89 protein-coding genes, 1 pseudogene and 1 riboswitch (1 of these 91 running past the window's edge) are annotated in these 98,780 nt (G+C 60.4%); of the genes and pseudogenes, 32 read left to right on the top strand and 58 right to left on the bottom strand.

Annotation, left to right across the window (positions count from 1 at the left end; all coding sequences use genetic code 11):
• The 12 genes from FP026_RS05265 to FP026_RS05320 form a co-directional block, all read right to left on the bottom strand.
• On the bottom strand, window positions 1-775 hold the 5' portion of the coding sequence (locus FP026_RS05265) for an amidase (RefSeq protein ID WP_149633560.1). The gene continues 611 nt to the left of window position 1, outside the view; the window shows 775 of its 1,386 coding nt (coding positions 1-775); its start codon is at window positions 773-775; its stop codon lies off the left edge, out of view.
• Window positions 772-2,001, bottom strand: coding sequence for an ABC transporter substrate-binding protein (locus tag FP026_RS05270; RefSeq protein WP_149633561.1), 1,230 nt, complete (start codon window positions 1,999-2,001; stop codon window positions 772-774). The genes FP026_RS05265 and FP026_RS05270 overlap by 4 nt, the downstream gene beginning before the upstream one ends.
• A 16-nt stretch (window positions 2,002-2,017) precedes the next feature.
• Window positions 2,018-3,070, bottom strand: a complete 1,053-nt coding sequence (locus FP026_RS05275) for a CobW family GTP-binding protein (protein WP_149633562.1) — start codon at window positions 3,068-3,070, stop codon at window positions 2,018-2,020.
• Complete coding sequence (locus tag FP026_RS05280; protein WP_149633563.1) at window positions 3,060-3,392, bottom strand: hypothetical protein; 333 nt, start codon at window positions 3,390-3,392, stop codon at window positions 3,060-3,062. The genes FP026_RS05275 and FP026_RS05280 overlap by 11 nt, the downstream gene beginning before the upstream one ends.
• Before the next feature lie 45 nt (window positions 3,393-3,437).
• Window positions 3,438-4,319: a polysaccharide deacetylase family protein gene (locus tag FP026_RS05285; protein WP_149633564.1), complete on the bottom strand. Its 882-nt coding sequence runs from the start codon at window positions 4,317-4,319 to the stop codon at window positions 3,438-3,440.
• A gap of 33 nt (window positions 4,320-4,352) precedes the next feature.
• Entirely contained in the window at window positions 4,353-5,456 is a 1,104-nt protein-coding gene (locus FP026_RS05290) for an ABC transporter ATP-binding protein (RefSeq protein ID WP_149633565.1), read from the bottom strand.
• A 78-nt stretch (window positions 5,457-5,534) separates the two neighbouring features.
• Window positions 5,535-6,767: an ABC transporter substrate-binding protein gene (locus FP026_RS05295; RefSeq protein WP_149633566.1), complete on the bottom strand. Its 1,233-nt coding sequence runs from the start codon at window positions 6,765-6,767 to the stop codon at window positions 5,535-5,537.
• A 98-nt stretch (window positions 6,768-6,865) separates the two neighbouring features.
• Entirely contained in the window at window positions 6,866-7,633 is a 768-nt protein-coding gene (locus FP026_RS05300; RefSeq protein WP_149633567.1) for an SDR family NAD(P)-dependent oxidoreductase, read from the bottom strand.
• Window positions 7,634-7,646: 13 nt separating this feature from the next.
• A complete protein-coding gene (locus FP026_RS05305) occupies window positions 7,647-8,387 on the bottom strand; it encodes an SDR family NAD(P)-dependent oxidoreductase (RefSeq protein WP_149633678.1) in 741 nt (246 codons plus the stop codon).
• Entirely contained in the window at window positions 8,387-9,232 is an 846-nt protein-coding gene (locus FP026_RS05310) for an ABC transporter permease (protein ID WP_149633568.1), read from the bottom strand. Before FP026_RS05310 ends, FP026_RS05305 begins: the two co-directional genes overlap by 1 nt.
• A gap of 2 nt (window positions 9,233-9,234) precedes the next feature.
• Window positions 9,235-10,134, bottom strand: a complete 900-nt coding sequence (locus FP026_RS05315) for an ABC transporter permease (RefSeq protein ID WP_149633569.1) — start codon at window positions 10,132-10,134, stop codon at window positions 9,235-9,237.
• 66 nt (window positions 10,135-10,200) lie between these two features.
• A complete protein-coding gene (locus tag FP026_RS05320; protein ID WP_149633570.1) occupies window positions 10,201-11,274 on the bottom strand; it encodes an ABC transporter ATP-binding protein in 1,074 nt (357 codons plus the stop codon).
• Window positions 11,275-11,825: 551 nt separating this feature from the next.
• Between FP026_RS05320 and FP026_RS05325 the strand changes: the two genes are divergently transcribed.
• Window positions 11,826-12,836, top strand: a complete 1,011-nt coding sequence (locus tag FP026_RS05325) for a GntR family transcriptional regulator (RefSeq protein WP_149633571.1) — start codon at window positions 11,826-11,828, stop codon at window positions 12,834-12,836.
• Window positions 12,837-12,911: 75 nt separating this feature from the next.
• On the opposite strand, the gene FP026_RS05330 is transcribed toward FP026_RS05325, so the two are convergent.
• The 5 genes from FP026_RS05330 to FP026_RS05350 are packed head-to-tail and all read right to left on the bottom strand — an operon-like array spanning window position 12,912 to window position 17,165.
• Entirely contained in the window at window positions 12,912-13,883 is a 972-nt protein-coding gene (locus FP026_RS05330; RefSeq protein ID WP_149633572.1) for a biotin-dependent carboxyltransferase family protein, read from the bottom strand.
• The gene (locus FP026_RS05335) at window positions 13,873-14,748 is read right to left on the bottom strand and encodes a 5-oxoprolinase subunit B family protein (protein WP_149633573.1); all 876 of its coding nucleotides are present in this window, start codon (window positions 14,746-14,748) and stop codon (window positions 13,873-13,875) included. The genes FP026_RS05330 and FP026_RS05335 overlap by 11 nt, the downstream gene beginning before the upstream one ends.
• Entirely contained in the window at window positions 14,748-16,133 is a 1,386-nt protein-coding gene (locus tag FP026_RS05340) for an acetyl-CoA carboxylase biotin carboxylase subunit (RefSeq protein WP_149633574.1), read from the bottom strand. Before FP026_RS05340 ends, FP026_RS05335 begins: the two co-directional genes overlap by 1 nt.
• Entirely contained in the window at window positions 16,130-16,372 is a 243-nt protein-coding gene (locus FP026_RS05345) for an acetyl-CoA carboxylase (protein ID WP_149633575.1), read from the bottom strand. The genes FP026_RS05340 and FP026_RS05345 overlap by 4 nt, the downstream gene beginning before the upstream one ends.
• Entirely contained in the window at window positions 16,359-17,165 is an 807-nt protein-coding gene (locus FP026_RS05350; RefSeq protein WP_149633576.1) for a 5-oxoprolinase subunit PxpA, read from the bottom strand. Before FP026_RS05350 ends, FP026_RS05345 begins: the two co-directional genes overlap by 14 nt.
• Before the next feature lie 258 nt (window positions 17,166-17,423).
• Here FP026_RS05350 and FP026_RS05355 point away from each other — a divergent pair, with 258 nt between their 5' ends.
• Window positions 17,424-18,332 (top strand): LysR family transcriptional regulator, encoded by a 909-nt coding sequence (locus tag FP026_RS05355; protein WP_149633577.1) that lies wholly within the window; start codon window positions 17,424-17,426, stop codon window positions 18,330-18,332.
• A 91-nt stretch (window positions 18,333-18,423) separates the two neighbouring features.
• Here FP026_RS05355 and FP026_RS05360 read toward each other — a convergent pair whose 3' ends face one another.
• The 10 genes from FP026_RS05360 to FP026_RS05405 all read right to left on the bottom strand — a co-directional run bounded on the left by FP026_RS05360 (window position 18,424) and on the right by FP026_RS05405 (window position 31,647).
• Window positions 18,424-20,157, bottom strand: a complete 1,734-nt coding sequence (locus FP026_RS05360) for a pilus assembly protein TadG-related protein (protein ID WP_149633578.1) — start codon at window positions 20,155-20,157, stop codon at window positions 18,424-18,426.
• Window positions 20,157-20,579, bottom strand: coding sequence for a TadE/TadG family type IV pilus assembly protein (locus tag FP026_RS05365; protein WP_149633579.1), 423 nt, complete (start codon window positions 20,577-20,579; stop codon window positions 20,157-20,159). The genes FP026_RS05360 and FP026_RS05365 overlap by 1 nt, the downstream gene beginning before the upstream one ends.
• A 303-nt stretch (window positions 20,580-20,882) precedes the next feature.
• Entirely contained in the window at window positions 20,883-21,092 is a 210-nt protein-coding gene (locus tag FP026_RS05370) for a hypothetical protein (RefSeq protein ID WP_112344522.1), read from the bottom strand.
• A gap of 73 nt (window positions 21,093-21,165) precedes the next feature.
• Complete coding sequence (locus tag FP026_RS05375; RefSeq protein ID WP_149633580.1) at window positions 21,166-21,966, bottom strand: ABC transporter permease; 801 nt, start codon at window positions 21,964-21,966, stop codon at window positions 21,166-21,168.
• On the bottom strand, window positions 21,963-22,817 hold the full coding sequence (locus FP026_RS05380; protein ID WP_149633581.1) for an ABC transporter permease: 855 nt from the start codon (window positions 22,815-22,817) through the stop codon (window positions 21,963-21,965). Before FP026_RS05380 ends, FP026_RS05375 begins: the two co-directional genes overlap by 4 nt.
• A 92-nt stretch (window positions 22,818-22,909) precedes the next feature.
• Window positions 22,910-24,082 carry an ABC transporter substrate-binding protein gene (locus FP026_RS05385; RefSeq protein ID WP_149633582.1) on the bottom strand — a complete coding sequence of 391 codons (1,173 nt, stop codon included), beginning with the start codon at window positions 24,080-24,082 and terminating at the stop codon, window positions 22,910-22,912.
• 48 nt (window positions 24,083-24,130) lie between these two features.
• On the bottom strand, window positions 24,131-25,228 hold the full coding sequence (locus FP026_RS05390) for an ABC transporter ATP-binding protein (protein ID WP_149633583.1): 1,098 nt from the start codon (window positions 25,226-25,228) through the stop codon (window positions 24,131-24,133).
• Between the two features lies 1 nt (window position 25,229).
• The gene (locus FP026_RS05395) at window positions 25,230-27,293 is read right to left on the bottom strand and encodes a hydantoinase/oxoprolinase family protein (protein WP_149633584.1); all 2,064 of its coding nucleotides are present in this window, start codon (window positions 27,291-27,293) and stop codon (window positions 25,230-25,232) included.
• Window positions 27,290-28,981: a hydantoinase B/oxoprolinase family protein gene (locus tag FP026_RS05400; RefSeq protein WP_149633585.1), complete on the bottom strand. Its 1,692-nt coding sequence runs from the start codon at window positions 28,979-28,981 to the stop codon at window positions 27,290-27,292. The genes FP026_RS05395 and FP026_RS05400 overlap by 4 nt, the downstream gene beginning before the upstream one ends.
• Window positions 28,982-29,079: 98 nt before the next feature.
• On the bottom strand, window positions 29,080-31,647 hold the full coding sequence (locus FP026_RS05405) for a LuxR C-terminal-related transcriptional regulator (protein WP_246665245.1): 2,568 nt from the start codon (window positions 31,645-31,647) through the stop codon (window positions 29,080-29,082).
• A 478-nt stretch (window positions 31,648-32,125) separates the two neighbouring features.
• Between FP026_RS05405 and FP026_RS05410 the strand changes: the two genes are divergently transcribed.
• Complete coding sequence (locus tag FP026_RS05410; RefSeq protein ID WP_149633679.1) at window positions 32,126-33,412, top strand: DUF882 domain-containing protein; 1,287 nt, start codon at window positions 32,126-32,128, stop codon at window positions 33,410-33,412.
• A gap of 30 nt (window positions 33,413-33,442) precedes the next feature.
• Here FP026_RS05410 and FP026_RS05415 read toward each other — a convergent pair whose 3' ends face one another.
• Window positions 33,443-34,078 carry a TetR/AcrR family transcriptional regulator gene (locus FP026_RS05415; protein ID WP_188112502.1) on the bottom strand — a complete coding sequence of 212 codons (636 nt, stop codon included), beginning with the start codon at window positions 34,076-34,078 and terminating at the stop codon, window positions 33,443-33,445.
• A 195-nt stretch (window positions 34,079-34,273) separates the two neighbouring features.
• On the opposite strand from FP026_RS05415, the gene FP026_RS05420 reads away from it, so the two are divergent.
• The 4 genes from FP026_RS05420 to FP026_RS05435 are packed head-to-tail and all read left to right on the top strand — an operon-like array spanning window position 34,274 to window position 39,329.
• The gene (locus tag FP026_RS05420; RefSeq protein WP_149633588.1) at window positions 34,274-35,284 is read left to right on the top strand and encodes an efflux RND transporter periplasmic adaptor subunit; all 1,011 of its coding nucleotides are present in this window, start codon (window positions 34,274-34,276) and stop codon (window positions 35,282-35,284) included.
• Window positions 35,285-35,296: 12 nt separating this feature from the next.
• Window positions 35,297-37,057: an ATP-binding cassette domain-containing protein gene (locus tag FP026_RS05425; RefSeq protein WP_149633589.1), complete on the top strand. Its 1,761-nt coding sequence runs from the start codon at window positions 35,297-35,299 to the stop codon at window positions 37,055-37,057.
• On the top strand, window positions 37,054-38,205 hold the full coding sequence (locus FP026_RS05430; RefSeq protein WP_149633590.1) for an ABC transporter permease: 1,152 nt from the start codon (window positions 37,054-37,056) through the stop codon (window positions 38,203-38,205). Before FP026_RS05425 ends, FP026_RS05430 begins: the two co-directional genes overlap by 4 nt.
• 2 nt (window positions 38,206-38,207) lie before the next feature.
• Entirely contained in the window at window positions 38,208-39,329 is a 1,122-nt protein-coding gene (locus FP026_RS05435; protein ID WP_149633591.1) for an ABC transporter permease, read from the top strand.
• 94 nt (window positions 39,330-39,423) lie between these two features.
• Here the strand turns inward: FP026_RS05435 and FP026_RS05440 are convergent, their stop codons facing one another.
• The 11 genes from FP026_RS05440 to FP026_RS05490 all read right to left on the bottom strand — a co-directional run bounded on the left by FP026_RS05440 (window position 39,424) and on the right by FP026_RS05490 (window position 52,977).
• Window positions 39,424-40,518 (bottom strand): LLM class flavin-dependent oxidoreductase, encoded by a 1,095-nt coding sequence (locus FP026_RS05440; RefSeq protein ID WP_149633592.1) that lies wholly within the window; start codon window positions 40,516-40,518, stop codon window positions 39,424-39,426.
• A gap of 214 nt (window positions 40,519-40,732) precedes the next feature.
• Window positions 40,733-41,497, bottom strand: a complete 765-nt coding sequence (locus FP026_RS05445) for an ABC transporter ATP-binding protein (RefSeq protein WP_149633593.1) — start codon at window positions 41,495-41,497, stop codon at window positions 40,733-40,735.
• Window positions 41,494-42,531, bottom strand: coding sequence for a FecCD family ABC transporter permease (locus FP026_RS05450; protein ID WP_149633594.1), 1,038 nt, complete (start codon window positions 42,529-42,531; stop codon window positions 41,494-41,496). Before FP026_RS05450 ends, FP026_RS05445 begins: the two co-directional genes overlap by 4 nt.
• Window positions 42,532-42,533: 2 nt before the next feature.
• A complete protein-coding gene (locus tag FP026_RS05455) occupies window positions 42,534-43,550 on the bottom strand; it encodes an ABC transporter substrate-binding protein (RefSeq protein ID WP_149633595.1) in 1,017 nt (338 codons plus the stop codon).
• Window positions 43,551-43,714: 164 nt separating this feature from the next.
• Window positions 43,715-43,970, bottom strand: a riboswitch (cobalamin riboswitch).
• 81 nt (window positions 43,971-44,051) lie between these two features.
• Window positions 44,052-45,146, bottom strand: coding sequence for a GGDEF domain-containing protein (locus FP026_RS05460; protein WP_149633596.1), 1,095 nt, complete (start codon window positions 45,144-45,146; stop codon window positions 44,052-44,054).
• A gap of 527 nt (window positions 45,147-45,673) precedes the next feature.
• Window positions 45,674-46,930 carry a patatin-like phospholipase family protein gene (locus tag FP026_RS05465; RefSeq protein ID WP_149633597.1) on the bottom strand — a complete coding sequence of 419 codons (1,257 nt, stop codon included), beginning with the start codon at window positions 46,928-46,930 and terminating at the stop codon, window positions 45,674-45,676.
• A 17-nt stretch (window positions 46,931-46,947) separates the two neighbouring features.
• The gene (locus tag FP026_RS05470) at window positions 46,948-48,630 is read right to left on the bottom strand and encodes a phospholipase D-like domain-containing protein (protein WP_149633598.1); all 1,683 of its coding nucleotides are present in this window, start codon (window positions 48,628-48,630) and stop codon (window positions 46,948-46,950) included.
• Between the two features lie 84 nt (window positions 48,631-48,714).
• The gene (locus FP026_RS05475; protein WP_149633599.1) at window positions 48,715-49,305 is read right to left on the bottom strand and encodes a SixA phosphatase family protein; all 591 of its coding nucleotides are present in this window, start codon (window positions 49,303-49,305) and stop codon (window positions 48,715-48,717) included.
• A complete protein-coding gene (locus FP026_RS05480) occupies window positions 49,302-50,747 on the bottom strand; it encodes a hypothetical protein (protein WP_149633600.1) in 1,446 nt (481 codons plus the stop codon). Before FP026_RS05480 ends, FP026_RS05475 begins: the two co-directional genes overlap by 4 nt.
• Window positions 50,734-51,750 carry a nucleoid-associated protein gene (locus tag FP026_RS05485; RefSeq protein ID WP_188112503.1) on the bottom strand — a complete coding sequence of 339 codons (1,017 nt, stop codon included), beginning with the start codon at window positions 51,748-51,750 and terminating at the stop codon, window positions 50,734-50,736. The genes FP026_RS05480 and FP026_RS05485 overlap by 14 nt, the downstream gene beginning before the upstream one ends.
• 219 nt (window positions 51,751-51,969) lie before the next feature.
• Window positions 51,970-52,977: a LacI family DNA-binding transcriptional regulator gene (locus tag FP026_RS05490; RefSeq protein WP_149633602.1), complete on the bottom strand. Its 1,008-nt coding sequence runs from the start codon at window positions 52,975-52,977 to the stop codon at window positions 51,970-51,972.
• 203 nt (window positions 52,978-53,180) lie between these two features.
• Here FP026_RS05490 and FP026_RS05495 point away from each other — a divergent pair, with 203 nt between their 5' ends.
• The 6 genes from FP026_RS05495 to FP026_RS05520 all read left to right on the top strand — a co-directional run bounded on the left by FP026_RS05495 (window position 53,181) and on the right by FP026_RS05520 (window position 59,561).
• Window positions 53,181-54,500, top strand: coding sequence for an alpha-L-fucosidase (locus FP026_RS05495; RefSeq protein WP_149633603.1), 1,320 nt, complete (start codon window positions 53,181-53,183; stop codon window positions 54,498-54,500).
• Between the two features lie 28 nt (window positions 54,501-54,528).
• Window positions 54,529-55,314: a DUF4037 domain-containing protein gene (locus FP026_RS05500; RefSeq protein WP_149633604.1), complete on the top strand. Its 786-nt coding sequence runs from the start codon at window positions 54,529-54,531 to the stop codon at window positions 55,312-55,314.
• Between the two features lie 87 nt (window positions 55,315-55,401).
• Window positions 55,402-56,616, top strand: a complete 1,215-nt coding sequence (locus FP026_RS05505; RefSeq protein ID WP_149633605.1) for an ABC transporter substrate-binding protein — start codon at window positions 55,402-55,404, stop codon at window positions 56,614-56,616.
• Between the two features lie 97 nt (window positions 56,617-56,713).
• Window positions 56,714-57,619: a carbohydrate ABC transporter permease gene (locus FP026_RS05510; protein WP_432444095.1), complete on the top strand. Its 906-nt coding sequence runs from the start codon at window positions 56,714-56,716 to the stop codon at window positions 57,617-57,619.
• Window positions 57,609-58,463 (top strand): carbohydrate ABC transporter permease, encoded by an 855-nt coding sequence (locus FP026_RS05515; protein WP_149633606.1) that lies wholly within the window; start codon window positions 57,609-57,611, stop codon window positions 58,461-58,463. The genes FP026_RS05510 and FP026_RS05515 overlap by 11 nt, the downstream gene beginning before the upstream one ends.
• 30 nt (window positions 58,464-58,493) lie before the next feature.
• Window positions 58,494-59,561: an ABC transporter ATP-binding protein gene (locus tag FP026_RS05520; protein ID WP_149633607.1), complete on the top strand. Its 1,068-nt coding sequence runs from the start codon at window positions 58,494-58,496 to the stop codon at window positions 59,559-59,561.
• Window positions 59,562-59,634: 73 nt separating this feature from the next.
• Here the strand turns inward: FP026_RS05520 and FP026_RS05525 are convergent, their stop codons facing one another.
• Complete coding sequence (locus FP026_RS05525) at window positions 59,635-60,738, bottom strand: LLM class flavin-dependent oxidoreductase (protein ID WP_246665247.1); 1,104 nt, start codon at window positions 60,736-60,738, stop codon at window positions 59,635-59,637.
• Between the two features lie 126 nt (window positions 60,739-60,864).
• Here FP026_RS05525 and FP026_RS05530 point away from each other — a divergent pair, with 126 nt between their 5' ends.
• On the top strand, window positions 60,865-61,422 hold the full coding sequence (locus FP026_RS05530; protein ID WP_149633609.1) for a winged helix DNA-binding protein: 558 nt from the start codon (window positions 60,865-60,867) through the stop codon (window positions 61,420-61,422).
• Between the two features lie 72 nt (window positions 61,423-61,494).
• On the opposite strand, the gene FP026_RS05535 is transcribed toward FP026_RS05530, so the two are convergent.
• The 8 genes from FP026_RS05535 to hppD form a co-directional block, all read right to left on the bottom strand.
• Window positions 61,495-62,775, bottom strand: a complete 1,281-nt coding sequence (locus FP026_RS05535) for an ABC transporter permease (protein ID WP_149633610.1) — start codon at window positions 62,773-62,775, stop codon at window positions 61,495-61,497.
• Window positions 62,772-63,458: an ABC transporter ATP-binding protein gene (locus tag FP026_RS05540; protein ID WP_149633611.1), complete on the bottom strand. Its 687-nt coding sequence runs from the start codon at window positions 63,456-63,458 to the stop codon at window positions 62,772-62,774. Before FP026_RS05540 ends, FP026_RS05535 begins: the two co-directional genes overlap by 4 nt.
• Window positions 63,459-63,463: 5 nt before the next feature.
• Entirely contained in the window at window positions 63,464-63,928 is a 465-nt protein-coding gene (locus FP026_RS05545; protein ID WP_149633612.1) for a hypothetical protein, read from the bottom strand.
• Between the two features lie 74 nt (window positions 63,929-64,002).
• Window positions 64,003-65,757, bottom strand: coding sequence for an alkaline phosphatase (locus FP026_RS05550; RefSeq protein ID WP_149633613.1), 1,755 nt, complete (start codon window positions 65,755-65,757; stop codon window positions 64,003-64,005).
• 201 nt (window positions 65,758-65,958) lie between these two features.
• Window positions 65,959-66,591: a maleylacetoacetate isomerase gene (gene maiA, locus FP026_RS05555; protein ID WP_149633614.1), complete on the bottom strand. Its 633-nt coding sequence runs from the start codon at window positions 66,589-66,591 to the stop codon at window positions 65,959-65,961.
• Window positions 66,591-67,613: a fumarylacetoacetate hydrolase family protein gene (locus FP026_RS05560; protein ID WP_149633615.1), complete on the bottom strand. Its 1,023-nt coding sequence runs from the start codon at window positions 67,611-67,613 to the stop codon at window positions 66,591-66,593. The genes maiA and FP026_RS05560 overlap by 1 nt, the downstream gene beginning before the upstream one ends.
• 36 nt (window positions 67,614-67,649) lie before the next feature.
• The gene (gene hmgA, locus FP026_RS05565) at window positions 67,650-69,011 is read right to left on the bottom strand and encodes a homogentisate 1,2-dioxygenase (protein ID WP_149633616.1); all 1,362 of its coding nucleotides are present in this window, start codon (window positions 69,009-69,011) and stop codon (window positions 67,650-67,652) included.
• A gap of 61 nt (window positions 69,012-69,072) precedes the next feature.
• On the bottom strand, window positions 69,073-70,182 hold the full coding sequence (gene hppD / locus FP026_RS05570; protein ID WP_149633617.1) for a 4-hydroxyphenylpyruvate dioxygenase: 1,110 nt from the start codon (window positions 70,180-70,182) through the stop codon (window positions 69,073-69,075).
• Between the two features lie 129 nt (window positions 70,183-70,311).
• Between hppD and FP026_RS05575 the strand changes: the two genes are divergently transcribed.
• From FP026_RS05575 to FP026_RS05590, 4 genes are all read left to right on the top strand, one after another.
• Window positions 70,312-70,812 (top strand): Lrp/AsnC family transcriptional regulator, encoded by a 501-nt coding sequence (locus tag FP026_RS05575; RefSeq protein WP_149633618.1) that lies wholly within the window; start codon window positions 70,312-70,314, stop codon window positions 70,810-70,812.
• Between the two features lie 188 nt (window positions 70,813-71,000).
• Window positions 71,001-71,717, top strand: a complete 717-nt coding sequence (locus tag FP026_RS05580) for a methyltransferase domain-containing protein (RefSeq protein WP_149633619.1) — start codon at window positions 71,001-71,003, stop codon at window positions 71,715-71,717.
• Between the two features lie 239 nt (window positions 71,718-71,956).
• Window positions 71,957-72,673, top strand: a complete 717-nt coding sequence (locus tag FP026_RS05585; protein WP_149633620.1) for a hypothetical protein — start codon at window positions 71,957-71,959, stop codon at window positions 72,671-72,673.
• A gap of 155 nt (window positions 72,674-72,828) precedes the next feature.
• Window positions 72,829-74,157 carry a flagellar hook protein FlgE gene (locus FP026_RS05590; RefSeq protein WP_149633621.1) on the top strand — a complete coding sequence of 443 codons (1,329 nt, stop codon included), beginning with the start codon at window positions 72,829-72,831 and terminating at the stop codon, window positions 74,155-74,157.
• 270 nt (window positions 74,158-74,427) lie between these two features.
• Here the strand turns inward: FP026_RS05590 and FP026_RS05595 are convergent, their stop codons facing one another.
• Complete coding sequence (locus FP026_RS05595) at window positions 74,428-75,003, bottom strand: hypothetical protein (RefSeq protein WP_149633622.1); 576 nt, start codon at window positions 75,001-75,003, stop codon at window positions 74,428-74,430.
• Window positions 75,004-75,134: 131 nt separating this feature from the next.
• Entirely contained in the window at window positions 75,135-76,031 is an 897-nt protein-coding gene (locus tag FP026_RS05600) for a GGDEF domain-containing protein (RefSeq protein ID WP_149633623.1), read from the bottom strand.
• 280 nt (window positions 76,032-76,311) lie between these two features.
• On the opposite strand from FP026_RS05600, the gene FP026_RS05605 reads away from it, so the two are divergent.
• Entirely contained in the window at window positions 76,312-78,165 is a 1,854-nt protein-coding gene (locus tag FP026_RS05605) for an ABC transporter ATP-binding protein (RefSeq protein WP_149633624.1), read from the top strand.
• Window positions 78,166-78,353: 188 nt separating this feature from the next.
• Here FP026_RS05605 and FP026_RS05610 read toward each other — a convergent pair whose 3' ends face one another.
• The 3 genes from FP026_RS05610 to FP026_RS05620 all read right to left on the bottom strand — a co-directional run bounded on the left by FP026_RS05610 (window position 78,354) and on the right by FP026_RS05620 (window position 81,979).
• A complete protein-coding gene (locus FP026_RS05610; RefSeq protein WP_149633625.1) occupies window positions 78,354-79,481 on the bottom strand; it encodes an NAD(P)/FAD-dependent oxidoreductase in 1,128 nt (375 codons plus the stop codon).
• Window positions 79,482-79,550: 69 nt separating this feature from the next.
• Entirely contained in the window at window positions 79,551-81,083 is a 1,533-nt protein-coding gene (locus tag FP026_RS30730) for an amino acid ABC transporter permease/ATP-binding protein (RefSeq protein WP_149633626.1), read from the bottom strand.
• Between the two features lie 68 nt (window positions 81,084-81,151).
• Entirely contained in the window at window positions 81,152-81,979 is an 828-nt protein-coding gene (locus FP026_RS05620; protein WP_149633627.1) for an ABC transporter substrate-binding protein, read from the bottom strand.
• 186 nt (window positions 81,980-82,165) lie between these two features.
• Here FP026_RS05620 and FP026_RS05625 point away from each other — a divergent pair, with 186 nt between their 5' ends.
• The 3 genes from FP026_RS05625 to FP026_RS05635 all read left to right on the top strand — a co-directional run bounded on the left by FP026_RS05625 (window position 82,166) and on the right by FP026_RS05635 (window position 86,339).
• Window positions 82,166-83,245 carry a LacI family DNA-binding transcriptional regulator gene (locus tag FP026_RS05625; protein ID WP_149633628.1) on the top strand — a complete coding sequence of 360 codons (1,080 nt, stop codon included), beginning with the start codon at window positions 82,166-82,168 and terminating at the stop codon, window positions 83,243-83,245.
• A gap of 215 nt (window positions 83,246-83,460) precedes the next feature.
• Window positions 83,461-83,958 (top strand): BON domain-containing protein, encoded by a 498-nt coding sequence (locus FP026_RS05630; protein WP_149633629.1) that lies wholly within the window; start codon window positions 83,461-83,463, stop codon window positions 83,956-83,958.
• 209 nt (window positions 83,959-84,167) lie between these two features.
• Window positions 84,168-86,339: a CHASE2 domain-containing protein gene (locus tag FP026_RS05635; RefSeq protein ID WP_281408576.1), complete on the top strand. Its 2,172-nt coding sequence runs from the start codon at window positions 84,168-84,170 to the stop codon at window positions 86,337-86,339.
• 34 nt (window positions 86,340-86,373) lie between these two features.
• Here the strand turns inward: FP026_RS05635 and FP026_RS05640 are convergent, their stop codons facing one another.
• Window positions 86,374-87,414: a FecR family protein gene (locus FP026_RS05640; RefSeq protein ID WP_149633630.1), complete on the bottom strand. Its 1,041-nt coding sequence runs from the start codon at window positions 87,412-87,414 to the stop codon at window positions 86,374-86,376.
• 203 nt (window positions 87,415-87,617) lie between these two features.
• Here FP026_RS05640 and FP026_RS05645 point away from each other — a divergent pair, with 203 nt between their 5' ends.
• On the top strand, window positions 87,618-88,634 hold the full coding sequence (locus tag FP026_RS05645; protein ID WP_432444090.1) for an alpha/beta fold hydrolase: 1,017 nt from the start codon (window positions 87,618-87,620) through the stop codon (window positions 88,632-88,634).
• A gap of 135 nt (window positions 88,635-88,769) precedes the next feature.
• Entirely contained in the window at window positions 88,770-88,973 is a 204-nt protein-coding gene (locus FP026_RS05650) for a cold-shock protein (protein WP_149633631.1), read from the top strand.
• A gap of 394 nt (window positions 88,974-89,367) precedes the next feature.
• Here FP026_RS05650 and FP026_RS05660 read toward each other — a convergent pair whose 3' ends face one another.
• From FP026_RS05660 to madL, 3 genes are all read right to left on the bottom strand, one after another.
• Complete coding sequence (locus FP026_RS05660; RefSeq protein ID WP_149633633.1) at window positions 89,368-90,036, bottom strand: GntR family transcriptional regulator; 669 nt, start codon at window positions 90,034-90,036, stop codon at window positions 89,368-89,370.
• Window positions 90,037-90,150: 114 nt separating this feature from the next.
• Complete coding sequence (madM, locus tag FP026_RS05665) at window positions 90,151-90,915, bottom strand: malonate transporter subunit MadM (protein WP_149633634.1); 765 nt, start codon at window positions 90,913-90,915, stop codon at window positions 90,151-90,153.
• An 11-nt stretch (window positions 90,916-90,926) separates the two neighbouring features.
• The gene (gene madL, locus FP026_RS05670) at window positions 90,927-91,349 is read right to left on the bottom strand and encodes a malonate transporter subunit MadL (protein WP_149633635.1); all 423 of its coding nucleotides are present in this window, start codon (window positions 91,347-91,349) and stop codon (window positions 90,927-90,929) included.
• A 175-nt stretch (window positions 91,350-91,524) separates the two neighbouring features.
• Here madL and mdcA point away from each other — a divergent pair, with 175 nt between their 5' ends.
• Genes mdcA through FP026_RS05705 form a run of 7 tightly spaced genes read left to right on the top strand, consistent with a single transcriptional unit; the run spans window position 91,525 to window position 97,515 of the window.
• Window positions 91,525-93,174: a malonate decarboxylase subunit alpha gene (gene mdcA / locus FP026_RS05675; RefSeq protein WP_149633636.1), complete on the top strand. Its 1,650-nt coding sequence runs from the start codon at window positions 91,525-91,527 to the stop codon at window positions 93,172-93,174.
• Between the two features lie 10 nt (window positions 93,175-93,184).
• Complete coding sequence (gene mdcC, locus FP026_RS05680) at window positions 93,185-93,496, top strand: malonate decarboxylase acyl carrier protein (protein ID WP_149633637.1); 312 nt, start codon at window positions 93,185-93,187, stop codon at window positions 93,494-93,496.
• Window positions 93,493-94,404, top strand: coding sequence for a biotin-independent malonate decarboxylase subunit beta (locus FP026_RS05685; RefSeq protein ID WP_149633638.1), 912 nt, complete (start codon window positions 93,493-93,495; stop codon window positions 94,402-94,404). Before mdcC ends, FP026_RS05685 begins: the two co-directional genes overlap by 4 nt.
• Window positions 94,391-95,113, top strand: coding sequence for a biotin-independent malonate decarboxylase subunit gamma (locus FP026_RS05690; protein WP_149633639.1), 723 nt, complete (start codon window positions 94,391-94,393; stop codon window positions 95,111-95,113). The genes FP026_RS05685 and FP026_RS05690 overlap by 14 nt, the downstream gene beginning before the upstream one ends.
• Window positions 95,106-95,747, top strand: a complete 642-nt coding sequence (gene mdcG / locus FP026_RS05695) for a malonate decarboxylase holo-[acyl-carrier-protein] synthase (RefSeq protein ID WP_149633640.1) — start codon at window positions 95,106-95,108, stop codon at window positions 95,745-95,747. Before FP026_RS05690 ends, mdcG begins: the two co-directional genes overlap by 8 nt.
• The gene (gene mdcB / locus FP026_RS05700; protein WP_149633641.1) at window positions 95,744-96,598 is read left to right on the top strand and encodes a triphosphoribosyl-dephospho-CoA synthase MdcB; all 855 of its coding nucleotides are present in this window, start codon (window positions 95,744-95,746) and stop codon (window positions 96,596-96,598) included. Before mdcG ends, mdcB begins: the two co-directional genes overlap by 4 nt.
• Window positions 96,595-97,515, top strand: coding sequence for an ACP S-malonyltransferase (locus tag FP026_RS05705; protein WP_149633642.1), 921 nt, complete (start codon window positions 96,595-96,597; stop codon window positions 97,513-97,515). The genes mdcB and FP026_RS05705 overlap by 4 nt, the downstream gene beginning before the upstream one ends.
• 105 nt (window positions 97,516-97,620) lie before the next feature.
• On the opposite strand, the gene FP026_RS05710 is transcribed toward FP026_RS05705, so the two are convergent.
• Window positions 97,621-98,508 carry a LysR substrate-binding domain-containing protein gene (locus FP026_RS05710; RefSeq protein WP_149633643.1) on the bottom strand — a complete coding sequence of 296 codons (888 nt, stop codon included), beginning with the start codon at window positions 98,506-98,508 and terminating at the stop codon, window positions 97,621-97,623.
• A gap of 109 nt (window positions 98,509-98,617) precedes the next feature.
• Here FP026_RS05710 and FP026_RS05715 point away from each other — a divergent pair.
• Window positions 98,618-98,780 (top strand): annotated as a pseudogene (locus FP026_RS05715) (aromatic ring-hydroxylating dioxygenase subunit alpha); the annotation flags it as partial.

A 98,780-nucleotide genomic window follows, 5' to 3' on the forward strand; every position in this document is an offset into this window, starting at 1 on the left:
CCATGACGATATTTGTCGGCACCACGATGGAAAGCCCGGCGGCTTCGGCGCGCTCTACCTCGGGGACAAAGCGCCCACGCATTGCGGCATCGACCCAAATGGCATCCTGGACGCTGCGGCACAGCGGACCGAGCGAGTCGAGGCTGGCCGACAGCGGAAAGACACCGCCCATGCTGTAGCGGCCATGGCTTGCCTTATAGCCGACAAGGCCATTGAAAGCAGACGGTATGCGGACAGAGCCGCCCGTATCCGTGCCGATCGATACCGGCACGAGACCGGCGGCGACCGCGACGGCAGACCCCGAGGACGAACCGCCCGGAATGCGCGCGACATCCGTTGCCAGCGGGTTTAGCGGCGTGCCGTAATGCGGATTGAGGCCGAGGCCAGAAAAAGCGAATTCGCTCATATTGACGCGGCCGACGGCAATCATGCCCGCCACCTTCAGCGCCTTGACGACATCGGCATCATCCTGCGCGGGCGCGGCATCCGCAAGCACGATCGAGCCGGCCGTGGTCGGCAGGCCGCTGATGGCGAAGAGATCCTTCCATGCGACGGGAATGCCATCCAGCAGCCCGCGCGAACGCCCTTCGCGCAGCCGCCTCGACGAAGCAGCCGCCTCTTCCATCGCGCGCGTTTCCAGCAGCCGCGTGAAGATCGCCTGATCCTTATAGGTCCGGATCGCATCAAGGCTCTCCTCGACCAGCGCGACCGGGTCGAGAGTGCCGGACTGGATCAGCACCGACAATTGCGCGATCGATTTGCCGAGATGTGTCATTGACTCTGCTCTCCTCTGCCGCCGACAAGCTGCATCCAGCGACGAACCAGATAATTGTGCTCATCCATTGTCGTATTCCAGACGGCAATGCAATTGGCGCGCTGCCAATAGGAGCCGCCGCTGCGCGCCGAGCCCTTTGTGATCCGCGTCTGACCATCCGGGCCAGGCAGGTCCTCGGTCGCGGAAACGCCCTCGTACCAATAATCCCATTCCGCCTGCGTCATGAACTCACGGGAACGCTGCGGCGTCGAAATATAATAGCCTTGGCGCGCGACGACGGCGCCCGGCCATCCCGAGATCCACCAGTTGAGATAGTCGTAGGCGACATCGAGCAGACGGCCGCTCAAGTATTTCGAAAGGCACAGGCCGCCATGCCAGGCGCGATATCCTTCCGCTGGCACCGCCTGCTCGACCGGCACCCCCTTGGAATTCAGGATGCCGATGCCGGGCGACCACATGCTCTGGACGCTGGTCTCGCCGGCGATCATCAGCCGTGCCGCATCCTCGGCGGTTTTCCAGAAATCCCGGAAGAAGCCGGCCTTCTTGCGTTCCTCCAGGAGATCGATCAGCTGATCGATCTCCTGAATGGACATATTGCCGATATTGTCGAACGACATAAGGCCGGCCGCCTGTGCCGCCAGCGCCGCATCGAAGATGCCGATGGCAGGCTCATCCACCAGCGCCACCCTGCCCGCCCAGCGCTCGTCGAAAAGCGCGCCCCAGGAATGCATGCCGACGCCATTTGGCGTCAGATCGGTCCGATAGGCGAAACTGTCGAAGTTATGCGTGGTTGGCAGCATGGAGATGAAACGCGACGGCGTATCGCCCAAGGCGAGATTGGGCTGGACGAACAGCTTCTTCGCCGGGACGTCGCCAAGTCCCATTCGGGGATTGGGGCCAATATGGCCAGTCTTGGTGAGATCGTTCACTTCATCCCAGAGGACAATGCGTTGCGTGTCTACGGGCTGGATCGCGCGCCAGTGCCAGACGATGTCGAGATTGTGGAAGCACTGATCGTAGATGTCGTAGGTTTCCGGCTCGCGCGCCGCCTTGTACTGTGTCGTCAGGAAGTCGTTGTTGTCGAACGCCACATCGATGCCCAAATCCTCCTGCGCGCGCAGGCGCAGTTCCTCCAGCAGCGAGATCGCGGTGCCGAGAACGCGCAGGCGCGGCCGGCCCTTCAGACGCAAGGCGGGAGCAGAAAGGCTTTTTTCATGCTTGTTCATAGAGATACCGGTTGTCTCATCGCGCCGCGGCGATCGGGTAAGACGCTGCGGGCATGCGCGCCAGTGTGAAGGCTTCGAACGAGCGTTTCAATAGCGCGCCATCGAGCCCGTCCAGAATGAAGACCAGTCGCGAAGTGCGGTCCTTCGAAGGCCAACCATCCATGTGCACCGGTGTATGAACCAGATGCTGGACGCCATGGACGGCTACGGGGCGCTCCTCGCCGCTGAGATTGAGGATACCCTTCACCCGCAATACCCGCTCCCCATGCCGATTGAGCAGCATGGTCAGCCAGAGCCCGAAAGCGGTCCAATCGACAGGCCTGTCGATGCTGAGCGAAATCGAGGAAATAGTGGCCTGATGCGGCGCGCCGTCCGAGGAAACGAGCTGCACCGGCTCCTCGCAGTAAAAGCCGCTTGGCGACAGGCTACCGCTTGGCGAGACATCGCTTTGAACGGCGACCAGCGAGGAGAGATCAAGATCCGGATCGGCCGCGATCAGGATCGGGGCATCGGGATTGAGCACGCGAAGGCGAGCTTCAAGGTCGTCTCCACCACGGTCCGCCTGAAGATCGGTCTTGGTGATGATCAACCGGTCCGCGACCGCTGCCTGCCTATTGGATTCGATATAGGTGTCGAGCTGGTGCAACCCATTCACAGCATCGACGGTCGTAATCACGTTACCGGCACAGAAGTGATGCCGGAGCACCGGATCGGCCTTGATGGTCGAAAGCACAGGGAATGGATCGGCGAGACCGGTGCTTTCGATGATGACGCGCCGGAATGGCGGCAACAACCCGCGCTCGCGGCGGGAGTAAAGTTCCTTGAGTGCCGTGGCAAGCTCACCCCGTACGGTACAGCAAACGCATCCCGAACGCAGCAGCACCATCTCGCCGTCGACGCTTTCGACGAGATCGTGGTCCAGCCCGATCTCGCCGAATTCGTTGATGAGCACCGCCGTATCGGCAAAGGCCGGATCCGCCAGGATGCGCTTGAGCAGCGTTGTCTTGCCGGAGCCGAGAAAGCCCGTCAGTAGATTGATCGGCAGAAACCCGCTTGTTTCAATCGACATGCCTTGCCTCCATCCAGGCGACGAAGGCATCGTCGAGCGGATCGCAGGGCCGGCCGATGAGCCTTTCGGCCGCCGGCCAGAGATGACCGAGATCTTCGATGATCTCGCTCCTGCCCGTTCGCGTCGACAGCACGAAGGATGCGCCCTGCCAATCGGACAGGACAAGGCCGAAGCCCGAGAGCATCGCGTTGGCGGCACGCACGCGCTCGGCACGCTCACGCCTCCGGTCGGGGCTGGCGTGATTGCGCGTGAATACGCCCGGCCGAGCCGCAGCGTCGGTCCAGTGCTCATTGCCGCCGAGCACGCCGCACAGTGAACACATAACAATCGCCTCCGACCTAATGCCTCGATCCTTCAGCCTAGCCGGCTATTTCTTGCGCGGAAAGCGGGCCGCGAAATCGTCGGCGATCTCGTTCATCGTGACGAACTTCACGCCGGGATGCTTGATCATATGCGCATAGAGCCGCTCAAGCATCATCAGCACCTGCGGCCGGCCGGCGACGTCGGGATGGATGGTGATCGGGAAGACGGCATAATCCATCTCGCGATAGACCCAATCGAACTGATCGCGCCACATCTGCTCAATGTCGTGGGGATTAACGAAGCCGTGGCTGTTCGGGGATTTCTTGATGAACATCATCGGAGGGAGGTCGTCGAGATACCAGGATGCCGGGATTTCGATCAGGTCGGTCTCTTGGCCGCGCTTCAGCGGTACCATCCAATCCGACGGTTTGCGCGAATAGTCGATCTTCGTCCAGCTGTCGCCGACACGCACATAATAGGGCGTGAAGTCCTTGTGCATCAACGAGTGGTCGTATTTGATGCCGCGCTCCAAAAGCAGCTCGTTGGTCACATTGGAGAACTCCCACCACGGCGCGACATAGCCGGTCGGGCGCTTGCCGGAAAGCCTGGTCACCAGCTCGATGCACTTGTCGAGAATCTCGGTCTCCTGCTCGCGCGTCATGGCGATCGGATTTTCGTGGCTGTAGCCGTGAATGCCGATTTCATGGCCGGCATCGGCCACAGCCTGCATCTGCTCCGGGAAGGTCTCGATCGAGTGGCCGGGAATGAACCACGTCGTCTTGATGCCAAAACGCTCGAAAAGCTTCACCAGCCGCGGGCTGCCGACTTCGCCGGCAAAGAGCCCTCTCGAAATGTCATCGGGCGAATCCTCGCCGCCGTAAGAGCCGAGCCAGCCGGCCACGGCATCGACGTCGACGCCAAAACTGCACAAGATTTCCTTTGCCATGGGATGACCTCCTTCAATTTAAGTTTTCTGTAATCAGTGAGCCGGGATGACGGTCGCGTCGGCCGGATCCCAGGTAAGCATGACCTCGGCGCCTATGGGAAAGGCGTCGGGCCGGTATTTGTCGACATGCGCTTCCAGGGCGAGGCCTCGGCCGTCGGGCAGGCTGATGCCGATCTGCGAGATGTGGCCGACGACGTCGAAACGCTCGACGCGCGCGCCGACAACATTGCCGCCAAAGGTCCCGACCAGATTGTCGCGCGCCGAGCCGTCTGCCGCATGAACCTCGATCGCCTCCGATGGAATGACGATGTTGACCTTGCTGGAAAGGCCGCCATTGGCACAGCCCGATAAGGTGCCGAACGAGGTCGAGACGAGTGTGCTGTCGGCTTTGGTGCCGGCAACCTCTCCCTCGAAGATGGTGTTGCGGCCGATGAACTGCGCAACGAACGGCGTGTTCGGGCGCGTATAAAGCTGATGCGGCGGGCTGATCTGCTCCACCCTGCCCTGGTTCATCACGACGATGCGGTCGGACAATGCCAGCGCTTCCGACTGGGCATGCGTGACGAAGACGAAGGTCACGCCGAGTTTCTTCTGCAGCAGCTTCAGCTCGTTCTGGATTGCCTTGCGCAGATTGGCATCGAGGGCTCCCAGCGGCTCGTCGAGAAGCAGCACATCCGGTTCGACCACCAGGCCGCGCGCAAGCGCGATGCGCTGGCGCTGGCCGCCGGAAAGCTTGTCGGGCTTTCGCTCGGCAATATCCTCCAGCCCAAGGGTCGCGAGAATGCGGTCGACCCGCGCATCCCGCTCGACCTTCGCCATGCCCTTGACTTCGAGACCATATCCAACGTTCCGCCGCACGGTCATATGCGGAAAAAGCGCATAGTTCTGGAAGATCATCGATGTCGGCCGGTTCTGCGGCCTGACATCGTTCATGCGCTCGCCCTTGATCATCATGTCGCCGGAAGAAATGCTTTCAAAGCCGGCAATCATGCGAAGCGTCGTCGTCTTGCCGCAGCCCGACGGGCCAAGGAAGGCGATAAATTCACCCTTCTTGATCGAAAGATTGAAGTCGATGACGGCGGGCGTGCCATTGTCATAGACCTTGCCGACATCGATGAGTTCCAAATCATATATCATGAGAGATCTCCGGGCGTGGAGGAGGAGGCGGATATCGCCTCCCCGCGCGGCATAGGATGGCCGGCCGCAGCCATCGGATCAGGCATTGAGGAATTCATCCCATTTCTGAACGAGATGGTCGTATTCGTCCGGCCACTGGTGCCAGTAGGCGACGTTCTTGGCGCGCTCCGCCAGCGAGCCGCCGTCGCGCAGGTCGCCTTCCTTTATGCCACGCTCGGCGGCACCGACCCACGGCTTGCCCTCGTACCAGAAAGCATATTTGTCCGGCGCCATGACCTTCTGGATATTGGTCGACGGCGAATAATAGCCCTGTTCGGAAACGGTGATGCCGGGTTCGCCCGAAAGCCAGTAATCGGCGTAGGCGATCACGGCATCCTTGTTCGGCGTGCCTGCGATCATCGAGGGACCGATCGCCCAGCCGCGATAGCCTTCCTTCGGAACGGCATATTTGCACGCCTTACCCTGCGCCTTGACCGCCATGACGGCCGGCTGCCAGGCGTCGCAGACGACCATCTCGCCCGATGCCATCAGGTTGACCAGCTCGCCGAAATCGCCCCACAGCGCGCGGAACTGCCCGTCCTTCTTCTTCGAAACGAGGAACTTCGCCGCTTCGTCGATTTCGGCCGTGCTCGGATTGCCCGGATTCTTGACGTTCAAAAGGCCAAGCGTGTTCATGGCCATGATGGCCTGGCCGAAGGCGATCAGCGGATCGGTGTTGAGGCCGGACTTGCCCTTGAACTTCGGATCGAAGATCGCCGACCAGGTGTTGGCTTCCTCGGCGGAGAGAACGTCGGGATTGTAGCCGATGGAATCGTAATTATAGACGGCGGGTACCATGTTCAGCGTGGTCTTGGCATCATCGGCCCAGATCTGGCCGACGATCTGCTGCTTCGGCTCCCACTTGTCGGACGGCGTCGTGAAGGTGTCGCGGATATTGGCCCAGTTCTTCAGGGAGGCGGCCGGGACCGGCTCGACATTGTTGGTCATGACGATCGACGGCAGGCGCTCGCCGATGATCTCCCAGCAATCGTAATCCTTGGAGCCGGACAGGATCTTGGTCTGCGCGTCCGGAAAGGTCGCTGCCGTACCGGAGGTCTGCCCGACGCCACTCGCCTTGCGAAAATCGTCGAGAATACGCTCCTGAACGGTGACGGACAGGCCGATGGTGCGCAACTGCTCCTTGGCAAGGCTAGCAGCCTGCGCATAGGCCGCCCGCGATGACAGGAAGGGCGTGCCGCCCCCGATCGCGAGCGCCATCACGCCAGCGGAATGCTTCAACAGAGAGCGTCTGTTCATTTCCATTTTGGACATTTTTGTTCTCCAGTGCTGATTGCTGTTCCCTTGGACCCTTTGTGGGCCTGCTTCATTGCCGTATCGCCCTTCACCCGGTCGCTGCCGGGTGATGACGATCAGTACCGCCCCACGAGGAGGCCACCATCCACGACCAGAACCTGGCCGGTCATGTATCTCGCGCCGTTCGAGGCGAGGAATGCGATCACGTCGGCGATGTCTTCCGGCTCGCCGAGCCGGCCCATCGGGATGAACTCTGCCGCCTTTTCCGCGCCGGCAGGCCCGAGCGAATTCTCTTCCGAAAGAAGTTGGGCGGTGCGGATATAGCCCGGCGCGATGCCGTTGACCCTGATGCCGTCCTTCGCCAGCTCGACCGCAAGCCCGCGCACCAGCCCGACGACGCCGGATTTCGCCGCCGAATAATGGATATGCTCGTCCCATCCATAGGCCACGCCCATGATCGAGGAGAGCGCGACGATGCTGCCCGACTTTCGGGCGCGCATGCCGGGTACGGCGGCACGCACCAGCTTGAAGATGCCCTTCAGATCGACATCCATGGTCAGATCCCACTTGTCGTCGGTGAGCTTGTCGAGCGGCGTGCGATGGGCGATACCCGCATTAGCAACGATGACGTCGATCTTGCCGAAGCGTGCCTCGACATTGGCGACGAGCTGATTGGCCGCTTCCGTCGAGCGCACGTCGTAAAAGTGAAACTCGGCCGAACCGCCGGCGGTCAGAATGTCGCGAACCGTCTGCTCGCCTTCCTTTTTAAGAATATCGGTGACGACGACATGATCGCCAAGCGCGGCAAAGACCTTCGCTGTCGCCTGGCCGATGCCGATGCCCGCTCCCGTGACGATGACCACCCGCTTTTCTAAACTGTCCATCTGCTTGTCTCCCTCAGAGCATCACATCGCCGGAATTCGGTCCAAGGGTCTGGCCGACAAAGAGGCTTGCTGCCGGCGAGGCCAGAAACGCCACGGTCGCGGCCACCTCTTCGGGCTCGCCGAAGCGACCGAGCGGCAGTTCGCGCTTCTTGCGTTCGCGCCATTCCTCGGAAAGACCGCGCACCAGCGGCGTATTGATCGGCCCAGGCGCCACGGCATTGACCCGCACGCCGCGGCTCGAAACCTCGCGAGCGAGCGCCTTGGTCATGCCGATGATTGCAGCCTTCGCACCGGAGTAATGAACCAGCTCGATGCCACCGATCTGGCCGAGCTGGGAGGCGACGTTGACGATGACGCCCTCGCCGCGCGCCAGCATCGAAGGCATGACGGCCTTGGTCATCAGGAAGGTGCCGCGAACATGCACGGCAAACATCCGGTCGAAATCCTCAAGCTCGAGGGTCTCGAATGCCGCCTGATGCGCTATGCCGGCATTGTTGACGAGAAGGGCGACATCGCCATGCAAGGCCTTGGCGGCAGCATGGACTGCCGCCACATCCTCGGGCCGCGCCACGTCACCGGCGATCGCGGTCGCCGCACCGCCCGCCTCTTTGATCTGCGAGGCAACAGCCTCGGCTCGCTCAGCCGAGAGGTCATTGACCAGAACCGAATAACCGTCGGTGGCAAGGCGCAGCGCAATGGCACGCCCGATACCCGAGCCGGCGCCGGTGACGATGGCGGAAACCCTCTGCACCATCATGCATCCTCCTGAATGCGGACACGCTTGGCGCGGCGGACCGACAGGCCCATCAGGATCGCGTAGGTGCCGAGGAGCGCGAAGGAAAAGAGCGTCGTCAGCACCCCGAAGGCAAAGACGTTCGGATGCACCTCGACGGAGAAGGTGCCGTAGATGGCGAGCGGCAGCGTCAACTCGCGGCCGGAGGCAAACAGAGTGCGTGAGAACTCGTCATAGGACAGCGTGAATGCGAAGAGCATGGCCGAAAGCACGCCCGGAAAGATCAGCGGGAAAGTGACCTTGCGGAAGGTGCGCGCCGGCGTGACGCCGAGCGACCAGGAGGCCTCCTCCATGCTCGGATCGAACCTGTTGAAGATGGCAAGCATGACGAGGAAGGCAAAGGGGAAGGTGTAGACGACATGCAGGACGAAGGCCGTGCTCCACCAGTGACGGTCGATGCCGAAGGCATTAGCGACAAGCGCCATGCCGAGGCCGACAAGCACGCCCGGCACCATCATGCCGAGAACGATGAGATAGAAAGCCGCGCCGGAACCGCGGAACTTGCGGCGAAAGGCCTGGGCGGACGTGACGCCGAGCACCGTCGAGACGATCATGGTCATCAGCGCCAGAAAGAGCGAGCGGATCAGCGCCTGGTCGATCGGCAAGGGTGCGATGCGCGAGGGCGGCGTCAGGCCGAAGAGATGCCGATACCAATAGGTCGACCATTCGATGATCGGAAATTGCGGACCACCCTCTGGTCCAGTCTGGAACGACAGGATCGCCAGGACGACGAGCGGGCCATAGAGGAAGATCAAGAAGAGGGTCGTGTAGACACCCAGGCCGAGCTTGATACCGCCAGCATTCATGATCAGAGCTCCTTTCTGAGGTCGACGATCTTGAGCAGGGCTGCGACGACCGCACCCATGATGATCGTGAGCACAACGCCGGCGACTGCGGCAAAGGCCCATTTCAGCGAGCCGACCTGGGTGACGATGATGTTGCCGAGCAGATTGACCTTGCGGCCGGACAGGGCGGCGGACGTTGCGAATTCGCCGAGAACCATGACGGAAACGAAGATCGCGCCAACCACCACGCCAGGCATGGACAACGGCAGTATGATCGTGCGGAAGATGCGCCAGAAGCCCGCACCGAGATCCTGGGCTGCTTCGATGACCGAAGCGTCGATGCGGCCCATCATGAAAGCGATTGGCCCGACCATGAAGACGCAGTAGATCTGTGTCATGCCGATGATGACGGACAGCTCCGAAAACAGCAGCACCTCTATCGGCTGCTGCACGATGCCGAGCTTCATCAGGATCATGTTGATGGCGCCTTCGGTGCCGAGCATCGGCCGCCAGGCAAGCACGCGGATGAGGAAGGACGTCCAGAACGGGATGACGCAGAGCACCAGAAGCACCGTCTGCAGCGTCTTGTTCTTGATGAGAAGCCCGACGAAGAGTGCCGCCGGATAGCCGACGATCAATGTCGATACCAGCACAAGCAGCCAAATGCGGATCGTCGTCCAGAGCGCCCCGAGATAGGTGGGGCTCGTCAGGAAGGTGACCCAGCTCTGCAGGGTCAGCGTCGGCTCTATCTTGAAGGTCGTCTGCGTCCAGAAGGAAACATAGACCATCATCAGCATCGGCAGAACGAGGAAGGCGACCATCCAGATCATGCCCGGCGCCAGAAGCCAGAATGTCTTGCTCGATCTCCGGCGCACGGTTACGCCTTCCTGGACGGCTTCCTCGCTTGTCGCAACCATGGTCATTTCTCGCTCTCCTTGGAGGGGCCGGGGAAAGATGTCGAAGGGCTCTTGCCAGCCGAAAACCCCGCATCAACCGAAGACAAGGGCATCCTCCTTCTTCCAGACGAGCGCATAGCGATCCATTTCGACAAAGGCCGGTGGGCGGGCATGGCTCAGATGGGATTCGACCTCGAAGACGTGACCGCCATCGAGCGCAAAGAAGGAATTGACCGCCGCTCCGGAATATTCGCTGGCGATGAAATCACCCTCGATGCGCACCTCGTCATTCGATAGCGCGGCATCGCGGGCGCGGATCGAAATACGGTCGTAGCGGATCGCATAGGCCGGTTGCGGCGCCTTCCGGCGCGATGCATTCAGGGGGAAGCGGCCTGCCGGCCCGACGAAAGCATCCTCGACGACATTGCCGGCAAACAGGTTATAGCAATTGAGAAAGCGGGCCACCGAGGCCGTTGCCGGGCTGTTGTAGACCACATCCGATGCGGCGGCCTGGGCAATGCGGCCGCGATCGAGCACGAGGACCAGATCCCCCATCGCCAGGGCTTCGCTCTCGCTACCGGTGACATGCAGGAAGGTCACGCCGCAGCGCTCGCGGATGATCTTGAGCTCGCTTCGCATACGGCCGCGCAGATTGGCATCGAGCGCGCCGAGCGGCTCGTCCAGCAGCACCATCTTTGGCTCCGTCACCAATGTGCGCGCCAGGGCGACGCGCTGGCGTTGCCCGCCGGAAATCTGCGTGACGGCGCGGTCGTCAAATCCCTTGAGGCCGACCAGCGACAGCATGTCCTGAACCCTCTTTGCCAGGACGCGCGCATCCGTGACCGGATCGACCTTGCGGTTGCGCAGGCCGAAGGCAACGTTCTCGGCAACGGAAAGATGCGGAAACAGAGCGAAGTTCTGAAAAACGAAGCCGATGCCGCGATCATGCGGCTCCACGCCATCGAGCCGTTTACCGTGGAAAAGGATCGAACCGGCATCCGGCTCCTCGAAGCCGGCAATGACGCGCAGCAGTGTCGTCTTGCCCGAGCCGCTGGGGCCTAGCAGCGAGATATAGGCATTGTCGGGCAGAGAGAAATCTATCCTATTTAGCGCGGGCGCCGCGCCATAGGACTTGGTGACTTGGCTGAGCTGAAGAACGGTCGACACCGATTTCCTACCAGTTTCAAGGCAAGGACCATCCTTCGGGCAAAGCACCGTCATCGCCAGGATCTCATCGATCCGGACACCAGACGTCGGTCTGCATTCGCGCATGATGACATGCGCGTCAAAGAGATGTTCCTTGGCGTTTCAAAGAGTTCCACCTACGGCGCTTCTAACGAGCGCCTTGATGACGAGAGCATTGCATAAATGATTTTTGTATTCAATAGACTTTTTTCTGCAAAGTCGATTTGAAAATGACAAATGATCGTGAGGCGCTTAACGACGAGATTGAGAGGGTTGGCGTGATTTTAACTTGCGGGCAAATTTGACGACAAAGTCCTTGCCGTAAGCGCAGCCACGCGGCGCTCACGCTTGAAAAACATTCCACAAAAGCACGTCTCGCGACTCTATTCGCTCGCGCACAGTGCCGTAACGACCGCCAAAATCGCAGATTGAAAATATATTTTGTATTCAATAATCATTTATTTTTGCGCTATGTTGGTGCGACAAAACGCGTAAGAGTGAGGTATCGGAACGACGTGAGTCCATTGCATCAGATGACCGAAAACCGTGCGCGCCCCAATGCGCAAAAGCGCTACGAGATCGCCGAGGATGTTCTGCGTGGCAATATCGAGGACAACACGCTGCCGCGGGGCGTGGTGCTGCTCGAAGGGCCGATCGCCGATATCCTGCAGATTTCGCGCGCGCCGGTGCAAAGGGCGCTGCAGGCGCTGGAAACCGAAGGGCTGGTGCATCGCTTCAACGGGCGCGGCTACCTCGTCGGGCCTGCCGGCCACGGCATCGAGCCGAACCGCACCGATATCAAGACGCTTGGGCTGACGATCCCGCGCCATGCGGACGAGGCTTTGCAGAGCCGCGCCTCCTGGGAGCGCATCTACAATACCGTGGAAGCTGATGTCGCCGGCTGCGTCGTCTTCGGCCAGTACCGCATTATCGAGATCGAGCTTGCCGATCATTTCAATGTCAGCCGCACCGTCGTGCGCGATGTGCTGACCCGGCTGCGCGAACGCGGGCTTGTGCGCAAGAACCAGTCGTCCCACTGGATCGCCGGCCCGCTGACAGCACAGATGATCAAGGATCATTACGGCCTGCGCGGCATGCTGGAGCCGCAGGCGATGGTCGCCGGTGCGAGCCGGGTCGATCGGGAGCGCTTGAACGATCTGTTTCTGCGCCTTTCCGATCTCGAGCGGCGCGAACCGGCCGATCATCTTGCGACGCTCGAGGTCATCCAGGCGGACTTCATCGAGATCTGCATCCTTGCAACGCCGAACGAACGGCTGAAGGAATCCATCCGCAACAATCTGCTGCCGGTGACGGCGACGGAAAGATTGCTGCGGCGCCTCGGCCTGCCCGGCGATCCCGCCATCATCACCGAGCTCCGCCTGATCGCGGAACTGCTGCTGCGGGGTGCCGTCAAGGCGGCGGCGGCTATGATGGAAACCCATCTCGAAGCATCCGTCAACCGCACGATCGCGCAGATGAAGATCGTCGCGATCATCCCCGGCCCCGGCGTGACGGCCGCTTATCTCACCCGCGTTCTCGAATGAGGCGCAGACGATCCCTGCCATATTCCGGCTGCGTCGGAAGCGGGGGATCGAAAAGGCGGCCATTCGCTTGATCCCTTACGTCAGAGCAGCGCGGAGGCGTGCAAGCAGCGCCCGACGATCCGCGCGCGCCGCAAGCGCCTGATCCATGGTGACCTCCACGAACTGTGTCGGCGTATGCGGCTGCAATTGCCCGATCAGATCCATATCGGCCGAGATCACCGTTCCCAGCATGAAGTAACCGCCGCCGGAGACGGCATCGCGATGCAGGATGATCGGCTCCGTCCCGCCCGGCACCTGGATCGAACCATAGGGATAGCAGCTGTCGACGATGTTGGAGGGGTCCGAGCCCGCGCCGAAGGGCTGCTTGCGCTCGACGAATTCGAGCTTGCGGCCGCCGCGGAAGCGATAACCCATGCGATCGGCCTCCGGCGCCACCTTCCACTGGTCTGCAAAGAAGTTGCCCTTCGTCTCCTCGGTCAGCCGATCCCAGTAGAGCCCTGGCAATACCCTGAGCTCGGCCGGCATGCCGGGCTTGCGGCGCAGTTCTTCGGTAACGGATCGGCCGGCGCTATCCAGAGAGCCGGAACCGACGGGAAGTTCGTCTCCGGCGGCGATCGGCCTGCCGTTAAAGCCGCCGAGGGCGCCGATCGCATAGGTCGACCGGCTGCCGAGCGCTGGCGGGACATCGATGCCGCCCGATACCGCAATGCAGATCCGCGCGCCGGATTTCAGAAAGTCGAAGCTTACGGTCTGCCCCGCCTTGACCTTGAGCGCCGTCCACCCCGGCCGGAGTTCTCCGTCGATCCTGACGGGCATATCGGCGCCGGTGACCGCAATCAGGGCATCGTCGAGAAATTCGAGCTTCGGGCCCATGAAGACGGCCTCCAACCCTGCGGCACCCTCATCATTGCCGACGAGAAGATTTGCCGCCCGCATGGCATAGCGATCCATGGCGCCGCCGATGGGAATGCCGAGGTGGAAATAGCCGGGCCGCCCGAGATCCTGAACCGTGGTCGAAAGGCCGTGATGAAGAACCTTAATGGCCATGCAGCGCACCCTCCAGCCTGGTGTTGTAGCCGTCGATATCGGCCTGGTATTGCCGCAGATCGAAGCTGACCTCGCGGATCGGCGGCGCGAAGCGCCCCTTGTCGACATCCTCGACCGCCCGCTCGTAGCCGTCGCGATCGATCGGCCGGAATTTCACGATATCGCCGGGGCGGAAGAACACCATGAAATCGCGCAGATAGCTTGTCGATTGCGTGGGATCGAAGATCGGCATCGGCGTGATGCCGAACATCTGATAGCCGCCTGCGCCGCGCACGGAATAGATGCAGCCGAAACAGCCGCCATGTCCCACAGTCAGCCGCGGCGTATCGGTGCGCGGCCGGAGATATTTCGGCACTTCGATCTGCCGCTGCCGCTCTACCATCTGGTACATGAACGGCAGGCCGGCAACAAAGCCGACCATCGAAACGAACCATGGCGATCCGGCATGAGCCGATATGAAGTCCTCGACCGCTCCATAGCCGTTGATCCTGGCCGCATAGTCGAGATCTGTGCCTGTGGGCTCCTGATGCCGCTCGCGGAAGCGCATCAGCGTCTCATGGGTCCACGGATCGTTATAGAAGACAGGGATTTCGACGATGCGGGTCGTAATGACGGGCTCCGCCTTTTCGGCCACCCCCTCGATTGCCTTGACCTCGCGTAAGAGATCGTCCGGCTTGATCAGATCCGGATCGAACTTGATCTGGAAGGAAGCGTTGGCAGGGCAGATTTCGGTCACGCCTTTGATGGCGCTCTCACGCACCCCCTTGGCCATCGACAGGCTTTTGAAGAAGGCTTCAAGGGACATCTCGTCGCTGCATTCGACGAAGAGATGCTCGTCACCTCCGAATGTGAAGCGAGCAGGCATCAGGCAACCTCCGCTGATATGCCGTCAACCGCGGAAAAATCGGTCTCCAGCCAGGATTCGAGAAAACGCGTGTGAAATGTTCCCTTGCGCACCGATGGATCGCGGGCGAGCGCGAGGTGCAGGGGGATCGTCGTCGGCAGGCCCTCGATCGTCAGATTGGAAAGGGCGGCGGCCAGCCTGTCGAGGCAGGCATCGCGATCGTTGGCCCAGACGATGAGCTTGCCGAGCAGGGAATCGTAAAAGGGCGGCACGGTATAACCGGCATAAAGCATCGTGTCGAAACGGATGCCCTCGCCTTCTGGTATTGAGAGCCGCGTCACGGTGCCTGGCGCGGGCAGAAAGCCCTTGACCGGATCCTCGGCATTGATCCGGCACTCGATGGCATGACCATTCACCCGAATATCGGACTGCGACAGCGACAAGGGAGCGCCGCCCGCCACCTTGAACATTTCCTGCACCAGATCGATGCCGGTAATCATTTCGGTCACCGGGTGTTCGACCTGGATGCGGGTATTCACTTCGATGAAATAGAACTGCCTGTTATCTTCGTCGTAGAGATATTCGACCGTGCCCGCGCCGCGATAGCCGACTTCAGCGGCAAGCGCTACGGCGCTGGCACAGAGGCGCTGGCGCACCTCATCGGGAAGAAGAAAAGCCTGCGCTTCCTCCCACACCTTCTGGCGTCGCCGCTGCAGCGAGCATTCGCGCTCGAAACAATGCACGAAGTTCCGTCCGTCGCCGAAGATCTGCACCTCGATATGGCGGGCGCGGGTGATGACCTTCTCCATGTAGAGGCCGCCATCGCCGAAAGCGGCCGCCGCCTCCGCCGAGGCGAGCGGAAACTGCTCTCGAAGTTCGGCCAGCGACTGAACGATGCGGATGCCGCGCCCGCCGCCGCCGGCTGCCGCCTTGATCATGGCGGGAAAACCGGTGCGCTCGGCAATCGCCTCGGCAGCCGCAATATCAGCCACGCGGCCGTCGCTTCCCGGCACCGTCGGCACGCCGGCGCGAGCCGCAATCGCCCGCGCCGCTACCTTGTCGCCGAGCAATCGGATGGCTTCGCCGCTCGGCCCGATGAAGATCATACCTGCCGCCTCGACGGCATCGGCAAAATCTCCGTTTTCGGACAAAAACCCATATCCCGGGTGAACTGCATCCACGCCGGCCGAACGCGCCGCCGAAACGATGGCTTCAATGTTCAGATAGGATTTCTTCGGAGCCGGCGAGCCGATATTGATCGCCTCGTCGGCCAGCTTCACCGCGAGCATGTCGGCATCCGCCGCGCTATGGACCTGCACCGTGCGAATGCCGAGCGCCTTGGCGGCCTTTATGATCCTGACGGCGATCTCGCCACGATTGGCAACCAGGACAGAACGGATCGTCATGGGTCCACCTCCGCGATGATCTGGCCGGCCATAACAGGCTCTTCGTTGTCGACGAGGAAGGTGATGTTCTTGCCATCGAGGCCGGCCGGGATCTGCTGGAAGGTTTTCATGACCTCGATAAGGCCGATCGTATCGCTGGCAGCAACGGCATCGCCCTCGGCCTTGAAGGGCGGTGTATCCGGAGAAGAGGCCCTGTAGAAGGTTCCCGGAAGGGGTGATCTGATCTCAAGCTTGCTCATGGGACCTCCGCGCTGCGTCGCTGTTCAAAATCTGCGAAACGGGTGCAATTTTTATGCCTTCGGCAATGAGGGCCTCGCGCATGTGGCGCACGATATCGAGCGCACCCAAAGTATCGGAATGAAAACAGATGGAATCGAAGGCGATCGGAATATCGGCACCATTGACGGTGCGCACGACGCCTTCGGTGCAGGCCCTAATCACCTTGCGGGCGATTGCCTTCGGATCGGGACGACCCGCATCCCTGGTAAAGACGATCCAGCCCGTATCGCCGTAGTCGCGATCGGCATAGAACTCGCGGACAACAGGCTGGCCAGCCTCCTCGGCGGCAAGGCAGGTTGCCGAGCCGGCCATGCAGAAGACGAACATGTTCGGCGCCGCCGTGCGCATATATTGGATGAATATCTGCGAAAGATCCGTGTTCGCCGCCAGCTCCATATAGAGCGCACCATGCGGCTTCACGTGCTGGACGGGCACGCCATACCGTCTGGCGAACTCCCGCAGCGCGCCGACCTGATAGATCATATCGTTGACGATCTCGCGGCTGGTGCCGTTGATCTTGCGCCGTCCGAAGCCCTGGAGATCGTTGTAGCCGGGATGAGCCCCGACGCCGACCCCGTGAGCGGCCGCGATCCGCACGGTCTCATCCATCAGATTGGGATCGCCGGCATGAAAGCCGGTCGCGATATTGGCCGAACTGATGAGCGAGATGAGTTCCTCGTCATGCGCGTCGCCGATCCGCCATCGGCCGAAGGCCTCCCCCATGTCGCAGTTGATGTCGACAGCTTCCTTCATGCATTTCCTCAGATATGTGCGTTCCGATCAGGAGCGATATGAAGACGCTAGAGAGAAAGGCGCCTCTTGAAAAATACAATTTTCAAAGCAGCATTATCTGATAAAATGATATTGAAGCCTAAAATGGCGTCAATAATTATATATATTTATCAATGCATTATGGATAATGCGCAAAGTTAAGTCGAAAATCCGCTCGTTTTAGAGCTGCTAAATCTGATTCAATGCAGCGGTTTTCAGATAAATAGATGGGGGGACATCATGAGCCTGAGCCTGCGGCAGCTTCGCTATTTCATCGCAACGGCCGAATACGGGCAGATCTCGCATGCGGCCGTCAGCCTGTCGATCTCGCAGTCGGCTGTCACGGCGGCGATCAAGGATCTCGAATTGACGGTCGGCGTGTCGCTGTTCAACCGCACCCCACAAGGGATGGAGCTGACCACGGCCGGGCGGCAATTCCTCTCTCACGCCTATGAAATTCTGGCCAAGGTCGACGAGGCGACCCGTCTCAATCTCGTCAGCAGCGATATCGAGGGAGAGCTTGTCGTTGCCGCGACCTATACCGTCATCGGCTATTTCCTGCCGCTTCACATCGAGCGTATCCGCCGTCTCTATCCGAAACTGAAAATCCAGCTCTACGAGGTCAATCGCGAATCGATCGAGGAGGGCCTGCTCAGCAATCGCTACGACATTTCGGTGCTGCTGACCTCGAACATCCTCAATCCGATGCTGGCGACCGAAACCCTTCTGAGCTCGGTCAGGCGCCTCTGGCTTCCGGCGGGTCACGACCTGCAGCGCCGCGACGGCATCGGCCTGCGTGAGATCGCCGAAGAGCCCTACATAATGCTGACGGTCGATGAGGCGGCCCATTCTTCCTTGCGCTACTGGAGCCGAAGCTCCTATCAGCCCAAGGTGCTCCTGCGGACCAGTTCGATCGAGGCCGTCAGGTCGATGGTGGCAAACGGCCTTGGCGTCGCCATCCTCTCGGATATGGTGCATCGCCCCTGGTCGCTTGAGGGGCGACGCATCGAGACCGTGAACATCCAGGATCCGGTTCCGCCGATGGATGTGGGTCTGGCCTGGCGCGCCAATGTCGAATTCAGTCCGCCAATGCTTGCCTTCCGACGTTATTTCCAACAGGCCTACAGCCTGCCGGGCACCAATTCCTGATCATAACGCGCTTGGCAGCATTGGCCGGTCGGAGCTCACGCATTTCCCTGCTTCTGCGAAATCCGGCACATGGATCGACTGCGCCGCGCGTCTATTGGACGAGCACGGGTTGCATGCAGCGCGCATCCGTCACCCTTATGTCGGCCTGACCGACACCGACGCCAAGCACTCCGAGCAGATTGTAAAGGAGCTGGTCGACAGGAGCGGTGACTGCAGACAGCGTATCGGCGACGGCTCCCAGCACCGCGCTCGGCGTGCCAAGGGTGAGGATAAGCACCTGGATGCTGACGTTGGCATTTTTCAAAAGTGATTGGACGGCCGAGGTCAGGACAGTGCTGGTTGAAACGGTCTTGACCGTGCCGGCGGAAATTTCCGAGGGCTGAAAGGTCACGCGTGTCGGACTCATATTGGCGACATCGACCTGCGAACTTGCGATCACCTTCAGAAGCAGGGAATCGATGATCGCTGCCGGAGTAACCCGTGGCTTGGAACCGAAATTCACGAAGGCCGAAGTATCGACGTCTCCAAGCGCAATCTCCGCCACCCCAGGCACGGCGTCGATCCCGACGACGGCGTTCGGCATGCTGCCGCCGACACAGCTTATCGAGGCAAGCTTAGCCTCGGCGGGCGCGATTTCAACATAAAGCGGCACCCTGATCTTCAAGCCCGCAATCAGGGACAGACCAGTGACCGAAACTTCGATTGCCGCGCGCACCTGCGGCGTGCGAACGATGGTGCCAGGCGCGCCCACGGCAGCGGCCGGTGTTTGTTGTGCGATCTCTCCGATTGCCAGCGTCATCTTTGCCGTCGCAAGGCCGGGCACCGTGGCCCCGAGATCGAGCGCGATCTGCTTTTGTTGGTTGGCTGCCATCGCGGTCGCGGAGATCAGGTCCATCACGCTGATCGTCGAGGTCAGGTTGGGCGCGGTTCCCACGACATCCGTCCCCAGAGGGCCGAGGTTCACAATATCCTGCAGCTTGACGGTAAGCTTCGTGGTTCCGAGCGTCTTGCCCAGATTGTTGATGATGGTGACGACCGCAGGGGAAAGATTGGACGATTTGCCGAGCGCGCCGAGAATCTTGTCGTAGGTGACATCGGTCGCCAGGAGCTGATTGTAGCTTACCCCTGTCAGCTTGAGATCCGTCGCCAACAGATTGAGGAAGCTCAAGAGGTTTACCTTCGCGCTGATGAGCGACTGATAGTCGACGAGATTGAGAGAGACCTGCGTTCCAAGAAGAGAGCCCAGGAGCTGGTTTAGAATGCCGCCGTTGAGGCTCGCAAGCCGGGACCCGACGGAAAAGGCGGCCAGACGCTCGCTGGAAGCCGTACCTGTTGCGCTCAAGGTCGGCGGGTCGGCAAAAGCGGAGGCAAAAGGCATCACCGCCTTTTGCGTCAGTGTGACCCTTACGGAATCGGAGGGGGAGGTCCCCGATGTGAAGCGGCTTTCAGGCGCTACAGACGTGTCCGCCTTATAGGACCCTAAAGCCAGGCTGCCCAAGGTTTCATATTGGCCCGAAGTGGCTGCAGCCGCCGTGATCTGCCCGCTGGCGGTCACATAGCTACTGCCCGATGCCACCGCGGCCGTCGTGCCGTTGCTTTGAAGATTGGTCAGGAGCGCGCTTTGCGCATTTGCGATATCGGCGGCAGCCGTGATCGCGCCAATATCGCTCAACTGCTGCAGGCGCCGTTGTTGCAGCGTCATCATGCCGTAATCGATACCAAGACCAAGGCAGTAGAGGATCAAGGGAGAGACAAGCGCGGTGGTCACCGCCACATTTCCCCGCCTATCCGCCAAGGAGGCGAGCCGACCGGGAAGTCTCTTCATCAGAGGCCTCCCAGCCGGATGGTCGAATAGCGGCGGATGGTCGAATCCGGCATCACGAAAGTATAGAGGTTCCAGATTGGAAGATCGGATGCGTCGTAGGCGGCGCTCACGGTGAACTGGTTGGCATTGGCCGGGTCTGTCGCGACGGTGACCGTCAACTTGCTCTTGTTGATGAAGGCGTCGTTGATGGTCGAGCGGGTGACGAAGTCCTGAACCAGCTGGCTCCGTTCAGTGGCCGACAATCCGGCGATCGCGGTCCGTGCGGCATCGGCGGTCAGCTGCTGTAGGGAATGGGCTGCGGTGAGATAGATGCCGAAGGCAACCAATGTCAGAAGCAGTAGGAAAAAAAGCGGCGCGATTAAAGCGAATTCGACCGCTGCGGCTCCCTTCTTATCCCTGCCGAAATGAGAAACACGATACATGGTCCTGTCTCCTTCAATCGGCCGCCATCTATGCGATGACGGTCGAGGAGACCTTAGACTTTGGGCGTTAATTTTATATTTCTAAATAAGATACTTTCTAATATTATTACATCTTAATGATATTAGATACTTGATAAAGTCCTCATTATTTTCTTGATCGTCGCCACAGAATAGAGCCGCAACCATATCGCAATTCAGCGACCTCTGATCACAGCATCCGTCGCAACTGCGGTGACAGACGCCGTCATTTCTCCGGCCCTGATCGGGTCGGGAGGCCGACGCCATAACTCGTATGGCGGCGATCTACTTTTTCTTCGGCGCTAGTTCCCAGCCGCCTTGTAAGTTTCTTACAAAGCGGCGGTTCCCTTTGTAATAGGTCACGGCACCTGTGCGATCCACCTTGATCGACGTCGGCAGCGATTGCGTGACCGCTTTCAGCCGCTCGACCATGTCAAACGCTTCCTGTCTTTTTCCAGCGCGGATCAGCGCCATCAGCTTGGACTCTTGCTTCATCCTCTATACTCCCGTTCATGGAGGATCAGGGGCCGGCGGAGTGTGTGGTCCGTCAGTTGCTTTTTCATATCGATCAACCCGCTCGGCGTTGCATGAGCAGCGAACGCAGTGCCACGACCACCACGCAAACGCTGGAGACTAGAAAGATTGCGCCGGACATGGCGTAAATCGTCGGCGAAGCGCCGGCATTCATCTTGCCGAACAGCACCACCGGCAACGTGTTTTGGCGACCGGCCAGATAGAAGGCGCGCGTAAACTCGTTGAGGGACAGCAGGAACGAAAAGATGAAGGCGCTGACGAGACCCGGGCGGATCAACGGCAGCGTAATATCCAGGAACTGCCGGAGGCGGCTCGCACCAAGGTCGTCTGCCGCCATCAGATAGGTCCGCTTGACGACGGCAAAGCTTGTCAGAATGACGATGAAGGCAAAAGGCATTGCCCACAGCAGATGACCGGCAATGACGGTCAAGGCCGAAGCCTTCACGCCGGCGCGGCTGATAACGGTCGATAACGCCAGTCCCTGGATGACGCCCGGCACGAACATCGGCAGAAGCACGGTCAGGAACCACAGGCTGCGGCCGCGGTGCAGCTCGCGATACGCGAGCGCAGCGCCGAGCGACAGCAAGGTCGCGATAACAGCCGTCGCAAGCGCTATCATGATCGATTGGCCGAGCGCGGCGACAAGCGCGCTTTCCGCCCCGAGCGCGAAATACCATTTCAGCGTGATGTCGGAAAAATGCGGCAGGCCGGGCTGCAGCGCCGGATTGAAGGAAACGCCGAGCAAATAGAGCGGCGGCGCATAGATCACGGCGAGACCGATAACGGTCAGCGTCCAGATGACGATGCGCGGCGTCGTTCCCTCTCTGACGATCATTGGCCACGCTCCTCGAACAACGAGGAGAGGCCGAATATGGCGTCTCCGATCAGCACCAGTCCGAAGACGATCACAAGCATCAGCGTCGAGATCGCAAAGGCGAGCGGGAAATTGGCGACACGCATAACGTCATTGATCATCACGGACACGATCGATGCACCGGCGCCGCCAAGCATCTGCACCTCGGTCGACGAGCCTGCGACCATGACGAAGACAAATAGGAACCCAGCAAAAACACCAGAATAGGTCAGCGGCAGCAGCACGGTGCGCACCATCGTCCAGAAGCCGGCGCCGAGATCGCGCGATGCCGCCAGCGCAATCGGATCGACGCGGCGCATCGACAGCAGCACAGGGAAGGTGGCGAACGGCAGATAGGAGGCGACGAGCCCGACAATAACGGCAAAGTCGCTGAACAGCAGCCAGTCGAGCGGCGCATCGATAATCCCAGCCTGCTGAAGCAACGTGTTGATGACGCCGGTGCGGCCAAGCAACAGCCGCCAGGAAAAGGAGCGGATGAGATAAGACGTGAAAAATGGGATGGTAAGGAGAGCCGCGAGCAAAACCGACAGCCTACGCCCAGCCAGGAAATACATGGCATAGGCGGTGGGATAGGCGATGACGAGGCAAATAGCCGATGTCAGAAACGCTTTGCCGAGGGTCGACAGAAACACGCTCCAGCGCCCAGCCTCCAGCACCGCGCCATAAGCGGCGAGGCTGAACTCCGGCTTGATCCAGTAAGTCGCGGAATCCCAGGCACAGAAACTCCAGACGACGACCAAGACGAGCGGCGCAAGGCCGAGCACGAGGATCGCCGCAAGCGGAGCAGCCAGCAATAGAACTGGTGTCTTCATAGTCTAACCCTCCTTCTCCCGGCGTTGATCCCATCGGCTCGGGGCCGGCCTGTCCCTGGACAGATGAGCCAGCCCCGATCCATCGCGTTACATCAGGCGTTGCGCAGCCTCTGCCACCATTCCTCGTAGCGTTGGAAATTGTCCGGGCGGCAATTCTGCCAGTAGACCTTTCCGGAGAACTTGGCCTTCACATGATCGGCAAGCTTGGCGACGTCGTGGGCCTTATATTCGTCGGGATGGGCCTTGGCGTAGGCGAGGTTGTTGTCGGTCGGCACGAGATAACCGCGCGCCTTGCCCAATTCGCAGCCGTAGAGGCCAGCAAGCAATGCATCGACGAATTTATGGGCGGCCTCGGCCTTGCCACGCTCTGCGGCACCCTTCAGCAACACCGTGTTGTTGCCCCAGCCTTCATAGCCTTCGACGGGTGCGGCATATTCCACCTGAAGCCCGCGCTTGCGGCCTTCATAGACGATCGGTTCCCAGCCGGTCATGGCATCAACCTCTTCGTTCGCCACCAGCTGCACGCCCTGCTCCCAGCCATTCCAGAAGGTCCGGAACTGCCCATCCTTCTTGTGCTTGATCAGGAATTCCATCACGAGGCCGAGTTCGGATTCCGTCAGGTTGCCCGGATCCTTGATCGGCTTGTTTTCGGCTTCCTTGAGATAGATGGCGGTGAAGATGGCGCTGTTGATCCAGGCGTCCTCCATCGCGACCCGGCCCTTGAGCTTCGGATCGAAGATGACGCCGTAGCTGTCGACCTTGCCGAGCTTGTCGGGGCGGTAGATGATGGAGTCGGCGTTGACGACCGTCGGGATGCCGTATTGCTTGCCTTCATGGGTCAAGGTCGGGATATCCTTGGCCCATTGCCAGATGCCTGCGAAATTCGGGATCTTGGAAACGTCCCAGGGTGTGATCAGCCCCTGCTTGGCAAGCTCCCTTTCGGCGCCGCCCTGAAAGCCGCCGACATCGAAAAGATCGTTGGCATTGCCGGCGGCAAGGCGCGCGACGACCGGGCCGACATCGTTGCCGTTATCGGTGAATTCGGGCGAAACGCCGCTCTGGCGCGCAAATTCCTGCCACTTGTCGCCGATGTCGAGCGTCGCCGTGGCCCAGAATGCAACCGTTGCGTCATCGGCCATGGCCTGCGTCGCGGCCAATCCGCCAAAAGAGAGCGCGGCCGCGCCCGCGCCCATCAGCTTGAGCATGTCACGGCGCTGCATGTTGCTCCTCAAGGCGGAGGAGGCGAGATCTCTATCTTTGTTCATCGTGTCATTCCCTTCCCTCATTTTTCGCTTGTTTCAGCTATTCGGGTCCTACTCATCGCCTGCAGCCAGGGCCGGTATTCCGGAACGATCAATCAAGAGCGCAGCACCCGGCTTCAGACGCACGCGCACGCTTTCGCCCGGCATGGGCGGTGTCGCGTCCGCGCTGGTCGTTAGCACCACACGCTGGCTGTCGGCGAAAGCGAGCGTAACGTCATGGCTGAGTCCACGATAGATGCTTTCGACAACCTTAAGTTCAATTGCTTCGGTCGCTATCGCGGCAGCCGGGACAAGCTCAATCCGGTCGGGGCGGATCGCGACCAAGGCGTCGGACGGCGGCGCAGCCCCGGAAAAAGTCGCGCTCAGCCGTTGGCCGGCGATCGTGGCAATGGCCTTTTCGCCGGAAACCGCAATGCTTTCAGGCTTAAGAAGCGTATCGATACCGACAAAGCGTGCAACGAAGGCATTGACCGGCGCCTCGAAGAAACGGGACGGCACATCGGTCTGCTCGATGCGTCCCTTGTGCATGACCGCCATGCGATCGGAAAGGCTGAGCGCCTCGTCCTGATTGTGGGTAACGAGAATGAAGGTCGCGCCGGTACGCTTGTGCAGCCGCCCGAATTCGTCGCGCATCTGCTGGCGCAAGCGCTCGTCAAGTCCGGTCAGCGGTTCATCGAGGAGAAGGATACCCGGCTCCATGACGAGCGCGCGAGCGAGCGCCACGCGCTGGCGCTGGCCGCCTGAAAGAAGATTGACGTCGCGATCGGCAAAGCCGGAAAGCTCGACGAGATCCAAAGCATTCTCGACCTTGGCCTTCAGCCTGGCACCGGCAAGCCCACGCAACTTCAGCCCATAGCCGACATTCTGCGCGACATTCATATGCGGGAAGAGTCCGAGCGACTGGAAAACGGTGTTGACCGGCCGGCGATTGGCCGGAACGCCGGCCATATCTCTCCCATCGAAAAGCACGCGGCCCGAAGTCGGCCTGTCGAAACCGCCGATCAGCTTCAAAAGCGAGCTCTTGCCGCAGCCGGACGAGCCGAGCAGCGTAAAGAACTCCCCTGCTCTAATGTCGAGCGTCACGTTATCGACGGCCCGCATCGGCCCGAAACTTCTGACGATATGGTCGAGACTGATCGCAATCGCCATATCAGACGCTTCTCCCATCGCATTCGCGGATGAGCAGCAGCCCCTCCCTGCTCACTTCAAGTTCCTGTCCGGCAGCCACCAGCGAGGTTGCAGTCGCTTCCTCGATGAGGAGCGGGCCGGCGATCTTCTCGGAAGCGGGCAGTTTCGCGCGTTCGTAGACCGGGCAAGATACCCAACCGACCGCGCCGCCGAAATAGACCTTGCGATGTCCCTTCAGGGCCACCTCCAGCGAACGGCCGACAGGATCGAGTTTCGGGATGGCGATGACGGGACCGTGGAGCACCGCCTCCAGATGGATCATGGTGATTTCGACCGGCGAGCCGGGCAGACGGAACGTATAGGCGCGCTCATGCGCTGCATGGAAACGTTCCGCAAAGCTTTCGGCGTCGTCGTCCATTTCGAACAGGGCGAAGACACCGTGTTCCTGGCCGCGATACCGGGCCTCGACTCGGCAGACGTAGCGGATCTCAGCTGCATCGCCCTTGGAGAAATATCTGACCGCATCCCGCTTCAACTCGTCGAACCGGCGCTTGAGATTGCTGACAGCCTCCGACGCGAGGGCCGCAAACCAGGTGCTGCGGAAATCGGCCCGCGGCTCGGCCGCCAGCATGCCCCAGGCGGAAAAGATGCCGGGATGCGGCGGCACTACCGTCACCTTCACCCCGAGGTCGCGCCCAAGGCCGGCAGCAAGCGCAGGACCGGCGCCGCCGGAAATGACAAAAGCGGCGTCGCGCGGGTCGTGCCCGCGCTGAACCGTCACGAGCTTCAGCGCATTGATCATCGACGCATGGGCGATCTGGACAATGGCAAGCGCTGCATCCTCGACCGACAGGTCCATCGGCTTGGCAACCGTCGCAATCGCGGCGGCGGCCTTGGATTTGTCGAGCTGCATCTGCCCGCCGGCAAAGCTCGCCGGATCGAAAATGCCGAGCGTCAGCAAGGCGTCGGAAAGGGTCGGTTTGTCCCCGCCTCTTCCATAGCAGGCCGGGCCTGGGGTCGAGCCGGCGCTTTCCGGTCCGACGCAGAGCGCGCCACGCTCGTCGATGCGGGCGATCGAGCCGCCGCCGGCGCCGATCTCGACAATATCGACCACGGGCACCTGCACCGGATAGCCGGGCGCGATGCGGGTATGCTCGAGCTTGTATTCACTGTCGAGCGTCGGCCGGCTGTCGTGAATCAGGGAACATTTTGCTGTCGTGCCGCCGACATCGAGCGACAGCACTTCCGATTCAGCCATTACGGCACCGATGCGCGCAGCACCAGCAACGCCGCCGGCCGGGCCGGATTCGACCAGCGTCAGCGGGCTCATCTGCGCCTGATCGAAGGTGGAGATGCCGCCGTTCGACTGCATCGCATAATAAGGGCAGGTGAGATCGCGCTCCATCAGCGCGCTTTCGAGCCGGGCGAAATAGCGCTTGATGATCGGCTGCACATAGGCGTTGAGCACCGCCGTATTGGAGCGCTCATATTCCCGCCATTGACGCGAAACCTCGTGGCTGGCGCAAACAGTCACATCCGGCAGCGCCTCGGCAATCGCCTTGGCGCAGGCGATTTCGTGCTCGGGATTGACGTAGCTGTGGAGGAAGACCACGGCCACCGCCTCGACCTTGCGGGCGCGGCACTCGCGGATGATCGCCTCGACATCGCCAAGCTCGATGGGCGTCAGCACCCGGCCCTTGGCATCCATGCGCTCGCGCACCTCGAAGCGCAGGCTGCGCGGCACGAAGGGCTCGGGGCTTTTGAACCGGAGATTATAGAGATCGGGGCGATTGCCGCGGCCGATTTCCAATACATCACGAAAACCGGCGGTGGTCACCAGGGCCGTCCTGACACCCTTGCGCTCAGTGATCGCGTTGATGACGGTCGTCCCGCCATGGGCGAAGAAGATCACGTCGCGCGTCGAAAGCCCGTCCTTCTTTTCGGCAAGTTCGATCGCTGCAAGAACGCCTTCGGATTGATCGTGAACGGTCGTCAGGCTCTTGGCGGTGAAGATCTCGCCCGTGCGCTCATCATAACCGACGAGGTCGGTAAACGTACCGCCTACATCCGTCGCCAGTCTGATCATCCCGCCATCCTCTCTTCGTATCCGTACTGGCTGCGGGCCGCCTCGCGGGTGATGTAGCCGTTTTCGATATCGCGGCGGACATGTTCCGGCTCGCGTGCGTGCGGCTCACCCCAACCGCCGCCGCCGCCGGTGATGATGCGCACGAGATCGCCGCTGTTCAGCCCAATATGCGGCTCGCGTCCGAAATTGCTGACCTTGCCGCCATCCTCCACCTGCAGGAGATTGATGCTACCGGGCTTGCCTCCTTCGATGCCCCAGGGCGGTGTGTCCGTGCGCCCGAAGCTGCAATAGGCTGATACGTCGTCTCCGAGAATCTCGTAATCGCGGATGACGCCGAAACCGCCGCGGCGGCGACCGGCGCCCGATCCCCCCTCGACGTTCAGCGCATAGCGGCGCACGAGCAGGGGAAAGCGTGCTTCAATGACCTCGACGGAATAGTTGTAGGTATCGCCATCGGTCAGCGCGATCAACGCATTGGCACCGTCGCCGTCCTTGCTCGCCCCCCAGCCTCCATGCTGCGGCTCGATATGGATGAACGGCTGCCCCATCGCATCCCTGCCGGCGATATAGACGACGCAAAGGCTCGTATAGGAACCGGCGGAGAAGCGCTCGGGCATGAGCTTAGCGAGCGCCTTCCAGACGAGTTCGGAGGCATGCACCGAGCCTTCGTAATACCAGCCCGTCGGCGAAGGCTTCTCCGCCGTGAAAACCGAACCTTTCGGCGCGATGACGGTGAGCGGCCGGAACCAGCCCTCGTTGGAAGGCGCCTCCGGCGCCACCAGCGCTTTGAAGATGGTTCGAACGGCCGATTGTAGCGCACCCACCGCGCAATTGATCGGCCCCGCGACCGCAGGCGGGCAGCCGGTGAAATCCGCCGTCAGCCGATCGCCGGCGATCGTGACCGCCACCTGGACCCTGATGGGATCGGTGGTGACGCCGTCGCCATCGATAATGTCGGTCGCTTCATAGACCCCGTCGGGCAGCGCTGCGATGGCGGCGCGCGCCTGCTTCTCGCTTACGGTCAGGAGGTGATCGAATGCGGCCTTGACGACGTCGCTTCCGTATTTGCGGGCCAATTCGGCCATGCGGCGGGCGGCAACGCGAACGGTCGCCACCTGTGCGGTGAGATCGCCGATCGCAACGTCAGGCAAACGGACATTTTCGCGGATGATCCGCAGGATTTCTCCCGAAAAGCGATCGCTGCGTACCACTTTCACACCCGGCAACCGCAATCCTTCCTGGAAGACGGAGATGGCATTCGGCGCAAGGGAACCGGGAACCGAGCCGCCGACGTCAAGATAATGGGCTACGTTGATGGCATAGGCCAGAATCCGACCTTCGAAGAAGATCGGCTTGACGATGGCGAAATCGCAGGCATGCGTGCCGCCGGAATAGGGGTCGTTCGTCAGGAGAATGTCGCCATCTTCCAGATCTTCGCCATAAAGCGCGATCAATGACTTGACCTGCGTGCCAAAAGTGCCGGTAAACAGCGTGATGCCGTTCATCTGCGCCACGAGTTCTCCTTCGGGCGTCAGGAGACCACAGGCAAAATCAAGCACCTCATAGATGACGGGGCTCATCGAGGTTCTGGCCATGACCACGCCCATCTCGTCGACGGTGGCTGCCAGCTTGCCTTCGATAATCTCCTGCGTCACCGGATCGACGACGACCACGAATCTACCCCGCATTATAATATTCGCACGAGTGCAGATTAGGTGTTTTTTCGTCCGTCGAAAGCCTTCCCGATGGGTGGGCGCACATGCGGAAACCTACCCGTTCGGGTAGGTTATTTATTGAGCATGCCCTTTTGACGCGCTGCCGTGACGGCTGCCGTCCGCGTCGAGACGTTGAGCTTGGCAAAGATATTGCGCAGATGGAATTTGATCGTGTTGTCGGAAAGCGTCAGCATCCGGCCGATTTCCTTGTTGGAAAGCCCCGAACTCAGCAACTCCAGCACCATGCGTTCCCGGCCGGTAAAGGCGGACCCGCCGTCGGTAATGCCAGGTTCCTGCATCGTCTCGGGAGCCACGAGCAGAGACTGGAGACGTTTGCGGGTCACGTTTGCCACCGTCGGGTGATTGGCAAGCGCGCGAAGCTCTCCAAGGCCCGCCGCATGATCGAGATGCAGCAAGGCCCGATAGTCGTCGAGCGGCATCGTCAGCACAAGATCGGAAAGGCGGGCGGCGGCGACATCGGCCCGGCCCTCGGCAAGCAGGATCCCTATCTCGATGAGAGCAAGCTCGATCGCGCGCGGAACATGCAGGCGCTGGGACTGACGCGTTCTGAACTGGTCGAAGACCTCGCGCGCCTTGGAGACTTCACCGAGCGCCAGATAAGCGCGCGTCCAGAAAATTGCCGGCGTCGCGCCGCGCAGATGGATGGAAAGCAGATTGTCGCGATCCGCAACGATTGCCTGTACGCCGAAACCACTGGCTTCGGCGTGCCGGATCGCCTGATCGAGATCGCCCGATGCCATGAGAAGCATGGCGCGCTCGCCATCGATCAGGCGGGTGAGCCGATCGAAGCCGCGGCGCCGCGCCGCCGCACGAATGCGATCCATGGCAGCGTGGGCCGCCAGGAAATCCTCATGCATGCGCAAGACCTGTTGTTCGGCCATGAAACCCGCTGCGAGAAGATCAAACCATGTATCGTGGCGCTCGAGATGCGGCAGCGCCCATTCGAGCATGCCGGCCGCGGCATCTGCCTCGCCCCGCATCGACAGAACTTCCGCCTTGAGGACTTGGCCGACCGCGTCGAGATCGCTGCCGGGAGCGATATTGGTCTGGGCTTCGCTGATCAGTTCGTCGTAAGCGGCAAGCGCGCTCGCGCAATCGCCCGACAGAAAGAAGGCCTGGCCGATATGCGTGTAGAGATGCATCGCACCGAAATCGGCGCCGCCGTCACGAAAGGCGCGAATGGCGAGATGACCGTAATGCAGCGCCCGATCTAGTTCGCCTCGGATCAGGAAATTATAGGACAGCATATTGAGCGCCAGCGCCCGATGGATGAGTTCCATGCCGTCCGGCTGCTGCAAATCATCTTCCAATGCCGAAAGATCGGCCGAGCTCGCCCAATGATCCGTATAAAGCGCAAGGAGAATGCGCACGACGCGAAGGTCTTTCGCAAGGATCGGATCACCCGCGGCGGCGCGCTCGGCCGTGACGAGGTAGTGATTGGCTGCGGCAAGCTGCGCCGCTTTGGCATGAAAAATCGAAAGTCCCAGTGTCGCGAGCGGAAAGCGGACCAGATCGATCTCCGATGCATGTCCGCTCAAGGCCTGGAAAAGCGTTGCGCCGCCCCGCGTGGTGGCATAGACGCGCCGCCAGCCGCCGGCGGTTTCGACAATGCGCGCCGCAAGATTGGCATCGCCCGCCAGAAGCGCATGGTGGACGGCGCGGTCGATGTCGCCGCGCGCCTCGAACCAGTGTGCCGCCCGATTCAGGGCGCGGTTGGCATCGACACCCCTGCGACTGGCGGTTCTCTTGAGAAACTCGTTGAAGACCGGGTGGAACCGCATCCAGTTGCCAGGCCCGGCAAGCAAGGTCACCGGAAGAGCGTACTCATTCAGCCGCTCGATCAAGCCGGCGTGTCCGCCACGTCCCAGCACCGCTTCGAGAAGCGGCTGATTGAAAGCCGGCAAGGCGGCCGTCTCGACCAGAAACAGGCGGATATCCTCGGGCAGATGTTCAAACACCTGCTCCGAGAGGTAGGCGCCCATATCGGCGCCGCCGCCGTCGAAGGAGGCGAGAATGGTGTCGCTTTCCTCGGATTCCGCGACCAGCAGGCTCACCATCTGCAACGCGACGGCCCAGCCCTCCGTGCGGCGATTGAAGGAGCCGACCTGCTCTTCGGTCAGATGCGCACCCTTACCTTCGAACAACTCTCGCGCTTCCGCATCGGAAAAGCCGAGTTCGGTCACACCGAACTGCTTGAATTCGCCGCGCAGCCGCAATGCCGACAGAGGAAAGCGCGGCGGACTGCGGCTGACCAGCACCAGCTTGACGTGCTCGAGCGAAAGATCGGCAAGGATCTTTGCCATCAGGGCCTCGGTCGCATCGGTCTGAGCGAAGTGATAATCGTCGAGGAAAATGACGAGCGGCTCTTCGATCTTGCGCAGGCGCGTCCCGAGTACGGAAAGAAGCGCTGCGGCCGGCAGGTTGCCGACATCCGCACCGTCCTCGTTCAAAAGCGTCTGCAGGGCATCGATCAAAGCGAGCAGGAAAGCTTCCTGGTTCGTATGCTCGGCATCGAGCGACACCCAGCACAGCTTGACCCCGTCTTCCTTCAGCAACTCGTACCATTGGACGGCGAGCGACGTCTTGCCGTAGCCGGCGGGCGCGACAATGGTCGTCAAGCGGCGCAGCCCGGCGCGCCGGAGCTGCCGCAACAGGTCGCTACGTCTAATAGTTTGCTGCCCGCTGGACGGGGGAGCAAATCGATTCTGTCCACTCATGGGCCGGATGATGCTGTCTTGGCAAGCAGTTTGCAACCCGCGCGAAAACGTTTGCAAAGCCGGTTGATCTCTATCGTTCAGAAGACTACGCCTACATGCAATAGTTGATTTTTCTCGCCATCGCAACGAAAAGCGCGAGGTCTTCGAAACGGGGATGGATTGAGACGAAACCCGGGCCGTAGACCCTCTATCGACATGTTTACGAGAACAAAATTTTGCCGGTTCCGCCTATAAACCGTCCGTTAGGGATTTGTTGACCATAATCGAAGGTATAGCGATGCCGCAGGCGCGGCGCCTCTGAGTTCTGTGTCTATTAGCAAGGGCGAAAGTCGTATCCGTGCATCACGCGATCTTTTCCATCTCGGCGACAACTTTCGCCATGGCCTCCTCCTTCGTCGCTTGCCGGGTGGCGCTGATCGCGATGCTGATGCTTGGCGCCTTTGCCGGCTCGGCTGCGGCCGAAGACCGGGCGCTCAAGCTCTTCTTCACCCATACCGGGGAAAGGGCGACCATCGTCTTCAAGCGCGGCGGCAAATATGATCCGAGAGGCCTTGCCCAGATCAACCGCTTCTTGCGCGACTGGCGAAAGAACGAACCGACCCGGATCGCTCCGGAATTGCTCGATCTCGTCTGGGAGGTCTATCAACGCAGCGGCGCTAAGGAACCCATACACGTCGTCTCGGCCTACCGCTCTCCCTCGACCAACGGCATGCTGCGCAACCGCTCGCGCAGTTCCGGCGTCGCAAAGCACAGCCAGCACACGCTCGGCAAGGCGATGGATTTCTATATCCCCGGCGTGAAGCTTGCGAGCTTGCGCGCAATTGCCATGCAGATGCAGATCGGCGGCGTCGGCTTTTATCCCAATTCAGGCTCGCCCTTCGTGCATCTGGATGTCGGCAGGGTTCGCGCATGGCCGAGAATGTCGCGCCAGGAACTGGCACGGCTTTTCCCGAGTGGGCAGACGCTGCATATGCCGGCGGACGGCAGACCGCTGCCGGGCTACGAGGTAGCGGTCGCGCAATCCAGGAAGCGGCCATCCCAGGTAAGCAGCAGGATCGCGGCCGTGGTAGAGGACGATGATGATGCCGGATCGTCGGCTGCATCTCGTAGCGGTGTACCCGACAGCAGCCTTATGACCAGCATGCTGCCGACGCCCAGGAGCCGAGCCGTGAACGGGCTGGAGGCTCAGCTCGACAAGCGCGTGGCTGAAGAAAGCAAAGAGCAGCCCTTTGCCGATCTGGCCGCCTATGCCGTTCCGCTGCCGGCATGGCGCCCCATAAGCGTCGTCGTCATCCCGACGGCCGCCCCTGAAAGGCCCGCCGCCCCCGTTGTGCTGGCAAGCCTCGTGGTGGGACGCAACGACGCCGGAAAACTCGTCGTGTCGGACAATGCGAAGAATATGGCCGATAGCGCCATGGCAAAGATGCAGCCAATGGCGCAGCTGCCGAGCTCCGCCGCGCAGGAAATATCCGGCGGCGTCGGGGCCATGTCGACCGGGGCCATTGTCGCCTGGGCGTTGCAGCCGCCAGGCACGGCAGCCAACATGACGCTCCCAAGCCTCATCAGCGCGCCGATACCGATGCATGAGGATATGGCCGACATTCAGGACGGCACCGCCTATGACGGTGACGACTTCGATGTCGAGCGGTTCGGCTTCGAAGGCTGAGGCCGCCTTCGTCCCCTCGCCGGTGACAAATCAGTTCGATGCATCCGGTGGCCGACCCGCGTGCTCCGACAACGACAGCTCAGCCAGACCGCCAAGCGTAAAGCGAGCCAGCCGGTTCGCCAGTTCCTCATCCGTAGTCGCATCCCGCCCAAGCACCGGAATGATCTCGGACACGCGTTTTTCGGCCACCAGAAGCATAAAGCAAGGCGCCATCGTCGAAAACGCGGCCTGAGCCACAAGCGGATGGTCCGGCGCCACGCCAAGGATCTGGGCGATGACACTAAACAGTAAAGCCTTTTTGGGCTCGATCTCCTCACGGCGAAGCTTGTCGATATGAGGTGTCGGCGCGATCACTTCGCGGACGATCACCTTGGCCGGCCATGAATTCTCATTCCCTGTCCTGACCACCTTTACCAGCAGGCCGATAAACCGGCGCAGCTTCTCTTTCGGATCGATGTCCGCATTAATCATGCGGGCGAGCACGTCGTAACTCATCAGGCGATGATGCGCCTCTGCAAGGACGTTTTCGTACAAAGCCTCGATGCCGCCGAAATGATAATTGACGGCAGCCGCGTTCGTTCCCGCACGCAGGGCGATTTCCTTTGCGGTCGCGCGGTCGAAGCCGAGTTCGGCGAAAACGGCGCCGCCGGCTTCGAGCAGGCTCATGCGCGTGGCCGCACCGTCCTGCCGATCTCGTGATCGCGCCATTCGTTTATTGCCTCTGGCCATTGTCTCTGCCTTCCATTAATTCAAATATTAATTTGAAATTTGAATTTGACAAGTGCTATAATCTGCTCCGGATCAATCTCGGTCACCATTCGTTTCACCAGAGCCGACCGCTCGTTCGGAGTTCAACAAAGCATGCAGCGTGTCATCGTCATCCTGGTCTTATTGATCGCCATCGCGGGCGGTGCCTGGTGGTATCTCCATCGGGATAACGGCTCGAACGATGTCGTTCTCTATGGAAATATCGACTTCAGACAACTCACTCTTGCCTTCAATGGCAGCGAACGTGTGGCCGAAGTCCTTGTCGAAGAGGGCGCGCAAGTCAAGAAAGGCCAGATCGTCGCCCGGCTGGATACCAGCCGGCTCCAACCGCAGGTCAACCAAGCAGAAGCGCAGGCTGCCAGCCAACGCGCCAATCTCAGCCGCCTCAAGAACGGCAGCCGCCCCGAGGAGATCGCCCAGTCTCGCGCCAATGTCGAATCCGCCAGGGCGGAGGCCATCAATGCCCGCGCCCAGTTCGAACGTCAGAACGCGCTTGCTCCCAAGGCAGCCGTCAGCCAGCAGGCTCTGGACGAAGCCCGTTCGGCCGCCGCCGTCGCCGATGCCAAGGTCATCGCAAACCAGAAGGCGCTCGATCTGCTCGTTGCCGGCTCGCGCGTAGAGGATATTGAGGAGGCCGAAGCGCAGCTGCATGCGGCTGAGGCCAATGTCGCGCTTCTCCATCAACAGCTTGCCGACGCCGAATTGAGAGCACCCGTCGACGCTATCGTGCAGTCCAGGCTGATCGAGCCCGGCGAAATGGCGTCTCCCACCCGAGCCGCCTTCTCGCTTGCGACCATCAGCCCGAAATGGGTGCGTGCCTATGTCTCGGAAACCCAGCTTGGGATGCTCCGTCCCGGCATGAAAGCCTCCGTCACTGTGGATTCGCTGCCAGGGCGGACGATCGGGGGATGGATCGGCTTCATTTCCTCCGTTGCAGAGTTCACGCCGAAATCGGTTGAGACGGAGGAATTGCGCACGAGCCTCGTCTACGAGGTCAGGATCTTCGTCGACGACCCCGACAACATGCTGCGGCTGGGCATGCCGGCAACCGTCCAGCCGCTTGCCGGCGAACTGGCGGCTCCGCCAACCGCGCAGCAGCAATAGAACGAGGATGCCATGAGCGCCGGCGATCTCTCGGTAATAGCAAGCAAGCTTTGCAAGACGTTTCATCGGGATACCGGAGAAACGGTGGAAGCGCTCGCCGATGTCTCGCTCGACGTTCGGAAAGGCGCGCTGACGGCGCTCGTCGGCCCGGATGGCGCCGGCAAGACGACGTTGCTGCGCTTGGCATGTGGCCTCATCGCACCCGATAGCGGCAGTTTGCAAGTGATCGGCTTTGATATCGCCGCGGAGCCACAGCATGTTCAGGACCGGATCGGCTATATGCCGCAGAAATTCGGCCTCTATGAAGATCTGAGCGTTCAGGAGAACCTCGATCTTTACGCCGATCTGCATGGCGTGACGCAATCGAAGCGCGACGAAACCTACCCGCGTCTCTTCGAAATGACGCAGCTTGGGCGCTTCAAGGAACGGCCGGCGGGAAAATTGTCTGGTGGTATGAAGCAGAAGCTCGGCCTTGCCTGCACACTGGTGCGGGCACCCGAACTGCTGCTGCTCGACGAGCCCACCGTCGGCGTCGATCCGCTGTCGCGGCGCGAACTCTGGGAAATCGTCTTCAAGCTCGTCAAGGAGGACGGGCTCTCGGTGATCGTGGCGACCTCCTATCTCGATGAGGCCGAACGCTGTGAACACGCCGTGCTCATGCACGCGGGCAGGATCCTCGATCAGGGAGCACCTGCCGACATAACGAAGAAGGCTGATGGCTGCTGCTTCATGGTGCCCACACCGAAGGACATGCCGGCAAGGTCCCTGCAGGCGCGTCTTTTCGCCCTGCCTGGTATTATCGACGCCGTCCCGGAAGCCGGCCGGGTCAGGATCGTGCGCAAGGCGGATCAAAAGGACACACCGCTGCTAGTGGACGACACCGAGCTCGACGCCGAAAGCGTGGCACCGCGTTTCGAAGATGCCTTCATGATGCTGTTCGATGCCGTTGCCGGAGATGCCGAGCGCAGGACACACATTTCCCGGCCATCGGATAATCACAACAGCGCCGAAACCGTCGTCGAGGTTCACGACCTCGTCCGCAAGTTCGGGGATTTCACCGCCGTCGACCAGGTCAGCTTCAGCGTCCGCAAGGGCGAGGTCTACGGTCTGCTTGGCCCCAACGGAGCAGGGAAAAGCACGACATTCCGGATGCTTTGCGGCCTGCTTCCCGCAAGTGGCGGCACATTGATGGTCGCCGGCTCCGATCTGCGGCGAGCCGGTGCCAAGGCCCGAGAGCGGCTGGGCTATGTCGCACAAAAGTTTTCGCTCTACGGCCAGCTGAGTGTCGACGAGAATCTGGAGTTCTTCGCAAGCGCCTATGGGCTGCGCGGCAAACAAAGAAAGGACAGGATCGCCGCTTTGAAGAACCAGTTCGAACTGGACCAATTCTCCAGGCTGCCCAGCGGCCAACTGCCCGGAGGCTTCAAGCAGCGGCTGGCGCTTGCCGCCGCCCTGCTGCACGAGCCGGATATTCTCTTCCTCGACGAAGCAACCAGCGGCGCCGATCCGCTAGCGCGGCGGCAATTCTGGGGCCGGATCACCGTCCTGTCCGAGCAAGGCGTGACCATCATCGTGACGACGCATTTCATGGAAGAAGCCGAATATTGCGACCGGATCATCATCCTGGATGCCGGCAAGAACCTGGCCGAAGGAACGCCGGTCGAAATCCGCGCCCATGCCGGGACACGCGGCGAGGCGGCGGCAACGATGGAGGAGGCCTTCATCGCGATCGTCGAGCAGGAGCGTAACAAACAGGCGGAGAAAGCGGCATGAACGAACCCGTCGATAGCCCTGGCCACGGATTGCGCGCAGCTCTGCGCCGCATCCGCGCGCTCATCCGCAAGGAGACCTGGCAGCTTCTGCGCGACCCAAGCAGCATCGCGATCGGCATCGTCATGCCGGTGGCGCTGCTTATCCTGTTCGGATACGGCATCAATCTGGACGTCAAGAACGTTCCCGTTGCGATCGTCATGGAAGAGAATTCGGCCGAGGCGCGCGGGCTGGCCTCGGCCTTCGAACTCTCCAGCTATTTTTCGCCGAAGCCGGTCAAGACGATGGCCGAAGCCGAAAAGATGCTTCTGTCATCGAAGGCAAGGGTAATTCTGCGCATTCCCTCAGATTTCGCGCGTAAAATGGCCTCTGGCAATGGCGAGGTGCAGATAGTCGTCAACGGCAGCGATGCAAACACCGCCCGCATTTCGCTGAGCTACGCCGAAGCGGCAGTCGGCGTCTGGAATGCCAAGGAAGCGTCCCGCAAAGGGGCGGCCGCCGGCAGCGGCGTGACGATCGAGTCCCGGCTTTGGTTCAACGAAGCCAATGACAGCAGCTATTTTCTGGTCCCGGGGCTCGTCGTCCTCGTCATGACGCTGATCGGCGCGCTCCTGACCGCGCTCGTCATGGCGCGGGAATGGGAACGCGGCACTTTCGAGGCGCTGTTCGTGACACCAGTCCGCTCGGGCGAAATCCTGCTCGGCAAGACGGTCCCCTATTTTCTTCTCGGGCTCGCCGGGCTTGCGCTTTGCGTCGTCGGCAGCCGGCTGCTCTTCGGCGTGCCGCTTCGAGGGTCGCTGCTGATCCTGACCGTCGTCTCCATGCTCTATCTCCTGGTGGCGCTTGGGCTCGGCCTTGCCATATCCTCGATCACGAAGAGCCAGTTCATCGCCAGTCAGGTGACCGTTCTCGTCACCTTCCTGCCGGCAATGATGCTCTCGGGCTTCATGTTCGACCCGAGGAGCATGCCCTTTGCCGTACAGATCATCACCTATATCTTCCCCGGCCGCTACTTCGTCACCCTGTTGCAGACCCTGTTTCTCGCCGGCAACATCTGGAGCGTCATCCTGCCAAACGCGGCCGTGCTGGCCGGCATGGCCGCAGCACTTCTGGCGCTTGCCGTGCGCATGACCCGCAAGAGGATCGCGTAGCCATGTTGATCGCATCACTTCTGCGCATCGCAACCCTGATCCGCAAGGAACTCCTCGTCATCCTGAAGGACCCAAGAAGCCGGGCAAGCATCGTCGTCCCGCCCATCCTTCAGTGTCTGATCTTCGGCTATGCCGCCACCTACGACCTCAACAACGTCCCTTATGCGCTTGTCGACCAGGACAGGACGACGGCATCGAGAAACCTGGTTGCAAAGATCGAAGGATCCGGCATCTTCGAAAGAGTGGCGACGCTGGCGCAGACGGGTCAGGCCGTAAGGCTGCTCGATGCCGAGCAAGCCGTCCTGATCATTGTTGTCGAGCATGATTTCGGGAGGCAATTGGAAGCCGGCGCGCCTGGCACGTTGCAGATCATCGCCGACGGCAGGAATTCCAACACGAGCGGCATTGCGCAGGGCTATACCAACACGATCATCAGTGACTTCACCTCCGATTGGCTTGCACAGAAGGGCCGTTCCGGCAATGCCGTTCAAGTCACGACGCGCGCCTGGTACAATCCGCAGCTGGAAACGCGCTGGAGCATGGTCCCATCGCTCATCGGCACAATCACCATGCTGATGACGATGATACTGACCGCCATGTCCGTCGCGCGCGAGCGCGAGGAAGGAACCTTCGACCAACTCCTCGTGGCGCCCTTCACGCCGACCGAGATCATGATCGGCAAGGCCGTTCCCTCGATGATCGTCGGCATCACTCAAGCGTCCACGATCCTGCTGGTGGCTTTGTTCTGGTTTCGCATCCCGTTTGCCGGCTCCTTCCTGACGCTCTATCTCGGGCTGAGCCTCTTCCTCGCGGCGGCCATCGGCTTCGGGCTGTTTCTGTCCTCGATTGCCGGCAATATGCAGCAGGCAATGATCCTCAGTTTTGTCTTCCTGATGCCCTTCATGCTGCTGTCCGGCTTGATGTCGCCGACCGACAACATGCCGAAGGTTCTGCAATATGCGACGATGATCAATCCGCTGAGATATGCGATCAGCATCACGCGCGGCGTCTATCTCGAAGGTGCCGGGCTCGACGCGCTTTTTCCCGACATGCTGGCCCTGGTTGCGATCGCCGCCGCGACGATGCCCGTCGCCGCCTGGATGTTCCGTCACCGGTTGAACTAGCTAGCGCAATTTCAGGAAGAGTGCACGCTGCAGACGGCCGAGCCGGTGAAGCCAGCAAGCCCGCACCGTCCATCGATGGTGACGATATCACCCGTCATTCGACCCGCAGCCCCGCCTTCTTCAGGAGCGGCAGGACCCGATCGCAGAAGAAGGGCAGTTCATAGGTGTAGTTGACGAAGGACATGGCAATCCCGGAATAGCCCTGTTCGGCGATAGCGATCATATCTTCAACGATCTTTTCCGGCGTGCCGACCAGCGGATAGCCACCCGCACCGCCCGCAAACCGCTTGCGGTAGCGATCATAGGCTTGCGTATCATGCGACTGGGAGAATTCTTTCTTGCCGGCCATATGGGCATCGACCGCCTCATGGTCTGCAAGCGTCACGGCATAACGTTCGTAATACTCCTCTGCCTCCTGCTGGCTTTCGCGGCAGACAACATGGCAGACGGTATAGGCGCCGATATCGCGGCCGAGCTTCTCGGCTCGCCCCTTGATATCCTCGACATGCTTGCCGGCTTCGGAAATCTCGGTGAAGGTGGTGAAGAGATATTCGCAATTCTTCGCCGCGAAATCCCGACCCGGCCCGCCGAAAGCCGCGTTCATAGTGACCGGCCGCGGCGATTGCAGGCTGGCGGGTCGGCTCACCACATCCTTTAGCCTGTAATAGGTGCCGTCGTAGTCGAACGGCGCATCCGACGCATAGGCCCGTTCCATGATATCAAGCCACTCGTCCGCCTGGTCATAACCTTTCTCGACCAGCGGCACCCCGAACATGCCGAACTCCTTCGGGTTCCAGCCGCAAACGATATTGAGGCCTGCGCGGCCGCCGCTGATATGATCGACGGTCGCGAGCGCCTTTGCCGCATAGAGCGGATGCACGAGCGGCACATGAACGGTCATGAAAAGGCCGATCCGTTCCGTGACGGAGGCAAGGCCCGCCGCCCAGGTAAAGGTCTCGAAGGACCATTCACGCACTCGATTCTTGCCGCCGAAGCCCTTCCAGCGCGCGATCGGAAGGAAGAAATCCAGCCCGCCACGATCGGCGATCTGTGCGGCGTTCAGATTGTCCTCCCACCGAGCCTGCCAGCGCTCCGGCACGTCGGTAATGGCAAGCCCCCCGTCCGCATTTGCGGAAAAGACGCCGAGTTTCAATTTGCTGGGACCTTTCAGCGGATGCGGCTTGATCATGCTGTTCCTCTTTTATGGGTCTTCTGCGGGCGGAACGCATCGCCTCCGTCTGTTCCAACTGCCGTTGCCGGCCGGAGAGATAGGCCCTGTTCCTCTTGGGCCACCACTGTCGATCCATCGATCGGAAAAAACAAGTTTAAACCTAAACTATTTTTGTGCGTGGATTGAAACGGCTCGATGCGAGCGAAAGATCAATGCCCCCGCTTAAACGAGGTCAACCCGCCATATATTGGATGTTGCAGCGGCCATGGACCGAGGATTTCTGGACATGCGCGCGAACGCCGAAAACCCGTTCGATCAATTCCTCCGTCAGCACCTGTTCGGGCGGGCCGGCTGCGACGACCTCGCCATTTTGGAGCACCGCCAGGCTGTCGCAAAACATGGCCGCGAGATTGAGATCATGCAGCGCGACGATCGAGGTCACGTCGAGCCTGGAGACAAGGCCGAGAATGTCGAGCTGATGTTGGATATCGAGGTGATTTGTAGGCTCGTCGAGTAGAAGTTCGCTTGGAGTCTGGGCCAGCGCCCTCGCAATATGGACCCGCTGCCGTTCGCCACCCGACAGGGTTTGCCATAGCTGCCCGGCGCGGCCTTGCATGCCGACACGGGCAAGCGCATCTGATACCGCCTCGTCGTCGCAAGCGCTCCAGGATGAGAGGGGGCCGCGATGCGGCGTGCGGCCGAGGCGCACGACGTCCATGACAGTCACCTGCGTATCGGTCGTCGCCTGCTGTTCGACGAGCGCGATGCGGCGGGCGATATCGCCGCGCGAAATCGAGGCGATATCGCTACCGCCGAGCCGGATGACGCCGCTCTTGACCTTCCTCAGGCGGCAGATCAGCCGCAGCAGGCTGGATTTGCCCGAGCCGTTCGGGCCTAGAAGGCCGAGGACCCTGCCCTTTTCCACCGCCAGGCTGACGCCGTTGACGATCAAAGTATTGCCGGCGGCAAAAGTGACTGTGTCGACCGCGATGCTCATGCCGTCCTCCGGGCGCGATAAAGAATAATGGCGAAGGCGGGCGCCCCGAACAGGGCGGTGACCACGCCGATCGGCAGGATCTGCTGGGGAATGATGATCCTCGAGACGATATCGGCGCCAACCATGAAGATGGCGCCGGCAAGAGCTGCTGCCGGCAGCAGCCGGTCATGGCTTGGACCCACCATGAAGCGGGCGGCATGCGGGATGACGAGGCCGACGAAGCCGATGGAGCCGACGATGCTGACGACGGCCGCCGTCATGAAGGCAGTCACGCCAAGCAGCACGATCTGCGCGCGCCGCACCGCAATCCCCAGCGAGGCGGCCGCATCCGTGCCGAAGATGAAAGCGTCGAGCACGCGGACATGCGCCATGCAGACGGCAAAGCCGAGAATGGCGACCGGCCCCGAAAGATAGACATCCGGCCAGCGCACGCCGCTCAGCGAACCGAGCAGCCAGAACATGACACCCCTCGCCTGCTCGGCATTGGCCGACGTGGTGACGATATAGGAGGTTAACGCGTTGAAAAGCTGCGAACCCGCAACGCCGCACAGGATGATGCGCTCGCTCGTGCCGCCGACACCCGTCGCAAGCAGGCCGACAAACAGGAAAGCGACGATCGCACCCAGGAAGGCGCCGCCGGAAAGCCCGAGAATGCCATAGCCGAGCCCGAGGATCATGATGCAGACGGCCCCCGTCGAGGCACCCGCCGAAATGCCGAGCACATAAGGTTCGGCAAGGGGATTGCGCAACAGGGCCTGCAGGATCACACCGCTCAATGCCAGCGAGGCGCCGGCGCTGGCGGCGACGAGCGCCCGGCTCAGGCGATAATCCCAGACGATGCCCTGGTGAATCCGGCTGAGCTCGAAGCCCGTTCCGAACAGCCGGTTCGATACAGCCTTTGCGGTCGTCGACAGCGGGATGGAAATCTCGCCGATCGACACTGCAAGGCTGATCATGAAGGCCAGGATCACGATGGCGGCCAGGGCGAGCACCAACAGCGTCCACCATGGCCGTCGTTCTGCAATAAGATGCATGTTCACTGCGCCAGGCCGAAGGATTTGATGCCCTTGGCCAGGACTTCGATGCCGTCGATGGTCCGGATCGTCGGGTTCATCGACTGAGCATCCATCAGAACGAAATGCTTGTTCTTGACGGCGTCGAACTGGCTGGTGACCGGATCCTTCCCGAGGAATTCGAGCTTGACCTTCGGATCGTCAGCCGCATAGCGGCGGCGATCCATGGTGGCGATGACGATCACAGCAGGATTGGCCTGCGCAATCGTCTCCCATCCGACCAGCGGCCATTCTTCCTCGGTCGTCACGACATTCCTGGCGCCGATCGTCTTCAGGATATAGGCCGGAGCGCTGTTCTTGCCGGCGATGAAAGCGTCACCGCCGACTTCCTTGCTGGAGAACCAGAACAGGATCGGCAGATCCTTGGACTTTGCGCCTGAAATCGAGGCGACCGCATCCGCTTCGCGCTTCTTCAGGTCGGCGATCAAAGCATCGCCGCGATCCTCAACGTCGAAGATCTCAGCGAGTTCACCGATCTCCTGATAGATCAGGTCCATCGTGAACAGTTCCTTGCGCACGCCGTCGCCGCCATCGGCATTGACCTTGGCGACGCAATCGGTCGGCGCGATATAGGTATTGATGCCGAGCTCGGAAAACTGCTCGCGCTTGCCGACGGAGCCCTGCGGGCCGACATGCCATTCGAATTCGGCGGCGACCAGATCCGGCTCCTTACCGACGACGGATTCGAAACTTGGATCATTATCCGCAAGCCGCGGAATCTTGCCGTTGGCTTCCGCATATTGCGGCAGAATAGGGCCGACCCAAACGGCCGTCCCGGCGATCTTGTCGGCAAGGCCGAGCGAGAAGAGAATCTCGGTCATGCCCTGCCCGATCGAAACGATCTTGGCCGGAGCCTTCTGGAAGGTGACCTTCTGGCCGCAATTGCTGATGGTAAGGGGATATTGGGTCGCGGCCAAACCAGAAGCAGCAAAGCCGGTCAGGCCGAATGCAAATGTAATCGTCGTCAAAAAATGGCGCATGAAAGATCTCGATGGGAGGGAAACTGGACGGTATCAGCGCGATCGCGCTCAAGAAGACCGCCGCCGGCTGCGAGGATCCCAATCAAGGCCGATAGATGTCGGAGGGTGTCGAAGGCTCAGGTCAATCATTCTCTCTGTCCCTTCCGGGCATCCCCGCCCGGCTGATTGGATCGTGATCGACGGCAGGTCTCCTGGCTCGCGGATATCTGACGATCATCTGCCTTCCCGCAAGCATGCTTGCAGTGGCATGGCTCAAGGCCCTGGGAGAGAACCAGCGGGCTGGTCGCTCCCGGATGATCGGCAATCCGCTTACAGTTGCGGGGGCAGCCACGGTCTAGGTCCCTCTTGGGTCGTCCTCACCGTGTTCCCTATTAATCCCCGCGGAGTCTTCCTTGGGGAACCGTCGCGTCCAGTTATGCCGGATGGCCCCTTCCCGTCAAGGACGCATAGATGCGATAAAGCGGGCGCGCAGCTCTCAGAGCCGAGGTCCATGTGGCCTGGTCAAGCGGCGTCCGCCAATTCCACGCGATTTCGCCCGCCGGCCTTGGCGCGATAGAGTGCCTTGTCGGCAGCCTCCAGCACATGCTTGAAGTCGGCAGTCGGTTCGTGGGAGCAGGCAATACCGATGCTGACCGTGACGCGGATGCTCTCCTGCTCGAACATCAGGATTGTCGCTTCGATATCCTTGCGGATCTTTTCCGCAATGGCGGTGGCTGCCTTAACATCGGTGTTCGGCAGCAGAACGACGATCTCTTCACCGCCATAGCGGGCGGCAATGTCGGTCCTTCGGACGGTCTGCCGGATCACGTCCGCGACCCGCGCCAGGACCGTATCACCGAAGGAATGGCCCCAGCTGTCGTTGATCTTCTTGAAGTAATCGATATCGAGCATGATGATCGAAAACGGGATGCGCCTGATGCCGGCTTCCTTGCTGCAACGGTCCCCTTCCCGCTGTAGGACACGGCGATTGGGCAGCTTCGTCAGCGGATCGAGGCTTGCTTCGCTCTCGAGCGCGCGCTGGATGCCGATGCGATATTGCTCGCGCTCCAGCAGATCCGAGAGGAGAAAGACACCGATTATATTGACGATCGTGACCGGAAGCGTTGCCGAGAGCAGAAGCTCGCGCGCAACCGCCCACGGCAGAAAGACGAGAACCACGAGCGACGTGCAGGTCGCCATGCCGAACAATGCCGATCGCTTCCATCCCGTGCCGATCCACTGCCGCGGCAGGAGACTGAGCATATAGCCGGCAAGCGCGACGATGAGGATCCCCGCAATGCCGCCGACGGCGCCCAGGCCGCCGATCATGAAGCGAAACAAACCCATCATCATCGCTGCAACAACGGTCCCCAACAGGCCGCCATAGACCGGCGTAAGGACGAGGAGGATCGAGCGGCCATCCTGAATGACGCCAGGCATCCACTGGATCGGATCAGCCATCGACAGGATGCCGACCACGCCGAACAGCAATCCGACCGCAACCGATTTCAGGATGCCGCGATCAATGATCCGTATGACCCAGGAATAGGCATAGACGATGATAGCCACCTGCCCCAGGACCCGCACCAGCGACGGCAAATGCATTTCAATTCCCATGGCTATCCGCCTTCTTCGCGAGGAGCCTCGTCAATGGCACGCATCGGCCATACTCGAAGTCGGCGCAGGATACCATGCGATCTCTATAAAATGGTTTAGCGAGTCTCTGCGGCGGAACGTGGCTTGGGGCGGGACAGGGGATCGAGTCGGGATCGCAAATAATGATCATTGTCGTAATAGAACTTCGAAATTGATACGGATCGATGCCATGGTGTCCGACACCGCAATCCGAGCAGTGGCGCACTTACGAATTTTCGGGGGATTATAAGACATCGAGGGAGTGGAACAATGCGGATGAAAAAATCGAAAGGTGGACAATGCTGAGCAGATTGCCGAAGCTGCGCAAAGCCTTCCCGGTGGATCGCTTTTCAAGAACGTATAGATAATACGCGCTATCTGGCACCCGGTGTGAAGCGGTCAAGTGCGGACGAACAATTTTTCGCCTTAAGCTGCAGGCGATCGATGCAAGACCTGTGCGCGAAACTGCGCTGTAAAGATGTTGGGCACGATCCGAATATCGATCATGGTCATGCCAATGGCCTTTTCGGGAAGGGCCAGGCCGGGGCAACCTGTCGCATCGACCCGCGATAGTTTGCTCGAACGCTTCGATCGCAGATCGCATATCCCCAATTCACCAGCTTTTCCGATACATCGTCGCCGAGGTTGCTGAGCCGGGTCGGTGCGCCGGAGAGGGCCGCGACCTCCTTCGGCGAACATGGCAATGCCCCTTCGGGCGCGAGTTTGGAGGGGTCCGTATCGATACCCCAATAGGAGCCGAAACGACCGTATCCCTGCGCGGCGACCAGCGATGCCTCGTCGCTCAGCGGCGCGGCCGCCTTGAAGCGGCCGATAAGATCGCGACGCCGCAGTGCTCTCACCTGGTTGTCGGTGACATCCAGAATCCGGCGAAGCTGACTAACCCAATTGCGGCATAGGCCGGAATTTCGGGCAAAGGGCGCGCCGCCATCGCTGACGAAAAGAGTGGCGAAGCGCTTTATCAGCGGCTCGACGCCATGATTGTCGTAGACGCCTCCATCGGTGAGAATGACAGTCCTGCGAAAATCGCGGATCGCCGTGATCGGTTTGGACGGCGCCGTCGGCCAATCCTGAAAACTACCGTCCGCAAACTTGAGCACCAGCGGCGACAGAATGGGAGGAAAGGCCGAAGAAGCGGCCACAGCTTGGGCCAACGGAAAATCCGGCCGGTCGAGCCGCCCGACGATGTAATCACCGGCATAGGTCCTGCCAAAGCGCCAGAGTACGCCGGTCTGCAGGTTCGTTGCGCAGAATATGAACTGCGGCTGGTCGGGCAGATCCTGAAGGCTGCGCCCCTGAAACAGATGCTTGTCGTAGAATTTCGCCACTTGCCGCGCGGCGGACGTTCCGGGCAGGAGCCCGATCACCGCATCCATGATGTCGATCCTTGCCCGGGCAAAAGCGAGCATTGGACTGACGAAGACATCCTTCATATTGGCAAAATCAGCCGTGACGAGATCGGGCCAAACGCTCGCGAGCCAGGCGGTGGTGATAGAGCCGCCGGAAACGCTGGAGACGCGCTTTGCCTGTTGCAGAAGCCCAAGTTCGGCCAAGCGGAGGAAGGCGCCGACGTGAAAGAGCATGGCCCGAAATCCCCCGCCGGACGCGGCGACACCGATACCCGCCTCGAAACCGTTGCCGTCCCACCGGAAATCGGAGGCTTCCACGACCTCGCTTTCGGCGGATAGAGGTATCGCATCGATCTCATTCATGGACCATGCCTCATTGTCGGCACCGGAGATCTCCATGCCGGGGGCGCATCTCCTCAGTGCGAGAACAGAAGACGGTCCTTCGCCGCCTGCGAACCCGTTGCGTAGAACCGCTGAAACCAGGCCGCCTGCCCGGGGGCCGGCGGCCGGGCGAGCGTCAGGCTGTTGGGCGCACCCGCACCCTGCATCGCCGAGCGGAAATGGAGATGATCGAATATCCGGAGGGCTTCGAGGGCATAGGATGTCGCGACCCGCTGGTCTTCGATCATGACAAGATTGTCGCCATTGCCCGTTTCGCCGCTGGGCGACAGGTTGGAGGATCCGGTGAATACCTTGGCCGTCGGCAGGTTGAAGTCGGTCACGACGAACTTGTCATGCTGATGAATACCGCTGCCGCCGCTCCATTCGGTCTTGAAAGGTTCCGGCGCGTGGCTTGCAAGATAGGTGAAATCCACCAGGCCGATCGTCCCATCGGGTTTGCGGATTTCGAGTCCGCCCTCCTTGTCGGAAATGCCGTAGCTGAACACGTCCTTGCCCATCAGCCGATCGACTGCCTGGCGCACCGGGCCTGAGCGGATCTGGTTAAGGAAGGCGATGGCGTAGAAGACGGAAGACGAGGCCTGATCGATCGCCGCGCCAACGGGGCTGAGCGACAGATCGCTCGATTGGTGCGGCGAGAAGCAGAAGTGCGCTGCCGGCATGCCGGGCGCCTGCACGAGGCTCCACTTGCTGCTGAGGCCGTCCTGCTCGAAGGCGTCCAGTCCCTGAAAGGCCAGATCGAAGGCACGGCCGAACAATCCCGCCGCATCGCTTGAATGGAACACGAGCGCATTGTTGGCCTGTATGTAAAGGCCGCGATAGCTGAAATTGGTCGAGCCGAACAGCACCTTGAGGGGCTGGCCGCCGCGCCGGACGATGAAGACCTTGTTGTGCTGCAGGGTCTTGAAATGCATGCGCTTCACCGCACCCGTTCCCGCCGAAGCAGCAAGTCGCGCCGCCGCCTGCGATTCCGCGCTGCCGGAAGGTTTGTGCGACCCTGAATTGTCGATAATGGCGCGAACGCGATTGCCGCAGCTTTCGAGCTTGGCGACGATATCGCGCTCGTTGAAATCATAGGCGAAGACATCGATGGAGAGACCGGGATCGTTCACCACCTCGTCCAATAGGCCGAAGATGAGATCATAGGCTTCGAAGCCGAGCCACTGGTAGACGTCGCCCTGCAACTTCGTGAAGGTCAGGCCCTGGTCCGGATCGCTCGGGATAACGTCCGGATTGTTGCCGAACTTGTCGGCGTAGGCCTGCGAGGAGGCAAAGTTGCGGGTAAAGCCGATATCGAGATAATCGCTATAGGTCATGCGGTCGAGCGAGATCGGCAGGTCGGCAACCTGATCACCGCTGCGCAAGGCGCCGGCGGCATTCATGTGCATCTTCGTCACCCGATAGAGATAGGTTCCATCCGTCGGGTCATAGGGAAAATGCATCCAGCGGAACTTCTGGAATGGAGCCTCGGTCGACAGGAAATTGCGGAAACCGTCGACGCCCTTGCCGCTGCTGTAGTCGAAATTCAAACGGTTCCTCAATGGAACATAATCAGCCGAACTCGGGCTCTTCACCTCAATCGCGAAGCCTACGAAATCATCCTCGGGATCGGTGACGTCCATCCCGATGAGGCACATGCGTTCGCCGCGCCACAATTTCACTGCAAGGCTGCCGGCGCTACCAGTATTGGCAAAAGTCATCTCAATCCCCTCGTTGCGTTGGATGAAGGCGATGCTTGTCTTTCATGCGGGAATGCAGAAGGCCGTTAAGCCGTTTGGATCGGACTAGAATGGCTCGAATATTTGCGAGACCTTGGGTCCGTCACTCAGAAAATCTGTAGCCAGAATCAGATTGAACACAGCCGGTGCCCATGGATCGGGATAGCTTCCCTCAGGCGCGCCAAGTGTCCACATCAGCCCGGGAATATTGCCGTGATGCCAGCAGACTAGGATCGCCTTACCTTCGAATTCGGGCTTGGAGAGCAGCGTATCGGCCAAGGCGCCGTAGTCTTTGTCGGCATACGACGTATGCAACGCGATACCCAATGCTTCCGCCAAGGGCTGGACGGTCTGGACAGGCCTCTCACTATGCCTCGACGGAGCGGCGGCAAATATGAAATCCGGTGGTCCAAGGCCTTCGAGATACCAGGCGGCCAACGCTTTCGCGCGCGCTCGCCCGGGGGCGGACAGGTTCGGATCTCCCGGATCGTCTGGCTTTTCGGCATGACGCATGACCAATATCCTGACTGGCGCCATTCGTCCCTCCCTTGGCTGCCGTCTTGATCCATCGCTACCTGAAATTGGATCCACGATATTCTTTCCACAACCAGGCGCAATGGCCATTTTCGGCATTAAAAAAATTTCATAAAGCGTCATGGTGGCCTGGTTGCCGGCGTGGCAGGAGCCGGGGCCGCGTTCTGGGGAGCGGCGGTCGCGGGTCCATTCGCAGCCGCGGAACCCGGCAGAACTTTGGCGGTTGCCACCGTGTAGAACTGGTAACCGGCGAAGATGATGAGGACGACGACGAGCACGCCATAGACGTTGCGAACGGTCTTGCGGACGCGACCATAGTCGGACACGCTATTGCTGATCGGTGTTTCGCTGAACTCCTCGATTTCGGCGGCGCTCAGCACCTGGTTCAATCGCAAGGCCCATATGGCGCGGGCGCGGTCCTGGCCGGCAAAATAACCGGCATTGATGAATGTCTGGACACGAAAAGACAGGATCAGAAACGCCGCCGCGCCGATGGCGAACAGCCCCGCGATCCATGTATTGGGCGTCTTTGCGGCATCGGAGAGGATTTTGATCACGAAGGGCGTGGTGGCGACAGCCAGATCCTTCCACAACGCGCCCGTCATATCCTGGGCTCGCTGGGTCGCCTTCTGCGCCTCGTCCACGACCGTCTTGCGCAAATCGGCAAGGGCTTTCAGCGTCTCCTTGCTGCCGGCCTTGACATAGGCCGCATAGGCGGCCTTCGCGGATTCGAGGCTGCCGTCTCCGAATTCGGCGAGGCTCCCCTGGCGATAACTGCGCGCCCATTCCGCCGCCAGCAGAACATGACGGGTCTCCGTGTCGCGCTCGCCGCCTGCAAACACCCAAAACACACCGTCATCGAGCCGCTCGAACATGGCGAGCAGTTCGGGAAGCGAGACGCTGACCTTGCGGCTCGGCGGGCCGGAGAGCTGATAAATCACATTCGGCGCTGCCCCATAGACCTGATCGGAAAGTGCCGCCATCAGCCTGGGAGCCGCCAGTAAGCGCCAGGCTTCGAATGTCTGCGACGATTGCCGCGGATGATCCTGCAGCAGCCATGGCCGTATATCTGCCGGCACGAGCCCTGCATTGCTGGCGTCATGGCATATGCTTCGAGGGTTGGGAAGTTCCGGCAGCCGATCGAACGGCGCGGGAGGTTGCTCCGTCCAAGGCTGGAACCTCGCGCCATGGGATGTGAATGTCTCATCCGCCGTCAGTTCGGCAACGCAGACAACGAGGCTGCCATCCAGGGCCTTTGCCAGGCCTGTCAGGGATTTTCCGTAGAAGAGCCGAAGAACGGTCTTCTGCGAGACCTTGTTGAGCGTAATGGCAAAAACCGTGCTCGATGCCGGCACGTCGCCGTCGTCGAGGGCAATGTCCGTACCGTCACGCCTGATCGTGACGGAGTCGAGAAAGGCCGGAATATTGATGCGGAGGGCCAGCCATTCCGTTCGAAGGGTTGCATCGTCAAGTTTCGCCCTGACGATGATCAGTTCCGCATGCTCTTCGACTGGCTTCGTCGGCTGCGTTCGTGCAATAAGATCGAGGATCTCAGTTGGGGTCATCGGTCTCAATCGCCAGCTTGTCGTGGATGATGATCATGCCGTCCTCGGTCTTTTCGATCAGGGCGCGGAATTCGTTCGGCACGCGGATCTCGATGCCATTTTCGGTCTTGAAATAGAGTGTCTTCGGTCCCTTCACCTGATCGGGCGCGAGCGTCATCGGCACGCCGGAGATCCGCTCTGTCGTGAGGCTGCGATTGAACTTGCTCAACAGAACGCTGTCGTCCGCAAGCTTGTGCCCGATGACGGTCTCGAGAAAGGAGCGATGGTCGTCGCTGTCGATTTCACCACCGCCGGAGGCGGCGTCGTAGGTCCGTTTGGTGAGTTCGCGCACCACTTCGCCATCGACGAGATCCGGATTGTCACCGATCACCTTGCGCGTGACATCGACCAATTTCTTCGTCAATTCGGCATCGCTCAATGTCTGCCGCGCGCCCAGAAACGCCTCGAAATATTGCGCCACCTTTTGCTGATTGCGCCTGTCCAGCACGGTCAGCTCACCGCCCTTTTCGGTCAGTTTGATAAGGGCTGCCTTTTGCAGCGCCGCCTTGTTCTGGACGAAGGTTTTCTGAAGCGCTTCGAGGCTGACCTTCTTCCGGCCGCTGCCGTCATCCGTCAGATCGTAGGCGATGACCGTTTCGTCATCATATTTCAGAAGGGCGAACGATCGTGTTGCCTTCGCCTTCAGGACGAACAGCAGAACCGCTCCTTCGGCGGCGGTTCCGCCGTGATAGGCTTGGAAATCCTCGGCCAGTTTTTCGCTTTCCTCCTGGAAAACGCCGGCATTCGAGGCGATGCGGCCGAGACGCTCGCGCGTCGAAGACGCATCGGAAAAAGCATAGGGCAAGCCGCCATTCACCGATCGGATGCGATCGACGAAGAAGCTCTCGAATTCCCCAGGATCGACCTCCGCCAGCTTGATCAGACCGTTTTTCGGCCCGACAAGATGGAAGATCATTCTTTCGATCTTGAGATCGCTCAATTCGCTGTCATCGAAAAATGCCAAGTGCCCCTCCCAAACGTGCCAGTGAACACTCAGAACAAGATAGGGTTGAAATGATACAAGGCGATCTTCAAGCCTGGATGACGTTGCTGCAGTCATCTTTCGTGCCGTGCACCGGTACCAGAAAGCCCATCGCTATCTTTCAGTTTCGCGCACTGTGCTTCGGATTCTTGATTTTGCGCATGACTTTACCGCAAAACCGCGGGGTGTACGCGCCACGCTTTAAATCCTGCGGCAGGAATTGCCCGGAACGAACTTCGGCGTGAGCACGAAATCCTGCGGCGGCTCGACGGCGCCCTGGGGATTGGTGATGCGATGCATGAGGCGCCTTGCGATGATGCCGCCGAGCGCGAGCGTGTCCTGAACCACCATGGTGATGCGCGGCGTGATGACCGAACTCCACTGCACATTGTCGATCATGGCGAGCGAGATATCTTCGGGACAGCGGAAACCCAGCTCCTGCATGGCCTGCAGTGCCGAAAGCGCAACGGCGTTATTGGCGCCGAGAATCGCGGTCGGGCGCTCGGGCTGGATCAGTAGCCGCATGGCCGCCTCGTAGCCAGCCGCGCGCGTAAACTGGCCGTCAACCACGAAATTCGGGTTCACCTCGACGCCGGCATTGGCCATGGTATCGGCAAAGCCGCGATATCGCTCCGTTGCCGTATGCATGTGGCTCGGGCCGGTGATGAAGGCAATGCGCCTGTGGCCGAGCTGCAGGAGATGTTCGGTCAGCATCGCACCGGCAAGGTAATTGTCAGAACCGACGAAATCGCGCTCGATGCCGGCAACCTTCTGGTCGAAGCAGACGATCGGCACGTTCAGGCCGGCAATGAAGTCGAGATAATCCTGATCATAACCTGACGGCGCAAGTGCCAAGCCGGCGGTCTTGAGACCGATCAGATGCTCGACCAACGCCCTTTCGCGATCCGTCTTGCCGGAGGAATCGGTGACGACGACGAAGTGCTGGTGATCGAGCGCATAGTTTTCCAGCTCGCGCCGGATATCCCCAAAAAACGGGTTGCCGACATTGCCGACGACGAAACCGATCATGCGGCTGCGTCCGCGCGCCAGGCTTTGGGCAAGCGGGTCGGCAACGAAGCCGACAGCGGCAATCGCCTGACGAATTTTCTCCAGCGTTTTCTGGCTGACACGCGCCGGATTGCTGAGCGCCAACGACACCGTCGAGACGGATACGTCAGCGAGCTTGGCGACGTCACGAATTGTGGCCATGAATTTTTCGAACCGTTTCTATCGCTTTTAGCTTTTCGATCGCAGAGGTTTCCTTCGATGAATCGCTGTCATAAATCTAACATTTGCCGGCCATGAAGCAATATGCGGAAAGAGATTTCAACAGCGCGCTTGACATAATGAGCATGAGGATCAATTATTAAATCGAACCGGTTCGATAAAGTCTTAACACTTAGGAGGATAGTGTGAGCGACGCAGCAATCAGTGGCGGCCAGAATGTGGCCGACGGCAAGGCATGGTTTGGACACGACCGCTTCGGCATGTTTATCCATTTCGGACTTTACGCCCTCGGCGCACGTCACGAATGGCTGAAGAACCGCGAGGAGTTCACCACCGAGGCCTATCAGAAGTATTTCGACAATTTCGACCCCGACCTTTACGACGCCCGCGAATGGGCACGCCGCGCTCGCGAGGCCGGCATGAAATATGTCGTTCTGACCGCGAAGCACCATGAAGGCTTCTGCCTGTGGGACAGCAAAGTCACCGAATACAAGGTCACCAACACACCCTATGGCAAGGACCTGATCGGGCCTTATGTCGAAGCGCTTCGCGCCGAGGGGTTGAAGATCGGCTTCTATTATTCGTTGCTCGACTGGCACCATCCGGATTTCCCGATCGACGGACATCACCCGCAGCGCAATCACCCCGACGCCGCCAAGCTCAATGAGGGCCGCGACGTCAGGCGCTACGCGAAGTACATGCGAGATCAGGTGACCGAGCTTTTGACGAGCTTCGGCAAGATCGACGTCATCTGGTTCGATTTCAGCTATCCTCACCGCGTCTACAAGGGCTTGCCCGGCAAGGGCCGCGCCGATTGGGAAAGCGACGACCTCATGAAGCTGGTGCGCCAGCTACAGCCCGATATCATCGTCGGCGACCGCCTCGATCTGCCGCGCGATGCGGATCACATGCCCGAACTCGTCACGCCGGAGCAATATACGCCGCGCGTGGCTCCGACAGTTGCGGGCCTGCCGGTGCGATGGGAAGCTTGCCACACCTTCAGCGGCTCATGGGGCTATTATCGCGACGAGGCCAGCTGGAAGGATGCCGGCCAGCTCATCAACATCCTGGTCGACACGGTCTCGCTCGGCGGCAATCTGCTGATGAATGTCGGCCCGACCGGCCGCGGCACCTTCGACGCCCGCGCCATCAAGGCGCTCGACACCTATGGCGAATGGCTGCGGCTGAACGGCCGTGCGATCTATGGCGCAGGACCTTCGACCTACAAGGCGCCAAACGGATGCCGCTTCACCCAGAAGGGCACTCGGCTCTACCTGCATATACAGACCTGGCCCTTCCGCCACATCCATATCGAAGGACTGGGGCGCAAGGTCAAATATGCCCAGTTCCTGCACGATGCCAGCGAGCTTCATTGGCTCGACCCGGATGCAGACGTCGACTCCAATGTCGGCGTCGCCGTCGGAGAGGGCATTTTGACCCTGGAACTGCCGGTGCTCAAGCCTGACGTCGTGGCCCCGGTCATCGAACTGACCCTCAAGGATTAAGGAGAGAGTCCAGCCGCCCTGTGCCGTCGTGAGCCGCGAAACCGAACTCATTACCGCGATGACCCCGTTGATCGCCGATCTGGCGGAAGACGGCGACGGCGCCGTCGCCTTGGCCGGCTCGCGTGGCAAGGGGTGGTCGGATGCGCAATCGGATTTCGACTTTAGGGTTTATGCCGACGCCTATCGCGGACCAGAGGTCCGGCAGACTGCGGCGTGGCGGCGTTTCGATGCAGCGCTGCGAGGCTGGCAGGCCGAAGGCATCCGCATGGACGGCATCTGGATGCGGCGGTACGCCGGCGTGCAGCGCGACCTGGAGTCCTGGCTTGGCGGCATCATCGTGCCCAAAAGCTTCGAATGGACGATCTGGGGCTATCACCTGCCGACGGATCTTGCCAATCAGCAGATCATCGCCGATCCGCGGGGCCTGCTCGCCGGCTGGAAGCGGCAGCTGATGCAGTATCCGGAAGCGCTGCGGACCTCGGTTCTCAGCCAGTACATGGATATTCTGCGCTACTGGGCCAGGGATTATCACTATGAGAGCAAGGTCGTTCGCCGCGATCTCGTTTTTCTCGTCGGGCTGACCGGCAAGCTTGCCAACGCCATCCTGCAGACCGTCTTTGCCTTCAACCGGGTCTATTTTCCGGGCGATGGCTGGAACCTGCCCATGGCAGCCGAACTCGAGCGGCTGCCGCCAGATTTCCTCCAGCGGATGACCGCCATTCTGGAGCCGGGACAGGATCCGGACACTTGGCGGCGCCAGCGAACGGAGCTGATCAGCCTGATCGCCGACCTGGAGGCCATGATCGCGGCTTGAACGAGCCGCAAGACCAAGCCGGAGGGGAGCGTCCGGACAAGTGATGAACGTCACTGCAAACAAAGTCATTCAGGAGGAGGAACCATCATGAAACGTTCACTGATCTTTGCCGCCGCCCTTGCGGCGTGTTCACTACCCGGCATCGGCGCTAAGGCGCAGAATGCCGCCGTGACCCTGACCTGGCAGATGTGGGGCGAACCGAACGATGCGCAACTCTGGCAGCAGCTGGCCGATCTCGTTAACAAGCAATATCCCGACATCAAGGTCAAGCTGCAGCTTTCGGGCTGGACTGACTATTGGACACGCCTTCCGGTTCTGGCGGCCTCGGGACAGGTCGCCGACATTGTTTCGATGCAGTCGATGCGCATGCCGAATTTCTATTCGATCCTGGTGCCCCTCGACGATTACGTGAAGAATAGCGATGTGAAGGTAGGGGATTTCGAGACATCGATCATGTCCGGGCTCTCTTTTGACGGCAAGCTCTATGCGCTGCCCTACGACGTCGGCCCATGGATGATCTTCTACAATCGCGACAAGTTCGCCGCCGCCGGCTTGAAGGAGCCTGCCAAGGACTGGACATTCGACGATTTCAAGGCCGACGCCAAGGCGCTGACCAAGGACGGAACTTACGGCTACGGCACCCAAGGCTTCGATTTCATCGCCGGCCCCGTCGCGCTCGGTGCGGATTATTTCAATGCCGACAATGAATTCGACCTCACCAATGCCGGCTTTGTCGATGCCTTCAGCAAATATGCAGATCTCACCGCCAAGGACAAACTCTCGCCGGTCTTTGCCTCGGCAGCCGATGCCTCGGCGGCAAGCGGCCGCTTCGCCTCGGGCAATGTCGCCATGTATATCGATGGTCCCTGGTCGCTGATTACAGGCCAGGCCAATGTCAATTTCAAGATCGGCATCGCACCGCTGCCGCGCAGCACAGGCTCTTCGCGCTTCATCACCGCCGGCTCGGGCTGGGGTATCTCCGCCGCCAGCCAGCACAAGGATGCCGCCTTCAAAGCTCTGCAGGTACTGTCCGGTCCAAAGGCCGCCGAAATCCTCGGTTCGGCAGGCCGCGCGCTACCGGCCCGGCTTGCGCAGCAGACCGCATGGTATGACGGCGCGGCCAAGAATGTCAGCGGCACCCGCGATACGCTGCAATATATATTTGCCCATACCACACCGTTCCGCATCAACGAGAAATGGAACCAGTTCGAGAATCTTGTGATGCAATATGTGCCGCTGGCGCTGACGGGAGACTCCAAACCTGAGGGCGTGCTTGCCGACATTCAGAGCCAGCTTCCATAACCTCGGTCAGCTGGCCGGCCTGCGGCCGAGCTTACGGTTCGACCGCAGCGCCATCGCCGGAAAGGAGAGGCCCATGATGCTGGGCAAGCACACCGACATGATCGCAAGACCAATTCCACGCACGCGCAAATGGTTCAGAGGCGAGGGATGGACGGCCTTGTTCTTCCTGCTGCCGGGCCTGATCGGCATCGTCCTGTTTCTCGTCCTGCCCATCCTTGCGTCGATCGCGCTCAGCTTCACCAATTGGCAATTGCTCGGCACGCCGCGTTTCGTCGGCATTTCCAATTATGTGCGCCTGTTTACGACCGATCCGCAATTCTGGACGGTCTTGCGCAACACCCTCTTCTTCACGGCCGAATATCTGGTGCTCAATATCGCCATCTCGCTCGGGCTGGCGACCTGGATTTCGAGCTTGAAGATCGGGCAGCGCTGGTTCCGGGTGATCTTCTTTCTTCCGACATTCACACCGCTGATTGCGGTTGCCATGGTCTGGATGCTGATCTTTACGAGCGGTGGGCTTTTCGACAGCCTGATGGCCTCACTGTCGCTGCCCTTGTCGGGCGTTCTCAACGATCGCACGCTCGCCATGCAGGCCGTCGTCCTCACATCGCTCTGGGCCGGCATCGGTTATAATACGGTTCTCTTCAACGCCGCACTCGACATGGTGCCGGCGACCTATCTCGAAGCGGCGCGGATCGATGGCGCCACGGCCTGGGACCGCTTCTGGAAAATCCGCCTGCCGCTGATCTCGCCGACATTGTTTTTCGGCACGGTCATGACGGCGATCACGTCGCTGCAGGTCTTCGACCAGATTTTCGTCATGACCAAGGGCGGACCGGGATCGTCGACCGCCACGCTCGGCTATGCCATCTACCAACGCGGCTTTCAGAACTTCCAGATGGGTTATGCCTCGGCTATCGCCTGGGTGATGTTCACGCTGATCATGGTGCTGACCGCCCTGCAATTCTGGTTCCAGCGCAAATGGGTGCATTATGACGCTTAAATCCGAAACCAGAGCGGGCCGGAAGCTGCTGCTGGATATCGTCAATCACACAGCTCTTACGCTCGTGGCGATCGCTTTCCTGTTTCCCTTTTTCTGGATGGTCTCGAACGCGGTGCGCTCGAATGCCGAAGTGACGGCGATACCCCCGCGCATCCTGCCGGAGGTCTTCGAATGGGGTAATTTTGCCGCCGCCTGGACCCGGCTGCCCTTCGGCCGCTTCTTCCTCAACAGCGCCATCATCGCGATCTGCGTGACTGTTATCACCGTCATCGTCTCCTGCCTGTCCGGCTATGCCTTTGCGCGGCTGAAATTCAGAGCGCGGGAAACGCTGCTGCTCGGCTATATCGGCACGCTGATGGTGCCGCCGCTGATGCTTATCATTCCGCTGTTTCTGATCGTCAACAAGCTGGGTCTGGTCAACACCTTCCCCGGCGTGATCCTGCCGATCTCGTTTGGCACCTTCGGTGCATTTCTGATGCGGCAGTTCTTCCTCTCCATTCCCATGGAGCTCGAGGAGGCGGCAAGGATCGACGGCGCGTCGCGCCTGCGCATCCTCATCAGCATCATCGTGCCGCTGTCGATGCCGGCGATAGGACTTTTGTCGCTCTTCACTTTCATCGGGCAGTGGAACAACTTCCTCTGGCCGCTGATCGTCATGACCGGTGCCGACAATGCCACTTTGCCCGTCGGCCTCACCATGTTCCAGACGCAACAGGGCACGCAGTGGAACTACCTGATGGCGGGTGCCACCCTTTCCATGCTTCCAGGCATCTTCCTCGCGATCATCCTGCAGAAGCTCATCTACAACAGCATCGCCCTCAATGCGGGCATGGGCGGGCGCTGAGGCGCCGGCCGACACTTTTGGGAGAGATCCATGGCGAAACTGACCATTCGCAACGCCATCAAACGCTACGGCGCGCTCGAAGTGCTGCATGGCGTCTCCGTCGCCGCGCAGGACGGCGAGTTCGTGGTGCTTGTCGGACCTTCGGGCTGCGGCAAATCCACATTGCTGCGCATGATCGCCGGCCTGGAAGGCATCAGCGATGGCGAGATCGAAATTGGCGACCACATCGTCAACGATCTCGAACCGAACGAACGCGACATCGCCATGGTGTTCCAGTCCTATGCGCTTTATCCGCATATGACAGTGCGCGACAACATGGCCTTTTCGCTGAAGCTCGCTCGGCGCAGCCGCCAAGAGATCGAGCAGAAGGTGAAGGATGCCGCGGCGATCCTCGACCTCGCCGCGCTGCTTGATCGCTACCCTCGGCAATTGTCGGGCGGGCAGCGCCAGCGCGTAGCGATGGGCCGCGCCATCGTCCGCAACCCCGCGGTCTTCCTCTTCGACGAGCCGCTCTCCAATCTCGATGCGAAACTGCGCGTGCAGATGCGTACCGAGATCAAGACGCTCCACCAGCGCCTCGGAACCACCATGGTCTATGTGACGCATGACCAGATGGAAGCCATGACCATGGCTGACCGCATCGTCGTCATGCGCGGCGGCCACATCGAGCAGATCGGCTCACCGCTTGAAATCTACGACGCGCCGGTCAACAGCTTCGTCGCCGGCTTTATCGGATCGCCATCGATGAACTTCATCGACGGCCTCGTCGTCGAACGGGGCGGAGCCATGGAATTGCAGGCCGCGGAAAATCTGCATTGGCCGCTGCCGGAAAGCGCCCGCCGCCATCTCGGCCGATCCGTCCAGCTCGGTATCCGGCCGGAACATATCGCCGTTGATGCGGACGGCGTGCAGGCCAAGGTGATCATCATCGAGCCGACGGGCTCGGACACGCATCTGCAATTGCGGGCCGGCGCGGAATCGATCGTCGCAGCCGTCAGGGACCGTCCGTCGGTGTCTCCCGGCCAGCCGATCCAGCTGAGGATCGATCCGGCAAAGGCACATCTGTTCGATCCATCGAATGGCCAGCGCCTGCATTGAGAATGCTTCTCCGCTTGAAGCGGAAGGCTGCTGTGGCAGCCTCCTCCCCTTAGATCCTCGATCCTCGACGAATTCAAGCCGTCGTATACGGCGTTGAAACCGGCTTGCGAATGCCGGCCTGCTCCAGCAAAGGAAGAACCCGGTCACGGAAATACGGGAACTCGGCATTATAATCGACAAATGAAATAGTCGTTCCGCTAAAGCCAGCCTTGTAAAGGGCAAGAATACCCTCAGCGACCTGCTCTGGCGTCCCGACGAGCGGGAAACCGCCATGTCCGGCAGCCATCCGATCCCGGATCAAGGCCAGCAAGTCATGGGGGAAGGACTGTGCGTGCGCGAATTGCAGGCGCACCAGATTGTCAACAGCCTCCCAGTCCGCATTGTCTTTTCCGAAATACCGGAGATAGTCTCGTGCCTCCGCTTCTGTCGGTCGGCAGACGACATGGGCGAAGGTAAGGACGCCCAAATTGCGACCGGCGGCTTTGCCTTGCTGTTTCAATTCAGCAATTTCAGTCGTCGAACGGTCCAAATCTATGGCTGGCGTAAACAGAAAATCGGCATTCCGCACGGCGAAGGCGCGGCCTTGGCCGGAACCAGCAGCATTGAGGATAGGGGCATGATACCGAGGGCGGGGATCACCAAGGACATTTTTAAGATGAAAGAACTGTCCGTCATAGTCGAAGGACTGATCTCGCTCCCATAGGCTTTTGACGACATCAAACCATTCCTCTGCATAGGCATAGCGGCTTTCATGATTGGCGGGTAGATCAAGCCCCAGCGCCTCATATTCCGGCTGGTTCCAACCGGCCACTATGTTGAGGCCGATCCGGCCTTTACTGATCTGATCGATCGTCGCCATTTGCTTGGCAATGACGACCGGATGGTTCGCAGCCGTGTGAATGGTGGCAAAGACATTGATCTTGTTCGTGCTGGCAAGCAAACCCGCTGCCCACGTCATCGTTTCCAGCACATTACCGTGGAAATTGGTGTCACCGCCGTAGCCGATCCACCGGGCGATCGGCAACATGAAATCAATGCCCGCTTCATCGAGCTGCCGCGCCAGTTTCAGATTGTTGTCCCAGGAATTGACCCAGCGTTCCGGGACCTTGGTGACGCTCATGCCGCTGGAGCAATTGCTGGCGAAAGTGCCAAGCAAAAATTGCCCTGCGGCGAACATGGAGTTCTCCGACATTTCGTTCCCTTTATTTTTTGATATAATTTACAATAGAAACTCTATTTGAAACTTCAAATTTGTCAACGCTCACTATCTTGGCGTCACAGCAACATCCCGCAAAGGAAGCATATGAGCACCGAAACCGAAGACCAGAAAAGTCATCCGCGTGGCTTAGATCGAAGCTGGCACCTGGCGCAAACGCCGCTACAAGTGGACCTGACCGAATTGGAATTCGCCCTTATGCGCGCGTTCGAAGCGTTCGGTCGCTGGCAAACCGAATGCCTGGCTTCGGTCATCGGATTGGCAGCGAGCGGCCCCGAGAACGCCATGCTCCACATAATTCGCATGCATGACAGACCCAAATCCATCAAGGATCTTGCCCGCCTGTCCAATCGGGAAGACATCCCGAACATGCAATACAGCTTGAGAAAGCTGGTCGGAGCGGGACTGGTGGAAAGAAAGGGCAGCGGCCGTTCGGGAGTCACATATTCGGTGACCCAAAAGGGCCGAGATATCACAGACGAATACGCCGCGGTGCGCTCGGCCCTTCTGGTGAAAGCCGTACAAGGCGTTCCGAACATGGGGCGCCGTTTGGAGGAAGCGTCCAGCACATTGGACCTGATGACTGGTATTTACGAGCACGTGGCCAGAAGCGCGGCGACACATCGTCGCTTTTCAGAAGACTAGGTTTCGGCTTACGTCCCGCGTTGCGGACGATATCAGGCCGGGTCCATCCGGAATATTTTGGCCAAGCCCAGGTCAGGCGCGCAGCGCCGCCGCCGGGCTGGAGCGCAAGGCACTGAATGCGGGCACGATCGATATGATCGCCGCAACGGCTGCAAAGCCGCCGACAAGCCATAGATCGTCGAAGGAAAAACCGACGGGCAGACGCACCGCAGTCGACGCCGCTAACCTGGCGGAGATCACCAATGCCGCGATATAGCCGAGCGCAATACCAAGTGCGATGCCGGCAGCAAAGAGGATGAAGAGCTCGCCCCAGACAAGCGCAACGATCGAGCGGACGGGCGTGCCGAGCGCCCGCAAGGCGCCGATCTGCCGGCGCCGCGAACCGACATGCATGATGGTGACCAGCACGATCGCGGCGATCACGATTGCCTGCGTGCCGAGCGCGATCGCCAGAAGCAGACTGCGGGCATCGCCAAGCGTTGCATAGAGCCTCGTCAGCACCTCCGCCGGGAAGACGCCGAGCGTCGTGCCGGTGCGATATTCCTGCCTGAGACGGTAGGCATCGGCAATGGTCTTCGGTTTGACGAGAACGGCCGGAACACCGGGCGTCTGAGCGTCGAAATGCTCATCAAGCGGCGCATCGGCATCGACATGGCCATGCGCGTGTTCATGGCCTTCGGCGCGCTCACGCGGCTCCGCACCATGCGCATCCGCTTCCTCACCATCATGGTCGTGATGGTCGTCCTCGCCATGCATGTCGTGCAATTGCCAGACGGCTCGGATCGGCACGAGAATTGCGCGGTCCCAGGCCGTGCCCGTCGGCGCCATACGGCCGGTGACCTTGTAGGCAATGGCCGTGTGGGTTTCGCCGCCGGTCTCGGCCGTGCCATGCATCGGCTTGATCTCCGCGCCGGTCGACAAGGCAACATCGAAGCCGACCACCGCCTCGCCGAGGCGCGAGAACATCGCGCCCTGCGCAAGCGATGGCGAAAGGGAGGAGATCAAAGCAGTCGTCGTGCCGACGATCGGATGTCCATAGGCAGAATCGCCGAAACCGACGGGCGCCGCCAGTTCGACACGTGGATCATTGGCAAGGCGGGAAAGAACGGCGCCCTCCATCAGCGGCAACGGTGCCGGCTGCAGGAAGACGGCCGACAGCGCCAGCTGCGTCTCGCTGCCGGCCGCGCCGACCAACAAATCGAATTTCTCCGCGGCACGCGCGCTGCCGAGCCGGACGGCCCGCTCCTGCAGCGTCACGGTCACGCTCAAGGCGACCGACAGGGCAATCAGCACCACGACGGCCAACGCCCCGCTCCAGAAGCGCCTGAGGTCGGCGAGAATGAAAGCGATCATTGCGCGGCAACCTCTTGGCTGTCTTCCTCGATGCGCCCGCTTATGAGGTTGATGCGACGACCGAGACGCTCGGCAAGCATGGCATCATGCGTGACGACGACAAGCGTCGTCCCCTCTTCAGCCGAAAGCTGCAGCAGAAGCTCCGCAACCTCCTTGCCCGCCTGCCGGTCGAGGCTCGCGGTCGGCTCGTCCGCGACGACGACGCCGGGACGCGACAACAGCGCACGGGCAACTGCAACGCGCTGCATCTCGCCGCGCGACAAGGTTTCGATCTTCTGCTGCGGACGGGCAATGCCTGTTGCAGACAGGAGCTTCAGCGCGCGTTCCCCCTCCGCAGACGTGAGACGCCGCGCCAGCTTGACCGGAAGCACAACATTGTCGAAGGCGGACAGGCCGGGAAACAGATGGAAGTCCTGCATGACAAGGCCGATATTATGCGCGCGAAACGCATCGCGCCTGCCGGCGGAAAGGCGCGTGATCTCTGTGCCGCTCCAGGACACGCTGCCGCGCGTGACCTTCTCCAGGCCGGTAATGGCGTTGACAAAGGTGCTTTTGCCGGAACCGGAGGCACCGGTGATCGCAAGCCTGCCGCCCGCCGGCAGGTGGAAACGCTCAACGGCGAGTACCGGCTCGGCCAAGCCCGGAAACTGCATTTCAAGACTGGAAACATCGAGGGCAAGCATGGGAATCAAACGGTCCTGAATGACGCGTCCCGGAGACGCAGTTGGCTGATGAAACCCGTTTCCGGATCCGTCCACGAGCCGAATTCCAGTACGCCCCGCGCCATGATCGGCGCGTTGTATTGCACGAATGTCTGCTTGGACGAGAGATAGACCACCACGATATTGTCGGGCCAATCGGCATCGGAAGAGCAGAACGGGCAAAGCGACATCGGAATTTCAGTAAGGACGAAGAAGGCGGCCTCCGCCTTCAATGGCGGCGCCATGAAACCGTTGATGGCGACATCCTCGCCGCTCAACTGCTTCACCCTGTCGGAAAATTCGAGACCGAGCGGACCGAAGCTCTTGTAGAGCTCGCCGAAGCCAAGCTTTTCCGCAGCGTTCGCCCGCGTGGCAACGCCCATCATCGGCAGCATGGCGGCGGCAGCGAGCAACGCCCGGCGGTTGATGACAATGGTCTGGTCCCGAGGCATGAGAACCCTCATGAAAAATGGAGGGACGGGCGGCCGAAAAGCCGCCTGTCCCGGTTCAGAGGCATGAATAGACGTTACATCTTTTCAGAGCCAAGCGCGAAGGCGTCGACCAGCACATGATAGACATCGCTCTGTTCCATATAGCCATGGAAGCCTTCGGCACCCGGGCCAGCCGCCTGCAGCACGACATCGTCGACGGCGTGAACGCCGCTATCCTCGTCCTTCGGGAGATTGCCCTGCACGAAGACGGCACCGGGCACGTCCTTATAGGCTTCGTTGGCAACATATTCCTTCTTCTCGTTCTGGATCGCCGGAACGAAAGGACCGTCGAGCTTCGGACGGAAGGTCTCGTAGTGGTCCGGGCCGTTGTTGGCGGCCATGAACAGGCGGCGCGAAACGTCGACGCGGTCCGGATAGCCGTCGCCATCCTTGTCTTCATAGTTCGGGAAGCCGGCCGCCGCATAGGTTCCGACCTTCTCGCGCATTTCCGTACCCGGCTTGTCGTCGTCGACCGTACCGATGATCGAAACGCCATGCGTATGGTCGCCGGTGACGACGATCAGCGTATCCGGGTTCTTGGCCTGGAATTCGCGGGCGACGGCAACGGCCTTGTCGAACTCGATCGTTTCGACCAGAGCGCGATCCCAGTCCAGCGGATGGCTCATCTTGTCGATGGATGCGCCCTCGACCATCAGGAAGAAGCCTTCCGGGTTCTTGGAAAGCTTGTCGAGCGCAACCTTGGTCATGTCGACCAGGCCGGGTTGGTTCGGGAACTTGTCGACCGTGCCCTTTTTCAGGAATTGGCGGTCGAGCGTGACGTCGAGATTGCCGGTGTGGAAGAGGCCCAGCAGTTTGTCCTGGTTGGAGCCGGCGGCCGTCGCCAGTTCGTTCTTGTCGGTGGCAACGGCGTAGCCGGCATCCTTGAAGAGCGCGATATAGTCCTTGTCGTCCTTGCGCTTGGACCCCGGCACGCTCTTTGCCAGGAAATAGGCCGAGCCACCGCCGAGCAGGACATCCGGCTTGACGCCATACATCATGCCGACGATGTCGGCCTTGTCGCCGCGCTTGCGCGTATGGGAAACGAGCGCTGCCGGCGTCGCGTCTTCGACCTCGGCCGTGGTGACGATGCCGAGCGACTTCTTACCGGTGCGGCGCAGAGCCTCGCCGATCGTTTCGACCTTGGGATCGTCGAGGCTCGCCGGCGTGCGATCGGCATAGACGCCGAGCGCGTTCACGGCGGACTTGTGACCGGTCATATAGGCCGACATCGTGTTGGCGCTGTCGGTTGCGATCGCCGACGTCGAGGACGTGCCGATGAAAGCGACTGGCGGAACGTCATCCATGGCGAGGCGGCCGTTGGCTTTGCCTTCCGTCATGCCCTTGGACATGATGCGGGCGCCGGTGCGATGCGCGACGGAGAGACCGTCGCCAAGCAGGAAGATAATGTTCTTGGCCTTCGGCGTGGCCGAGGTGCCATAGACATCCCAGTTGACGGACTTCTTCTCGTCGCCGGCCGATACTTCGACCTTGTATTGGCCGGTCTTTGCAAGCTTGACGCCGCGCAGGATCAGGGCCGATCCGAGAACCTTGTCCTCGGCGCCCTTTTCTTCCGCGACAAAATCGGCGGCCTTGCCGAAGATGGCCTCATAGCTTTCGCCGTTGACCGTGACCTTGACGTCTTCCGGCTTGACGACCTTGCTGAATTCCACCTTGAAATCGAATGGCGAGCCAGCGAGTACCGTCGCCCGGTCCAACGGATAGACCGTCGCTGCGTGAGCCGCACCGGATAATACGGTCGCGGCCATCATGGAGAGAACGAGTTTACGCATTTATACCCCCTGCGTCGTGGTTGCTTCCCTCTCCTCACTTATAAAAACCAGATGACAATCATGTAAAAAAGAGTCGACTTTCCACAACTGGAAATTCCGAAGTAAAAATCGATAAGGAAGACTGATTGTATGCGCCGCATCTAAAAGACACGCCGAACAGCTTGAATGCCAGGACTACCGCCGCAAGGCATATATAATTCGCTACGGCTTTACGCGATCGGGATGCGCCGCCTGAAAGGCCGGCAAACTCGTGCATCTGGCATCGATTTCGACGATGCGCTTGAGATCGGTCAGGTCCACGCCCCAGCGGCGGGCGTTGTAGACCTGCGGCACCAGGCAGATATCCGCCATGGTCGGCGTGTCGCCAAAGCTGAAGCTACCTTCGAACTTGCCCAACATGACCTCAAGCTTGCTAAGGCCGCCGGCAATGAAATGCCTCATCCATTCCTCGCGGGCATCGGCTCTGTCCGTGATGGCCATGATATGGGCGGCAACATGCGTGTTGCAGATGGGATGGATATCCATGGCGATCGCATAGGCAAGCGCACGCACGTGCCGGCGGCTCGCGCTATCTGACGGCATCAATCCGCTCTCAGGCCGAAGTTCGGCCAGAAATTCGATGATGGCCAGCGATTGCGTCAGAATTTCTCCGTCGATCGTGAGCGTCGGCACGAAGCCTTGCGGATTGAGCGCCAGGTAATCGGCGCTATTCTGTTCGCCTTCCAGCAGATTGATGGGCACGCGCTTGTAAGCGATCCCGAGCATGTTGAGCGCGATGCGAACGCGGTAGCTGGCGGACGAGCGCCAGTAGTCGTAAAGGACGACGTCGCTCATCACGGTTCGGCCCCCAGGTATTTTTCGACTGATTGTTCGATCGCCCCGAAGATCGAGTGCCCGGTACGGTCCTGCATCTCGATGCGGACCTGATCGCCGAACCGCAGGAACTGTGTCTTCGGCGCCCCGGTTTCGATCGTCTCGATCATGCGGAGCTCGGCAATGCAGGAATAGCCATCGCCGCCATTCTCGATCGGCTTGCCCGGCCCGCCATCAAGTTTGTTGGACACCGTTCCCGAGCCGATGATCGTGCCGGCGATAAGGCTGCGGGTCTTGGCGGCGTGGGCGATCAGCTCACCGAAATCGAAGGTCATGTCGATGCCGGCATTCGCCTTGCCGAAGGGCTTACCATTCACGGCAACCAGGAGCGGCAGATGCAGCTTGCCGCCATCCCATACCTCGCCAAGCTCATCCGGGGTGACGGCGACCGGGGAAAATGCCGATGCCGGCTTGGACTGGAAGAAGCCGAAGCCCTTCGCCAGCTCCTGCGGGATCAGGCCGCGCAGCGACACGTCATTGACGAGCATCACCAACCGGATGGCCTGCCGCGCCGTGTCCGAACTGGCGCCCATGGGAACGTCGCCGACAACGACGGCGACCTCGCCCTCCATGTCGATGCCATAGGCCTCGTCCGCGGCGACGATCGGATCGCGCGGCGCCAGAAAGCCGTCCGATCCGCCTTGATACATCAGCGGATCGACCCAGAAGCTTGCCGGCATTTCGGCATTGCGCGCCTTTCGCACCAGTTCAACGTGATTGACGTAGGCCGAGCCGTCGGCCCATTGATAGGCACGCGGCAGCGGCGAGGCGGCAGCATGTTCGTGAAACCGCATGGTCGGCTGCGCGCCTGTCTCGATACCTTCCGCGATCAGGGCGAGCCTGGGTGCCACATGCTCCCAATCGTCGAGGGCCACCTGCAGGCTGCGGGCGATGTGACCGACTTCGGAGCAGCGGGTGAGATCACGCGAGACGACGACGAGCCGGCCGTCTCTTGTGGAGTCCTTCAAAGTCGCAAGCTTCATGTTCTGGTTCCAATGTCAGAGAATATGCCGCGGTCTTCACTTGATGCCGGGTGTTCCGTCGAACCGGCGCTCCAGACCGTCCCAGCACTCCAGATAATCATCCTGCAGCGTCTCGAGCTCGGCCGCGTATTTCGTCAGTTGCTGCGGGAACCGGGTTTCGAACATGAAGGCCATGGTGTGATCCAGCTTCACGGGTTTCAGCTCGGAATTCGATGCCTTTTCGAAGCCGGAGGCATCCGGCCCATGCGGCAGCATCATGTTGTGGAGGCTGATACCTCCAGGCACGAAGCCCTTTTCCTTCGCATCATACTGGCCGTGGACGAGGCCCATGAATTCACTCATGATATTGCGATGATACCAAGGTGGGCGGAACGTATGTTCGGCAACCAGCCAACGCGGCGGGAAGATCACGAAATCGACGTTTGCGGTGCCGGCACTTTCCGTCGGCGCCGTCAGCACCGTGAAGATCGACGGATCGGGATGATCGAACAGGATGGCGCCGACGGGGGAAAACGTCCGCAGGTCGTATTTGTAGGGGATGTAATTGCCGTGCCAGGCAACCACATCGAGGGGCGAGTGGCCGATATCCGTGACATAGAACTTGCCACACCATTTGACATGCACGCGGCAGGGCGTTTCCTTGTCTTCGAAGGCGGCAACAGGCGTCTTGAAATCACGCGGATTGGCGAGGCAATTGGCGCCAATCGGCCCACGCTCCGGCAGCGTGAATTTCGCGCCGTAATTCTCGCAGATATAGCCGCGCCAGACTTCCTCCTCGCCCTTGCGCACCACCTTGAACATCATGCCGCGCGGGATGACGCATATTTCCAAGGGCTCGATGTCCATGATGCCCATCTCGGTAAACACCCTGATAGCGCCGACCTGGGGAACGACCAGCAGCTCGCCATCGGCGTCGAAGAAGTAATCGTCGACCATATTCTCGTTGAAGACATAGGCATGGGCGGCCATGCCGGTCTGGGTCAGGACATCGCCACCGGTCGTGATCGTGCGGATCCCGTCGAGAAAGTTCTGCCGCTCGGTCGGCGCCGGCAGCGGATCCCAGCGCAGTTGGCCAAGCGGAAGCGAGTGATCGTCCAGGCAGGGTGCTGACTTCCAGAACGGATAGGAGGCGTTGGAAAAGCGGCGAGTGTGGCGCACGCTCGGGCGGATGCGATAGAGCCAGGACCGTTCGTTCGTTCCGCGCGGCGCCGTGAAGGGCGAACCGGAAAGCTGCTCGGCATAAAGACCGTAATTGCACTTCTGCGGGCTGTTCTGGCCCTGCGGCAGAGCACCGGGAAGTGCCTCCGTTTCGAAGTCGTTGCCGAAGCCTGGCATATATTGCAGCGCTTCCGCCGCCGTCGCCTGGCGGTCGGAAGCCTTGGATATCGTCTGGTCCATCGCTCCACTCCTCCCGAGAGCTGAAGGTGGCCTCACATTTTGGCGGGGCCGCCCGAAAGAATTACTCGGCGGCGGTGCCGATGACGCCGCGCTTGATCTGGTCGGCCTCGATCGACTCGAACAGCGCGCGGAAATTGCCTTCGCCGAAGCCTTCGTCACCCTTGCGCTGGATGAACTCGAAGAAGATCGGCCCGATGACCGTCTTGGAGAAGATCTGCAGCAGGATCTTCGTCACACCGCCATTCACCACGCCTTCGCCGTCGATCAGGATACCATGTTTCTTCATACGCTCGATGGGTTCTTCGTGACCATTCACACGCGCATAGGACATGTCGTAATAGGTTTCCGGCGGGCCGGGCATGAAACGCAGGCCGTTGTCGGCAAGCGTGTCGGTCGCCCGATAGATATCATCCGTTCCGACCGCGATGTGCTGGATGCCCTCGCCCTTGTACTTCTTCAGGAACTCCTCGATCTGGCTGGTATCGTCCTTCGATTCATTCAGCGGAATGCGGATCTTGCCGCAGGGCGAGGTGATGGCCCGGCTCACCAGACCGGTGATACGGCCGTCGATATCGAAGAAGTGGATCTGCTTGAAATTGAACAGATCGCGGTAGAAGTCCCACCATTTGTCCATGTTGCCGCGGAAGACATTGTGGGTCAGATGGTCGAGGTAATAGAAGCCGACGCCTTCGGGGTTCGGATCGCGCTCGCCGAGCCAATCGAATTCGGCATCATAGGCCGATCCCTTCTTGCCGTAGGTCTCGACGAAATAGAGCAGCGAGCCGCCGATGCCGACGATTGCGGGAACATTGAGGGCCTTGTCATTCCCCTCATAGGCAACGGCACCCTTGGAGACAGCATGGTCGAAAGCGTGCTTGGCATCGACAACGCGCCAGGCCATGGATGGCGCCGCCGGGCCATGATCGGCGATGAAGCGGGCGGCGTGGCTGCCGGGCTCAGCGTTCAGGATGTAGTTGATGTCACCCTGGCGCCAGACGGTGATGTCTTTTGTCTTGTGCCTGGCGACCGCGACATAGCCCATGCGCGTGAAGAGCTCACGCAGTTTCTCCGGCTCGGGATGAGCGAATTCGACGAATTCGAAGCCGTCGGTGCCGGCCGGATTGTCGGTGGTGATTTCGGACGGCGGCGCATCATGCGGGAAAGGACCCATTTTCTCCTCCTCAGAGACGGTACTTTGACTATGCAAAGTATGGCCCAAAACACGTGCAAAGTGCTTGCATTCTCAATGCGAAATGAAAATATTATACACGATCCGTGAGTATTTTGAAGGTTTCGCGCAATGGATGAGCCCCTCGACAAATTGGACCTCCGTCTTCTCGATGAACTGCAGAAAGACGGCAGGTTGACGAACAACGAGCTGGGCGAACGCATCGCGCTTTCGCCCTCGCAGTGCTCGCGAAGGCGCACCAGACTGGAGGCGGAGGGCTATATTCGCAGCTATCAGGCCAACCTCGACCGCCAGAAGCTGGGCCTGGACATGCTGGTGGTCATTTCGGTGACGCTTGCCACGCATAACCGGGACAATGCCCGCCGGTTTTCGCAGCTGATCAACGGGTTGCCGGAAGTGCTGGAAGCCTATGCGCTGACGGGGGAAATGGATTATCACCTGAAGGTCGCGACCCGCGGGCTTGCCGGCCTATCCCGGTTCGTCAACGACGTGCTCTTACCGCACGAGTCGGTGCAGCATGTGAAGACCTCCATCGTTCTCGATACGCTCAAGACCTTCGAGGGATTTCCGGTGCCGGTTTCGCAGAACTGGCACGGTGACAGCACCCGATGACGATAAACCAGTCGTCCTGCCTAAATGCCCAGGGCGCCATTCAGGTGTCTGTGCATAAAGGCGTCTGTGCATAAAGCTGTGACTAGAGTGGCCTATCAAGAACTGAGGACGAGTGAAGGAGTTGCTTTCAGGCTATGCTCTCTTTCCAATCATTCGGAAGAATACATCCTTAGCGAGGACAGGCTTGCATGGTATACGTGGACGTAAAGGCGCAACATCTCGAAGGTTTTTCCGAGACTCTGCTGAGGTGCAACCATCTATATCGTCCAAGTAACGACTCCATTGCCTTGCTCAATGCTGTCAAAAGCAGGCGACAGATCGAGATATTTGACTATAGCCGCTCAGCCGATGCATTCACCCGCGCTTTCGGAATAAGAAACTCTCTGAAGTGCCTGCGGGCGCTCGCCAATCTTGGACCTGCGATACACGGATATGAAAGGGTATGCGATCTCGGCTGCGGCTCCGGTGCCTTCAGCCTTGCCTTTGCCTATCTCGCCGATAATCCCAACCTCGAGCTTCGCGGATTGGATGCCTCGGAAACCCAGCTTCTGCTCGGCGAGGAGCTCATGTCGGCTGCCGCGCTGCCGGGGCGCTTCCGGTTCGAGCGACGAAACCTGCCCGCGCAGATCGGCTATCTTCCCGACCTGACGATCTCCTCCTATTGGTTCTGTGAAAACGAGCATGTGATCAGCGATCCGGCACTATTTGATCTCATGGTCGGGCGGGAGATGCTGATCGTCGACTATGAAAAGATCATCGACCGCATTGCGACCTCCCTTCCAAGAGGATTTCACGCGCTGGCGCGACACAGCGCCCTTGTCGAAATCCCCGCCGCTCTGACCGATTTCGTCGCGCAGGAGTGGGCAAGCGTCTACAGCATTCACATCAGCCGCAACGCGGATTAGACGAGCCGGCCTATTCCAAGCCTTGGCGCGATCGCATCGTAAGCACGCCGCAATGCACCGATGCCGACGGATTGCCTGGCTTCAGACCCGATGCCGCATGCTTCCACAATCGTATTGTCAGGTCTTGCATATTGTCAGGTCTTGCCAACCGCAATGCTCCTGCCATCTATGCCTCGGCGAACTTGTAAAGTCGCGCGGTCCGATTGTTAGAATTTGTTAGTCTGAAGGATTTCACTCCCATGCCTTTCCGGCCCAAGTCATTGCTTCGCATCCTTGCCCTTGGCGGCTCAGCCGCCATCGTGCTCGGCATACAGACCGCGGCGGCGCAGGAGATGTCCAGCCCGGCTCAATGGCCCGATACGCCGACCTCGCGTCTGGAGGCATTGGCAATCCTCCAGACCTTGAATGCCGATCTCCTCAGCAATGCCAGCGCCACGCTGACGCTCGACCGCTGGTGCGCCGCTCACAAACTCGCACCGGAGGGTTCCAAGATCGTCGCTCAGCGGGTGCTCGGACAGGACAAGGCAGCCGATGCCCCCATCCGGGAACTGCTTGCCGCCGGACCCAACGAACCCATCGCCTACCGGCGCGTTCGCCTGGCCTGCGGCGACCGCATTCTGTCCGAGGCAGACAACTGGTATGTGCCGTCAAGACTGACGGCCGAGATGAACAAAGCGCTCAATACGAGCGATATCGCCTTCGGCCGTGCCGTTCAGGCGCTCCATTTCACCCGCACGAACCTGTCGGCGAAACTGCTTTGGTCTCCGCTGCCGGAGGGATGGGAGACGGGTGCCAATCTGCCGGCCTCCGGAACGGCGCCTCTTGTCCCACCGCCATTCCTTCTCGAACATCACGCCGTGCTGAAGCTGCCGGACGGGACGCCGTTCAGCGCGCTGGTCGAAAGCTACACCAACCGCGTGCTCGATTTTCCGGCTCCGCATCTGCCTTCACAGTAGGCTTCAGCCTATCTCTTGCCAGGGAAAGGACGCCGTGTGGAGCGAACCGCCGACAGCGCGGAGAGGTTGTTGCAACCGCGCGGCACAGGGAAAAAGCCAGCTTCACACAAGTCCCTTTGGTTATCGTGCCGGCATCAGCAACGTGCGAGGAACCAATGAGCATCTTTGGTAGCATGAAAACGGCAGTTTCAGGCATGAATGCGCAGGCAAATAAGCTTAGCACCGTGTCGGACAACATCGCGAACGTCAACACGACGGCCTACAAGTCTGCAACGGCCAGCTTTTCGTCGTTGATCCTGCCTTCGGGCGGCGGCAACTACAATTCCGGCAGCGTCGAGACGAATGTCAGCTATTCGGTCTCGCAGCAGGGCGACGCCATCTCCACCTCGTCGGGCACAGACCTGTCGATCCGCGGCGCCGGCTTCTTTGTCGTGCAGGGCGCCGACGGCTCGACGGTTCTGACGCGCGCAGGCGACTTCACCCCGGACGCCAACGGCAATCTCGTGAATTCCGCCGGCTACACCTTGATGGGTTATTCCTACGCATCAGGAGCGCCCGCTGTCGTCGTCAACGGTTTCGACGGCCTGGTGCCGATCAACGTCAATCAAAGCGGCCTTGCCAACTCACCCTCGACCTCGGGCAGTTTTACCGGCAACCTCAATTCGGGTGCTACGGTTGTTACGGCCAGCGCGACTGTGGCCTTGCCGAGCACCGGCTACACGGGAACTGGTGGTACCGGCAGCACTCCGCCCGTTACCACCGATACCCAGAAGAGCTCGGTGGTTGCCTACGACAAACTCGGCAATACCGTCATGTACGACATCTATTACACCAAAACGCAGGCTGCCGACATCACCGCAACGCCGCCGACTACGGATCAGTGGCAAGTCGCCGTCTACCGCAATGCCGATGCGAATACGTCTGGCAGCGGCTCGTCCTTCCCCTACTCGTCCGCTCCTGTTGCCAGCAGCACGCTGAAGTTCGATGCATCTGGAAATATGACATCCGGCGGCACCTTCACCATCACCGATCCAAAGACCGCCGGGTCGATCGCTATGGATCTGAGCAAGATGACCCAGAAAGCCGCAGCTTTCGCCTCCACAGGCTCGACCAATGGACAGGCGGCAGCCGCGGTCACTGGTGTCACCATCGACAAGAACGGCGTCGTCTACGCGAACTATGCGAAAGGCGATCCGAGGGCGATCTATCAGATTCCGCTGGCAACCGTGGCAAGCCCCGACAAGCTGACGCTCATGAGCGGCAACGTCTATCAGGCCAATGCCGATTCCGGCGTCACTGTCACGAGCTTCGCCAACAGCAACGGCCTCGGCTACATCCAGTCGAACTCGCTGGAAGCCTCGAACGTCGACCTGGCAGGTCAGCTCACCGACATGATCCAGGCGCAAAAGAGCTATACGGCCAACTCCAAGGTCTTCCAGACGGGCTCCGACCTGCTGGACGTGCTGGTCAATCTTCAGCGCTGATTTTTTCGCTTACGCAGTCAGAAGGGGCCTTCGGGCCCTTTTTTGATTCCATAGCCGGCATGATCGCGAAGGGCTGGCGGCGGCATAGAATCGGCGCAGATTCACGGCATCCTCTACAACGGCTATCGTGAAGGCGACGGTCAATTCGTGGAAGATGTGCTGTTGCTCCTGGCAGACGGCAGCTATTACCGAGGCCGCGTGGCACCGTCCCGGCTCGATCTTGCCAAAGCGGGTGCCGAGCTGCCCGTCAGCAAGCATGTCGGATATCCGTCACTTTGAGCGAAACAAACGTGTCAGATGGCGAAATCGTTGCGCCCACAACAAAGGATCGAGCATTTCAGACGAAGAAGGCGCGATCAGGCGGTCAAGACGAGGCAGGAGAAACGCAGCCCAATCGTCAAGATCGCTCTTGCCGAAATATGGCAGCCAGACGTCGGCGGGGGCATCCCATTGCGTTGGATTTGCCCGAACCAGATCGCCCAGCTTTACCAATACGGTTGCGTCGTTCTCCCCGACGACTTCAATCTCTGGATCGGGATCGGGCCTGGGAAGGCGCGCGATAATGCGTTCTTCCAAAGCCTTGCCAACTAGTCGATCCTCCTCGTTCAGGCGGCGAAGTATTCTTATGTCGTCAGCATGATCAGAGCCTTGTGTCATGTTGAGCGTAAATTTGCCGCCCATGACGCTGTTGGAATATTGCGATACCTGCAGCCAAAAGACCCTTCTGCCGCGGGTAAAGCTGGACCTGCCGGTACCTTGCGATTTCCAGCCGAGCTCCTGAAATCTCGAAGCCAGCAGCGAATGCATGTGCCGATGAAAGTCTCGACTTTTCACGTAGTCGCGCATGCCCATCCTTTAGAGGCCATATCCGTTCCCGGAGCATCTCATGGCATGCTTGAAGGCACAATCTCCGGCAACATGCAAAAACAACCTTGGTGATCTGGTCGAAGGCGATGTGTCTGGCGTGTGTCAACATTTCAAGCCGCGCGAACTCGATCACGACCGCTGAGCTTGGCTGCATAGAGGGCCTGATCGGCGCGCCGGTACAGATCCGGAGCGCTGTCGGTTTCAAGGCAGGCAGCAATGCCGGCCGAACAGGTGTAGCCAAAATCCGGGGAGTCGGTAAGCGGCCGGGAAAACCGGATCGTCGTCAACATCCGTTCTATGAACTCGATTGCATCCTGCAGCTCCGTCCCCGGCATGACGAGCACGAACTCCTCACCTCCGACCCGCCCGAAACAATCGGTGCGCCGCACATGCTGATGAAGCCGATGCGCAAAATCCCGCAAAACGAGATCTCCGGCGTGATGACCGAGCCTGTCATTGATCGATTTGAAATTGTCGATATCGAACAGGGCAAGGCATCCGATGCTACCATTTCGAGCACCCATCAGCATGTCGTCTATTCGCGCCATGACGAAACGGCGGTTAGCGATGCCTGTCAGCTCGTCGGTCTGGGAAGCCTTGATGGCTTGGTCGCGATCTTGCCGGACACTCCGGCCCTCGGCACGCAACGTCGTTATGTCGCTTGCAATGCACAGCATCCAGCCGTTCTTCTGCACGGTCTCGGTCATCCAAAGCCAGCGGCCATCGGCCAAATCAGTCTCGAAGGCTCGATAGCCGATCTTGCCGCGTCGTGACTGCGTCGACCGTAGCCACCCGTCGAAATCGGTCGTGCGAATAACCGTGCCGCGCCCGAGTTCGAAGTTGCGCCGCATCAGATCCGGCCAAAGCGGTGTTTCGCCGGGATCGATGAAATAGGCCGAGCGGAAGGCATGGTTCGCGTATCGCAACCGATCCTCAGCATCATAGGCTGCGATGAGTGTCGAGCTGGCAGCACAAAGGTGCAGAAGCTGTTCGCCCATTTCGTCCATATCGAATCCCGCTCATTGCGCTCCACCATACCTATTGCGGAATTCTCCGGAGAAAAGGGGCGGCAGACGTATAACGGACACTATGCCCTCCCTTCCATATTCTCAATTCAATCGCGGCGGCACCCGCCATAGCAAGCAATTCTATATTGACTTCTGTCGCTTCGAAAAACCGGAGCGATTTTGGGATTTCTAGTTGAGATTGCAGCTGGATGGTGATTCTATGCCGCCCCGCATATCTGACTTCTTTCTCGCCTTCCTGATTCCATCACGCGAGTGGCGCATGTCCATTTCAGATACGATCTACCGTCCCTTCGAAAGGCTGATCCAGCCGCTCGACATCCCCTATCGGCCCCTGCCGTCGAAGGGGCCTGTTACCGTTCTCTGGCATTTCATCTCGATGTTCCGCGGCGTCCTCATCGCGCTCGCTCTATCCTCCATGGCAATCGAGGCCATCAATCTGGCGATCGTCTGGGGACTTTCGGTCATCGTCGATGGCGTGACGCAGCAGGGTGCGTCCGCCTTCTTGCATAAAGAATGGCCATTGCTGACCTTTCTGGGCCTCCTGATCTTTCCAGCAATGCCAATTGCCTCATTTCTCCTCAACACCCTGACCTCGCATACGCTCGGGGTCGGCATGCCTGCCGCCATCCAGTGGCAGGGACACTTGGCTGTAGAACGGCAGGATCTCGCCTTTTTCCAGGATCTGTTTGCCGGACAGGTGGCCTCGCGCCTGCAGCAGGTCTCATCCGCCGTCCAGCAGCAGATCATTGCCGCCTTCCAGTCGGTTCCACGCTTCCTGTTGCAGATGATCGGCTCGGTAATCCTGCTTTCGAGCCTGTCCTGGCAGCTCGCCGTGCCCGTGGTGGTCTGGATCGGCCTCAATGTGATGCTTGCGTGGAGAATGGCGCCGATCTTCACCGAGCGGTCGCGCAACACGGCCAAGCAGCGCAGCCTTGTGGCGGGCGCCATCACCGATCTCTATACCAATATTCACATGATCAAGCAGTTTGCGGCAGAAGATACCGAAGCCGGTGCAATCCGCCGCATCATACAGAAGTCCATACAGACGCAGCACAGGGAACAGCGCATCTATCGCACGTCGGAACTCACCGTCGTTGCGCTCAATATGGCGCTCTGGCTTGCGATGTTATCCATCGGCTTTTCAGGCCTTATCAACGACTTCATCACGGTCGGCGAATTTGTCGGCGCCGTCTATATCCTGAACCGCCTGTCCGGACACACATTCACGTTCCTGCAGATGGGCCAGCAGATCTTCCAGGCGATCGGTACCATCAAGGATGCCATGCCGGTCATGACGACGCCTCCGAGCATCATCGACCAGTCCGACGCGGCGGAGCTGGTGGTCGATCGCGGCGAAATCCGCTTTGAGAAGGTCCGTTTCGCCTACAAATCCGGCAAGCCTGTCATCAACGATCTGTCGCTGACGGTTCGGCCGGGCGAGAAGGTCGGACTTGTCGGTCTGTCGGGTGCAGGCAAGACCACGCTCGCAAATCTTTTGCTGCGCTTCTACGACATTGCCGACGGCAGGATTGAGATCGACGGGCAGGACATTCGCGCCGTGACACAGGCAAGCCTTCGCCGCGCGATCGGCGTCATCGCACAGGATGTCGCGCTGCTGCACCGTTCCGTCGGCGACAATATCCGCTACGGCCGGCCGGAGGCGACGCAGGAGGAGGTCGAAAGGGTGACGAAGATGGCGAGCGCCGACGCTTTCATCGCTGACCTCGCGGATAGCGAAGGGCGCAAAGGCTTCGATGCCTTCGTCGGCGACCGCGGCATCAAGCTATCGGGCGGTCAGCGCCAACGCGTCGCAATCGCGCGCGTCCTGTTGAAGGATGCGCCGATCCTGGTGCTGGACGAGGCGACCTCGGCTCTCGATAGCGAATCCGAGGCCGCCATACAGGAAAAGCTCGCCCTTGTGATGGAGGGAAAAACCGTCATTGCCATAGCGCATCGCCTTTCGACCATCGCCAGGATGGACCGGATCGTCGTGCTCGATGGCGGGCGGATTGTGGAAGAAGGCAGGCCAGAGGAATTGGCGCAGCAGGAGGGCCTGTTTGCGCGGCTATGGAAACGCCAGATCGGCGGCTTCATCGCCGAGGAAATCAATTAGCCGGACGGGGAGAGAACCATCTCACCATGCTAGAGCAATTCCAGGAAAAGTGCGTAGCGGTTTTCCGTCCGGAATTGCGTAAAAACAAGAGGATAGAGCATTTTCGCGATTCGGAGAAAAGCGGAAAGGCTCTAGCCGAATGTCGGACCTCGCCTTTTGAAGCAAGGTCCGCATCGTCTTCGGTCAAACTATCTGGCGAAGCGTTCCGGCCGGAAGGAAGCCAGGAGCGGATGCCGTTTGCCGGTGGCGATCTCGTCGGCAAGCAGCTCGCCCGCGATCAGGCCGAGCGTGGCGCCGCTATGGCTGAAGGCGACGAAATAGCCCGGTATCGCCTGCAATTCACCGAAAACTGGCTCGCCATCGCCCGGGATTGGTTTGGGGCCGATACCGTGGTCGCTGATCTCGAGTTTCGGGTTGCCTTCCAGAACCTTTGAGGCCTCCAATAGCAAGCCGTCAAGGGTCGAGGACCTGATCTCAAAACTGCCGTCGGCATTCACGACGACTTCTTCCTCCGACCAGGCCGAATCCAGAGCAAAGGCGCCGTCTGGAGTCGGCCGGATGGCGACGCGCGGCGTGTTCAGTACAGCCTTCAGGGGGTGCTTGATCGGCTTCGTCCTGACGAGAAGTGCGATCGGCGTATCGTCGCCGATATGCTGGCCGGCCTCGGCAACGATCGCCGGCACTTCGCCGCCGGCGGCCAGCAGCACGGCATCGGCCGCCCAATGGACGCCGTTAACAGTCGTGATGCCACGGGCACTGCCATCCCGCACGTCGATCGTCGCCCGGCCGGCATCGGTGACGATTTCACCACCCAACGCGCGGAACTCCTCGGCAAGAACGCCGATCAAGTATGGCAGGTCGACCCAGCCCTCGCCCGGATTGAAGATCGCGCCCTGTCTGGTCACAGAGCGGGCATCGACGCCGGGCGTAATCTTGGCAATCTGGTCCGGCATCAGCAATTGCGCATGATAGCCAAGATCACGCTCGTAATCGAAAACGGCGGCAATATCATTGCCGGCATCGTCCGCATCCCAGGTCAGGCCGCCGTCGAAGCGCAGCCAGGCCGCATCCGGATATTTGGCTGATAGCGTGCGATAGCGGTCGATGCCGGCCAGGCGCAGGCGATGATAGGCATCGGAGCGACGCCGGGCCGAATTGAGCCAGGCGAGCGAGCGGCCCGATGCGCCGTTCGCCAATGGGCCGTCATTGATGAGGGTTGTGTGAATGCCGAGCCGCGCAAGATGAACGGCCGTGGAGACCCCGAAGATACCGCCGCCGACGACAATAACTTTCGAAGGACGAGTGGGAGCATGCATATTGGAAAACCTTGTCAGTGGTGGAGTTGCGATCGAGGAGCCGCCGGAATTCGCCGCCGGCCCTGTTTGTCAGAGAACCTCGGCGAGGAAGCGTTTCAGCCGTTCGCTTTGCGGATTGTCGAAGATCTGCTCCGGCGGGCCAGCTTCAACGATACGGCCCTCATCCATGAACACGACCTGATCGGCCACCTTGCGGGCAAATCCCATCTCATGCGTGACGACCGCCATGGTCATGCCCTGGCGCCCGAGATTGGCCATCAGGTCGAGCACGCCCTTCACCAATTCCGGATCGAGCGCGCTGGTGACCTCATCGAAGAGAACGACTTCCGGATCCATGGCGAGCGCCCGGGCAATGGCGACGCGCTGCTGCTGGCCGCCGGACAGGCCGGCGGGCCGATGATCCCTACGTCCGGCAAGGCCGACTTCCGCAAGGCGGGTCTCGGCAATCCGGCGGGCCTCGCCCTTCGGCATCTTCTTGATCTTCGTCAGCGACAGCATGACGTTTTCAAGCGCGGTGTGGTCCGGAAAGAGATTGAAGTGCTGGAACACCATGCCGACGCGGCGGCGCAGGCTTTCCGGCTTCATGGACAGAATGCTCTCGCCGTCGAGCTCAATGTTGCCGCGCTTCAGCTCCACCAGCCGGTTGACGCATCTGAGCAGCGTCGACTTGCCCGATCCGGACGGCCCGATGATGCAGGTCACCGTACCTCTTGCAATATCGAGATCGATGCCTTTCAGCACTTCGAGATCGCCGTAGGACATGCTGAGATCGCGAATCCTGACGGCCCCGCCCTTGAAGCGCGGCGTATGGGCGTCATCCTCCGGCACTCTTGCGCCAGACGCAGCTTCCAGTTCGCCGACCTCGATGAGGCCGCTGGTGGCGCCGGAGCCGCGGCCCTGACGCCCGAGACGCAGACGTGTATCGATATAGTTGACGAGATGCGTCAACGGAACGGTGATGACCAGATAGAAGACGCCGGCCAGCAGCAAAGGCGAGAGATTGCCCGTGACGACGGCCTGATCCTGGCCGACGCGGAAAATTTCGCGCTCGGAGGCCAGCAGCCCCAGGAAGTAGACAAGGCTCGAATCCTTGACGTTGCCGATGAACTGGTTGACGAGCGCCGGCAGGACGCGCCGCACGCCTTGCGGGATGACGATCAGCCGCATCCCCTGCCCGTAACTCATGCTGAGCGCGCGGCAGGCCTCCATCTGTCCGCGCTCGACGCTTTGAATGCCCGATCGGAAGATCTCGCCGATGTAAGCGCCTGCAATCAGGCTGAGCGCGATGATGCCCAATGGAAACGGCGAGGGGCCGAAGAGTTCGCGGCCGATGCGGGCAAAGCCCTGGCCGATGATCAGGATCGTCACGATCGCCGGCAGGCCGCGAAAGATATCGGTATAGATGCGCGCCGGCAGCCGCAGCCAGCGTGACTGCGAGATGCCCATCACGGCGAGCACCATGCCGATGATGACGCCGAGCACGGTAGACGCCGCCGCCAGGATCAGTGTGTTCTTCAGTCCGACCGTGATCATGCTCGGCAGGACTTCTGCCATCGCGTCCCAGTCAAGGAAGCTGCGACGGAGGTTTTCAAGCCAATTCATTCAATTCCCCATGAAATTCGTCAGGCGGTTCAATGCCGCCGTCCGGCAAGCCGGACGGCGGCGCGGCCTTACTTCTTGGGAAGATATTGATCGGGCATCGGCGAACCCGGGAACCACTTCTCATAGAGTGTCTTCCAGGTGCCGTCCTGCATCGCTTCGTGCAGCGCCTTGTTGAGCGCCAGCCGGAAGGCGTCGTTGCCCTTGTGGACGACGAAGCCCGCCGGGGCGTCGAAGGACGGAATGTTCACCGCAATCTTCAGCCCGGGATAGCGTTCGCCATATTGCTTGGCCGCCTCATAATCGAGGAAATGTGCATCTATGGTGCCGTTGTTCAGCGCCGCTACGGCCGAATTGTTGTCCGGGAATTTGACGAGATCGGTGCCAGTGAAGTTCTTCGTGGCATAAACTTCCTGCAGCGTACCCTGCACGACGCCGAGACGCTTGCCCTTGAGGCCGCTTGCATCCTTGATCGAGGCATCGGAGGTCAGAACCGAGAGATAGCCGGCGAGATAACCGTCCGAGAAATCGACCGTCTTCTTGCGTGCCTCGGTGGTTCCGATCGCCGCGACGGCGACATCGAAGCGCTGGTTGGCCACCGACGGCAGCAAGGCCGAGAACTCCTGGCCGGTAAACGTCACCTTATCCTTGGGAAAGCCTATGCGGGAGACGACGTTCAAAAAGAGTTCGATATCGAAACCGGTGAATTGCCCATCGGCCGTCGCGAACGTGTAGGGCTTGGAATCTCCCATCGTGCCGACGCTGATGACGCCCGGATCGATCAGATGATAGGGATTGTCGGCGGCGACCGCCGGGCCGACGCTTGCTGCTACGAGGTAGGCCAGCACGCCTGCGCGCAAAGGCGCGGCAATGGTCGAGAATATACGGCATATGTTCATGTTCGTTCTCCGCTCTGAAGGATGCTCTTATCGGCATTCATGCATGCGCGTCCGCATCCCTGCCTTTAGATCGGCGAGGGAATATCTGGACAAGAGACCGGTCTCATATATAAAGAGACCGGTCTCAATCGATATTTGTTAACTTGAGATTGACCGTCCGTCAACAACTCTTGTAGTCGTCATTGAATGGAAGAGCCCCTCATACCGAAACGCTCCGTGACCGTCGCCGACGTTGCCAGGGCAGCAAATGTCTCGAAGGCCACCGCCGCGCGCGTGCTCGGCGGCTATGGTGTCGTCAGCGACAAGGTTCGCGAGCAAGTGCTTGCCGCCGCCGCGGCGCTCGAATACCGGCCGAACGAACTTGCCCGCAGCATGACGACGGGCAAATCCGGTATCATCGGAGTTGTAGTCGGCGATATCGAGAATGCCTTCTTCAGTCTGGCCGTCAGAGGCATCAGCGACGTCGCACGCATGGCCGGCTTCAACGTGATCATCGCCAATTCCGGCGAGGAGCTCGATGCGGAAAAGTCGGCGGTGGACCTGCTCATCGGCAAGCGCGTCGATGGGCTGATTGTGACCCCGGCGCGCTGCGACCGGATGGAACATCTTCAGGACATACACCGCGTCGGCGTGCCGCTCGTTCTCTTTGACCGAAGCATTCCGGAACTCGGCGTCGATGCTGTCACGGGCGATGATTTCGACGCGGCCATGATGGCCACCCGCTATCTTCTCGACATGGGGCATCGTCGGATCGCCTATATATCCGCCATGGATGCAGAGGGTGAATTCCTTGGCGATAGCCGCAGCATTTCCAATTCGGCGGTGCGCGAACGGGTGGAAGGCGTGCTGAAGGAGCAAGCCGACGCCGGCATAAGGAAGGCTCGGCACTACGTGCGGCTCGGCGCCACCGACCAGCCGAGGACGGATGGTGTCGTCGAGCGCCTGCTGCAGGACGCGGCACCGCCAACCGCCCTCATCGCTTCAGACAGCCTCGTCGGCCTTAGAGTTTTCAAGTCTCTGCAGACCCTGGGGCTGTCCATACCGCGCGATATCTCGATGATTTCCTTTCTGGATGCCGATTGGACGACCGTCACGACGCCGCCGATCACCGTCATCGACCAGCCGGTCTACGAGATGGGCAAGAAGGCGGCCGAACGGCTGATTTCACGATTGAACGGCAAGGGCATGCTCGTGGAGCGCACCGCCATAAAAACAAGCCTCATCCGGCGCGGATCGGTCGCCTCGCTGCCTCTCAGCGACCAGTAACGCGCCATATCGCGAGTGGTTGGGAATGCCCGAAAATCGTCGTCGCCGTCGACGAAGGTGATAGGGAGAGCACAACAAACCATGACAATAGACACGGCCCCAATTTCAATCCGCGTTCTGCCTGTCGTAATTCAAGCCTGACAAACTGCGGTGGCGGATGCGATGAAACAAATTGATTTCAGAGATGTTTGACTCCGATAGAAAAGGAGATCGACATGACAGCGCCGCGTAAACCAAATCCATCATCCCGCGAAGAAGACTATCGCGATTATGAAGACCGGGACTTGCGTGAGGGTTGGTCGTATTCGGATGCCGACGGCGATCCTGTAAAGCCCAGGCCCGACAACACGGGCTACGGCGATACACCGGCCAATTTCGACGAAGATCCGAGCTCAGGATTTACAAAGGATACCGCCGATGCGTCGGGGCGTGAGGACAGGATCGATACAACCGCGCCTTTGCCAGCAAATAGAATTGACGACGACCAACTGGAAGCGCAGATCACGGATCGACTGGAAGAGATCGGCGAGGTCGATGTCGACAGCATCGAAGTGCGGGCCGTCGATGGGGTTGTCACGCTGGAAGGCCGCGTCGAGACAATTTCGCTGCTGCGCCACCTGGAAGCTATCGTTTTGTCGGTACCTGGCGTCGCGGCCGTGCGAAACAATCTCGAGACGATCGCCGTCGATTCTCATATTTCCGATGGGGATTGAATTGGAACGGCTCAATCGTAGCGAGACTTAATCTGGATACGATCGTGTGAAAACACTGCCCCATATCTCTTCGATACTTTGATCATTGCATCGCTGCCGAGAACAAGGCAGCATATTCTTCCCCGGCACAGCAGCAGAACTTTAGATTTCGCATTTTTCCGAATTGCTACTATCGCCGAGGGATGCGGGGCAAAGGAACCGACACCGCAATGGTGACGCGTGCGCAGCAAATTGGCGTCGTTATCGGCCTGGCCATCGTCACGGCACTGACGATCCTTAGGGCGAGCGATCCTCAGTTGCTAAGGCTTGCCCGCGATTTGACATTCGACCAGTATCAGCGCCTGGTGCCCCGGACTTTCGAGAACCAGCCCGTCCGCGTCGTCGACATAGACGAAGCGTCCTTGCGCGAGTTCGGTCAATGGCCTTGGCCGCGAAACCGGATTGCCGCCCTCGTGGACAGGCTTTCCGATATGGGCGCGTCCGCCATCGCCTTCGATTTCCTTTTCGCCGAGCCCGACCGCCTGTCGCCTCGCAATGTCGTTCGCGACGTCACCGGCATCGACCCCTCGCTGCTGGGCAAGCTCCCTGATAACGATGAGATTTTTTCCCAATCGCTAGCGGGAAGGCCGGTGGTTCTGGGCTTCGGCCTCTCCAACGAGGGAAACTATCTGCCGCCGGTCAAGGCAGGGTTCGCCTATACCGGCGAAACTCCCTTTGGTGCACCGCCGGCAATCAAGGCGGCGACGCCGCTGCAGCCGCAATTGCAGGCCAATGCCTCGGGCCTCGGTCATATCAGCCTCAATCCGGGCGCATCGTCGGCGGTGGTGCGCGCGGTTCCGCTTTTCCTTAGCGACGGCAAGCAGCTCTACCCCAGTCTTGCACTCGAAGCGCTCCGCGTCGCACAGGGGGCCTCCACCTATGTGCTCGACGCAGCCCCGAACACGCCGAATACACTGACCCGGGTGAAAATCGGGGATTTCATCGTGCCGGTAACGGCAGCAGGAGAGCTCTGGCTCTATGTCAGTCCCGACACCGCGGACCGATATATTTCGGCAGCGAAGGTACTTTCGCCCGGAGACGCCTCCGCCGATATGAAAACGGCCATCGAAGGCAGCATCATTTTTGTTGGAACCTCTGCCTCCGGTCTCCAGGATGTCCGCACCACAGCGCTCGGCGAGAACGTGCCGGGTGTCTCCATTCATGCGCAGATCGTCGAGCAGATACTGTCAGGCCGCTTCCTGTCCCGGCCGGATTGGGCAGACGGGCTGGAAATCCTGTTCATCGCCATTTTGGGCAGCCTTCTGGTGATCCTCACCACTTTCGTCAATCCGGCCGTCGCGCTTGCCTGCGGCCTGCAGATTACCCTCCTTGCCCTTGTGGCCTCCTGGTTTGCCTTCCTTTATGGTGGTTTTCTCTTCGACCCGCTGGCACCGATCGTTGCCGGATCGATCACGCATTTCGCCGCGACGGCATTCCGCTTTCTCGTGACCGATCGGGAACATCGCGACGTGCGGCGGGCTTTCGGCCACTATCTCTCGCCATCGCTGCTCCATCGCATCGAGCATACGCGCAACGCCCTGCGCCTCGGAGGCGATGAACGCGAGCTGACGGTCATGTTCGTCGATGTGCGAAACTTCACCCAGATCAGCGAGGAGATGACCCCGAGTGCCGTCGTCGCGTTTCTGAACACGCTGCTCGATGCGCTGAGCTACCATGTCATCGCCAATGACGGAACGCTCGACAAGTTCATCGGCGACTCGATCATGGCCTTCTGGAACGCTCCTGTCGATGTCGCCGATCATGCCGGCAAGGCGATCCGTGCGGCTCTCGGCATGCGGGAAACGCTCGCTCGCCTCAACAAAAGCGACGCATTCGGTTTCGGAGACGAGCGGCGGGTCGGAATAGGGATCGGCATACATACGGGGCTTGCCTGCGTCGGCAATATGGGGGCCGAGACACGGTTCAATTACTCCGCGGTCGGCGACGCCGTGAACATTGCCGCGCGTATCGAATCCGCCTGCAAGGATATCAATTTCGACATTCTGGTATCCGAACCGACGGCAAGCCTGCTGCCCGATTGCGCTCTGCTCGAAGCCGGAGCGCTGACGTTGAAGGGTAAGAGTATGCGAACCAACCTTTTTGCGGTTGTCGGCGATGCGCGCCTGGCAAGATCCATCGAATTTGTCGAACTTCAGTCCATGCACAGGCAGCTTGTCGCCGCTCTCCGAACACGCTCGACGAGCAGCCGCAAACTCGTCAGCGCGGCGAAACTCAAAGCCCAGGCCGTAGCAACAGGATTATTGCAGGGCTTTTACAGCCAGATTTCGCGCCGGGCCGGACATTTCGCCGACGAAACTCCAGAGAAGGCGGCCGACATCTAGCTGATTTGATAGCCATCCTCCGCGACGCACAGCACTATCGATGGTGATGCCCGCCACGGTGATCGCCATGATTGCCGTCATCGCCTTGGCTGTCCTGGTTGTCTCCGTCATGATCACCCCATCCGTGATCACCTCTGCCATGATGGTCGTGATGCTCATGATGATCGTGATGCTCGCCTTCGTCGCCATCGCGCTCGTGCGGTTTTCCTGATTTGTCGGGCGTACTTGGCGGATTTGAGACACCTGGCGTGCTGGGAGTTTCGTGCGGTGTGGCAGGCGCCTCGGCGCGTGGCGATTCCTGGGGGCTGGGTGCGCTCGGCGTATCGTGCGGCGCCGGTGCAGGATTATTTGCCGGAGCGCTGCGCGGAGAGACCCCGTTGGGCCGATCTTTCATCGCCGTCGACAGACCGCATGCGCCACCGCCGGCAAAACTCATTCGTCCCGAAAGCTGCTGATCCCCGGACAGGAACGGCAAAGCTCGCTGATTGCCGAGGGTTTTGAGGATATCGCGGTTGACCCGGCGCGGATCACTGACCTGGCCGTTGCGTTTTGCAACGATACAGTCGCATTGCTGCTTCAACTGCTTGCAGCCGCCGGCACCGCAGAATTGCGCGGCGCCGCTCAACAGAACGACCGCTGTAGTGCCGTTGGCCCCGACATAGAAATCAAATACCGTCCCGCGCACACCGATCGTTCCGGCAGGAGTGACGATCTGATAGGCCGAGTGGTTCGAATTTCCGCTCATCCAGCGAAAAGTGCCCTTTGCCGCATTTACGGTAAGCTTTTTGACCGAGCCAGAGTCGTCGAAGACGAATTTGTCGATGACAACAGAAGAGCCGGCTCCGACAGCCAGCTTCGTGCCATCTCGAAAGGTGAACTGTCCAAGACCGGAAAGGGAGGTACGAATTCGCTCGTCCCGATGTACAGGATCATCGACCGCGAGCGGACCGCCTTCGCCCGTAACTTCGGTTTTGATCAGCACCGCCTGGCCGACCTTCTCGGCGGCTCTCGAAGACAATGGCGCGAGCAGCATGACGCTCAGCGCAATGGTTGCGGCGCGAGGTAGATACAACATCCCACCCTCCAGGCATACTTATGTTTTACCATAGAATACCATCGAATGTCGTATCATCCTTTCTGAGTATAAATGGCGTAGGCTGATTTATTATCGGCCTGGATCCCATCGAAATGGACGAATTCTACCGTTGGCACTATCATTGAAGCTTCGATGCCGGTCGCATCTTCCATCTTGCTTGACAGAAAACCCACCTTCGGATCATGCGCGATATTTCGACGAAGTTACTGCGTTCGAAAACTGACAATGGAACAATTTCGGACGCGTTACGTTTGAGGCAGATGAAAACGCAGCACGCCATTGCCCGTACCGGTAAAATTCTTCAATTCAACTCCGCTCAAGTCCACATCCTGGAAAGTGGCAATGTCACGGGGCGTCCCGTCGTCGTTTTGCACGGATGCGGCAGTCTCGCCCAGGAGGTTCTTCTTCCTTTTGAGAACAGCACGCACCGGCTGATTGCGGTCGACCGCCCTGGTTATGGCCATAGCACCCCCTTGCCAGAGGGCGAGCGCGGCGGTTTCGGGCAATCGGTCTGGCTCGAGCATCTCTTCGGGTTCCTCGACATTAGAAACGTCGTCATAGTGGCGCATTCGATAGGCTGCGCGCCTGCTCTCCATCTTGCCGCGCGAAGGCCGGATCTATTGAGCGGCCTGCTGCTCATCTCTCCCTGCTGCCGACCGGTACCGTTCAAGCCGCTCATCATGCTCAGAGCCGCCTCAGCTCCGATGATCGGCGCTGTATTTTACCAGCAGGTGATCAGCCGCTGGCCCGGATACTTTGTCGAACGCGGACTTCAAGCCTCGTCGTATCCGAACCCCGTCCCGGCCACGCTTGCAAATTTGCCCGCACCTCATCTGCTCAACCCAATTTCGATCCGGTCCATGGCGGACGAGCTTCGGGTATTCAATACCGATATGCAAAGTCTGACGACACTTCCCGCGGATTTGCCGATATCGGTCCTGTTCGGGCTCGCCGATAAGATTATCGATCCCGCCTGGCACCTGGAATGGATCCGGGGAAAGCACCCCGCTCCGACCATCAAGCTGCTGAATGGTGTTGGTCACATGCCGCATCACATTGCGCCCGACTTCGCGCGGACGATGTTGAGCGACTTGGTCAGTGTTGCAGACACGGGTTCCGGCATCAGGCCGCTCGACATCGCTTCAATCGGTGGGAAGCGCGCTCATGCCGGCTTTCGTCAGCAGCTCACAGCCGGTTAAACCTTGTTGCATCCGGTACAAAAGCATAAGAGAAGACGGAGAATATCAAACCTCCGCATCCGACCGGCTTGATCTGGCGCCGACTGACCGCTAGGTTGCCGTCGCAATCAAACTGTATAGATACGGGGGACTGGCATGCCGACTGGTAAAGTTAAGTTTTTCAACAGCGACAAGGGTTTCGGCTTCATCGCACCGGAATCGGGAGGAGCTGACGTGTTCGTGCATGTCTCCGCCCTGCAATATGGCGATGTGCTCAAAGAGGGGCAATCTGTTTCCTATGATCTCGGCCAGGATCGCAAGACCGGCAAGTCGAAGGCAGAAAACGTCAGACCGCTCTGACGAAATCAGACACAGCACTATCCAATACATGGGTCGTGTTGCGGCGTTCCCAGCCATGTCGACCGGCATGAATTGCGCATGCATGGTGTAAGACCAAGCAGAAGCGCATGGGGCTATGCAATTAGTGTCTTTCCTTGCATTTGTGGAGTTGCGCTCCGCAAATGCAAGGTTGATAGGGGCAACGCTCCCCCTTGGAAATCCTAGAGCTTTCCGCTTTCCTTCGAAACGCGAAAACGCTCTATCCTTTTGTTGTTACGCAATTCCGGACGGAAAACCGCTTCGCACTTTTCCTGGAATTGCTCTAGTTGGTCTTGCGAGCACCGTTGCCGCTCACCTCCGAGCAAGTCGTCATCGATGAGCGCTGCTTATCTTGCGTGCTTGCCGGATGCCTTCATTATGCGGCTCCCTCGCCGATTTCCATGTAGCGTGCCAATGCCAGAGCGGCATTCAACATGTGCTCGCGCATGATCAAAACCGCTTCCGTTGCATCGCCGCGCATCATTGCACGCAAGATCGCCTCGTGTTCAAGAAATGAAGCCGCCAATCGCTGCGGTTGGCGCAGCTGCGTTCTGCGGAATGGCAGGAGCCTTGCCCGAAGCCGCATCAGTTCATCGAACAGAAACTCGTTGTGCGCACTGCGATACAATGCTTCGTGGAAGGACAAATTGAGCTTGTCGTATTGTTCGAAGTCGTCCGCTTTCGCCGCGAGTTCGGAACGCTCGTGAATATCAGCCAGAACGGCGCGTTCCATGCCCGTTATCCGATGCGTTGCCAGACGGACGCACATGCATTCCATCTCTGCGGTCACTTCGAACATCTCCATCAGCCGCGGCAAGGTCAGCGGCAGGACCGTTGCGCCGCGTCGCGGGCGAATCTCAACCAGGCCGATCGCCTCCAGCTGGCGCAGAGCCTCCCTCACCGGCGTGCGGGAGGCGCCAAAGCGGCTGCTCAGCGTTGCTTCGTCTAAACTTGTGCCGGGCCTTATGGCGCCGGAGGAAATCTCATCCATCAGCACCAGTTTAATGCGCTGGCCGATCGATCCAGCTTCGTCAAATTCCGTCATTTCAAACCTTGCTTCCGATTTGGCGGGAAACCATTCAGTTTTACACCATCCAATTCGACAGATAGCAATCACCGTGCAACATCAAGCCGCGTGCTGCATGTTCATCACACCCATTCAGCCCCCTACGATTGCCCGTACGGCAAGATAAAGGATGGAAGGTGCAACAAGGCAGCCCAGCCCCGTATGAAACGTCGCCGTCAATGCGCCGTAGGGAACGAGACGACGATCTGTCGCCGCCAAACCGCCCGACACGCCGCTGACGGTTCCCATCAGGCCGCCGAACACCATGGCGCTGCGGGGATTGTCGAGACCGATCGCCTTGGCCACGATCGGTGTTCCGACCATGACAAGGACGGCTTTGAAAACACCGGTCGCGATGGACAGCGCGATCACAGCCGAGCTTGCACCCAAAGCCGCTCCCGTCACAGGTCCCACGATGTAGGTAACGGCACCGGCGCCGATCGTCGTTATGGATACGGCATCCGTGTAACCGAAGGCGACGGCGAGCAACGAGCCGACGATGAACGGAAGAACCGTGCCGAGGCCAAGGGCAAGCGCACCGACAGCGCCAGCCTTGCGTGCTTGGCCGACATCAACCTCAAAGGCCGTGGCGACGATTGCGAAATCGCGCAGCATGGCTCCGCCCATCAGGCCGATGCCGCTGAGGATGGGAATATCCACCACTCCTTTTTCACCTCCGGTCCACAGGCCAGCGGCAAAGGCCGCGGCGAGCCCCAGAACGATTGCGATAGCCGAGCCGTGGACGCGGCCGAACAGGATATGTTTCGAAATGGCGTTCGATAGCCACATGACCAATCCAACGATCGCAAACGCGGTGAGCAGGCTGTTGGCGGTCAAGCCGTGTTTCAGGATCTCCATGAAAGCCTCCCTCAGGCCGCGTTGCCGGAGGTGGCAAGCTCACCCCTAGCCCTCGCTTCGATTTCATCCATCGTTTCGCCTCGCTCGCCGATACGGCTCATCAGCGCGACGGTCGCGAAGCAAACGAAAACCGTCACGATCCCGGCAATCAGCACCAGCGGTCCGCTGCGCGCAGCCACGAGCACGTTCTGCTGAGCCGCCATGGCGACGACGATCGGAATGTAGAGAGCTCCCCAGAACTCGACACCGAGTTTGAGCGGAAGCGTCAACAAGCCCCGTCTGCTCAGCCACAGCCGCGTGGCGATGAGCAGGATCATGGCAATGCCGACACCGCCGACATTCGCCTTCACGCCAAGCGCCACCCCCAGGAGATCGCCGAGGACGCTCCCCAAGAGGGTGCAAAGGGCAAGCATAGCGACACCCGAGATCATCATGGACGCGCCTCCCCGCATGCGCACCCGAAGAAATACAAGATCGACATTTGTTCTCCTCCCATGAATACAAAAATGCCTGATATTGATTTAAAAATACACATTATTGCGTTTTTGGCAATTGTATATATAGTGAGCGCATGAAAACGCTCTCTTGCGCATACAAAGGGCAATTGAAATGCGAGATTGGAACACAAAGGGTCGCGACAGGCAGGCACGTCTCGAAGCCGGCCAGCGTTTCTCTGCCGGCAAGCTTGTCGATCCGCAGCGCCTCGTCGCTTTTCTGGAAGCGATCCTGAAGCCCGGGGATCGAGTTTGCCTTGAGGGCGACAACCAGAAGCAGGCCGACCTGTTGGCCCAGGCGCTGTCTGAAGTCGATGTCGCCAGGATACACGACCTGCATATGGTACAGTCGGGCGTGGTCCTGCCGGAGCATCTCGATATTTTCGAAAGCGGCGTCGCCCGTCGGCTCGATTTTTCCTATTCCGGCCCGCAGTCGGCCCGCATCGCGCGCATGATGTTCGGCGGCCAGATCGAACTGGGTGCCGTTCACACCTATCTGGAGCTCTTCGCCCGCTACTTCATTGATCTGACGCCGCAGGTGGCGCTCATCGCGGCGGTCAGCGCGGACAAGGCGGGAAACCTCTACACCGGACCGAACACGGAAGACACGCCAACAGTCGTGGAGGCGACGAGCTTCGGCAAGGGCCTGGTCGTCGCTCAGGTGGGCGAGATCGTCGATCGCGTGCCGCGCGTCGACATTCCCGCCGATCAGGTTCATTTCGTGGTGGACGCCAAGCGCCCCTTCTACGTGGAGCCGCTGTTCACGCGCGACCCCGCGGCCATTACCGAAACGCAAATCCTGACGGCGATGCTGGCTATCAGGGGACTGTATGCGCCCTATGGCGTGCGGCGCCTGAACCATGGCATCGGCTTCAATACGGCGGCCATCGAGCTGCTGCTGCCGACTTACGGCGAACGGCTGGGATTGAAGGGCAAGGTCTGCACGCATTGGGCGCTGAACCCTCACCCCACTTTGATCCCCGCCATCGAGGCCGGATGGGTGGAACAGATCCATTCCTTCGGCTCCGAAGTGGGTATGGAAGACTATATGCAGGCCCGCCCCGACATTTTTTTTACCGGGCCTGACGGCTCGCTGCGCTCCAATCGTGCCTTCTGCCAGACCGCCGGACTTTATGCCTGCGACATGTTCATCGGCTCGACCCTGCAGATCGACCTTTCCGGCAACAGTTCGACCGTGACCGCCAGCCGGGTCGCCGGTTTCGGCGGCGCTCCCAATATGGGATCGGACGCGCGAGGCCGGCGCCATCCGAGCGAAGCCTGGTTGCGCGCCGGCCAGGAAGCCGACCCTGCCGCGGCTACCCCTGCCCTGCGCCGTGGACGCAAACTGGTCGTCCAGATCGGCGAAACCTTCGGCGACGGCATGGTGCCGATGTTCGTCGAGCGACTGGCCGCTCTGGATCTCGCCGACAGACTGCAGCTCGATCTCGCTCCTGTCATGGTCTACGGTGATGACGTAACCCACATCGTGACGGAAGAGGGGATCGCCAACCTGCTGCTGTGCCGTGACAGGGACGAGCGGGAGCAGGCGATCCGGGGGGTGGCCGGGTACACCGAAGTCGGCCGCGCTCGGGACCGCAAGATGGTGGAGCACCTGCGTCAGCGCAAAATCATCCAGCGTCCCGAAGACCTTGGAATAGATCCATTAGATGCCGATCGCAGTCTGCTTGCTGCCCATTCCATCAAGGATCTGATGCTTGCCTCCGGCGGCCTGTACAGACCGCCTTCCCGTTTCCGCAATTGGTAAGGCCGATGCCATGGAAAATCTGCTCTATGAACTGAAATCGACGCAGACCGGCGGAACCCGCGCCCTCGCTCTGGTGGGCGTCGTCGCTTCGGGTAACCTCGAAGTATTGCTCGAACGACGGGAGGCGCCCGATCGGTGCGTCATCGAGATCGCGACGCCGGCCCATGGTTTCAGTGAGTTGTGGGCAGCGGTCACCGAGGATTTCGCGGCACGCTCCGCCGCCGGCGGTCTGCGTATCACGATCAATGATGGCGGCGCACGACCGGATATGGTGGCGCTGCGCCTGGCCCAGGGCGTGCGGCTGATGGAGAAGCCAGAATGAACAACCCTCACAAGCTGCGCCGAAGCTGGTATGAAGAGTCCGCCCGCGGCCGGTTGCTGCATCTGCTCGATGCCGACAGCTTCACCGAATTCCTAGGTCCGGAACGGCGGGAGACGAGCCCTCACCTTGCGCTCTTCGATTTGCCCCGCCAGTTCGACGACGGCATCATCGTCGGTGCTGGCCATATCGACGGCCGCCCCGTGCTGGTGGCCGCCCAGGAGGGACGCTTCATGGGTGGCGCCATCGGAGAGGTGCACGGCGCCAAGCTAACGGGCCTGCTGCATGCCGCGGCTAAGATGCGGCGGGATATCCTCATTCTCTTCGACACGGGTGGCGTGCGCCTGCAGGAGGCCAATGCCGGTGAGCTGGCAATCTCCGAAATCATCCGCGCCGTGCTGGAGGCGCGATCCGAGGGCGTGCGCGTCATCGGTCTTCTTGGCGGCCGGGCGGGCTGCTATGGCGGCGGCAGCCTGATTGCCGGCTGCTGTTCGGCGCTCGTCATTTCCGAGCAAGGGCGCCTGTCCGTGTCCGGACCGGAGGTCATCGAAACAAACAAGGGCGTGGAAGAATTCGACTCCCGCGACCGGGCGCTCGTCTGGCGAACCATGGGCGGCAAGCATCGCTACCTGATTGGCGGAGCCGATGTCTTTGTCGAGGACGGTATCGCCGCTTTCCGAACCGGCGCGATTGCGGCGCTGCAACGGGCGGCCACTTTGGACCAGACGGTGCTAGAAGCGGAACAGACTCGCCTCGAACATCGATTGCGCCAATTTGGCGATGCCCATGACGCGATCGAGATATGGGCGCGGCTGCAGATTGAGGACCCCGGGCAAATACCGGAACGGGACATCGAGTCTTTCCTCCCTACAGCCAATATCCATCGGGAGAGCGCCGATGCAGCTCGCTGATATTCTGTCCTCACTCTTTCCGGCCGGCCACGAGGTGACGCAGGCGGGTGGGCTCATTACCGGCTGGGGCCGGTCGGATCAACAAAATCGGATCGATCTCATCGGCATTGCCGGCAAGACCTATCCGGGCGTCGATGAGGCGGTGACGCTGGCCGCGCATATCCTTTCGGTCGCTCGGCGGCCGGATAGCTCGCCCCTGTTGTTCCTGGTCGATTCCGGTAGCCAACGGATGAGCCGACGCGACGAACTCTTAGGTCTCAGCGAGGCGCTGGCGCACCTGGCGAAAGCCCTATGGCAGGCGGAGCGTGCCGGACATCGCACGGTCGGCCTTCTCTATGGGGGCAGCGCTGCAGGCGCCTTCATTGCCACCGCGTTGGCCTGCGGATCGCTGGTTGCCTTGCCCACCGCCTGGCCCGAAGTCATGGACCTGCCATCCATGGCCCGAGTGACCAAGCTGCCGCTCGCCACGCTGAAAGAAAAGGCCGAGACAACACCCGTCTTCGCGCCAGGCCTCGATAATCTTCTTGCGACCGGTGCCATAGCGGAAGTCTGGAATCCGGCCGTCTCATTGAACGCTCAACTCGCAGCTTTTCTCGCCAAGCCTGTTTCCAGTGATCTGCGGGCACGATTGGGCGCCGATCGGGGCGGCCGGCCGAAGGCCGCCATGATCGCGGCCGAAGTAGAGCGGTTGGCTCTGCACCATGATTGATGTCGCTGCCCTCCGTCGCCACGATCTTGCCTATGTATGCTCCGAAGCATGGCCCGGTCTGCTGCGCGGCCAAATCGAAGTGGAAATGGAGCCCGATCTGCTGGCATGGGCGGCATTGGGACGACCGGCAATTTTTCGTCGCCGGACCTGCAGCGACCTAACGGACACCCTACCCTTGGGGCTGCCCCTTCCTCCGGACATGGGACGCAGACGGCTTGCTCTTTCCTGCCCACCAGCCGCCGTGATACGGACGACGCCTCCTCCTCTGTTGAGGGATGTGCTGCCCGCGGCACCGGCGCGATGGCGCCCGACCATTGGCGCGCTTTTGGAGGCAGTCCCCTCGTGTCGCTGTTTCGGAAGTCTGGCCTGGCAATACCTGACCGGCCTTTCCTATCTGACCGGCACGTCCGATCTCGATCTTTTGGTCGAGTGCCGCTCGAGCATGGATGCGGCACGCGCAGCAGCCTTGCTCAACGCTGTTGCCGAACGCGCGCCGATGCGCATCGACGCTGAATTGATCACGCCATCCGGCGCAGCCGTGCAGTGGCGGGAATGGGTGGCGGGAAATCCGGAGATCTTGATCAAATCCCATACCGGATCGGCCTTGATTGCGCGGGAGGCGCTTTTCGCATGACGTTTCCGTTGCTGGCCGAACCACATCCCGTCGCCGTCAAGCATTGCGATCCCGCGCTGATCGGGCGGCATGCCGCTCGAGCGCTCATGCTGGAGGTGGAAACCTGGCCCAAGCCAGGGTTGGTCAGCCACATCGACAACGGCGCTCACGCCGACATGGATGCTGCTCTCCTGCGCCTCAGCGCCCGGACGCTGGAGCCGTTCTTCATCGCGCTTGCCGAGGCGGGCACGATGGATGCCGGCATGGATTGCCTGCGCCAAATCGGCATGGAAGCGGAAAAGGCAATGCGGGATGCGACCGGCGGAGTGAACACCCATCGCGGCGCCATCTTCGGCCTCGGCCTGCTGGCGGCGGCGGCCGGCTTGGCGGCGACTTGCGCCTGGCAGGCGCCGCTCGGCGCCCTTGTCGCGCTGCGTTGGGGGCCTGACATCCTCAACAAGGCGCCGGAGCATGACAGTCACGGCAGCGTGGTGGCGCGACGCTATAGTGTCGGCGGCGCGCGGGCCGAAGCTGCCGCCGGCATGCCGTCCGTCTACGATATTGCCCGCCCAGCGCTTGCCAAAGGGCGGCGCCTGGCCATGGGTGACGAGGAAGCAGCAAGGGTCCATGCCTGCATGGCTCTGATCGCCGTAGTCGACGACAGCAATCTGCTTTATCGTGCCGGCTCGGAAGGGTTGAATTTCGCGCGTAAGAAGGCCCGCGCCTTCCTGGCGGATGGTGGGGTCGGACGGGCGAACTGGCGGTGGGATGCCAAAGCCATTCACGAGGCATTCGTTGCTCACAACCTCAGCCCGGGCGGCTGTGCCGATCTGCTTGCCATGGCGCTATTTACAGAGGTGATGGAATTGTGACCCTCGCGCTGCTCTGCTCGGGCCAAGGTCATCAGAATCGGGAGATGTTCGGGCTCCTGGCGACGGAACCCGCTGCACAGCTAGTTTTCGAGGCCGCGACCGCCATGCTTGGCACCAACCCGACGGACTTCTGCCGGACTGCAGCCGAGACCGCCTTGCATGCCAACCGCGACGGCCAGATCCTATGCGTGACGCGTGCGCTTGCGATTGCGCGTGCCCTTTTCCCGGGCGGCGCGCCAAGCACAACGATAGTGGCCGGTTACAGCGTTGGCGAAATGGCGGCGTGGGGGGTGTCCGGCGTCTGGTCGCCCATGGATACTTTGAAACTGGTCGATCAGCGGGCACGGGCAATGGACGCTGCAGGCGGGCCGGATGATGGGCTCGGCTATGTGCGTGGCTTGCCGCAGGCGGCCGTGGAACGGCTCACCGCTCGGTTCGGTTGCGCGATTGCCATTGTGAACCCGGATCTCCTGTTCATCGTCGGCGGCGATCGACGTTCGATCGCCGCGCTCTGCACGGCTGCGCTGGAGGAAGGTGCGGCGCGTGCCGCCCCGATGATAGTACATGTCGCCTCCCATACATCGCGGCTTGCCGGTGCGGTCGCACCGTTTGACAATGCGCTCGCCTCGGTGGCCATGAACCGCCCGACGCTGCGTCTCATGACCGCCAGCGGCGCCACTCTCGTTGCCGATCCGCATCGCGCTCGGAAGGGTTTGGCACGGCAGGTGGCCGAGAGGATCGATTGGGCCGAGGTGATTGAAGCCTTGGGGGAACGTGGCGTAACCGCGATCCTCGAACTTGGGCCTGGCCGAGCTCTGGCGGAAATGGCTACTATCGCCTTACCTGCGGTCAAGGTGCGCGCAGTCGATGATTTCCACACCCTCTCGGGCGTCAAGTCCTGGCTGGCTGCCCTTTGAAATCAAAGCCTTATCACAGCCGATAGTATGACTTTCATCGATCTCGGACTGCCACGCGCAGCACTTGGTTGCCAATCTCAGGCTTCAAGAGGATCTTCCGCGTCTTCAACGAGTGAGCGCGTTCGCTAGCCAATTCGCCGCATGCTCCGCCGCAGGCTTTCGGCGTGTTTTGGCAGGGAGCAGAACATAGTACCGGTCCTCGGTGGGCATCTCGGCCACGTCCAGGACGACGAGCGTGCCGTCATCCAGAAAGGTCTGGACAAGAAGACGCCAGCCCAGCGCGATCCCCTGCCCCGCGCGTGCAGCCGCGATCGCCTCGGTATAATGGTTGAAGCGAAGATGCGGCTTTATCCGCAGAGCACGACCCGTCTCCTCCACCCATTGCGGCCAGGACAGCCATGATCTGTCATGCACGTCTGTCTCTATGAATTCGTCGATTTCGCTGAGCTCACCGGACAGACGCCGCCGCAGATAGTCGGGCGAACATACGGGGACGACAAAGTCCTCCTGGGAGGCAACCACCTTCGCGTCGGCGAACGGCGGCCTCCCGTAACGAATGGCTATATCGATGCCACCTGCGTCGAGATCGATCCTGGCATCCTGCGAGACGACCCTGATCTGCACGCCCGAATTCTCCCGCCGGAACTCCGCCAGGCGGGGAAGAAGCCAGAACGAGGAGAAGGCGACCGTCGCGCCGATGGTCACGACGTCCTGCTGGGAGAATCTGACCGCATCGAGCGTGTCCGCGATATTCGCGAAGCTCTGAGCGAGCGTCGTTCCCAGGATGAGGCATTCCGCGGTCGGTTCGATGGCGCGGTGTTTGCGCACAAACATCGGCAATCCCAGTTCCTCTTCCAATGCCGCGATCTGGCGACTGACTGCTGCCTGAGTGACACCCAGCTCAATCGCGGCCGCGGTGAAGCTTCTGTGCCGCAGAACGGCCTCAAGCGTCATCAATGCCGTCAGAGATGGGATACGACGCCGAAAGTTCATTCAAGCATCCCTAGCATTACATAAAGTTATGGATCGTTGAAAATTAATGCCGTTGAAGCCTATGAGATGCAAGAGCAAACTGACGGCCATCGAACCATGAGGGGTTATCATGCTAACCAGGCTTCCATCTGATATCTCCGCACTTCTTGAAGCCCGCGCCGATGGTCATTCCCTGCCGGCCGGCCTTTATACGCGCGAAGACGTCTTCGAGGCCGACATCGATGTCTTCTTCCACAAGCACTGGATCTGCGTCGGCCTTGACTGCGACGTTC

The sequence above is a fragment of the Martinezella tropici genome, assembly GCF_008370325.1.
GTDB lineage: Bacteria > Pseudomonadota > Alphaproteobacteria > Rhizobiales > Rhizobiaceae > Rhizobium > Rhizobium tropici_B.

Bases quoted from the DNA above. Each gene is read 5' to 3' on its own strand.
- FP026_RS05590 (WP_149633621.1), top strand. From the start codon at position 72,829: ATGAGCATCTTTGGTAGCATGAAAACGGCAGTTTCAGGCATGAATGCG.
- FP026_RS05595 (WP_149633622.1), bottom strand. From the start codon at position 75,003: ATGCGCGACTACGTGAAAAGTCGAGACTTTCATCGGCACATGCATTCG.
- FP026_RS05520 (WP_149633607.1), top strand. From the start codon at position 58,494: ATGGCGAAACTGACCATTCGCAACGCCATCAAACGCTACGGCGCGCTC.
- FP026_RS05510 (WP_432444095.1), top strand. From the start codon at position 56,714: ATGATCGCAAGACCAATTCCACGCACGCGCAAATGGTTCAGAGGCGAG.
- FP026_RS05285 (WP_149633564.1), bottom strand. From the start codon at position 4,319: ATGGCAAAGGAAATCTTGTGCAGTTTTGGCGTCGACGTCGATGCCGTG.
- FP026_RS05315 (WP_149633569.1), bottom strand. From the start codon at position 10,134: ATGACCATGGTTGCGACAAGCGAGGAAGCCGTCCAGGAAGGCGTAACC.
- maiA (WP_149633614.1), bottom strand. From the start codon at position 66,591: ATGAGCGACGTCGTCCTTTACGACTACTGGCGCTCGTCCGCCAGCTAC.
- FP026_RS05455 (WP_149633595.1), bottom strand. From the start codon at position 43,550: ATGCGCCATTTTTTGACGACGATTACATTTGCATTCGGCCTGACCGGC.
- FP026_RS05355 (WP_149633577.1), top strand. From the start codon at position 17,424: ATGAGCCTGAGCCTGCGGCAGCTTCGCTATTTCATCGCAACGGCCGAA.
- FP026_RS05375 (WP_149633580.1), bottom strand. From the start codon at position 21,966: ATGATCGTCAGAGAGGGAACGACGCCGCGCATCGTCATCTGGACGCTG.
- FP026_RS05385 (WP_149633582.1), bottom strand. From the start codon at position 24,082: ATGAACAAAGATAGAGATCTCGCCTCCTCCGCCTTGAGGAGCAACATG.
- FP026_RS05380 (WP_149633581.1), bottom strand. From the start codon at position 22,817: ATGAAGACACCAGTTCTATTGCTGGCTGCTCCGCTTGCGGCGATCCTC.
- FP026_RS05650 (WP_149633631.1), top strand. From the start codon at position 88,770: ATGCCGACTGGTAAAGTTAAGTTTTTCAACAGCGACAAGGGTTTCGGC.
- FP026_RS05540 (WP_149633611.1), bottom strand. From the start codon at position 63,458: ATGCTTGCCCTCGATGTTTCCAGTCTTGAAATGCAGTTTCCGGGCTTG.
- FP026_RS05430 (WP_149633590.1), top strand. From the start codon at position 37,054: ATGAACGAACCCGTCGATAGCCCTGGCCACGGATTGCGCGCAGCTCTG.
- mdcA (WP_149633636.1), top strand. From the start codon at position 91,525: ATGCGAGATTGGAACACAAAGGGTCGCGACAGGCAGGCACGTCTCGAA.
- FP026_RS05275 (WP_149633562.1), bottom strand. From the start codon at position 3,070: ATGTCGATTGAAACAAGCGGGTTTCTGCCGATCAATCTACTGACGGGC.
- FP026_RS05535 (WP_149633610.1), bottom strand. From the start codon at position 62,775: ATGATCGCTTTCATTCTCGCCGACCTCAGGCGCTTCTGGAGCGGGGCG.
- FP026_RS05465 (WP_149633597.1), bottom strand. From the start codon at position 46,930: ATGGAGATCTCCGGTGCCGACAATGAGGCATGGTCCATGAATGAGATC.
- FP026_RS05390 (WP_149633583.1), bottom strand. From the start codon at position 25,228: ATGGCGATTGCGATCAGTCTCGACCATATCGTCAGAAGTTTCGGGCCG.
- FP026_RS05450 (WP_149633594.1), bottom strand. From the start codon at position 42,531: ATGCATCTTATTGCAGAACGACGGCCATGGTGGACGCTGTTGGTGCTC.
- FP026_RS05310 (WP_149633568.1), bottom strand. From the start codon at position 9,232: ATGAATGCTGGCGGTATCAAGCTCGGCCTGGGTGTCTACACGACCCTC.
- FP026_RS05640 (WP_149633630.1), bottom strand. From the start codon at position 87,414: ATGTTGTATCTACCTCGCGCCGCAACCATTGCGCTGAGCGTCATGCTG.
- FP026_RS05620 (WP_149633627.1), bottom strand. From the start codon at position 81,979: ATGAACATATGCCGTATATTCTCGACCATTGCCGCGCCTTTGCGCGCA.
- FP026_RS05280 (WP_149633563.1), bottom strand. From the start codon at position 3,392: ATGTGTTCACTGTGCGGCGTGCTCGGCGGCAATGAGCACTGGACCGAC.
- mdcG (WP_149633640.1), top strand. From the start codon at position 95,106: ATGATTGATGTCGCTGCCCTCCGTCGCCACGATCTTGCCTATGTATGC.
- FP026_RS05460 (WP_149633596.1), bottom strand. From the start codon at position 45,146: ATGGGAATTGAAATGCATTTGCCGTCGCTGGTGCGGGTCCTGGGGCAG.
- FP026_RS05575 (WP_149633618.1), top strand. From the start codon at position 70,312: ATGGATGAGCCCCTCGACAAATTGGACCTCCGTCTTCTCGATGAACTG.
- FP026_RS05605 (WP_149633624.1), top strand. From the start codon at position 76,312: ATGTCCATTTCAGATACGATCTACCGTCCCTTCGAAAGGCTGATCCAG.
- madL (WP_149633635.1), bottom strand. From the start codon at position 91,349: ATGATGATCTCGGGTGTCGCTATGCTTGCCCTTTGCACCCTCTTGGGG.
- FP026_RS05490 (WP_149633602.1), bottom strand. From the start codon at position 52,977: ATGGCCACAATTCGTGACGTCGCCAAGCTCGCTGACGTATCCGTCTCG.
- FP026_RS05335 (WP_149633573.1), bottom strand. From the start codon at position 14,748: ATGCCTGCTCGCTTCACATTCGGAGGTGACGAGCATCTCTTCGTCGAA.
- FP026_RS05305 (WP_149633678.1), bottom strand. From the start codon at position 8,387: ATGGTGCAGAGGGTTTCCGCCATCGTCACCGGCGCCGGCTCGGGTATC.
- FP026_RS05585 (WP_149633620.1), top strand. From the start codon at position 71,957: ATGCCTTTCCGGCCCAAGTCATTGCTTCGCATCCTTGCCCTTGGCGGC.
- FP026_RS05300 (WP_149633567.1), bottom strand. From the start codon at position 7,633: ATGGACAGTTTAGAAAAGCGGGTGGTCATCGTCACGGGAGCGGGCATC.
- FP026_RS05325 (WP_149633571.1), top strand. From the start codon at position 11,826: ATGACCGAAAACCGTGCGCGCCCCAATGCGCAAAAGCGCTACGAGATC.
- FP026_RS05550 (WP_149633613.1), bottom strand. From the start codon at position 65,757: ATGCGTAAACTCGTTCTCTCCATGATGGCCGCGACCGTATTATCCGGT.
- FP026_RS05370 (WP_112344522.1), bottom strand. From the start codon at position 21,092: ATGAAGCAAGAGTCCAAGCTGATGGCGCTGATCCGCGCTGGAAAAAGA.
- hppD (WP_149633617.1), bottom strand. From the start codon at position 70,182: ATGGGTCCTTTCCCGCATGATGCGCCGCCGTCCGAAATCACCACCGAC.
- FP026_RS05630 (WP_149633629.1), top strand. From the start codon at position 83,461: ATGACAGCGCCGCGTAAACCAAATCCATCATCCCGCGAAGAAGACTAT.
- FP026_RS05625 (WP_149633628.1), top strand. From the start codon at position 82,166: ATGGAAGAGCCCCTCATACCGAAACGCTCCGTGACCGTCGCCGACGTT.
- FP026_RS05690 (WP_149633639.1), top strand. From the start codon at position 94,391: ATGCAGCTCGCTGATATTCTGTCCTCACTCTTTCCGGCCGGCCACGAG.
- FP026_RS05530 (WP_149633609.1), top strand. From the start codon at position 60,865: ATGAGCACCGAAACCGAAGACCAGAAAAGTCATCCGCGTGGCTTAGAT.
- FP026_RS05685 (WP_149633638.1), top strand. From the start codon at position 93,493: ATGAACAACCCTCACAAGCTGCGCCGAAGCTGGTATGAAGAGTCCGCC.
- FP026_RS05525 (WP_246665247.1), bottom strand. From the start codon at position 60,738: ATGTTCGCCGCAGGGCAATTTTTGCTTGGCACTTTCGCCAGCAATTGC.
- FP026_RS05470 (WP_149633598.1), bottom strand. From the start codon at position 48,630: ATGACTTTTGCCAATACTGGTAGCGCCGGCAGCCTTGCAGTGAAATTG.
- FP026_RS05645 (WP_432444090.1), top strand. From the start codon at position 87,618: ATGCGCGATATTTCGACGAAGTTACTGCGTTCGAAAACTGACAATGGA.
- FP026_RS05400 (WP_149633585.1), bottom strand. From the start codon at position 28,981: ATGCGGGGTAGATTCGTGGTCGTCGTCGATCCGGTGACGCAGGAGATT.
- FP026_RS05340 (WP_149633574.1), bottom strand. From the start codon at position 16,133: ATGACGATCCGTTCTGTCCTGGTTGCCAATCGTGGCGAGATCGCCGTC.
- FP026_RS05480 (WP_149633600.1), bottom strand. From the start codon at position 50,747: ATGACCCCAACTGAGATCCTCGATCTTATTGCACGAACGCAGCCGACG.
- FP026_RS05580 (WP_149633619.1), top strand. From the start codon at position 71,001: ATGGTATACGTGGACGTAAAGGCGCAACATCTCGAAGGTTTTTCCGAG.
- FP026_RS30730 (WP_149633626.1), bottom strand. From the start codon at position 81,083: ATGAATTGGCTTGAAAACCTCCGTCGCAGCTTCCTTGACTGGGACGCG.
- FP026_RS05270 (WP_149633561.1), bottom strand. From the start codon at position 2,001: ATGAACAAGCATGAAAAAAGCCTTTCTGCTCCCGCCTTGCGTCTGAAG.
- FP026_RS05395 (WP_149633584.1), bottom strand. From the start codon at position 27,293: ATGATCAGACTGGCGACGGATGTAGGCGGTACGTTTACCGACCTCGTC.
- FP026_RS05560 (WP_149633615.1), bottom strand. From the start codon at position 67,613: ATGAAGCTTGCGACTTTGAAGGACTCCACAAGAGACGGCCGGCTCGTC.
- FP026_RS05410 (WP_149633679.1), top strand. From the start codon at position 32,126: ATGGCCTCCTCCTTCGTCGCTTGCCGGGTGGCGCTGATCGCGATGCTG.
- FP026_RS05350 (WP_149633576.1), bottom strand. From the start codon at position 17,165: ATGAAGGAAGCTGTCGACATCAACTGCGACATGGGGGAGGCCTTCGGC.
- FP026_RS05545 (WP_149633612.1), bottom strand. From the start codon at position 63,928: ATGCCTCGGGACCAGACCATTGTCATCAACCGCCGGGCGTTGCTCGCT.
- FP026_RS05365 (WP_149633579.1), bottom strand. From the start codon at position 20,579: ATGTATCGTGTTTCTCATTTCGGCAGGGATAAGAAGGGAGCCGCAGCG.
- madM (WP_149633634.1), bottom strand. From the start codon at position 90,915: ATGGAGATCCTGAAACACGGCTTGACCGCCAACAGCCTGCTCACCGCG.
- FP026_RS05610 (WP_149633625.1), bottom strand. From the start codon at position 79,481: ATGCATGCTCCCACTCGTCCTTCGAAAGTTATTGTCGTCGGCGGCGGT.
- FP026_RS05515 (WP_149633606.1), top strand. From the start codon at position 57,609: ATGACGCTTAAATCCGAAACCAGAGCGGGCCGGAAGCTGCTGCTGGAT.
- mdcB (WP_149633641.1), top strand. From the start codon at position 95,744: ATGACGTTTCCGTTGCTGGCCGAACCACATCCCGTCGCCGTCAAGCAT.
- FP026_RS05295 (WP_149633566.1), bottom strand. From the start codon at position 6,767: ATGTCCAAAATGGAAATGAACAGACGCTCTCTGTTGAAGCATTCCGCT.
- FP026_RS05445 (WP_149633593.1), bottom strand. From the start codon at position 41,497: ATGAGCATCGCGGTCGACACAGTCACTTTTGCCGCCGGCAATACTTTG.
- FP026_RS05345 (WP_149633575.1), bottom strand. From the start codon at position 16,372: ATGAGCAAGCTTGAGATCAGATCACCCCTTCCGGGAACCTTCTACAGG.
- mdcC (WP_149633637.1), top strand. From the start codon at position 93,185: ATGGAAAATCTGCTCTATGAACTGAAATCGACGCAGACCGGCGGAACC.
- hmgA (WP_149633616.1), bottom strand. From the start codon at position 69,011: ATGGACCAGACGATATCCAAGGCTTCCGACCGCCAGGCGACGGCGGCG.
- FP026_RS05660 (WP_149633633.1), bottom strand. From the start codon at position 90,036: ATGACGGAATTTGACGAAGCTGGATCGATCGGCCAGCGCATTAAACTG.
- FP026_RS05425 (WP_149633589.1), top strand. From the start codon at position 35,297: ATGAGCGCCGGCGATCTCTCGGTAATAGCAAGCAAGCTTTGCAAGACG.
- FP026_RS05440 (WP_149633592.1), bottom strand. From the start codon at position 40,518: ATGATCAAGCCGCATCCGCTGAAAGGTCCCAGCAAATTGAAACTCGGC.
- FP026_RS05600 (WP_149633623.1), bottom strand. From the start codon at position 76,031: ATGGACGAAATGGGCGAACAGCTTCTGCACCTTTGTGCTGCCAGCTCG.
- FP026_RS05290 (WP_149633565.1), bottom strand. From the start codon at position 5,456: ATGATATATGATTTGGAACTCATCGATGTCGGCAAGGTCTATGACAAT.
- FP026_RS05330 (WP_149633572.1), bottom strand. From the start codon at position 13,883: ATGGCCATTAAGGTTCTTCATCACGGCCTTTCGACCACGGTTCAGGAT.
- FP026_RS05505 (WP_149633605.1), top strand. From the start codon at position 55,402: ATGAAACGTTCACTGATCTTTGCCGCCGCCCTTGCGGCGTGTTCACTA.
- FP026_RS05710 (WP_149633643.1), bottom strand. From the start codon at position 98,508: ATGAACTTTCGGCGTCGTATCCCATCTCTGACGGCATTGATGACGCTT.
- FP026_RS05420 (WP_149633588.1), top strand. From the start codon at position 34,274: ATGCAGCGTGTCATCGTCATCCTGGTCTTATTGATCGCCATCGCGGGC.
- FP026_RS05635 (WP_281408576.1), top strand. From the start codon at position 84,168: ATGGTGACGCGTGCGCAGCAAATTGGCGTCGTTATCGGCCTGGCCATC.
- FP026_RS05415 (WP_188112502.1), bottom strand. From the start codon at position 34,078: ATGAGCCTGCTCGAAGCCGGCGGCGCCGTTTTCGCCGAACTCGGCTTC.
- FP026_RS05475 (WP_149633599.1), bottom strand. From the start codon at position 49,305: ATGACGCTTTATGAAATTTTTTTAATGCCGAAAATGGCCATTGCGCCT.
- FP026_RS05360 (WP_149633578.1), bottom strand. From the start codon at position 20,157: ATGAAGAGACTTCCCGGTCGGCTCGCCTCCTTGGCGGATAGGCGGGGA.
- FP026_RS05435 (WP_149633591.1), top strand. From the start codon at position 38,208: ATGTTGATCGCATCACTTCTGCGCATCGCAACCCTGATCCGCAAGGAA.